The following is a 110,022-nucleotide window of genomic DNA, read 5'->3' on the forward strand; positions in this document are numbered from 1 at the left end:
TCAGGCAGCTTGAATTCGTCGAACCTGTCGCGAAGCTCGGGCCTCCAGCCGGGCGGTGCGATCAGGAAATTTCCGGCCGATGTTCCGGTCGTTCGCCAGCCCGGCGCGGCGAACACATCCGTCCACATGTCCAGCATCGGCAGTAGGTAATAGCGGCCTCCGGTATCCGGCGCGGTAACCACCACCGGCTCCGTCGTCAGATCGAGCCAGCCGCTCGAATAGAGCGTGTCGAAATTCGGCCGGACCACGGCCTTCATGTCCGCCGTCGGAAACGCGCGGATATTGATGAACCGGTTGGGCGGACCGCCGATTGCCCCCTCCTTCGGTTCCATGTTGGTCAATTGCTTGCGGGTGATGTCCATCGTTATCAGCGGATAAAAATAGACATAGGCCTCGATGCCGATCTGACGCGCCTCCTCCTCCGTCAGGGAGGCGGCCCTGGCCTCAGGTGCGGCCGGAATGGCCATCGAAGCAATTGACAGGAAGACGAACGACATAGGCGTTCGCAACAGGCGTTTGATCCCAAACTGGATTGTCATGTGCGTTTCCCCCCGAACGAAATGAAGAACCCGGCAGGACCTCGATTTACGCCGGCGCATCTTTGGCGAGACCAAGATGGCCAAGGTACTCGGACCTGCTGAGCGACCCGACCGAAACATAAAGGGCGTATATCCGGAAGTACGTTACAGTAAACGGCGCCGTAAATGGCCGGGATACAGAACTCTTTGCTTCGATCCGGAGCAGGATATTGGCTTTGATTGAAGGCCCTTCCGCAAATGTCAGGCGAATGCCATAACTCGATTCCCGACACGGAGGAGGACGACATGACTGAAATGACGGTTCTTGCATTTGCGCTCGTGGCATTCATCGGCATCGCCACGCCCGGCCCGACCGTGCTTCTCGCCCTGACGAACGGCTCGAAATTCGGAGTGCGCCGGGCGATATCGGGCATGATCGGTGCTGTCATGTCCGACTTCGTGCTGATCGGCGCAGTCGCATTGGGTCTTGGCGCCCTGCTCGCGGCCTCGGAATTCTGGTTCACCGTCGTCAAATGGGTCGGCGTCTGCTACCTCGTCTTCCTGGGTGTCATGCTGCTGCGTTCGAAGGGAACGCTTGACGTCTCGCTGCGCTCTGAAAGCGGAAACGCAGCCGCTTCGGCAGTGACGATCTTCCTGAAGAGCTTTCTCGTCGCCGTCACCAACCCGAAGGGCTATCTGTTCTTCTCGGCCTTCCTGCCGCAATTCATTGATCCCTCGGGTCCGCAGGTCGAGCAATATGCCATGCTCGCCCTCGTCTTCGCCGCCATCGATTTCATGGTCATGTTCGGCTACGCGGCTCTCGGCTCGCAGGCCGTCCGGCTGCTCCGGAAATCGGGCGCGCTCTGGCTCGACCGGATCTGCGGCAGCGCGCTTCTGACGCTTGCCGGGTCCTTGGCGCTCTATCGGCGGGCCAGCACGTAACTCCCCTCACCTGCCGATTTACAGCGAGTTTACGGTAACGTACTTATCCGAACTCTCCCGATCTGCATTCAATAGTCCCGAGGGGGCGCCGTTCCGGCGCCGCAACAGGAGGGCTTGTGCATGCGTGGAGTATGGAGACTGACTGGCGCGGCGGCGATCGCCATCATCGCCTGGACGGGTGCGGCGAAGGCAGACACGATCAGCTATGCCGATGCGATCACCGTGCTCGCGAAGGATTGCGGCGCCGATATCAAGAGGCTCTGCAAGGGGCTGAACCTCGGCAATAACAGGATCGCCGATTGCCTCGCACAGAATGCGGGCAAGGTCTCGCCAACCTGCACATCCACGCTTGCGAGTGTCGCGGCATCGATCCAGAAGCGGGAGCAGGCACAGACGGCCTACAGTAAGGTCTGCGCCACCGACATGGCGCGGCGCTGCAATGGCGTTGTCGGCGACGGCTACATTCTCGCATGCCTGGCCAAAAAGCAGAAAACGATCAGTGCCCGGTGCAATCAGGCGATATCAGATGCAGGCTGGAGGTAAGGTCATGATGTCCAGAAAAATCGCCCTCGCCGGCTTTGCTGCCGCCCTCCTCTTGCCCGCTCTTGCGTTTGCGCAGCAAGTCTCCCAGGAGCGGATCATCAACGGTCTTGGAAAGCTTCAGGGGGCAGCGCCTATCGTCGACGTCGAACTGCTGAGACAGGAGGCACTGAACGGGTCCGGAAAACAGATGTCCGGCCTGCCGAACTGGAGCAAGGTGGCGCGCCTGCCGCAGATGGTGGTCGAGATCGACTTCGCGAACGATTCCGTCGCCATCGAGCCGGAATCCTACCGCACGCTCGGCATGATCGCCGATGCGCTGCATCACCCGAACCTCTGGGCCTACAAGTTCCTCGTCGTCGGCCATACGAGTTCGACCGGCACCGACCAGCACAATCTCGACCTCAGCCAGCAGCGGGCCGAAGCGATCAAGGAGATCCTTTCGACCACCTTCGCGATCGATCCGAGTCGCCTTTATGCGGTCGGGGTCGGCGAATATTTCCCGATCGAGGGCTCGAAATCGGAGGCCGCTAATAATAGGCGCGTCCAGCTTTACAATCTCGGTGTCTTCACGAAAAAGCCGTGAGCGACGAAGCCGGAGGCATCGATGGATTTCCTTCGTGATCTTGCCGGATGGAGCGTGCTGGCCGTCGCGGTACTTCTGCTGGTCGTGCAGCTCGTTGCACACGAAATCGGCTATCGCTTCGGTTCCGCGCGTAAGCCGAATGTTGCGGGCCAGGCAGAAAATGTCGGCGTCGTCGTTGCCGGCATGCTGGGCCTGCTCGCCTTCGTGCTTGCGCTCACGCTTTCCTATTCGACCGCCCGTTTCAACGAGCGGCGCGAGGGCACGTTGAGTGAAGCCAACGCCATCGGCACCGCCTGGCTGCGGGCGGTCGCGATCGGCACGCCTGATGCTGTCAAGGTGGCGCGGCTGCTCGAAGATTATCTGAATGCCCGGGAGGCCTTCGTCAAAGCTGGCTTCGATTCCGATGCCATCGCCAGCGCCAACCAGGAAACCTCCCGCCTGCAGCAATCGATTTGGGCCGGCGTCAGCGCCATCGTGCGTGAGCGTCCGGATCCTGTCACGGCCGCGCTGATGGCGTCCGTCAACGAAGTCTTCGATACCGGCTCGGCGGAGCGTTTCGCCATGGGCATACGTCTGCCGCCGCAGATTTTCTGGCTGTTAGCCGGCGTCATGTTGCTCAGCATGGCCTCGGTCGGCTATCAGTTCGGGCTCCGAGGCCGGCCGGTGCGCGTTCTCATTCTGCTGCTGACGATCGTATGGACGGCGATTATAGTTAACATCCTGGATCTCGCCTCGCCAAGGGTCGGCAATTTCCGCACCAATGCCATCGTCTACGAATGGACGCGCCAGGGCTTTTCGGGCATGGCAGCGCCGCCAGCCACATCGCAGTGAATACGGCCCGGGCTCCTGTCGCCGTCAGGTGACGTTGCCGAAATTCTATTTCTGTAGCGCTTCGCCGGCATCCGGGCGTTCTCCCACGCGCGCCACGAGCAGCGAATAGGCCACGTAATATTTGTAGATATTGCTGACATACTGGACCGTCTCTCGGCCGACGATCTCGGAGGCGGCATTCTCGACATTGCCGAACCAGACATTGGGGTCGAGCCCCATGGCTTTGGCCTTGTCGCGGAATTTCCTCAGGTTCCCCGGTCCGGCATTATAGGCGGCGAAGGCAAAGAGCTGCCTGTCCTTGGCGTCCAGCCCTTCATCGTCGATATAGGTGTTGATCAGGTGGCGCAGATATTTCGCACCCGCTTCGACATTGCGGTCGGCATCCTTGTCGATCCCGGTGATGCCGACCACCTTGTCCTTTGCTGTAGAGGGGAGCATCTGCATGACGCCGACTGCCCCGCGCGGCGAGCGCCTGGACTGGTCGAGCTGCGATTCCTGATAGCCCTGCGCCAACAGCATCAGATAGTCGAAGGAATAGGTCCCGCCATATTTGCGAAAGATCTCGACGAGCTTCTGGAAACGGTCGACGTCGGCGGGCGAATAGGCGCGTTTGACGATCTTGTCCTGCTTGTAGAAGGTGTTGCGCAGAATATTGCCGAAGGTCGTGCCGACCTTATGGGTGGCCACGAATGCGTTGAGCTCAACCATGAATTGCGGACTGTTCTTGCGGATCGCCCAGGCGATCTTGCCTTGCGATGACAGCACGACATCATGGCGCACCTTCATGTCGGCAAAGACATGCGTCCAGATATCCGCTTTGTAGACATCGACGATGGTGAAAGGCAGAAGCTCGGCATTGACCATCTCCATAAGGTCTTCATCCTCGAGGCTCTCGTCCATCAGGTCGATGACGATCTCGGACTTGCCTGCGGCAGAAAGCGCCTTGTTCTTCGCCAGGAGGTGTTCGTGATAGCTGCTGGTGGCCCGCACGGCCACATGCTGACCGGACAGATCGTCGAGGCTTGAAACCGGCGGGCTGCCCGGAGATGCGACCAGGACTTCCTCGGCATTTTCATAAAGCGGATCGGTAAAATCCACCTGGCGCAGCCGCTCCTCCGTGATCGTCAGGTTCGCCATGACGATATCGCCATAGCCCTCGTTCAGCGAGGTCAACAGCTTGTCGCGCGGCGTCGGCACGAAGACGATGTTGACATGATCGATCTGCTTCTTGCGGTCCTTGTTGAGGACCTTTTCGAGCTCCAGCCCGAATTGCACTGCCGTGCCGAACTGGCGGCCCTTGTCGACGAAATAGATCGTCTTGCTGTAGGGAACGAGCACGCGAACGATGCGGCGCTCCTTCATCGCATTGAGATCGATGACGTGCTTCTGGATGAGGCCGGGAGAACCCGCCTTCTCGGCTGCCGCCGGCGTCGTCCAAAGCGACGCGGCAACGAACAACAGGACAAATAGCACCTTCAAGAACGAGCTCATAGAGGCCTCCCCAGCATCGGCCGTCAACACATCTGGTGAACATTGCGGCTTCGGTCTTTACCGTCGCGGGAGCTCCGGCCGCACTCCCGCGACGGCCTTGTCCATACGCTTGGCATTGAGTGCACCGGTATCTTCGATCTTACCATCAGCCGTTGCCTTGATGACGCCGCGCGGGGCGAACTGCCGGCGGAAGGCCGGGTACTTCGGATAGAAATAGCCCTCCGGCTCCTCCTCGGCATTGAGGTGATAAAGATTGCCGAAGAACTCGTCGAAGCCGTGCTTGATCGGCAGATGCTGATCCTGGTCGCCGAGATGGTTCTTGCCGAACTGGCCGGTCGCATAGCCCCTGGTTTTCAGCACGTCGGCAATGGTCGGCATCCAGTCCTGAATGCCATGCGGGTCGCCGGGCATGCCGATGGTGAGAAGGCCCGTGCGGAACGGCTCCTGCCCGAGGATGAAAGAGGCACGGCCGGCTGTGCAGCTCTGCTGGCCGCAGGAATCGGTAAAGATCGCCCCTTCCCTGGCGATGCGGTCGATATTCCGCGTGCGATAGCCCATCAGACCCATGGTGTAGGCGCTGATCTGTGGAATGCCGATATCGTCGCCGAAGATGACGAGAATGTTCGGCGGTTTGCCGGAACCACCTCCCTGGGCGGGTGCTGTCTGCGGCGTCTGCGTCGCAGCCTGATCGACCGCGGACGAGGCGGCGAGAGCCGTGATCGCAAGCGACGTGCCGCCAAGCAGAAGGTTACGGCGGCTGACGGTTGCCAACGTATCATCCTGCTCTTGATTTTCGACGTCTTTCATCGATCTCCTCCACGAGATGAAACCAGCACGCGAATGCTTTGCCAAATTCCATGATCGCGGAAGTACGTAACGGTAAACATCGGGCGTAAACGGCCGCGTTAACGGGCCAGGCCTTGCCGCAGCCTCCGATATCAGCCTGTCACATATTCTTCGCCGTCGCGCGTTATTGCCTGCGCGAAGCAATGACTGAAATTGGTCGAGAATGATGCCCATGTGTCACCACATAAACAGGCCAACAGCCGGCGAGCCTGAGTGACGGCGCGACCAGGGGTTGGCATCGAGCTCGCGACACGCTTTAGGCCACTTGTGCAGGCACCAGCCGCGCCCGTAAGTCGCCTCGACGTTAATGCAGTTCTTATGTTCCCTGCCCCGGGCAATATCGATTTCCTATGGGCTTTTCGACAGACTCCCTCCTGCAATCCTGTCGATGACCTCAAGGAAGAAACCCATGTTCGGCCAGAGCGGCGTAGCTTACCTGGCGCGTGAACGCGAAATCATCGCCGGCCCAAGCAGAATCCGGAGGACCTATCGGCAGTTTCTGGCGAGTCTGATGACAGCAGGCATCCTCGTCATGCGGTTGGCGGTCGCGATCGCCATCCGGCTGGTACCGCACAGCGTCTCCTTCCAGCGCTAATCACGCTCAGTCTGCCGCAGTGAAATGCGCCAGCTGGTCGGTATAGGACTTCTGGAAAGCCGGCGGGACATCCGCGCATGACGCAGCGCACGCGGATGTGTCGAGGGCCAGGACGGGCGATCACCGGCCGAGCCAGCGATATTCCTGGATCGAGGCCTTGCCGGTCTTCTTGTCGTAAAGGCAGATCAGGTTGACGTTCTTGGCCCGGCTCTTGCCCTTGCCCATCGAGCCGCGCAGCAGAACGGCGACCTTGCCCGTGGCGTCGTCGAAGACGATAGGCGCGGTGGCTTCGGGCGTATCCATGCCGGATTGGCCGATGCACGTGCCGTTCACCTTGGCAAACAGCGCATTCCAGGCGGCATCGCTGGAGGCGCCGGCATAGTGAGCCGTCAACAGCAGTGTGGCGGCCGCAATCGTCATTGTCTTGATCATTCTCAAACCCTTGTTGAACGGAAAGGAATCGTTCCCGTGCGGGACTTGTTGGCGAGAAGTCGGCGGAACTGAGACTTCCGGTTTTGCGGCTGCCGATTTCTCAGCGTCTTTCAATCGTTTCCCCACACACCAATCAACATCTTGAGAAAACGCTCCGCTGCCGGTGACAGGGTGCCGCCGCGACGGCGAACCACGCCGATCGTGCGTGATATCTCGGGATTGCGGATCGGGCGGGTGATCAGAAACGGATGGTCTTCTCTTGGGGTAGCCATTCTCGGCAGTACGGAAATCCCGAGGCCTGCCTCCACCAACCCGAGGGAGGTGGACAGATGGGTTACCTCGTAGAACCAGCGAAGCTTGATGTTCGATTTTGCCAGTGCTGCATCGAGCAGCGTTCTGTTGCCGCTTGATCGGTGAACCGTGATCAGATGATAGGGTTCCAGTTCCGCCCACCCGACCCATGGTTTTGCTGCGAGAGGGTGATCCTTGCGCGCTGCAAGCACGAATGGGTCTTCCGCGAGCCGCTCGAAGGTCAGGTCCGGATCCGACGTACCCATGATATTTATGCCGAACTCAACCTCCCCGCGAGCCACGGCTTGAAGACCGTCGGTCGCCGGCAAGTCGAGGATGCGGAAGCGGATGTTCGGGTACTCCTCGTTGAACTGTCTGATGACTGTAGGCAGGAAGTAGAATGCCGCGGTGGGGAGGCATGCGATCGTTACCAATCCGCCCCGATTGGGTCCAACGTCACGAACAGCAAACAGAGAGCCATCGAACTCCTCCAGCATACGCCGGACGAGCGGCACGAACTCTGTACCGAGAGCCGTGGCGCTGACATGCCTGGTTGTCCGCTCCAGGAGCGGCGCTCCGACAACCTGCTCCAGTTTCTGAATGCGGCGGCTCAACGCGGGCTGTGACAGATGCAAGGCCTCGGCGGCGCGATGAAAGCTCTCCAGCTCTACGACGCTCAGGAACGCGCGAAGGTCAAGGATCTCGCAATTAATGCTCATGACGCATCAATCCTCCGATTCTTAGCATTTCACAAATAAACGCCTGTTCCGATAATTGGATCAAACGGTGCCGATTGATACGGCGATGACATAATTCTGATGGAAGCACAAGCGATGAACGACCTGTTGGCGATCCCTTGCGTATTGATGAGAGGCGGCACCTCGAAGGGTCCGTTTTTCCTGGCAAGCGATCTTCCCGCGACTGCCGGTCAGCGTGACGAGATCCTGCTGTCCATCATGGGCTCGGGTCATCCGCTGCAGATCGACGGCATCGGCGGCGGCAATCCGGTCACGAGCAAGGTGGCGATCGTCGGGCCTGCCGGCATTGCCGGCGCCGACGTGGATTATCTCTTTGCACAGGTGCGGATCGACCAACAGATTGTCGACACCTCCCCGAATTGCGGCAACATGCTGGCTGCGGTCGGCCCGTTTGCCATCGAAGCCGGACTCGTCCCGGTTCGCGGAGAAACGACGCTCGTCCGGATCCATAATGTCAACACCGGCAAGCTGATCGAGGCCGAGGTTCCCACTCCAAACGGCAGCGTCTCCTATCTGGGTGATGCTGCAATCGATGGCGTGCCCGGACGAGCAGCGCCGATCGCACTGACCTTCATGGACGCAGCCGGGGCTCGTACCGGGCAGCTCTTCCCCACTGGCAGGCCCATCGACCTGATCGATGGCGTTGCTGTCACCTGCATCGACTGCGCAATGCCGATGATGTTGATCGAGGCCGCCGCGATCGGCGCGACCGGCTCGGAATCGGCGGCTGAACTCAATGCTGATGAGGAATTGCTGACGCGGCTGGAAAAGTTGCGTATCGCTGCTGGCGAACGGATGGGCCTCGGCGACGTGCGCAATCAGGTAACGCCGAAGCCGGTTCTCATTTCCCGGCCAAAGTCGGGAGGTGACATCAGCGTACGGTATTTCATGCCGCATCAATGTCATCCGTCGCTGGCAACCACCGGCGCCGTGGGAATCGCCACAGCCTGTATCAGCCAGGATACGGTCGCTTCGCTTCTGATCGGCAGGCGTACCCCTCCAGTCGTTCTTTCCATAGAACACCCAAGCGGTCACCTGGACGTCAAACTGTATGAGAGGGACGGCCAGGTCGTCGCCGGAATCCTTCGCACCGCCCGCCGGCTGTTTGAAGGACACGTATTCGCAAAACCTGTCGCGCGACTGGGTTACGCGGCATAATAACCGTGGCCGCCGGGAGGGCGCCACCAACAGGAGGAGAATATCATGCGCAAACTCATGCTCGCCCTCGCGGCAACCGTCGTGTTTGCCGGTTCCGCATTTGCGGATCCGGTCCGCATCAGCGTCGGCTCTTACAACCTCAACAATCTTCCCTTTCCGGTCGCCCAGGGGCTTGGCCTTTATGAAAAGGAAGGCCTGGAGGTGACCGTCGAAAACTTCGCATCGGGCGGGTCGAAGACGCTTCAGGCGCTTGTTGCCGGCTCGACGGATATTGCCGTCGGCTTCTACGACCATACGATCCAGATGCAATCGCAGAAGAAGGCTGTCGTGGCGTTCGTACAGCTCGCCCGCAATTCAGGGCTCGTGCTGGCTGGCGGCAAGAACAGCACTTTCGATCCGGCAAAACCGGAAACGATCAAAGGCGCAAAAATCGGCATCACCTCGCCGGGCTCGTCTTCCGATTTCTTCGTCCGCTATTATCTGCAGCGCCACGGCCTGTCCGCCGACGACGTCTCGCTGATCGGCGTTGGCTCAGGATCTGCCGCTGTCGCGGCCGTTGAGCAGGGCAAGGTCGACCTCCTCGTCAACTACGACCCGGCAGCGACCTTCATCGAGGCCAAGGGCGTCGGCAAGATCCTGATCGACGGGCGCAGCGACGACGGTGCGAAGGCGATCTATGGCGGGATTTACCCGACCTCCGTTCTCTATGCCACGCAGAGCTATATCGAGGAAAATCCGGAGACCATCCAGAAGGTCACGAATGCGACGGTCAAAGCGCTCGAGTGGATGAATAGCCACTCGGCGGAGGAGATCGTCGACAAGCTGCCGAAGGAGTTCATTTCCGGCGATCGTGACACCTACGTCAAGGCGGTCGAGAACGCGAAAGCGATCTTCTCGAAGGACGGGCGCATCAACGAGGAGGATATCAAGATTCCCCTCGCCGTTCTGAAGAGCTTCAACGAAAAAGTCGCGGCGGCCGAAATCGACCTTACGAAAACCTACACGAACGAGTTCGTCGGCAAGGTCCCGAACGTCGCAGCCAACTGACAGGAGGAGGTCATGGCATTGGCCGTAGTAAAAACCGCAGCCCCGACGGACAGTCCGCATCAAGCAAAGCCGATGGTTTCCATCGACGCGGTCACCATGGCCTTTGGCGCCTACGTGGCCGTGCAGGATGTGAACTTGAAAGTCTCCGATGGTGAGTTCCTCGCCATCGTTGGTCCAACCGGCTGCGGCAAGAGCACAATACTCAATGCAATCGCCGGCCTGCTGAAACCTGCTGATGGCACCGTATCGATCGACGGTCAGCCGGTACGCGGGGTTCAGAACGACATCGGTTATCTCTTTCAGCAGGATGCATTGCTTCCGTGGAAGACCGCAATCGAGAACGTGGAGCTCGGGCCTATGTTCAAGGGTGTCGGTACTGCCGAACGTCGCGAGCAGTCGATGAGATGGCTGGCGAAAGTCGGGCTGAAAGGGTTCGAGCATCGCTATCCCCACCAGCTTTCAGGCGGACAGCGCAAGCGCGTCCAGATGGCCCAGGCGCTGATCACTGGTCCCAAGGTCATTCTGATGGACGAACCTTTCTCCGCGCTCGATATCCATACCCGCCATCTGATGCAGAACGAACTGTTGCGGCTTTGGCAGGAAGAAAGACGCGCGGTCGTGATGATCACGCACGACCTCGAGGAGGCAATTGCTCTCGGTGATCGGGTCGTGGTGCTTGCTGCGGGACCGCGTTCGCGCGTGATCGACAGCTTCCCCGTCGATCTCGAACGCCCTCGCGATGTCGCGGAAATCAAGCTCGATCCGCGCTTCATGGATCTTTATCGCAACATCTGGTCGTCGCTGCGCGGCGAAGTGGAGAAAAGCTATGAACGCCATGACTGAACGCCTTATCCAAATCGTGCTCTTGGTAGCAATTGTCGGAGGCTGGCAGCTGGGTGTCGCGGTCGGATTCATCGACGTCTTCTTTTTTCCGGCTCCGGTCGACATCTTCAATCAGGTCGCATCCTGGGTGGTGGACACCAGCTTCTATAGCCATGTCGCCATCACCCTGACGGAAACCGTGCTCGGCTATCTGGTCGGTACGGCACTTGGTGTAGCAGCAGGCGTCTGGCTCGGTCTCAGCCGTTCGACCGCGCGTATTCTGGACCCCTTCATCAAGGGCTTGAACGCGATTCCTCGAGTCGTACTCGCGCCGATCTTCGTCCTCTGGCTCGGCCTCGGCCTCTGGTCCAAGGTGGCGCTTGCCGTGACGCTGGTGTTCTTCGTGACATTCTTCAACGCCTTGCAAGGCGTCCGGGAAGTGAACCCGGTGGTGCTGTCGAACGCCCGCATTCTGGGGGCCAGGCGGTCGGATCTGCTCCGCCACGTCTATTTCCCGGCAGCCGCGAGCTGGATCCTCTCCTCCCTGCGCACATCGGTCGGCTTTGCCGTCGTTGGAGCGATCATCGGCGAATATCTTGGCTCTTCCGCTGGTCTTGGCTACCTCATCGCCCAAGCAGAAGGCAATTTCGATGCGGTCGGTGTCTTCGCAGGCATCCTGATCCTGGCGGTTTTTGTCCTTATTATCGACAGCATCCTGGACATCGCCGAGAAGCACCTCATCAAGTGGAAAACGAGCGTTTCCGAACGGCCTGCATGACAATCGTCAGCGGTAACAGAGAAGCCTGTTCACAAGCGTCCTCCCTTTTACCCAAAAAGGGAGGACGCAGACGCTCTGCGCACTTCACCGGTGGCATCCTGCGCGATCCCTTCAAGTGCAAGGTGACCGGTGCGACACCGTAAAGTCGACGGCCTCAGCGCGGCCACAGACACATCTCCGCGCCGAGCAGCAGAAGGCAGACGAGAAACCAGCGGCGGAAGGTTGCCGGCGCAATCCGATCGCGCAGCACCTGCCCGGTCCACATGCCCGCCAGTGCCGGCAGGATCGCGAGGACTGAAAGCGCAAGATTGCCCCCTTCGAAAGCGTTGCGCAGGCCGAGCGAGGCTGCAAGCGCAACCGTGGAGACGGTAAAGGACAGGCCGAGCGCCTGCACCAGATCATCCTTCGCAAGCCCGAGCGCCTGCAGATAAGGCACGGCCGGGACAACGAAAACGCCTGTGCTGCCCGTGACGAGGCCCGTCGCCGCACCGATGACGGGCGAAAGCCATGGCTCCATCGCCGCCGGCACGCGGAGCGGACGGCCAATGAGCGCATAGGCGGAATAGAATACCAGCGTCGCGCCAAGCCCTTTGGTCGTAGCGCCGGTATCGCCGCTCGCAAGCCATGCCGACCCAAGCATCGTTCCCGCAACGACGGCTGTCATCATCGGCCAGAACCGACGCAGAAGCGGAACGAAGCTCGGGCCTGCAAACAACTGCCAGAGATTGGTGACCGACGACGGTGCGATCAGCAGGCTTGCCGCCGTCAGCGGCGAGGTCAAAACGCCCAATATGCCCATGGCGACCGTCGGAAGTCCCATGCCGGTGACACCCTTGACGAGGCCGGCGGCAAAGAAGGTGGCGGTGATTGCTGACAGGAAGGTGATGGACAGCTCGAACATGCCGCATCGGTAGCAGCTTCGAGGCCATGGACAATGCGGAAGTTCCCCAGCCTGCCTTCGGCTGGCCCGAAGGCAGGAGATGCCTTATTGTGGCAAAATGCGTTTTGATCTGACCGACCTTCGCCTCTTCCTGGCCGTCGTCGATGCCGGCAGCATCACCCATGGAGCGGCAGATGCGGGGCTCTCGCTTGCCGCTGCGAGCGAACGGCTGCGCGACATGGAGGCGCTCGGCGAAGTCATCCTGCTGGAACGCGGCCGGCGCGGCGTCTCGCCAACGGAGGCCGGGGAAGCGCTCGCCCACCATGCCCGCGTGATTCTCGGCCAGATCAGGCGGATGCGTGGCGAACTCGGCGAATATGCGCGGGGGCTGCGCTCGACGATCAGCATTCTCGCCAACACGGCTGCCATATCGGAACATCTGCCTGAACGGCTCGCATCCTGGATGGCCGCCAACCCGCAGGTGGATCTGCAACTGAAGGAACGGCAGAGCGTCGAGATTGCCAGAAGCGTGGCGGCGGGTCATGCCGAGATCGGCATCCTCTCTGCTGCGGCGGATATGGCCGGGCTGGCGGTGAGACCTTTCGCCATGGACCGGCTCGTCGCCGTTGTCAGCAAAGGCCATCCTCTGGCCCGAGAGAGCAGCGTCAGTTTCACCGACCTCGTCGATGAGCATTTCATCGGTCTCGCCGGCGGCGCCCTGCAGGATCATATCGATGCGCAGGCGGGCCGTATCGGCATCAGGCTGAAGACCCGCGTGCGGCTGCGCGATTTCGGGGCCATCTGCCGGCTGGCGGGTGCCGATATCGGTATCGGCATCGTGCCTGAAACGGCCGCCCGCCGCGCCGGGCGATCATCCGGGATTGTCGTTCTCCGCCTCTCGGATGACTGGGCCACGCGCCAATTGCTGGTCTGCACGGCGGAACGGGCGGAATTGTCGGTCCACGCGCGCAGCCTTCTGGACCATCTCGCGCCGGCCTGAAAAAATGTTCATCCAATGCCTGTGAGGAAGGCTTTCCGCTCTGTCACGAAAGCGTGCCGACGCGTTATTCAAGGTTGTGCTTATGTTCTTCCCGTGCAAGGCTGAAGTAAGCGGGAGGGAACTGCCATGAATGGTGCGGACAGCCTGTGTGATACGCTCCTGGCAAACGATGTCAGGGTGTGCTTTGCCAATCCCGGCACGTCGGAAATGCATTTCGTGGCCGCCCTCGACCGCAAGCCCGAAATGCGCTGCGTTCTCGGTCTCTCCGAGGGCGTGGTGACGGGCGCGGCCGATGGTTATGCGCGCATGACCGATCACCCGGCGGCGACATTGCTGCACACCGGGCCGGGGCTCGCCAATGGCCTTGCCAATCTCCACAATGCCCGCCGCGCCAGAGTACCTGTCATCAACATCGTCGGCGATCATGCCTCCTATCATCTTCCCCTCGACGCGCCGCTGACATCTGACATCGAGAGCCTGGCGGGCGCGATGTCCAAGTGGGTGCACCGTATCCGCAGCCCGGAAGAAATTGCCGGCGCGACGGAGGCCGCCTACCGTGCCTCAATGTCACCGCCCGGTGTGGCAACGCTCATCCTGCCGGCAGATGCTGCCTGGGGCGATGTCGAGGCGGAGCAGCCGATCAGGCTGTCGCGGCCGGAGCCTCATGCCGTTAACATGGATAGCGTGCGCGAGGTTGCCGCCGCCATCAGAGACACGCCCGGAGAGGCTGGAATTCTGGTCAGCGGTGCGGCTGCCCGCGCCGACTGCCTGGAGATTGCGGGTGCGATTGCAGCCGCCAGGGATGTGCGTCTCTTCAGCGAGATGCAACTGCCGAGGGTCGAACGTGGCCGCGGCCGTGTCGCCGTGACCCGCATCCCCTACCCGATCGACGCCGCCCTGGATCTGCTGGCCGATATCGATGTGCTGGTATTGGTCGGCGCGCCCGAGCCTGTCGCCTTCTTTGCCTATCCGGGTAAGCCTGGACGGCTGGTGCGCAAAGGCTGCAAGGTTCTGACCCTTGCAAGACATGGCGAAGATCTGAAAGGCGGGCTGGAAGCACTCAGGGACGAACTCGGCGTCAGGCCGTCGCAGCCTCTGCCGAGGGCAAGTTCCGCTTCCGACGACTACATCGTTCCTTTCGGGCATCTGACCGAAGATGCGATCGCCGTGATGGTGGCGGAAAGACTTCCCGACAATGCCATCGTCTGCGACGAAGGGATCACCTCGGCCCGCCGCTTCTTCGAACTTTCAGCCGGCTCGGCGCCGCACGACTACCTGATGAACACTGGCGGCTCGATAGGCTGTGGCATACCGCTTGCGACGGGTGCCGCAATCGCCTGTCCCGACCGGAAGGTCATCAATCTGCAGGCAGATGGCAGCGCCATGTACACGGTGCAGGGCCTGTGGACGCAGGCGCGTGAAAATCTCGACGTGGTGACGATCATCTTCGCCAACCGCGCCTATGCCGTGCTTCATGCCGAGATGCGCAATGTCGGCGTCAACGGAATTGGCGAAAACGCCCGCCGGATGATGGACCTCGATCACCCCGCCTGGGACTGGGTATTGATCGCCAAGGGCATGGGCGTCGATGCCGCAGGTGCACACAGCTGCGAGCAATTTGCCGATCTCTTCGACAGCGCCCTCAGGCGCCGCGGGCCGTTTCTGATCGAAGCGATCATCTGATTGCGACGACGAACGCGGTTGAAGCCCTGCCCCGCTCGCTGTGGCGGGAAAGCCTGGGTCGGGTGATGAGCGCCAGCGCCGCCGATCTCCTGACCGAGCTTTACGAGGTTCACAGCCGGGGCGGCCTCATCGACGTCGAGCCGAATACGCCCGATGTCCGCAGAGATTCCACCGAGCTGATCGACGCGCTCAGGCCCATTGTCGCCGTGCGGTGACCTTGAGAAAGATCGTCCTGCCAAGCCGGAACCGGATAAGGCTGCGGGGATTTACCCTCAGCACAGGAGGTTCAGATGATCCGCAAACTGAAGTCAGGTGAATATCGTCTCTATTCCCGCAAACCCGATGCGAAGACGCACAAGCGCAAGAACCTTGGCACCTTCAAGACCCGGGAAGCGGCTGAAAAGCATGAGCGCGAGGTGCAGTATTTCAAGCATCACTAGAGCATTCCAGCAGCAAGGTGTGGAGCGGATGCACGGCCCGCTTGAACAGCAATAGTGCCGTCGTCGCGACTCCCCAAAGTGTGCTGCAGGAGGATCGGCTTCCTCAGCGGCCGATCGTGCCCTTCGGATCCTCCTGATAAGGTTCGCGGCGATTGGGATCGCTGTAATAAGTCCGGTAGCCGCCGCTCGAATAGGTCTCTCGATAGGTGCCATTGAGCTGCTGATGCGTCTGTGAATAGAGATCTCCGTTTCGGTACGTATTGTAGCCGCCACCGAGATTTTGCTCTCTGATATAGGTATTGCCTGAACTGTCGGTAGAACACGGAGCCGAAACCAGATCGCAGGAAGCAGATGCATTCCCGGCGACCAGCAAGAAAATCCCAAACAAAACCGCCTTCATGCAAACTCCTTTTTCGCGAAAATCGGCGTCGCGCGCGAGAGCAATGTAACGTGACGGCGAAAAAGAACAAACAGAAAACATTTACGCCTGTCCCGGCAACATATTTCAGCATGGCGCCAGGCTGAGTTTCTTCTGCTCCCGGCACTCGACCCAGGATATCGCAAAATAGGCGCAAAGCGCTGACGACCTTGATCTGCGTCAATGACGATGATATCGGGCAGATGAATATATTAGAAAATACTTATTTTAATTCCGGTTAGTGCGATATTCTTCGCTGAGGAGCGGCCCAGCTTCGGGGCGTAGGTACTGACGCCTGGGGTGAAGGTGTAATTGGGCTATTCCTTTAAAGGGGGGGATGATGCGATATTGCAATGGCATCACAGATAGGCCTTTTCTCGCACAGTTCCTGGGGTTGCGGACGGCTCGCAGGGCAATCATAGCCTTTGCCTTGGCAAGCGTTGCAGTCGTGCCGTCGTTTGCGAACGGCGGCAAAACCGATCCCAAGGCCATTCTCAAGTCGATGTCGGACTATCTGGCAAGACAGTCGGCGATCTCGGCGAAGTTCAACTCGAGCATCGAGGTGATCACGCCGGAACTCGAGAAAATCCAGTTCGACAGTTCGACGACCCTGCAGTTGAAGCGTCCCGACAAACTGAGAGCGGAGCGTGTTGGCGGTTATGCGGCTGTGGAGATGATCTTCGACGGGACCACGCTGACGATCCATGACATCGACAACAAGAAGTATGCGCAGGCGAGCGCCGGTGGGACGATTGACGCCCTGGTCGATCGCATGCGCCACGAGTTCGGCATCGGCGCGCCGGGCGTTGATCTGCTCTTGAGCGATGTCTATGGCGCCTTGAGCGCAGACGTGCTGGCCGCAAAATACATCGGCCAGGGCGTCATCGATGGTGTCGAGTGCGAACACCTCGCCTTCAGGAACAACGAGACCGATTGGCAGCTCTGGGTCAGAACAGGTCCGGAACCGATCCCCTGCAAGATGGTGATCACCAGCAAGACGGTGACCGGCTCGCCGCAATACACGGTCGAGGTCCGGGATTGGAAGCCAGGTGCGGCAATCGGGAATGCGGCGTTTGAATTCAAGGTCGATGGCGCGGGCTCGAAGGTGGACATCAAGGACCTTTCGGCTCTCGACGAGGTGCCGCCTGCCGCGACGGAAGGAGCGCAACAATGAGCATCACGAAAACGATGATCGCTGGCATGGTCGGCCTCAGCGCTCTGGTCATGGCCGACAATGCCTCTTTGTCGAATCTCGAGACCTGGGTCGGCCAGGCTGAGGCGCGTATCGGTCGGCCGGCGACGCCGATGAGCTATGCCGGCGTGGCAAGGCGGACCACACGCCGAGCCGTCGCCGTGGGCGCGGCGGCGTCGACCGGCTGCCGGACCGTCTACGATGCCTACGGCCAAGCGGTGACGACCTGTTATTGAGGCGGCTTGATGCTGCATTGATAGGGCGAATCGAATTGCCTCGAACCCGCCACGCTCACTTTCGCGTTCCTGATATCCTGTATCGCCGCTCGCGCCGATGAGGGGGTGGTGTCGGTTTCTGGCTTCCAGGGCAATATGGCAGCTTCGCAGCCATAGCCCCGGAGCTGGGCTTTTCGCTTCCCATGATTACCTACGCCTATTCGGGAGATGCGGGCAAATGCGAACAGAACGGATACCGACTGTGGCAATCAAGCCACGTCCGCCGGCAACCGCAAATATTAGCAGTCGAAAATATTTTGAAAAATCTGAGGCCTCGATCATGATCGAGGCTATCAGGGCGGGATTCGGCATTCATCGCGCGCTGAACATTTGTGGGGGAACCAATGAGATCTTCTGTCATTCGAACTCTGGTCTGCATCGGAATCTGTTTCATCACCGGCAGCACCCTCGCCGCGGACATCCAATCCCCGATGACGCCGGAGGTGCAGCCGATAAAGACCGAAAGTGGCTGGACCTTTGCATTCGTGCCTTATTTCTGGGCGGCAGGACTGTCGGGTGACATTGCCCAGTTCGGACTGCCGGAAGCTCATGTCGATGCCAGCTTCAGCGACATCCTCGACCACTTCGATTTCGGTGCGATGGCGATGGGGGAAGCCCGTTACGGGCCGTACAGCATCTTCGGCGATGCAATCTATTTGAAGATATCAGGTCAGTCGGGCACGCCGAGGGGGATTTTGGCGACTGGCGTCGAACTCTCGTCCGAAACCTTCGCAGGCTTGCTTGGTGCCGGTTACTCGGTCTACGAGGACAATGCAGCGCGGCTCGACATTGTCGGCGGCGCGCGCGTGTGGTCCGTCAAAAGCGAACTGTCCTTCAGCGGCGGCGTTCTCGACGGACGTTCTGCCACCGATGAGGCAACCTGGGTCGATGGCATGGCCGGTTTCAAGGGGACCTATTCCATCACCCCGGAAATCTACCTGACCGGCTGGGGGCTTGTCGGTGCCGGCGGTGCCGACATCGATTGGGACGTCGCCGCGGCGATCGGCTACAACTTCAACGATACCGTCTCGGCGCTTGCCGGTTACCGCGCACTCGGGGTCGACTACAGCAACGACGGATTCGTCTTCGACGTGGTCCAGCAGGGACCGATGCTTGGGCTCAAGGTGAAGTTCTAAGCCGCGCAAGAATGAGCGAATGGCTGAAAGCGACAAGACAATGGGCGCGATCCGTGAAACGCGATGTGGTCGCACTCTGGATTGCCGCGCGCGACAGCCGCACGCCTGTTGTGGCCAAGATCGTCGCCGGTGCGGTTGCTGCCTACGCGCTTTCGCCCGTCGATCTCATCCCGGATTTCGTGCCTGTGCTCGGCTATCTCGATGATCTCATCATCGTCCCGTTCGGCATTCTCATCGCCATCCGCCTCATTCCGGAGCCGCTGATGGCGGAATTCCGGGACATGGCCACCCAACGGGCGCAGCGCCCGGTCAGCCGTTCGGGGCTTATCGCGATCATCATCATCTGGCTGATCGCCGCGGCCCTCTGCATCTGGTCTGCACGGAACCTGTTTCTTCGCTGAGCCGAAACCCATCTACTCCCGCATGAAGGCGCCGCGCAGCCAGTCTAGGAAATGGCTTGCCGCCGGCGAGAGCGCCCTTCTGGCGCGCGTAATCGCTGACGAGGAAATCAGGCCGGCAATTGCCGATGCCATAAGAGCTCGACCGGATGGAAGGCAACCAGTGAGATCCGGTGCAGGCTTGCGCTCATCGGCTGCCAGAGGCCCATCGCCCCGCTGATTGCCGCTCCTGCCTCCTCCGGGGTCAATTGTTCCCCGAGCGTCACATGCGGCACCCAGTTTCCGGGTAGATAATAGGGCCAGCACGCCGCCCCAGCCGAGTCGACGGCCGCGTGGAAATCCCGATGCAGGGCAAGCAACTCAGCGGAGACGACGGGCGCTGCGAAGAGGACGGGTGCCGGTCCGGGAAAGAGACCAACACTGGAAAGCCTGACGACAGGCGCGCGCATGCCGTCGCTGAACCGGTCGAGCGCTCTGAAAAGAGGCTCGGGGTCGAGCCCGTCGTAGACGGCAAGCGATATATGCGGCTCGATGTTCAGCCGACGCGGGGTCCTGGCATTGGGCGAAATACGCTCAACATGCTCAACGATCGGCTGAAGTTCTGCGGTGCTGTACGGGTCCAACTCCAAATATACGGCAAAGGGCAAGACGTCACCTGCATGTTGGCAGTAGCTTCGGTGACGCCATTATCAGGGCAATCGGAGCCGTGCCGCAAGCGGGTACCGCCGGCATCTTCGCATTCCCCACACTGGGGGCATCTTCTCGAATTTCAGCACGGCCGGATCGAGGTGCTCCCGGGCATATCCGGCTGCGGTCCAGGACACCAGTTGCGGCTGATAGCGGCTTGGGTCGTCGAGGCTTGCCGGCGTGACAATGAAGACCTCGGGCATATCGGCGAACGTCATGTAGACGGCCGAACCGCATGTCGGGCAGAAGCCGCGCTGCTTGACGATTCCGCCCTTGCCGACCGTTTGCCACGAGGATGCCGCTCCCTCGACCTTCACCTCCACTACCACGAAAGTCAGACGCGATTGATGCCCGGTGTCGCTGGAGCGTTACTCCCTATGATCTGATATCGGTGAGATCATCCCGTTCGGTTCGGGTGCGGCCCGCCGCATCGAGCGCCTGCACACTGACGGCGGCAACAAGGCCGGTTAGTATGATGCCGCAAAGGCCGATCGGCACGAATAGGATGCGTGCTATCGTACTCTTCGGCGCAAGATCGCCGTAGCCGATCGTCAGGCCGGTGACGAAGGTGAAATACAGGCTCTCACCGATGCCCCAGCCCTCGATCCAGCCGACAACGGCGCCTGCTCCGACCATGACGATCAGCACGCCGGAAAAAATCGGCCAGAGGATGCGGATCTGGTTGAAAAGCGCCGCGAAGAACAGCCGTCTCATCCATGTACTCGATTGAAATGTCGTGCCGACTTTTGTCGTCATGTCCCTGCCATTCCCCTCCTGCAATCCATAGGGCCAATCCATCACGCACGCGTTCCCGGCCGCCATTTTGCGGGTTGAATGATCAGGACGGACTTGCCGGCGGCAGGACGAACAGGGTGAAAGCGAAAATCCCGTAAAGTGCCAGAGCCATGACCCCCGCATACCAGGCGCCGCGTCCGCCATTGGACAAGAGCGTGGCGGCGAGCGTGGCAACGATCATCATTGTCACCGCGCCGCGCCAGAATTGCAGCGTCATCGGTTCCGGGCCGATGAAATAGCTGACCACCACCAGGAGAGGCGCGACGAAGAGCGCAATCTGGGCAGCACTGCCGAGCGCAATGCCGACGCTGAGATCCAGCCGATCGGCACGCGCCGCGGAAAAGGCCGTCGTCATTTCCGCGGCCGCGCCCACCAGCGCCACGACGATGAAACCGACAAAGGCCGGCGTCATGCCGAGATGTTCGGCGGCAACCTGCACCGATCCGACGAAGATCTCGCTGACCAGCGCCACCAGCAGCGTCACGACGACGAGCAGGACGAGAGCCAGCGTCATCGGCCAGTGTTTCTCCTCTTCGCCGCCATGGCTGACGCTGGCGAAAAGTTCCTTGTGCGTGCGCAGCGAAAAGAACATGCCGAGTGCGTAGACGACGATGAGCAGGACCGAAAGCCCGAGGCTCAGCGTCTGCGACACCTCGGGTGCCGGCGGCTGATCCGCTTCGCTGAGCAGCGACGGCACAAGAACCGCGATCGTTGCCAGGAACAGCATGCAGGCCTGAAAGCGCGCATTGACCCTGTTGAATTCCTGAATGTGATGCTTGAGCCCGCCGAGCAGGAAGGAGCCGCCCAGCATGAACAGCGTATTGGTAACGATCGCGCCCGCTATTGACGCCTTGACCAGCAGATATTGCCCCGCCTGCAGCGCCGCCAGCGAAATGACGAGTTCGGTCAGGTTCCCAAGCGTGGCATTGAGCAGTCCGCCGACCGCGTCTCCGGTCTTCGCGGCGACTGCCTCGGTTGCCCGGCTCAGGAGAGCGGCAAGAGGTATGATCGCCACGACCGATAGCAGGAACAGCAGCGTGTGCGAGTCGGGCATAAGCCGCTCCAGCACCAGCACCACAGGCACGAAAACAATGAGCGCGAGAAGGGGCGATTGACGGACCTCGTCCACAATGGCCCTTCCCACGGAAGAAGACGGCGTAACTGAAGGCCCTTCCGCAAGCTTGCCCATGCCTCATCCCCCACAAGACGAGCAACCAACATATAATTTTACCACCGTCTCCGGTCGTTGTCGCGGCATTCCTGCACCCGACCCATTGGCTGCGCATGCCTGGCCGCCAAGGGCGCTGGCCGGAGAATACGGCTTCGATCCCTCACCGGTCGCGCAGATACATGGCGATACAAAAAGCCCTGATGGCGGAAACATTTCCAATTCATCCCTCTGCTCAAATGACCCTGTCGCCCGATCATGGGGGCAAGCAACTGACGGAAGGATATGCAAATGAACGCGATCAAGATCATGGCAATGAGCGCCCTGCTCGCCACCGGCGCTATGCAACTGACGCCTGCCTATGCCGACCAACCGATAGAGCGCACCGACCTCGTCCATGCTGATATCGACGTGCCCGGCCACCAGGCCGCCCAGGTCCGCGTCGATTTCGCCCCCGGCGCCTTTGCGCAGAAGCACCAGCATCCGGGCGAAGAGATCGCCTATGTCATCGAAGGTTCGTTGGAGTATGAGCTCGATGGCCGGAAACCGGTGACACTCAAGGCCGGCCAGTCGCTCTTCATCCCCTCGGGCATTGCCCATTCGGCAAGGAACGTCGGCATTGGCAAGGCCTCGGAACTGGCGACCTATATCGTCACCAAGGGGTCACCGCTCGTTGTGCCGGTGAAATAACCCGACGCTGGCCACCTCGTCTTGCGGCGGATGGCCCGCGTATCGGCAGAGGATCAACCCGCGACGTGGGCTTTAGCCGGCTTCCGTGCCGATTTCCGGGCCTCGATATAGTGCCGCAGGGCAGCCGGCTCGTCAGTCTGGATAGTGCTGATGCCGGCATCCATCAGGCGGCCCCAGATGGCGTGGGGATCGGCAAGAGCCTTGGGATCGGTCCATTCGCCGCTGGCAGCCATGTCAAGCGTATTGAACCAGATCGCCATATTGGCATCCCTGAAGAGCTGCTGATTGTTTGCGATAGTCTTGAGATCGTCGAAGCGCAACTCGCACATGAAGGGCTTGAGCTCCGAGAGCAGCGCCAGCCTGTCGCCGACATCGCCAGCCGAAAACTGCGCCATCGCCATGAAGGGCACGCCTTCGATAGTCTGGGCGCGCACCCAGTCGATGTCTGCGCGGTTCATTACGACGGTCTTGAGGTCGACGGAAGATGCGACGCCCATCTCGCGGGCGCAGGCCGCCACTTCCGAAAACAACCCGCGATCCTTGAGGTCGAGATCCGCAAAGATGCGGCCGCGAATGGCTTCAAAGGCCTGTTTCAAGGTCGGAATGCGCTGGTCGGTGACGGCGCGATTTTCGCCGCCATTGTCTTCGCGCAGCGTGATCGCCTGCAGTTCGGCCATGGTGAAAGTTTCCGCATCGCGGTCGATGCCGGCCATGCGCGAGAGCGTATCGTCATGCATCAGGAAAAGCTCGCCATCGGCGCTCTTGCGCACGTCGATTTCGACGATATCGGCGCCGACGGCAATGGCGTTCTCGATGGAGGCCAGGCTGTTTTCCGGCGCGCCATGCCAGGCGCCGCGATGGGCGACGATGGCGCAGGAGCGGCTCGGGTCGTTGATGAAGTCTTTGTAGCTCATGGTCTTTCCTTATGTGTCAGCCGCGACGGCTGGCGAGGTATGATTTCAGTGCGACCGGTTCATCGGTCTGGATAAACGAAATGCCGGCCTCGATGAGCCGGCCCCAGATGGCGTCGGGATCCTCAATGGCGGCCGTATCGGTGAAGCCGGCAAAGGCGACGGAATCGAGCGTATTGGCCCATAGTTTCATGTCCGTCTCGCCGATACGGGCATGGAGAGCCGAGATATCGTCGATGTGGTCGAAGCAGACTTCGCAAACGGGTGGTGCGAGTCGGAACAGGAGATCCAGCTCGGCCTTGGCATGCGTAGCGTCGATCCGCGACTTCGCCATGAACAGCACGCCATGCGGGATGACCGTCTCGCGCACCCAGGCAAGATCCTCGGCCGTGCGGAGGCTGCCCCAGAAATCAACCTGGGCCTCGACGCCCATGTTGCAGGCACAGGCGATGACCTCGGGGATGACCGCCCTGTCCTTCACATCGAGATGCACGAAGATGCGATCGCGGGTGAGATCGAACAGTTCTCGCAGGCCAGGCAGTTTCTCGCCGGTCATCTCATTGCCTTCGCTGCCATCGCGGTTTTTCAGCGTGAGACTCGCGAGGCGCTCGGAACTCAGCGCCTCCGCCATCGCATCGATGCCGGCCATGCGCAGTAAGGTCTTGTCATGCAGCAGGAAGAGCCCGCCATCGGCGCTGCGGCGCACGTCGATCTCGACGACATCGCACCCCGCGCGGATCGCCGCTTCGATGGCTGCAAGGCTGTTCTCGGGAGCCTCGCGCCAGATGCCGCGATGCGCCACGACCGCACAGTCCCTTTGGGGTGCGCGCACATAGTCAGTGTAGTTCATGGATAGATCTTTCAATGCTCGGCGAATGCATCCGCAATGGCGCGCCCCGTTTCGCCGTCAAACAGGTGCAACCGGGATCGTGGGAAGGAGAAGGAAAGCTCGGCGGCAGGATCGATATCGGCGCCGAAGGGTGTGGCGATACGAATAGGCGTGCCGGCGAGATCGGCAGCCAGTACCGCATGCGAGCCGAGATCCTCGAAATGCCGCAGCCGGCCTTTGATCGCGCCCCTCGCTTCGATGACAATATCTTCGGGGCGAATGCCGAGCTGGAACTTGCCCGCCTTGTGGTATTCTGCAACCGCCTGTCCGTCTGCCAGGCGCAGCGCCGAACCGTCTGATGTCACAGGCAGGATATTCATCGGCGGCGCGCCGATGAATTTCGCGACGAAGACCGAGGCCGGGCGATGATAGATCGCCTTCGGCGTATCGAACTGCTCGATGCTGCCCCTGTTGAGGATCAGGATTCGGTCGGCGAGCGTCATCGCCTCGACCTGGTCATGGGTCACGAAAACCGTGGTGGCACCGATGCGCCGGTGCAGATCGGCGAGCTCGACGCGCATGTCGTGACGCAACTGCGCATCGAGATTGGAAAGCGGCTCATCGAAGAGCAGCACGCCGGGCTCACGCACGATCGCCCGGCCGATCGCCACACGCTGGCGTTGACCGCCCGAGAGCTGTCCCGGCTTGCGGTCGAGATAGGCAGAAAGCCCGAGCATGTCGGCGACCGCGCCGACCCGCTGCTGGCGCTCGGCCTTCGGAAGACCGGCGACCCGCAGGCTATAGGCCATGTTCTGGAACACAGTCATATGCGGGTAGAGCGCGTAATTCTGGAAGACCATGGCGCAGCCGCGCTGCTTGGGCTCCAGGCCCTGCACCTCGCGATTGCCGAACAGGATCTTGCCGCCGCTGACGGCCTCGAGCCCTGCGATCATCTGCAGCAGCGTGGATTTCCCGCAGCCGGATGGGCCGAGTACGACGGTGAATTCGCCGGCACGCAACTCGACATCGAGCGGCGGGATGACTGTCGATTTCGTGTCGTATGCCTTGGTGACGCCTGCAAGCGTGATGTTGGTGGCCGCGGTGCGGATGGCGGTATCGATGGCGTTCACGTCATTTCTCCGAAAGAACAAGGCCCTGCACGAGGTAGCGCTGCAAAAGCGCAATCATGACAAGGGGAATTAGCGAGACGACCACGACACCGGCCATGATCATCGGGAAGTCCGGAACTTCGCCTTCCATGTCGGGCACAAGCCGCGCCAGGCCGACGACCGCCGTCGTCATCTCGGGCTTGGAGGCAGCCACCAGTGGCCAGAGATACTGCGTCCAACCGCCGAGGAAGGTCAGCACGAAGAGGGCTGCAAAACTGCTGCGCGAGATCGGCAACAGGATATGGAAGAGGAAGCGGATCGGCCCTGCCCCATCCATGCGCGCCGCCTTGAAGAGATCCGATGGCAGCGTGCGGAAGAACTGCCGGAACAGGAAGGTGCCGGTGCCATGCGCAACCAGTGGCGCCACGAGGCCGAAATGCGTGTCGAGCACGCTCAGTTCGAGATGAACCGGCGCACCGAACAGGCTTTCGATCAGCGCATTGGCGCCGGTCAGATCAAGCAGCGTATTCAGTGGTGAAAAGATGTTCGCCGCCACCTGATAGGTGGTGATGACGCGGATATCGATCGGCAGCATGATCGTCGCCAGGATTGCGGCGAAAGCGATACCTGCCCAGCGGATGCGGAAATAGACGAGCGCATAGGCTGTCAGGAACGACAGCGCGCAGGTGAAGAAGGCATCATAAAGCGCCACCAGCATGCTGTTCAGCATCTGGATCGGGATGCGTGTCTCGGTAAAGACGCGCATGACATTGGCGATGAAATGGTCGCCAGGATACCAGGCAAGCCCGTTGCGCAGCAGAAACTCGTAGGGTTGCGAGGCATTGGCGAGCGTCAGGTAGAGCGGTCCGAGAATGAAGATGATACCGACAGCCAGAATGGCGCTGGCGGCGAAATTGAGCGAGCGAGCGTTTTCGATCATGGCTCTCTCCTACCGTTCGTAGTTGACGCTGCGGCCGAGAAGCAGGAATTGCGCAGCGGTGAGAAGGACGACGAAGATCATCAGAATGGCCGTCTGGGTGGAGGCGCCTGACAGGTCGTATCCGCTGAAGCCATCGGTATAGATCTTGTAGACCAGCAGGTTTGTGGAGCCGCCCGGCCCGCCCTTGGTGATCGTATCGATCAGCGCGAAGGCCGAGGTGACGCTTTCGGTAAATTCCAGCACCAGCGTCAGGAAAAGCTGCGGCATGATCAGCGGCAACTGCACGTCGAAGATGCGCCGCCAGGGTCCGGCACCGTCCATGGCCGCCGCCTGAAACATGGTGCGCGGAATGGATTGCAGCCCGGCGAGCAGGATGACGAAATTGAAGGGAATGCCGCCCCAGACATGCGCGATGATGAGTGTGATGAAGGCATCCGTTCCATCGAGACCCGGCGCCCAGGCACCCGGGAAAAAATGGTTGATGGGTGCCAGAATACCGACGAAGGGATTGAAGACGAAGGCGAAGACGACGCCGATCGAAGCGCCCGCCACACCCTTCGGCCAGACCAGCACATTGCGGGCCGTCAGTGACAGCCGGATTTTCCGGTCGGCAGCGACCGCCAGGATCAGTGGCAGAAGCACTGATAGTGACGAGGCGACGACCATGAAGATGACGGTGCGCCAGCCGGCATTCCAGAATTCCGGATCGGCAAGCACACGGCGGAAATTATCCCAGCCGACGAATTCCGACCCGCCGCCGAAGGGCCGCTCCAGAAAGAAGGACCAGTAGAAGGCCTGGATAACCGGTGCGTAGAAGAAGATGAGGATCAAGAGCAGCATGGGGGCGGCCAGCAAAAGCGGCAGCCAGCGATGGCTGAAAAGCGAAGATTCCGACGACATCACGCATGTCCATTTCGAGGAAAGCAGGTGCGGCGACGGGAGCGCCGCACCTGACATGGATCAGGGCAGCTTTGCCGTCTTGTAGGTCTGCTCGAAGCGGCGCAGCAGCTCGTCGCCACGCTTCTTGGTGTTATCGAGCGCCACCTGCATGGTCTGCGTGCCGGCGTATGCCTTCTGGGTTTCTTCCATGAAGATCGAGCGGAACTGCACGTAGAAGCCGAGGCGGATGCCGCGGGTGTCCGGCGTGCCGGGCTCGTTCATGGATTGGATGCCGACACCAGCCGTCGCATATTTGGCGGAGCCCGCATCGGGGCTCCTGGCGATCGCATCGAGAACGTCGTTGGTGACGGGCACGTAGCCTGTCGATGCCGTCATGAACATCTGCTGCTCGGGCTTGCGCAGGAAATCGAGGAATGCCTTGGCGCCGTCGATCTCTGCCTGGTCATGACCCTTCATGATGTAGATGGAAGCGCCGCCGACGAAGGTATTGTGGCGCTCGTATCCCTTGTACATCGGCGCCATGTCGACGGCGAGTTCGTATTTGCCGGCAAAGGCCTTGGCCGAATCCGTATAAGAGCCTGAAGAGCCTTCCATCATGGCGCATTCGCCGGCATTGAAGGCGGCCGTGTAGTTGCCGGCCTTGGTATCCGTGTTGAGCCTGACGAGGCCTTCCTTGCGCCACTCGACGAGATTGGCGAGATGCTTGGCTGCGAAAGTCGTGTTGAAGACATACTCGGCATCGAGGCCGTCATAGCCGTTGTGCTTGGAAGCGATCGGCAGGCCGTGACGAGCGGAGAACTGCTCGAGCACGCGCCAGGTGTCGCCGTCCGTGACAAACGGGCATGCGTGGCCTGATGCCTTCAGCTTGCGGGCCGCCTCGATAATGTCTTCCCAGGTCTTCGGCATCTCGGTGACGCCGGCTTTCTCGAGCTCGGTCTTGTTGACGTAGAAGAGCAGCGTCGAAGCATTATAGGGTTGCGAATAGAGCTTGCCGCCCGACGTCTCGTAATAGGAGCGTGCACCCTTGATGTAGTTGTTCCAGTCGACATCCGGCAGCACGTCCTGAACCGGCACGACGGCGTCCGACAGCAAGAGGTCGAGCGTGCCGGCATCGAAGAACTGGATCAGCACCGGATGCTTGTTGGAGCGGTAGGCGGCGATCGCCTTCTGCATGGACACTTCGTAGCTGCCCTGCCCGACGCATGTCACATGGTCTTTCGACTGCGACGCATTGAAGGCGTCGCATTGCGCCAGGATCGCCTTTTCGACGCTTCCCGTATTGCCATACCAGAATTCGAAATTGGCAGCTTGCGCAGAAGAACACGCAGCCGTCATCAGGGCGGCCGCAGCCACCAGAATGGAAATCTTCATTTTGCCCTCGCCTGAATTGTGAGACCCGCCGGATCGGTATCCGGATCGTGAACGGCCGGGTTAATACACTTTATGTGTAACAAACGGATGACGAGATCTGGCTTGATTGGACCAGAAAAGCCCGATATGCAGTCACCAGCGGTTGCTTTCGGCTTCAGTGTTACACTTTTGTAGTATATTAGGGGTGCGTCATGGCTTATTCTCCAGAACCGTTGATCGCCTCGCGGTTCCGGCGTCCGGGCGAAGAAATCGTCGTCTCCTCGAATGAGCGCAGCCTGCTGAAACTCATCTGGCGCAATCCCGGCCTGTCGCGATCGGAGATCACCGGCCATACGGACCTGACGCAGCAATCGGTCCATCGCATCATCGACCAGCTCGTCGAGCGCGGCATCGTTTCGCTGGGGTCTCCCAAGCCCGGCCTCGGCCGCGGCCAGCCGAGCCCCATGCTCAGTCTCAACGGCCGCCACGCCTATTCGGTGGGCATTTCCGTCAATTCCGACGTGGTCGACATCTGCCTGGTGGATCTGTCAGGCAATGTGCTCGGCGAAAGCGACATCTCGCTGAGGGAGCTCGGCATGAACCAGGCGCTGGACCGCGTTCGCGACCGCATCGCGGACCTGCAGCAGCAGAACGGCCTCGACGATGAGACCTTCTTCGGTATCGGCTTCGGCATTGCCGGCGCTCTGATATCAGGGACAAAATACAACGCCTCGATGCCGCTGCATGAATGGTCGCTGATCGAGCTCGGGCCGCTGCTGACCGATACTTTTAAAAAGCCCGTCTGGCTGCTGAACGGCGGTAGCGCCGGTGCAGTTGCAGAGGCGATGTTCGGCTGCGGCCGCTTCGTCAGGCACTTCGCCTATCTCAGCTTCAATTACGGCTTTGGCGGGGGCCTGATCAACGATGGCGAACTTCTGGCCGGCGGCAATGGCAATGCCGGCGAATTCTCCGGCATGTTCGATGACGAGGAGATCCTCCACCGCCCGGCCCTGCAGTTTCTCCTGGAGAAGCTCAAGCGCCACAATGTCGACGTGCCGTCGATCCCCTATCTGCGCAGACATTTCGATCCGAAATGGCCGGGTGTGGCGGAATGGGTCGAGGAGATCACCCCCGCCTACAACCGTCTCGTCAACGCCATCTGGGCGATCTACGACCCGCAGGCAATCGTCTTCGGCGGCCAGGTGCCGCCGGGACTGGCGCAGATGCTGAGCGACCGCACCGAACTTTTCGGCCGCCCGCGCTACGGCGTGCCGCGCCCGCACCCCAAGCTCATCGTGTCAGAGATATCAGGCGACGCCGCCGCCATGGGCTCGGCGATCGTTCCCTTCAAATCGACGTTTTATTGACGACTATGGCCGCGTTCCGAATTTACGGCGCGTGTTCGTTTTCGTCGTAAAGCCGGACGTTCGGGATCGGCGGCAGCCAGGGCTCGCGCCTGACCGTCCAGACTTCGACCATCGGCCTGATATTAACAGGCGCCGAATCCAGCGTTCCAAGGAAGACTTCCACGGCATCGTCGAACATGAAAAACAGCCGCGAACCGCAGATCGGGCAGAAGGATCGCTTGTCATAGGTGCTGATCTCGCCGTCCATCTTGAATTTCGAGCGGCGCCAGTTCGCAGTCCCCGAAAAGATCGAGCCGGTCAGTTTCCGGCATTTGGTGCAGTGGCAGAGCCCGGATTGGTAAGGCTCGCCTTCGACTTCATACCGCACCGCGCCACACGCACAGCCGCCCGTCCTCACGCTTTCCATCGCCATCGCTTCCTCCGCGCAATCGCATCAGGCCGCCAAGAATAGCCGATATTGCGCTGAAAGCAGCCCGCTTGTCGGATGCGGCTCCAGGTGGTACCAATTCCGCATGGACAGAACCGTGATCAACACGTCAGTGATGACGATGCCGCGCTCATAGCGTGGCGGGTTTCGTGCGTCCATAATGCACCAGCGACCGCCCCCGAGGCGGTCTTTTCATGGGTCGATCCGTCTCGAGGGCAAACAGCCTCGAAAGGATCAACCGATGAACAAGCCGGACACCTATATCACCACCTCGATCCCCTATGTGAACGCCGCCCCGCATGTGGGCTTTGCGCTCGAACTCGTGCAGACCGATGCCTATGCGCGCCATTTCCGCCTGCTCGGCCGCAATGTCCGATTCCAATGTGGAACCGATGACAACAGCCTGAAGAATGTCCGTTCGGCGGAAGCCGCAGGCCTGCCCGTGGCGGATTTCGTCAACGCCAATGCCGACAGGTTCGAGCGCCTCGGCACACGGCTCGACATTTCCAACGACGAATTCGTGCGCACCTCCCGCGATCCGCGGCATCTCCCTTGCGTACACGCCTTATGGAACGCCTGCGCCGACAACGGAGACCTCTATCGCAAGGCCTACGAAGGCCTCTATTGCGTCGGCTGCGAGCAATTCTACGAGGCCGCAGAACTTGTTGACGGCCGATGCCCGGAACATGGCGTCTCCCTTGAACTTGTCAAAGAGGAGAACTGGTTCTTCCGCTTGTCCCGCCATGGTGACAGGATCCTGCAGCTCATCGAGAGCGGCGAACTCACGATCGTTCCGGCGCACCGGCGCAACGAGGTGCTGGCCCTTCTGCGACGCGGCCTTGAGGATATCAGCGTTTCACGCAGCGCCGAGCGGGCGCGCGGCTGGGGCGTTCCCGTCCCTGACGGAGACGAGGTGGTCTATGTCTGGTTCGACGCGCTCGCGAACTATCTGAGCGGGCTCGGCTACGGCTCCGATCCGACGCTCTTCAAGCGCTACTGGACCGGCGGCGGCCAACGTATCCACGTCGTCGGCAAGGGCATCTCGAAATTCCACGCCATCTACTGGCCGGCGATCCTGCTCTCGGCCGGCCTGCCGCCGCCGTCATCGATATCGGTGCATGGCTATGTAACGGTCGATGGCAGGAAGATCGGCAAGTCGACAGGCAACGGTATCGATCCGGACGGTATCATCGATGCTTACGGCACGCCGGATGCACTGCGCTATTATCTGCTCCGGCATATACGCTCGGGCGACGATGGCGACTTCTCCGGCGAGCGTCTCGAAGCCGCGTGGTCGGGTGAACTCGGCGGCCAGCTCGGCAATCTCGCCAATCGGGTACTGGCACTTCTCGCGAGTTCCCTTGGCGGGGTCGTTCCGCCGCTGCAGGAAAGCGATTTCGTGCGAGAAGCGACCCGTCTTCCTGGGAAGGTCGCCGCAGCCTTCGATGCCTATGAGCTGCATGTCGGCCTGGCCGATATCTTCGCCTTTATCGGCGAGGCAAACAGGCGCTTTGCCAAACGCGCACCATGGGCAGATGCGAAGGCGCTGCTTGGTGACCTCACGCCAGAGGAACGACAGGCTACGGTTGATCGCCTCGGCGCTTGTCTTGCTGAGCAGGTCTATGGCCTGGCGGTCGTCGCACGCTGCCTCCTGCCCTTCCTACCGCGCTCGGCTTCGGTGCTGCATGAAAGGCTGGGGATCGAGGTGCCCGAAGTCTATGGGGCATCGCTTGTTGTCGATGGGGTCAGAACGGCCTCGGACGCTGTGCTGTTTCCGAGGAGAGTGGTGGCTTGACATCGTCTCCTGCATCTCTTCGACACATCGGGCCTGTCCGAGGACATGGAGATGAGCGGCTGTCCGGCAAATCAAGACCCCTCCCCAACCCCTCCCCACAAGGGGGAGGGACTAATCCAGAGCGCCGCCTTGCCCCTTCCGAAACGTCTGTTATGCGGAAATCGAGTGCCGCAGATTAAGCCCCTCCCCCTTGTGGGGAGGGGTATGGGGCGGGGCCTTTTTAATCTATGTCACCAACAGGTGATGTGCACCCTCACCTCACCACATCGTTTTGGCAGCGCGCGCCGGCCATTCCCGGTCATAAGTCTCGTGGTCGAAATCACCCACCGCATCCTTCAGCATCTGGCCGGGCGTCGGCAGCTTCGCCGGATCGACGAAGTGGTCAGCATTCCAGAGCTCGGCGCGCATGACCGCGCGGGCGCACTGGAAATAGACCTCGACAATGCTGATGACGGTGACCGTGCGCGGGTGTTTGCCGTCCATCTCGAAACTTGCAAGCAGTGCTTCGTCATTGGAGACGACGCCGCGGCCGTTGATGCGCATGACCGTGTTGGAGCCCGGAATGAGAAACATCAGTGACAGGCGCGGATCGCGCACGATGTTGGAAAGCGAATCGACGCGGTTGTTGCCGCGCCAATCGGGCAGATGCAGCGTCCTATCGTCGATGATACGCACCACGCCGCCGAGATCGCCGCGCGGCGAACAGTCGAGCCCTTCCGGGCCGACGGTCGCAAGCGCCGCGAAGGGCGACATCTCGATCATGCCCCGGTAGAGGGGCGTCAGCGCCTTCGTCACCTTGTCGACGGAGGCCTGCGACAGCCCCGCGCCATAGATTTCGCCGAGCTCCTCGATACTGCCGATGATTTTCATGGATATCCCGCCATAGTGCCGGCCGCCCGAGCTGCGGCCGGGCGGACGCTACACCGATGCGCGACGCGCCGGAAGCTCAAAAATCGGAATGATCTCAGCATCTTTTTTGATGTCTTCCTCCGCGAGGAACGCCGCGACCTCGCTCAGCACCGGACCTGCCGACATGATGCGCCGGTGGCCGAAACCGTTGGCCCAGGAGAGCCGCACATGCCCGCCTGATGCCGCATAACGACGAGCATGGGCAGCACTCACTTCCTTGTCGTCCTCGGCATGGATGACGAGCACCGGCTTGCCGACGTGATTGGCCCGTTTTCCGGCGTCAAAATCCTCAAGTCTCCGACCGGTGATACGATGCACGACATCCTCAAGCGCTTCCTGTGCCGCCGGTTTCAGCCGCAGCATCCGGCCGAAATCGGTAAACAGCCACTGCATTTCACTGGGTGAGCCGATCAGTACCAAACGTTCGGCCGAGACGGGCTTCACATCCGGCAGCATGGCCAGGGCCGAAACCATCAACGCCGCGCCACCGAAGGAATGACCAATGACCGCATCGAACCGGCCGAAGCGGGCCTCGGCTGCGGCAATAGCCTTCACCGCAAGCGCCATATGCAGAAAGCGCCCGCCGGATTTCCCGTGGCCCGGAAAATCGAGAGCGATCACTTCCGCGCCCGTAGCCGCCAGCATCGTTACGAGATCGGCCATATAGGCCATGCCGGAGCCCCAGCCATGGGTGACGAGATAGCGCTTGCGCCGTCCAAGCGCTCCGCCATTCAGCCGATAGGCATGCGCCCGCCTGCCCTCGACGCGCAGCAGGAACCGTTCCGCATCGGCAAGCTTGGCGACACCCGCTGCATGCGCCGCCCTCGCCTTCTCGCCCTTGGGCCTGGCAGATGGGGTGCGGCAGAACAGCCGGAACGCCGCCTCGCCGGCAAGACGCGGTGAAACGGATTGCACGAGCGAAAATCCGAGGCGGGTGACCTCAAGCGCAAAGTTTGCCATGATGGGAATCCGACAATGTTCAACACTGAACAATAAAGTACAATGATGAACAAAAATCAATCCCTCCCCTGGGATCATCCGCGTTTTAGAAGCTGGATCGCAGTGGCTCGCGCCTGCCAGCTCATGCAACAGTCGCTGGCGCGCTCGCTCTCCGATCTCGATATCAAGCCGCCGCATCTCGATATTCTCGTCAATCTCTACCGCTTCGAAGGTATTTCGCAGCAGGAGCTGGCGCGCAAGCTGCTCGTCGGCCGCTCCAATATGAGCATGCTGCTGCCGCAGATGGAAAAGCGCGGCCTGATCATCCGCCGCGACGACGAGCGCGACAAGCGCGTGCTGCGGCTGCACCTCACGTCAGAAGGCCGCAGGCTGACCGAAGAGGCCATGGCCATACAGACCGCGCTCATCGAGCGCACATTGTCGGCCGAGCCGATCGAGCAATGCATGGCAACCGCCGATTCGATGGAGCGCATCATCGGCGTGTTGCTGCAGGATTTGCGGGACGAGGATTGACTAATGCAGCGCCGGCCCGGACGGCGCGCGCGTCAGCGATTTGTACTCCCAGGCCGCTACGACGATCAGCACCAGCGCCGCCAGAATGCCCATCACGTAGACCTGCATGAAGGGCGCAAAGAAAGCGCAGAGGATCAGGATCACGATGCCGGCGAGATGCGAGAGCGGCAGGTGCCCGCTGGTCGCCCCCTTGAACCAGAGATTGCCGATCAGGAAGAGGCCGGAGCCGCCGAGTACGGAGGCGGCGATGGCGAGATTGCCGGTCTCATGCGGATGCTCGAACATGAACTCCACCGCCACTGCATGCACGATGATGCCTGCTAGGATCGGGATATGCGCATAGGTGAAGGCCTGCCGCGCGAGGCTCCCCGGCGTATCCTCATGCTCGATGCGATGCGCCGCCCGCTCATGGCCGAAGCGGAAATACAGCCACCACATGGCGACCGTGCCGATGAAGCCGATCAGGAAGACAACCCCGGTCATGACCGAGAATTCCATTTCGGAGAAGGTGCGGCCGGAAACGAGGATCGCTTCGCCGAGGCAGATGATGATGAAGAGCGCGCAACGCTCCGCCATATGCGCGCCGGAAACGTCCCACTCTTCTGTCTTGGACTTGCCGAGGCCGGGCACCGCAAATCCGAGCGCCGGCCCGGAATATTCGATCAAGAGCGCGATCACCCAGCAGATCAGCCGCGCCTCATGCTCCAGAAGCCCGCCTGATATCCAGAACACGCCGGCAACGGCAAGGTAGGTGGTGATGCGCACGAAGTTGATGGTGGCCGAACGGCCGGCAGCCCGCATCGCATAGGTAGTGAAGAGCGAGCGGCCGACCTGCATCAGCACATAGGCTGAGGCGAAGAGCAGGCCCTTCTCGCCGAAGGCTTCGGGAATGGAGGCCGAGAGCACGAGGCCGAACAGCATCAGCACGATCAGCATTGATCGCACCGGCATGCGCTCCGGATCGAGCCAGTTCGTCACCCAGGCGGTGAAGATCCACACCCACCAGACTGCAAACATCATCAGCGCCGCTTCGACGGCACCGAGCGGCGTATAATGGGCAAAAAGCGCGTGCGATAACTGCGAGATGGAAAAGACGAAAACGAGATCGAAGAAGAGTTCCAGGAATGTGACCCTGCTGCCGGTATGCCCGTGGGCTCGCAGCCAGCTCTTTTTATGTGTTTCCGTCATCTGCCCCCTCGTTTGCCCTTGAGTCTATCGCGATCAGCGCGGCTTCTCCGCGACGTCCCGGCTCATTCCCTTGGCCGCAAGCTCTTCTTCATAGGCCGAGAAGAGCTCGAAGCCGCGTTCGCCGAGTTCGCGCAGATACGTCCATGTATAGATGCCGGTATCGTGCATATCGTCGAAACCGATGCGCACGGCATAATTGCCTGTGGGTATGGCGGAGACGATGGCAACGTTGCGCTTGCCCGGCACCGTCACCTTTTGCCCCGGACCGTGCCCCTGTACCTCGGCCGATGGCGACAGCACGCGCAAGAGCTCGGCCGAGAGATCGAAGCTCTGCCCGTCGTTGAAGCTTACCACCAGCCTTTGGCGGTCTTTCGATACCTTAAGTTCGGTCGGCCAGATATCGCTCATCATGATGTCCTCTTCTGATGCGAGGAGTAGGCGCGGATCTTTTTCAGCGCAAGCTCAAATTCGCTTGGCGCCGTGGCCTGTTTCCCTTGACGCCACAATAGCATATGCCCACATTGACGTGAGTACGGAGATTGACATGAACACCAGAGTCGGAACGATAGGCAGTGCCGCGCCGCTTGTTGCTGATGCAGGCCCGATGATCGACCCTTTCGGGCGTGCGGTCACCTATCTGCGTGTCTCCGTCACCGACCGCTGCGATTTCCGCTGCACCTATTGCATGGCGGAAAACATGACCTTCCTGCCGAAGAAGGACCTGCTGACGCTGGAAGAGCTCGACCGGCTCTGTTCCGCCTTTATCGCCAAAGGCGTGCGCAAGATAAGGCTGACTGGCGGTGAGCCGCTGGTGCGCAAGAATATCATGTATCTGGTGCGCCAACTCGGAGAGCAGATCGGCTCCGGCTTGGATGAGCTGACGATCACCACCAACGGCTCGCAGCTCGCCCGCCATGCGCAAGAGCTCTACGATTGCGGCGTGCGCCGCATCAACGTCTCGCTCGACACGCTCGATCCCGACAAGTTCCGCAGGATCACCCGCTGGGGCGATTTCGCCAAGGTGATGGAAGGCATCGATGCCGCCCAGAAGGCCGGCCTGAAGATCAAGCTCAATGCCGTGGCACTGAAGGATTTCAACGAGGCGGAAATGCCCGCCATGCTGCGTTTCGCGCATGGCCGCGGCATGGATCTCACCGTCATCGAAACCATGCCGATGGGCGAGATCGAAGAAGACCGCACCGACCAGTACCTGCCGCTCTCCAAGCTGCGCGCCGATCTGGAGGCGCAGTTCACCCTCACCGATATCGACTACCAGACCGGCGGGCCTGCCCGCTATGTCCGCGTTGCCGAAACCGGCGGCCGCCTCGGCTTCATCACGCCGCTCACCCATAATTTCTGCGAGAGCTGCAACCGCGTGCGCCTGACCTGCACCGGCACGCTCTATATGTGCCTCGGCCAGAACGACGCCGTCGACCTACGCGCCGCATTGCGCGCCACCGAAGACGACGGTCTGCTGCATGCGGCCATCGACGAGGCGATCACCCGCAAGCCCAAGGGCCACGATTTCATCATCGACCGCACCCACAAGCGGCCGGCTGTGGCCCGGCATATGAGTGTTACGGGGGGGTGATAAGCCTCGCAGAGTTCGGCGGCACGGAGTCTCTTTAAGCGCCACCGCTTGCCTTCTCCGCGTCATTCCTGTGCTTGTCACAGGAGTCCAGTGTGCCCAAGTCCTTGGGTATGGGAGACTATTTTTCATCGCCGCAATGAGTCGTTCACCGCGCCGACGCGCGGTGGCTGGATTCCTGTGACAAGCACAGGAATGACGGAGGAGAGGATGTTCCACGCAACGCTCCCAGCAAAAAAAGCCCCGCGAAAGCGGGGCCAAGTCTTTCTGATGTGGAATTCTACCGATGTCTGAATGTTATCAGTGCCAAGTCTGGCCGTCGTACCAGGTGTCGACGTCGCGCCGGATACGGTCCTTTTCGTAGCCGTAGCGTTCCTGCAGCTTGCCTTCGAGCTGTTCACGACGACCGTTGATCTGGTCGAGGTCGTCGTCGGTGAGCTTGCCCCACTGTTCCTTGACCTTGCCCTTCATCTGCTTCCAGTTACCTTCAACACGGTTCCAGTCCATTCCAATATCTCCTCTGTTGGACGTGCTAGAAGAACGACCGGCCCGCTTAATTGTTCAAAAGAAAAACCCGCAATCCGAAAACCGCGGCTTCTAAATCTCGTTCCTGAAACGTCAGCTTATGCCGCTCGACCGCTCCAGCGGCCCTCAGCAAGCCCATAGCCGCGCACCTCGCCTTCGTCGCCGGTGCGGAAGCGGTTGACCTTGTCCGAGAGCATGTCGACGCGCTGGCGCAGGCCCTGGATTTCGGCATTATTCTCTTCCACCATTGCGGCATTCTGCTGGGTGATGAGCTCGACGTCATGCACCGCTTTGCTGACTTCGTGAAGGCCGGTCGACTGTTCGCCGGTGGCCGCCGAAATCTCGGCGACGAGGCGCTGCACGCCGCCGACATGGGCGATGATTTCGGCGAGCGCCTGGCCGGTTTCCTCAACGAGCTCCACGCCGCTCTGCACCTGGCCGGAGCTTGCCGAGATCAGTTCCTTGATCTCGCGGGCAGCCTTGGCGCAGCGCTGCGCCAGTTCGCGCACTTCCTGCGCCACGACCGCAAAGCCGCGGCCCGCCTCGCCGGCACGCGCAGCTTCGACGCCGGCATTCAGGGCCAGAAGGTTGGTCTGGAAGGCGATCTCGTCGATCACGCCGATGATCGTCGCGATCTTCTCGGATGAGCGGTTGATCTCGCCCATCGCATCGACTGCCTTGGCGACGACCTCGCCGGAGCGGCTGGCGAAAACCTGCGTCTGGTCTACGGATTGCGCCGTCTGTTTGGCGCGCTCGGCGGTGGAACGCACGACGTCGCTCAGGTGACGCAGCGCCCGCGAGCTTTCTTCAAGCGCTGCCGCCTGCTGTTCGGTACGGCGGGCGAGATCGTCGGCAGACGATGCAAGATTGCCCGTGCCGCCCTTGATCTCGACAGTGGCGCCACGCACATCGGCCAGCGTCTGGCGCAGTGCCTCGACGGCGTGGTTGTAGGTATCGGCCATCTCGACGAAATCATCGGCAAGATCGCGGCGCATGCCGACTTCCAGATTGCCTTCCGCGAGCTGCCGCAGCACGTCGGAGAGCGCATTCAGCGCCTGCTTCTGTTCGGCTTCGATGCGGGCGCGTTCGCTGGCGCGGCGGCCGGCTTCCTCGGCAGAGAGTGCACGTGCGCTTTCGGCTTCCTTCTCCAGGCGGACGTTTTCAACCGCCGCATCGCGGAAGACCGCGACCGAACGCACCATGTCGCCGATTTCGTCACCGCGGTTGCGGCCTTCGATCGCCACTTCGAGATCGCCATTGGCAAGCCGCGTCATGACGTCGGAAACGCGCTTCAGCGGACCGCGCAGCGTCTCGACCAGCATCAGCCCGCCGACGATGGCCAGCAGCGTCCCGAGGATCATCGCAAAGACGGAAACATTGGCCGAACGCTCGCTGTCTTCCTTGCCGAGTTCCTGCGCCTGGCTGACGAACTGGCGGAGCGAGGCCATTGCGCCGGAAAGGATTTCCGAAGACTGCTGGCGGGCAGCCTTCCAGTCCGCAGCCGCCTTCAGCATGTCGGCAGACCCTGACGTCAGCGAAGCGGCAGCCGGGGCGACCTTGTCTGAAAAGGCTTTCATCACGGCGTCGTCGGCGCCGAGCGCGGAGATCTTCTTCGCGGTTTCGGTCAGCGACTTGAGGTCGGCGAGAACCACGTCACGTGAAGCAGCATCACGGGCGCTCAGCATCTGGCTCACATGCACCTGCAACCGGTCGGCGCTGTCGCGCACCTGGTCGACCGAAGTCAAAAGCTCGCGCTGTTCGGCAATGCTCTTGTCGAGGCTCACGAAGCGGGCGGACGCTGTATCGCTGTTCTTGGCCGACTGCAACGTCATCTGGCCCTCGGTATTGACGAAGCCGGTCAAGAGCGGCGCCATGCCGGAGGCTTTCTCATCCGGCGTGCCGTTGCCCTTCAGGAGCGCATCGAGCTTGCCGGCTGTCTCCGCGACCTGCGCGATCAGCGGCTGTCCGTCCTTGGAGACCATCGCCTTGGCGACGTCGAGCTGTTTCAGGATCTCGGCAATATGCTGCTGGGCGGCCTCGATCTGTTCCTCGGGCGTAAAGCCCATCTGGATGTCGACCCGCATCGCGCCCATGATATCGGTCAGCGACTTGAAGGCGGCAGAATTGTAAAGCAGTGCCTTGGCGAAGACTTCCTTGTCGGTGAAATCCTTGCGCACGAGATCGGTCTGGCCGCCGGCTTCGTCAGCCGCAGCCGAGATCGTCTGCACTGTCATGTTGATGGCGGCAACGCTTGCATCCTCGGTCTGACGCAGTCCCCACAGTGTCTGCTGCTGCTTGCGCATGGCGGCGGCAAGGCCGCTGACTTCGATGAGCTGGCTGTGCTGGTCGTCGGTCTTCAACAAACCGTTCAGGCGCACGACACCGCTTTCCTGCGCATCGATCGCCTTGTCGAGATCGGCCTTGCTCGCATCCGACGGGTCGGAGACGAATTCCTGCAGCGCCGCCTGGAGGTTCTCGAAATCGGAAATGTTTTCGATCGTCGCGCGCGTCACCGTCATGTGACCGTTCAGGATATTGGCCGTGTGGTAGCCGAGGATGCCGACACCGGCAATCAGCACCACGAGCGGGATGACGAACAGCAGGACCTTGGTGACGATACGACGGCTTTGCAGAAGTCGGTCGATGAAGTGCATGGGGAGCGGCGCCTTGAAACTGATGGTACCGTCCACTCCGCAATCATTCCGGATGGTTCGGCGGCCTCCTCCATCATGGAGAGTGGCTGCATCTTTCGCTGAATCGGTTGATACAACCTTAATCGGCAGCCGAGAGATTTGGGAATTATCCTTATATTTCTTATATTTGCCGCAACTGCACAAGGATTCGCTTACCTAACGGCAGGTTGCGCTGCGCTGCAGCATCGAATTATTGCAGGTGTGGCATTCCTCCGATTCCCTTGCCGTACGTTCCCTTCTAAAAGGGCCTGTAAGGTAAGGGAATCTCCAGCATGCCGCGATCACGCAATACCGAAGGCGCCATCTACATGAGCATGGCGATGGCCGGCTTTTCCGCAAGCGACGCACTCTCCAAATCGGTCATTTCCTACATGAATGCCGGCGAGATCATGTTTCTTCGCGGCCTCTTCACCAGCATCCTCGTCTATCTGATCGCCTGGAAGTTCGGCGCACTGCGCCCCTGGCGCGTCATGGTCAAGCCCATCATCGCGCTGCGCATCGCCTGCGAGATCATCGCTGCCGTCACGTACATCACCGCGCTCGGCATGATGCCGATCGCCAATGCCTCTGCCATCCTCCAATCGCTGCCGCTGGTTGTCACCTTTGGCGCGGCGCTTTTCTTCCATGAGCCGGTCGGCTGGCGGCGCTGGATGGCAATCCTCGTCGGCCTCGCAGGCGTCATGATCATCATCCGCCCCGGCCCGGAAGGTTTTACCGCCGCCGCGCTGCTCTGCGTCGCCAGCGTGGCTTCAACGGCCGGCCGTGATCTCGCCACCCGCAGCATCAGCAAGGATATCCCGTCGCTGATGATCACGACGGTGACGGCGATCTCGGTTGCGATCTTCGGCGCGCTGATGATCCCCTTCCTCGGTGGCTGGGAGCCGGTCAGCGTCACCTCGCTGACGCATCTGCTGCTCGCCTCCGTGCTCGTGCTTGTCGGCTACCAGTCGGTCATCGTCGCCATGCGCACCGGCGAAATCTCTTTCGTCGCGCCCTTCCGCTATACGAGCCTGATCTTCTCCTCCCTGCTCGGCTTCTTCTTCTTCGCCGAAGTGCCCGATTTCTGGACGCTGGTGGGTGCCGCCATCGTCATCGCGTCGGGTCTCTATACGTTCTATCGTGAGGCCAAGCGCCACGTGCCGCCGGTCGCCCAGGAATCGGCGCCCCGTTCGCCGGTGTAAGAGTTCGCCCGTCTGAGAGAATGTCTGAGGTATCGCCATGACTGATTTCGTGCTCGACCAATCGACCATTCCGGGCGTTGTGCTGGCCGGTGGGCGCTCGTCACGGATGGGGCGCGACAAGGCGGGCGTGACGCTGGGCGGCCGCAGCCTGCTCGACCACATGTTGTCCCGCCTTTCGCCGCAGGTCGCGCAGATCGCCATCAATGCCGATGACGCCACCGGCCACGACCTGCCGGTCGTCTCCGACCGTATAGCAGGCAAGGCGGGACCGATGGCCGGCATCCACGCGGCGATGGTCTATGGCGCCGGCCTGCCCGCCACCCACGTCGTCACCGTCTCGGTCGATTGCCCCTTCTTCCCTGCCGATCTCGTCAGCCGGCTTGCGAGCGTGGTCGACCATCCGGATCGCATCGCCATCGCTGCCTCGCAAGGCCGCAGCCATCCGGTCTTCGGCCTTTGGCCGACCGCACTGGCGGCCGATCTCGAAATGTGGGTGAAGACCGACGAGAAGCGCCGCGTCCGCGACTTCCTCTCGCGTCATGACGTTGCGGAAGTGCCCTTCCCGCTGCATCCGACCCGCGCCAGCGTTCTCGATCCCTTCTTTAACATCAATACATCAGATGATCTAATGGAGGCCGAACGCTGGCTGGAGGCCCTTCGCGCATGAGAAGGAAGATGGCAGGATGACACAGAAGATCTTCGGCATCGCCGGCTGGAAGAATTCCGGCAAGACCGGGCTTGCGGTGCGCCTCGTCGAGGAGTTTACGCGGCGCGGCTACCGCATTTCCACCGTCAAGCACGCCCACCACGATTTCGACATCGACAAGGTCGGCGCCGACAGCTACCGCCACCGCCAGGCCGGTGCCCATGAGGTGACGATCGTCTCGGGCACGCGCTACGCCATTATGCACGAGCTGCGCGGGGAGCCGGAACCAAGCTTCGAGGACATTTTGGCGCGGCTGGCGCCGTGTGATCTGGTGCTGATCGAAGGCTACAAGCGCGAGCCGATCCCGAAGATCGAGGCGCGGCGGCTGGAGGCCGCAAGGCGGGATCCGCTGGCGCCGGAGGATCCGCATATCGTGGCGATTGCGGCCGATCATGTGGTCGAGGATGCTCGGGGGCTTGCTGTGTTTGATTTGGATGACACCGTGGGTATTGCGGATTTTGTTGCGCGGACGGTTGGGCTTGGTGCTCCGGTTGGCGTTTGAGAGATCGGTGCGACCTGCCTCCCCACCTCACTACAAAACGAAAGGGCGAGGCCTCGCGACCCCGCCCTCCCTATCATGAGGTAATGAATTACCTCTGTGCCACCGGCCGCACCAGCGGCGTCACACGGCGAATGGTCACACGCCGGTTCTCCTGATTCGGCCCCAAGGTATTCACCTTCAGATACCGCTCGCCATAGCCCTGCGTCGCAAGGTTCTCCGGCGGAATGCCGTAGACATCCGTCAGCACATTGGCGACCGATTCCGCGCGCTGGTCGGACAGGATCAGGTTGCTCTGGTCCGAACCCACCGCATCGGTATGGCCTTCGATCAGGAAGGTCTCGCTCTTGTTCTTGTCGAGCACTTCATTGATCGCATCGGCAACCTTGCGCAGCGTGCGGGCCTGGCTCATCGGGATTTCCGCGCTGCCCGTTGCGAACGTTACCGTGTCCAGGTCGATGCGGCGTACCTTGTCGCGGATACGGGCGGAATATTTCACCTCGTTCAGCGAATAGACGCGCTCGACGGGTTCCACGGGCGGCTCGCTCAGGAACTCGTAATAGTCGCGGTCCGGGTCGGTGCTGGTGTCGATGATATAGTCGTCCAGCGGCACGCGGAGGCGCATCGGCGGCAGGTCGGCGCCCGGATCCTCGAAGTAGTCGCGATCCGGATCCTCATAGAGTTCGGGCGAATAGTAGAGCACTTCCTCCCGGCCGCGTGCATCGACACGCGAGCGCTGAATGATGTCGCCGTACCGGTTGCGGATCGTCACGATGCGATAGCCTTCGGGCCGCATGATCGTTTCGCGGTAGCGGTCGCCGGAAAGCTCCTCATAGCTCGGCCGTTCGCCGTCACGCAGGAAGCGGCGGTCGTCGTCGCTGCGAACAATGGTGCGGTCGCCGAACTGGATGATGACGCGGCTGTCGTCCGTGCGCTCGCCGTAACGCACGCCATCAGGCTGGGCGAACTGCGGACGGCGGTCGATGCGCCGGCCTTCTTCACGCGTGATGGCCTCGATCTGCACCGGCGCACGCTGTTGGGTGGCGCTCAGCGACTGAGCCTCGGCATCCGAGGTCGGCAGCTTGAAATTCTGGCTGTCGGCACGCTGGCGGTCCCGGTCGCGACGCCCCTGCCGGCCCTGGCTGCGGTCGGCATCCTTGTCGCTGTCGAGAACGGCGGCACCATTCTCAACCGGCAGGATGATGGTCTCGCTGCTCTTGGCCGGATCCTGGGCGATCTCCTTGCGGCGCTCCAGCTCCTGTGGCGTCACCTTTTCAGGCGCGGGGATCGCCTGTTCGGCCTGCTGCGGCGCTACGGCTGCCGGCTGTTCACCGGGCTGCGGCGCGATGGCAGTGGGCTGTTCAGGCTGCTGGTCGGGTGCGGGCTGGACAGCCTGCTGACCATTGGCGGGCTGTTCGCCAGCGGCAGGCTTTTCAGCGGTCGCCGGCGTTTCAGTTGCAGCGGGCTTTTCGGTTGTCGCAGGCTGTTCCGCCGTTGCGGGCTTCTCGGTCGGGAGGGGTGCCTCACCGGATGGTGCTGCCCGCTGCTCTGCCGGCTGTTTCGTGCTCTGCTCCGCGGGCTGATCTGTCGTTTCTGTCTTCTGGCGCTGCGGGCGCTGGCGCGGCTTTTCTGCGGGCTGATTCGCCTCGCTGGCGGCCGGGGCTTCGGCAGCCGGCTGCTGGGCGTCAGGCGCTGCCTGCTCGGCATTCTGCTTGCGGTCGCGCTGGCGCTTTGGCTGTTCTGCCGGCGGCTGCTCAGCTTGCGGCTCGGCCTGCTGTTCCGGCTGTGCCTGCTTCTGGCGACGCGGCTTCTGCGGTTCTTCGGCGGCAGGGGCCTGCTGCTCGGGTGCTGCCTGTTCGGGCTGGGCTTCGCGTTGGCGGCGTGGACGTGCCGGCTCCTCAGCCGCGGGTGCCTGGACTTGCGGCTCTGCCTGCGGTTCGGGCTCGCGCTGGCGCTTGGGCTTCTGTTCCTGTTCCGGAGCGCTTTCGGCGGGCGCTTCGCGCTTCTGCGGCTTTTCGGCGGGCGCCTCCTGTTGCTGCTCTTCTGCCTGCTTCCGCTTCTTTTTCAGAAGCTCCTCTTCAGAAGATGCGTCCTGCGCTACCTCGTAGCTGCCCCCAACGACGGTATTGGCAACAGTGCCGGCAGCGCCATGCTCTACCCCACCGCTCACTGCGGCGTAAGCGCCCACCGGCGGCACCGCAAAAGCAAGGGAAAGCAGCGGAAAGGCCGCACTGGCAAACAGTCTGGATTTCATGCCCATCAGGGTTCCTCATCCTTGTTTTAATTTCGACCGAGGCTGACTGCTCGGCAATCACGGCTTTTTGTGAGTCAAGCAGAGCTCAAATCGCTAAAATGCCGATTTGTTCCGGAGGCTAGAAAGACAGGCATTAACCCTGCCTGAACGTAGCAGTCGGCCTCCGTTCATATCGGCCGGCCCGCCGGCCGATATGTCGACCGCACCGCACAATTGCGGCGGGATTCCTGTTGCAATTTTGTGAAAAAAGGTTTGATTATCGCCGCAAGACGGTGGTGGCACCGTCGGAGTGTGCGGCCGCCGGCGAACAACAAAAAGACCCGGCGCCACCAACAGAGAGGATCCTCATGCGCATTTCCACCAAGCTCCTTGCTGCAGCTTCGCTCGCAGCAATGTCCCTCTTCGCCGGATCGGCCCTCGCCGACGGTGAAAAATACGTGATCGGTACGGACTCGACCTACCCGCCGTTCGAATTTGTCGACGCCAGTGGCACCATTCAGGGCTTCGACATCGATATCGCCAAGGCACTCTGTGCCGAAATGAAGGCCGAATGCTCCTTCGTTTCCACCGACTGGGACGGCATCATCCCGGCTCTGAACGCCAAGAAGTTCGATATGATCGTCTCGTCCATGTCGATCACCCCCGAGCGCCTCAAGCTCGTCGACTTCTCCAACAAGTATTACAACACCCCGCCGGCAATCGCCGTGCCGAAGGATTCGACGATCACTGACGTCGCCGGCCTCAAGGGCAAGGTGATCGGCGCGCAGACCTCCACGACCCATGCCAACTATGCCGAAAAGCACCTCGCCGATACCGAGCTGAAGCTCTACCCGACGGCTGACGAATACAAGCTCGACGTCGCCGCCGGCCGTGTCGATGCGGTCATCGACGATGTCGTCGTTCTCTCCGAATGGGTCAAGTCCGACGCCGGCACCTGCTGCAAGATCCTGACGACCCTGCCGGTCGACAAGGAAATCAACGGCAACGGCGCGGGCATCGCCATCCGCAAGGGTGATCCGCTGAAGGAAAAGCTCAACACTGCGATCGCTGCGATCCGCGCCAGCGGCGAGTACAAGAAGATCCAGGACAAGTACTTCGATTTCGACGTTTACGGCGAATGATAAATTCGCTATCTGGCCGATAAAGGAAATGGCGGAAGGCTTGCTCTTCCGCCATTTTTGTTTGACAAAGGTGGCAAGATCAAAACGGCAAAAGCCGTGAGGGGACTTCTGGCATGGGCGGATTGTTTTCCGCGCTCGGCTCCTTCTGGAGCCTACTTGTGCACATTTTCGATCCGCTGTGCGGACCCGTCGGCCTCTTCACCTGGTTTGGTCAGTCGACGCTTCTTGCCTGTGGCGATGCCGGCTGGGGCGATGAGATCGCGCTCGGCCTGCAGGTCACCGTTTCCGTGGCCGTCGTCACCCTGCCGATCGGCCTGATCATCGGCTTCCTCGTGGCGCTCGGCCAGCAATCGGAAGAAAAGTCGCTTCGGCTTGCGGCCGGCGTCTACACGACGATCTTCCGCGGTCTGCCCGAGCTTCTGACGCTCTTCATCATCTATTACGGCATGCAGATCCTCATCCAGTATCTGCTGGATCTCGCCGGCTATGAGGGGCCGCCGGTCGAAATCAACGCCTTCTTCGCCGGCGTGATCGCGCTGTCGGTCGTCTTTTCCGCTTACTGTTCGGAAGTGTTGCTCTCGGCCTTCCGCGCCATTCCCAAGGGTCAATACGAGGCAGGAGATGCGCTCGGACTGCATCGCGGCCGCACGCTGCGCCTGATCGTCCTGCCGCAGCTCATCCGCATTGCCCTGCCGGGCCTCACGAACCTCTGGATGGTGCTGCTGAAAGACACCTCCTACGTCTCCATCATCAGTCTTTCCGATATCCTGCGCCAGACGAACGTGGCCGTGCGTGTGACTAAGGAACCCTTCTTCTTTTATGGCATCGCCTGCGTTCTCTATCTGGTGCTCGCCATCCTCTCCTCCTTCCTGCTCGTCTATATCGACCGCTGGGCCAAGCGTTCGGAGGTTCGCCGATGAGCTACGCCGAAACATTGATCCCGCCGCAGCCGGCACCGCGGGCGGTGGCAAAGCCGATGACGGCTGCCCGCCTCGGCGGATACATCCTCGTCGCGTTCTGGGCGCTGCTCGCGGCGCTGCTGATCTTCACCGTCATCAATGGCTGGGATCCGGAGAAGTTCACGCGCTACGGGCCGCGCTACCTGCATGGCCTCTGGGTGACGCTGAGCATTGTTACGCTGTCCGTCTTCTTCGGCGCCATCCTGTCGCTGCCGCTTGCCATGGCCCGCCTGTCGAACAACCGGGTGCTGAACTGGCTGGCCTACGGCTATATCTATTTCTTCCGCGGGACGCCGCTGCTCGCCCAGCTCTTCCTCGTCTATTACGGCCTCGGTGCGTTCCGGCCGCAGCTGGAATCAGTCGGTCTCTGGTGGTTCTTCCGCGATGCCTGGTTTTGCGGCGTCTTCGCCATGACCATCAATACCGCGGCCTATCAGGCGGAGATCCTGCGCGGCGCCATCGAAAGCGTACCGTATGGCCAGCGAGAGGCCGCCGCCGCCCTCGGCATCCACAAGACTATCGCCTTCCGCAAGATCATCCTGCCGCAGGCCTTCATCGTGGCGCTGCGCCCGTATGGCAACGAGATCATCCTGCTGATCAAGGGCTCGGCGGTCGTCGCCATCATCACTGTGCTCGACCTGATGGGCGAGACGCGCTACGCCTTCTCGCGCACGTTCGATTACCAGACCTATCTGTGGGCGGCGATCTTCTATCTCGCCATCGTGGAGGCGCTGCGCCACCTCTGGAACTGGATCGAGCGCCGTCTGACGCGCCACCTGAAGCGATGAAGAAATTTGGCAGCACTCTCCTATTGCTGCTGCCAAGCCTTTGAAATCAAAACAAATAGCTCTTTCTCCCTGCATCTGTCAAGCTTCGGTTAACCACCGCATGATTTCATTTCATGTGGCGCTAACAAGCGCGGAGTGGGAACAAGAAGAAGCGAGACAAAATGCACAAGGACATGGAAAAACAGCTTGAGGGCTATGGGCTGACGACGGCCCAGATCCTCTATCGCATGCCGGATCACCCGGCCTTTCTCCAGACCTATATCTGGCAGGACTACGACCTCGCCCCGGACTTTCCGGAAATGCGCGGTTTTCTGAAGTTCTGGCAGGAGAAGCTGGACGGACCGCTGCATTCGGTGCGCTATATCCACCGCAGGCTCATTTCGGCAACGGAGTGGCGCTCTCTTAAGGGCGAATTCATATTGCACTGAGATTGCAGTTGCGATGGTAAGCTGTGGGCTCTAAAACGCCCGCATGAACAAAAAGAAGATCGACGAAGAGGCTCTCGCGGAAGCCTATAACCGCGCTCTTGCGCTTGAAAAGGCCGGCGATATCGATGCTGCCGTGGACGCCTATCAGGAAGTCCTGGCAATCGATCCCGACGATCACGGCGGCGCGGCCGTCCGTATTGCCTCCATGGGCCGCGGCGAAACGCCGGTTCGCGCACCGGACGCCTATGTCGAAACCCTCTTCGATCAGCATGCCGAAGTCTTCGAGGACGTGCTGGTGGAACAGCTCGGCTATCACGTGCCGATGCTCGTGCGCCAGCGCCTGCAGGATCTGAAGCTCGGCCCCTTCAAGCGCATGCTCGATCTCGGCTGCGGCACGGGCCTCACCGGCACTGCGCTGAACGATCTCTGCGAGGAGATGATCGGCATCGACATCTCCGAAAACATGGTCGTCATCGCCGACGAGAAGGAAGTCTATGAGACGCTCTTCGTCGCCGAGGTCGAGGATTTCCTCGACGACAATGACGAGGACCCCTTCGACCTGATCACCGCCACCGACGTGCTGCCCTATCTCGGCGCGCTCGAACCGCTCTTCTTCGGCGCTGCCGAGAATATGAACACCGGCGGCATCTTCATCTTCTCTTCGGAAACCCTGCCCGACAGGCTGGCGGACGGCCGCCCCTATATGGTCGGCCCGCACCAGCGCTTCATCCACACCGAGACCTATATCCGCGAACGCCTGGCCGCCACCGGCTTCGAGCTCATCGAGATCATGGAGATCAACGTGCGCATGCAGGAGGGACAGCCGAGCCCCGGCCATCTGGTGACCGCGCGTTATACGGGCTGAAGGCCATCTGGCATTTTGCGGGCGCTTTGCTAATTTCCTGACCTGATCTCTTCAGGAAAGGTCAACGCATGGCGCTCGTTCTCTACCAGCATCCGCTTGCCTCCTTCTGCCACAAGGTGCTGATCGCGCTCTACGAGTACGGGACGCCCTTCGAAAACCGCTTCGTCGATCTCGCCGACGAACAGTCGAGCGCCGATCTCCTGCGCTTCTGGCCAGTCGGCAAGATCCCCATCCTGCGGGATGAGACGCGCGACAGCACGATTCCCGAAACCAGTGTTATCATTGAATATCTGGACCGGCATTATCCCGGCCCTGTGTCCCTCGTGCCAGAGGAAACCAATGCCGGCCTGCAGGTGCGCCTCTGGGACCGCTTCTTCGATCTCTATGTGCAGGTGCCGATGCAGAAGATCGTCATCGACCGGATACGCCCGGAAGGCTCGGCCGATCCACACGGCGTCAATGAAGCGCGCGGCATGCTGCAGCTTGCCTATGACATGGTGGAAAAGCAGATCGACGGCAAAGCCTGGATCACCGGCGACGCCTTCACCATGGCCGACTGCGCCGCCGCACCCGCCCTCTTCTATGCGCGCACGCTCGTGCCCTTCACGGAGAAACGACCGGGGCTCGAAGCCTATTACCGCCGCCTGCTGGAGCGCCCCTCCTTCGCCCGCGCGCTGAAAGAGGCGCTACCCTATTTCAAGTTCTATCCCTATAAGGAAAACCTGCCGGACGAGTTTCGGCTGCAGGAATAGCAGGCGCCTGCCGTTCTAGTGAGGGTTCGAATAGCCGGCCTGCTGGGACGGATGGGCGTCCGCAAATTCCGGCATGTCGAAGCAGCGCTTTCCGAGAGTCGCCACGGCTGGAAAGGCAGAGAGGTCAATCTTGTTGAACTCTGCCAAGACGATCTGGCCGGCGATGCAGATATCGGCAATGCCAGGGGTCTCGCCCAGCGCGAAGGGTGTGGGCGGGCGCCGGGTGAGCAGGCGCTCGTAGGTCGCAAGTCCTTCCGTCGTCCAATGCCGGCACCATGCCTCGATCGCGGATGCATCGGCGCCGAATGCCTGGCCGAGATGTTTGCGCACACGCGGCACGATCAGTGGATGGGCATCGGCGACGGCAACCAGCGCCAGCGACCGGGCATAGGCTTTCTCTCTTGCTTCAACAGGCATCAGCCTTGGCTCGGGATGGATATCATCAAGATATTCCATGATCGCCAGCGACTGGAAGACCCGGTGACCGTCCTGAACCAGCGTCGGCACGACACGCTCGGCATTTACTTCCGCATAGGCAGCATCGAACTGATGCCCGGAGAGGATGTCGATCTCGATTTCCTCGAAAGGCAATTTTTTCAAGGCAAGCGCGACGCGGACGCGAAACGCCGCGTTGGAGCGCCAGAAGCCGTAGAGTTGAATGGTCATGGGAGTGATCCGCTTTCCATTGAATGCCAAGTCTCGCGACAACGCGAACCTACCCTGTCTAGCAGATGATCTGCCCTCGCGTCTCACTTCGCGCCATTGCAGCGACGCAATGTCACCTTGCAGGCTTTCCAGTGCGCGACGAAATCTCCCGCGCGCTAAGCCTTCAGAAAGGACAGCCGCTCATCGACGCGGCCTGGCGAAATCTCCAGGATGTCGGCGCTGACGACGCCTTCGGCAACGAACGGATCGTCCTTCACCCGTATCTCCAGATCCTCACGCGCAATACCGTGAGCGAGAATGGCGCCACCGGCATTGGGCTGAAGACTGCCGATCAACTGGAAAACGCCATCATCGAAACCGCGCTTGATCCAGGCATTGTGCCCTTCCATATGCTGCGGCGCCTTGCTCTTGTCGGCAAATTTCAGTGTGACGATAAACATTCGATATCCCTCAGTTCACTTGATGATGAAAAGATCAGGCGGCACGTGCGCCACCGGCAATTTCCGCGTCCAGCCAGGCGCTCATGTCTTCCACCTCACGGCGGATAAAACCTTCATCGCGGAAGGCTGCGGCAAGTGAAGCAACACCCTGGCTTCGCATCAGCACATGCATGGAAAGCGCATCGGCATCCGCTCCCCTGCCAAGCGCTGCAAACTGGCGCCTCAGCCAATCGCGAAACAGCGTGAAAAGCTCGGCGGCATCGGCCTTGGCCACATGATCGAGCTTCGCAAGCTCATTGCAAAGCGTGCCCACGGGGCAGCCATAGGCCATGATCTTGGTGCGGTTCACGATGAGGATATTGAAGAAGCTGCGGATGCGGTCGACAGGCTCATCGTCTTCGGCTTCCCACGCGTCAAGCATGGCCCGCGTATTCGCCATCCTGAGCGCAATCACCGCATCAAGAATCTCGTCCTTGGTTTTGAAATGATAGTAGAAATTGCCCCGCGACAGGCCAACGGCACCGGCAATATGCGCAAATGAGGTCGCCTCGAATCCGCGCTCGTAAAAGAGCTGATTAGCAGCCTGCACGATCTGCCTGCGTGTACCCTCAGCGCTCATCAGTCATCCCCACCTCTAGGGCAATTGTCCTAAATCATCTCTAGGGCAATTGACCTACGGAAATCAAGTGATTTTTGAGGAGGAACAGACGGTGGCCTAATGCCCGCCATCGCTGCCGAGGATAGCCGACAGCAGCCGTCCCTCGAGTTCGGCGAGCGCCGGATCGCCATGGCGGCGCGGGTGCGGATAGGGAATGGCGAGATCGAGCGCAATGCGGCCCTCTTCCAGCACGATCACCCGGTCGGCAAGATGCACGGCCTCGCTGACATCATGGGTGACGAGCACGGTGGTGCAGCCGAGTTCGCGCCAGACGCGGTTCAGCAATTGCTGCATGCTGATGCGCGTCAGAGCATCCAGCGCACCGAGCGGCTCGTCGAGCGCCAGAATGCCGGGCTTGCTGACGAGCGCGCGGGCAAGCGCCACGCGCTGGCGCTGGCCGCCGGAAAGGCGCGTCGGCCATTCACCCGCTTTTTCGGCAAGCTGCACTTCGTCAAGAACGGCTTTCGCTTCCTCGCGCGCGCGCTTCTTCTCGATCCCCTCGCCGAGACCGACGACGACATTGTCGATGACGCTGAGCCAGGGCAGAAGCCGCGGCTCCTGGAAAACGATGCGGGCATTCGGCTGTATCTCGACGCCGTCGGCACCCTCGAAGCGCAGTTCGCCTGATGTCGGTTCGTCGAGGCCCATCAGGATGCGCAGCAGCGTGCTCTTGCCGCAGCCGCTCTTGCCGATGACGGCGACGAACTGGCCGGCCGGAATATGCAGGTTGATGCCGCGCAGCACCCTGTTGGCACCAAAGCTCTTTTCGAGGCCGGAAAGCGTGATCGCCGCAGCACCGGCACCCGCCGCAACGGCCGGGCTCTCATCGAAATCCACTGCTTCCGAAGGATGGAAACGCTCATGCGTGATGACGGCCATGGCTTGTCTCTCTCTATTTTCGCGCAATTCCGAACGCAGAACCGCTGCACGCCTTTGCTTGAATTGCCCTATTTCGCATAAGCCGGGTTCCACTTGAGCGTCTGACGCTCCAGGGCGCGGGCGACGACATCGGCGAGCTTGCCGAGCACGGCATAGATGACGAGCGCCAGCACCACGACATCGGTCATCATGAATTCGCGGGCATTGTTGGCCATATGGCCGATGCCCGAGGAAGCGGCAATCGATTCCGAGACGATCAGCGTCAGCCACATGATGCCGAGCGCATAACGTAACCCGACGAAGATCGACGGCAGCGCGCCGGGGAAGATCACCTTGCGAAACAGCGTCCAGCCGCTCATGCCGTAGACCTTGCCCATCTCGATCAGGTCCCGGTCGACATTGCGCACGCCATGATAAGTGTTGAGATAGACGGGGAAGAGCACGCCGAGCGAGGTGAGAAACAGCTTCGATTCCTCGCCGATCCCGAACCAGAGGATGACGAGCGGGATCATCGCCAGATGCGGAATGGTGCGCAGCATCTGCAGCACCGTATCCGTCAACTGTTCCGAAAGCTTTGAGACGCCATTGGCGATGCCGAGCAGGAAGCCGATCGAGCCGCCGACGAGAAGGCCGGCAAAGGCGCGCCCGGCACTGACGAGAACATCTTCAGGCAATTGCCCCGAGATCGTCGTCGTCCAGAATGCGCTGGCGACATCGGCGGGCGACGGCATGATGCGCGAGGAAATCCAGCCGACTGAACAGCCGAGCTGCCATAGCGCGACGATCGCGAGCGGCACCAGATAGGGCAGCAGCCTGTCGCGGCCGGGCAGCGGCAGGCGGAAACCTGTCCTTGCCCCAGCTGATCTGGCCCCACCTGCCCTGGTCTTGCCGGCTTCAGCGCCAGCCCGCGCAAACGGCGTATCGAAAGTCGACATGGATGATATCCTCGCGCTTCGGTTCAAAAATCCGGCTCGATCAGGAGCCGGAAACGACCTTCAGGTTGCCGCCATGGCTACCGCCGGCGAAAACCTTCTTGCGGCCGAACTCGTTGTTGAAGCCGAGCCGCTGTTCGTCCCTCTCGATGCCGAGTTCCGGGAAGAGCAGTTCGGCGACGCGATAGGCTTCTTCGAGATGCGGATAGCCCGAGCCGATGACCGTGTCGATCCCGACCTCCTGATAGTCCCTCAGGCGTGCGGCAACAGTCTTCGGCGAGCCGACGAGCGCAGTGCCGGCACCGGCGCGCACCAGGCCGATTCCGGCCCAGAGGTTCGGAGAGACTTCGAGCTTGTCGCGGCGGCCGCCGTGGAGCGCTGCCATACGCTTCTGGCCGACCGAGTCCGATTCCTTGACGAAGCGCTCCTGCGCCTCGGCGATCGTCTGGTCGTCAAGATGGCGGATCAGGCGGTCAGCGGCCTCCCATGCTTCCTCGTCCGTCTCGCGGACAATGAAGTGCAGGCGGATACCGAAAGAGACCTCGCGACCCTTGCCGGCTGCTGCTGCGCGCACCTTCTGCACCTTCTCGGCAACCTGCGCCGGCGGTTCGCCCCAGGTCAGGTACTTATCGACGCGGCCGACGGCGAAATCGATACCGGCATCCGAGGAGCCGCCGAAATAGAGCGGCGGGCGCGGCGTCTGCACCGACGGAAAGCCGAGCCGGGCTTCGGTCGCCTTGATATACTTGCCGTCATAGCTCGCCACACCCTTTTCCAGCAGTTCCTCGAAGACATGGAAGAACTCGTCGGCATGAGCATAACGCTCGTCATGCTGCAGATGGATGCCGTCGCCGGCAAGCTCGCCCGGGCTGCCGCCGACCACGATGTTGAGCAGCAGGCGGCCGTTGGAGATGCGGTCGAGCGTGGTGGCAAGGCGCGCATAATAGGCCGGCGATGCCGTGCCCGGACGGATCGCCACAAGGAACTGCAGCCTCTCGGTCCTAGCGGCCAGCGCCGATGCCATCACGAAGGATTCCTCGCAGGCGACACCGGTCGGCAAGAGCACGCCGGAGTAGCCGAGCCGGTCGACCGCCTGGGCGATCTGCGTCAGATAGCCGATTTCAGGGGCGCGGTTGAGTTCGGTGGAGCCGAGATAGGTTCCATCACCGGATGTCGGGATGAACCAGAGGAAATTGATCGGATCGGATGAAGCGGTCATGAGCGCGTTCCTTGTTATTGATATCTGAAATCAGCGGCATCTGATGTCAGCCGATATCGTGACATAGGCTATAGAAGGGTCAGCTTGCCTTCGGACGCCAGACGATATCGCCGGTCGTGAGCTTCTTGGGCACGATGCCGAGATTGTAAAACTCGTCGGCAAGCGCCTGCTGATAGGCGGCCGCCGCTTCGGTCACGGTCGTCACGCTGCCGAGATCGGCGCCAGGGCGCTGCAGCGCCACCCGCGTGATGTCGGCCGGCACGCCTGTGATCTCCGAGAGCTCCTTGACCGTGACATCGAGATTGTCCTGCGCCGAGCGGCCGACTTTGGCGAGCTCGTCGAGCACGTTGACGATGACCGTGCCGTTCTCGTCGGTGAAATCCTTGTTGGCGAGGAAGAAGCTGTAGGAATCGACGATGCCTTCCGCCGTCGTCAGGATGCGTGTATCCGGATCGGCCTCTGCGATGGCGAGATAGGGATCCCAGATCGACCAGGCATCGATGCTGCCATTCTTGAAGGCAGCCGCGGCATCCGGCGGCGCAAGATCGACCTGCTGCACATCCTCGGGTTTCAGCCCCACCTTACGCAAGACCTTGACCGTTACGTTATGGGCGCTGGAGCCGCGCTTGAAGGCGACTTTCTTGCCCTTCAGATCCTCCAGCGTCTTGATCGGCGAATCCTTGCGCACGAGAATGGCGGAGCCCGCCGGACTGCCCCGGTAGATGCCGACATAATAGAGCGCGCCACCCGCCGCCTGCGCAAAGAGCGGTGGCACGTCGCCCGTCGCGCCGAAATCGAGCGCACCGGCGCCGAGCGCTTCGAGCAACGGCGGGCCTGATGTGAATTCCGACCAGCTTACCGTAATCCCCTGATCGGCAAGCCGCTTCTCCAGCGCCCCACGGCGCTTGGCAAGCGCCAGCACGCCATTCTTCTGCCAGCCGATGCGGAACTCCGTTGCCGCAGCATGCGCCAGCCGAACGGACGGCAGAATGGCGGTGGCGCCTGCTGCCGCAAAAAGCCCCAGCGTTTGTCGACGTGTGATCATCTCTATCCCCTTTTCTGGCGAATCCGCGCTCCTGCTGCGCTGGCCTGCCTGTTTCGATGGCGTGATGATGATTTAGTCTATAAATTAGATCGACAACTAAAATTGTCATATTCGCGATATCTGAGACTTTCCCGACCCCGTTTTGTCAGGCTCGGAGAAATTTTGTTCTAAGAGAGGTCGCTTCTCCTTGGTCGGTGGCTTTCCGTCATCAGCCGTTTCCGCTAATCCTCGGAGCCTGTTTGCAAGCGGTCATGGAGAACAGCATATGGCGAAAGTCGCTTTCATCGGTCTCGGCGTCATGGGTTTCCCGATGGCCGGCCACCTGAAGATTAAGGGCGGCCACGACGTCACCGTCTATAACCGCACGGCCGAGAAGGCCGCCGCTTGGGCCGAAAAATTCTCCGGCAAGTCCGCCCCTACCCCGGCTGAAGCCGCCGCCAGCTGCGATTTCGTCTTCGTCTGCGTCGGCAATGACGACGATCTGCGTTCGGTAACGACGGGCGAAAACGGCGTGCTGAAGACGATGAAGCCCGGCTCCGTGCTGATCGACAACACCACGGCAAGCGCCGAAGTCGCTCGCGAACTCTATGAAGCTTCCAAGGCAAAGGGTGTCGATTTCATCGACGCTCCCGTCTCCGGCGGCCAGGCGGGCGCTGAAAACGGCGTGCTGACCGTCATGTGCGGCGGCGATGAAGCCGTGTTTGAAAAGGCAAGACCCGTCATCGACGCCTATGCCCGCATGGTCGGCCTCATGGGGCCGGCAGGGTCCGGTCAGCTTACCAAGATGATGAACCAGATCTGCATTGCCGGCATCGTCCAGGGTCTCGCCGAAGCCGTACATTTCGGCAAGCGCGCCGGCCTCGACATCGAAAAGGTGGTCGACGTCATCTCCAAGGGCGCGGCTGGCTCCTGGCAGATGGAAAACCGCCACAAGACCATGAACCAGGGTAAATATGATTTCGGCTTCGCCGTCGATTGGATGCGCAAGGATCTCGGCATCGTGCTGGCGGAAGCCCGCAGCAACGGCGCCAGGCTGCCGCTGACGGCCCTCGTCGACCAGTTCTACGGCGATGTCCAGGCGCTTGGCGGCAACAGGTGGGATACGTCCTCGTTGCTGGCCCGCCTCGAAAAATGACTGGCTCTCCAGAATGATTGCCCCTTCTTCGAGCGCAGCGGATCTGATCGCGCATCTGCAGACGCTGCGCTCCGAGAACAATATCGCCGGCATGGCGCGTTTCGGCATCGTCACCGACACCGCCATCGGCATTTCCAATCCCGATCTGCAGAGGATTGCCCGGTCGGCAAAGAAGGATCACGTCAGGGCGAAAGAGCTCTGGGCAAGTGGCATCCGGGAAGCGCGCATGCTGGCGCTCTATACCTTCGAGCCGAAGAGGCTGACGGCCACCGAGGCCCGCACCCTCGCCGCCGACTTCAATTCCTGGGAAATCGTCGATTGCGCCGCCGACCTCTTCATCGAGGCGAACCTTGACGCACTCATCCCGAACTTTGCCGCCGATATCAGAGAATTCGTCAGGCGAACCGCCTTCGCCATGATCGCCGGTGCCGCCGTGCGCCGGAAGACGGACTCGGACCAAAGCCTGCTTGCCTACCTGCCGCTGATCGAAGCCCACGCGACAGACCCGCGCAACTTCGTCCGCAAGGCGGTCAACTGGGCACTCCGCAATATCGGCAAGCGCAATCGTGCCTGCCACGCTCCGGCGCTGGCCCTTGCCGAACGCCTTGCAGCAAGTACAGACAAGACGGCCCGCTGGATCGGCAAGGATGCTGTCAGGGAATTGACGGGAGAAAAGCTGCTCGCCCGGCTCTAAAGCACGTCGCGACCTCCAAGATTCGCTCGCCGTGCTTTAGATCTTTGTTTGTACGCGTGTCGTTATCGCAAAACCGCGCACACTTTTGCGCGCCACGCTTTAAACCTACTGCGCTGCGATCGCCGCATTTGTCGTAACGATCTGATGCAGCTTGGATTTCTCGACCAGAAAATCGATCAGCGCCCGCACCGCCGGCGGCATGCCCTTGGTCGTCGTGAAGACGAGATAGAACTGGCTCTCCACAGTCTGCCACTCCGGCAGCACGCGGACCAACCGGCCGGACTGGATATCCGCCGCGCAGGCATGTTCGAGAATGAGCCCATAGCCCACACCCGCGCGTGCGGCATCGAGGATCGCCGTCATGCTGCGGCAGGTGAGCCGCGGCTGGTGGCGCACGACCTTCTTCTCCCCATCAGGACCGACCAGTTCCCAGGTATGGAAGGACATCCAGGTGGTCATGGCGAGTGTCGGCGCATTGCCGAGATCGTCGACGCAGCCGAGTTCGCCCATGCGCTCGACAAGCGAGGGACTGGCGACAAGGATGCGCCGCGCCCGGTCGAGCTTGCGCATCGTCAGGCTCGTCTGCGTTTCCGGCTCGTTGGCTGCCCGCACTTCGACATCTATACGCTCGTTGATGAGGTCGGTACGCCGGTCGGAGCCGATGATCTGCAGCTTGATCTTGGGATAACGCTCCAGAAATTCGGGCAGAACAGCGCCGAGCGAAATATCGACGAGACCAAGCGGGCAACCCATGCGCACGATCCCCTGAGGATCGGACTGGGCTTCCGTCACGATCGATTTGGCGCGATCGGCTTCCCTCAGGATCGTCTGGCACTGCTCGTAGAAGGCTTGGCCGATCTCCGTCACCCGGAAGTGACGCGTGGATCGTTCAATCAGCCTTGTGCCAAGGCTATCCTCCAGCCGGCCGACGCGCCTGCTGAGTTTGGAACGGGGTATCTTTAGGGTTCTACTTGCGGCGGCAAACCCACCACTAGAGACGACGGCTGCAAAATAGAAGTAATCATTAAGATCGTCCATAATCGAAACCTACCCAAGAGTAGCAATGAATGCCAGCCCGTCCGAAAGGGCTTATATCGTGCCATCTGTCACGTTACAGTCACATTATCGGCACTGAATCCGGGAAAATGAAACCGATCCAAGGTGCGCTTTTCAGGATGATGACTGCACAACGACGGCGTACGTATCGCGCCATGAAATTGAGCGCGGGTGATCGGAGGAAACGAATACGCCGATAGCTTTTAAATGTGCTCGATATCAGGAAAATTCCTGAGAAAAACCTGCTGGACATAATAAGACCGGTGAGCGTGACGGCGCTCCTGGCTTCTCAGCGGTTTTCAACTGCAAAGGACTGGCCCAGCAGGGAAAACCGGACCAGTCCCTCGTTACTGATCGGAGGTCATTCTGATCAGAAACTCATGGGTTGGGAGACCCCCGGCGCAAGGCCGGGGGTACCGTCGCTCAGATTAGAACGAGCGCTGCAGACGGAAGTAACCGGTCGTGACGTCGTCGCCATCTTCCGGATCCAGATACTGAACCGAAGCCTTGGCGTAGAAGTTGTCAACGATCTGGTAGTCAACCGTCAGACCGACCTTCCAGGCATCGCCGAGACCGTCGAAGTCGTCCGGAACATCAGAGCCGCTACCGAAGTAGTTGCCGTAGTACTGTACGCCGGGGGTGACCTTCAGCTTGTCGGTCGCCTTGATGGCGTACTCGGCAGCAACTGCCCATTCAGCGATCGAGTAGTAGGAGTTCGGGCCGCTGGAGTAGACAGCAGCAAGGCCGAGCGTGCCCGGACCGATTTCAGCCGTACCCATGGCGCGGATAGCACCGTCTTCGTTGTCGAAGTCGTAGCCGCCGGTGACCTGGTAGCTGAAGGCGCCAGCCGTGCCGCCGATGCCGAAGGCAACGCCGACGTTGTTCGGCTCTTCGCCAGCCTTGAAGACGCCGTCTTCCAGTTCGTCGACGCTGAGGCCAGCGTAGAAGGAACCGGTTTCGTACTGATAACGGATCGAGTTATGCAGCGTTACGTTGGAGCCGATGTCGTCCGTTTCGCCGGAGAGACCATCGTCCCACCAGGAGTAGAAGAGACCAGCGCGGAAGCCCGCGACGTCGAGGTAAGCGGAGTCGAGGATCGTGTCCTGGTCCGTCGCGTTGTCAGCGTTGGCCTGGAGAACGATGACGCCGGTGAGCGGACCGTATTCGGTGTCGCTCTTGGCCGTGAACTGAACCTGACCGCGGGTTACAGCATCCCAGCTAGAGTCGTTGGTGTCGCTGGTGGGCCCAACGTTAACCTGGAAACGGATGTAGCCTTCGATCTTCAGGCAGGTTTCCGTGCCCGGGATGTAGAAGTAGCCGGTGCCGTAAGCGTCGCAGACGCGAACGTACTCAACCGGCTCCGGCTCGGCAGCAACGATTGCGTCTGCTGCGAGTACCGGGGTCGATGCAGCAAATGCTGCTGCCGACGCAAGCAATACCATCTTGATGTTCATTGTAGAATTCCACTCCTTTGTCGATCGGGACTTTCACTCTGTCTCCGAAGATCCAAAGCCGACCCGTTTGAACAGCCTCACGGCGTGCGGATCGATCGAACCGCCGAACGTTCATCCCACAGACATCTAACTGTAGCAATTCGTGAACCGTACCAACCCACAGCCGGAGCATTCTTTCTGCGCCAGGCGTGGTTTTTATACAACAATTTCAGAGAGATGGATGGTTAACGCACGAATGCCGCCGCGATAACCGATGGTTCTCGCAAGCGGCCGAACTAATCCTCCCAAAGCACCGCAAAAATGGAGCAAAGCTCGAACAATTTCGCGAAGCAACCGAGCTATAGCGCCGGCTAAGGACTATATAAAGATCGGAGATTGGGACATGGTGTCCTGAAATCGAACCTAATGGTGCAGATAGCGACCATCAATCGATTTGGGGCCTACTTTGTGTTGTATAAACAACCGCAAACACGCGTTATGGTGTCGCTTAAACGTTTCGCCAAGGGCGCAAAAAAATCGTGTACAGCGCGATATTGCGATGCACCGACATTATAAAAGTGTCCCAGATACCCCCCGGACCACCTCTTGAACCAGCGCCCGTGCCTCCCAACACCAAGGCCAGTTCATGACACGCGTGGAATTCGCATAGTTCTATGACAGGAAGATTACAATTTGGAAAGGTTTCGCGCCGCCGTCAAGTTGCTTGTGCTTCACGAGCACTCTTCGGACTCACGGATGAATTCCTGAGTCTCCCTGCGCAGCTTGCCTGCGCAGATTGTCTACCGTGAGATTCGGCTCCCTCGCCGGAGCGGCGCGATTCGCTCGCGCCTGCCCGAAATCACGTGCGCTGTATCAAGGTGCCTGCCCTGTTCAGTCCTCGTTGGACTTGGCGTTTTCAAGAAGCATGTAGTCGAGCGGCAGCTGCGTCGAATACTTGATCTGCTCCATCGCGAAAGCAGACGATACATCGCGAATCTCGATCTTGGCGATCATCCGCTTGTAGAAAGCGTCATAGGCGGCGATATCGGGCACGACGACGCGCAGCAGATAGTCCACATCGCCGCTCATGCGGTAGAATTCGACCACTTCGGGGAATTCCGCCACGACCTCGGAGAAGCGGCGCAGCCACTCGATCGAATGGGTCGCGGTGCGGATCGACACGAAGACCGTGACCTTGGTGTTGACCTTTTCCGGATCGAGGATCGCCACGCGGCGCTTGATGACGCCGTCTTCCTCCATCTTCTGGATACGCCGCCAGCATGGCGTCGTCGAAAGCCCGACCTTCTTGGCGAGGTCGGCAACGGCGAGCGTCGAATCTTCCTGGAGCAGGCGCAGTATCTTCCGGTCGAGGCGGTCCATGCGAAACGAAGTCCCTTTCGAATTTATTTTCTTTGTATAGCGCGATTCCGGCCGACGAAAAGAATTTTGTTTCAGAAGACGAGCATTTTGATTCGCCGGCGCAGTTCCGGCAACAGCTCTTCCTCGAACCAAGGATGCCGCTTCAGCCAGCCCGTATTGCGCCAGCTCGGATGTGGCAGCGGAAGAATGGCAGGCTTGCCCGGTACGGTGAGAGTGCTGCGCCAGGCCTGCACCGTCTCGGTCATGTTTTCGCGCCTCGCTGCGCCCATGTGCCAGGCCTGCGCATAACCACCGACGGCAAGCACCAGCTCGATCTGCGGCATGGCCGAAAGCACGCGCTCCCGCCAGATTGGTGCGCATTCGCGCCGCGGCGGCAGGTCGCTCCCCTTGGCATCATAACCCGGGAAACAGAAGCCCATCGGCACGATCGCGAATCGATCCCGGTCGTAAAAGGTCGGCCGGTCCACCTGCAACCATTGCCGCAGCCGGTCGCCGGAAGCATCGTCGAATGGCAGCCCGCTTTCATGCACGCGCAACCCCGGCGCCTGACCCGCGATCAGCACACGGGCGCGCGACGAGAGGACGGCAACCGGCCGCGGCTCGTGGGGCAACTGGTCCTCGATCCCGCGCAGCGGCGCATCGCGACAGATCCGGCAGGCAGCGATCTCGGCCCGCAGCCCGTCCAGCCGCTCCTCGTTCGATGCACCGTTCACTACCATCCCGTCCATTCGCCGATCAGCCGTCGCAAACCCGAGCTTTCATGCCGGGCCTGATCCCTGACATCGCGCGGCATGTCGAAACGGCCGGCCCAGAGCCCGAGCTTTTGCGCCCTCGCCTGCCCTTCCTCCTGCCGGTAGCTGCCATAGGAAACCGCCATCCCGGAGGCCACCATGCGCGCATTGATATTGCCGGCATTGTTCTGGCACGTGACCAGCAGCCGGTCGTAGCGATCGCGCTCGTTTCCGCCGCATTGCGTACTGTTGTCGGAAACCAGCTGCTGCAGCGTGTGTTGGGCCTGCCTGCCGCACGCCCAGCCCTGCCCGGCCCGCTCGCAAGTCTGCGACAGTTCCGGGGCATCGATGCCATCGAGCCGCATCCGCTCGCCGTCGAGAACGAGGCTGTCGCCATCGGCGGCGTGAAAAGCGCCCCGGTGCCGGATGTCGGGCCTGTCATTAAGCTTGGCCGCAATTAATGCAACGAGAACAAGAAAAGCCAGGGCGGTTGCACCGTCTCGGGTCAACACAAGAAGCCGTGCCACGCTTTTGCCTCCTTGCAAAACAAACCCTTGGCAAAGATGGCAAACATCTTCTTAAGACTTTCCGGTTAAGCTCTTATTCATCTGCGGGACAAATTTCAACGTGCACATGAGTACCGGCGTCAGCACATCGACCGACAAGATCATTGTCGACAAATCGCGCGGCCACCGCAACAAGGCGGTTTCCAAGGCCGTGCGGCAGACGCGCGAACGCCTGCAGTCCGGCCATGCCCCCAGCTCTGCTTTCGACCGTGACGTGCTGCACATGTATATTACTGCAGTGCTGCAGGGCGCGGCGATCATGCCGCTCTTCATCATCATCGTCGCAGCACTCGGCACCTATTTCACCGAGGATGCGAGCCTGTTCTTCTGGGCGTTGCTGACGCTGACCTGTCACGCCGTCAACATTCTTCTGGCCCGCCGTGCCCGGAAGCGGGAAATTACCGCAGAGACTGTGCGCCGCTGGCGCAACCTGTTACTGGGCGGCCAGTTCCTGATCGGCTGCTGCTGGGCGATCTTTGCCCTGCAGAGCTGTTCGGCCTGCGAACCTTCGAGCTTCACGCTCTACAAGGGCGCTACCCTGTTGATCGCGCTGTCGGTCACGACCATGTCGAATTTCATGCTGACACCAGCCGTACTCGTCGGCTTCGCGCCTGCCGTCGTGGCGCTTGCCGCCAAAAGCGGCCTGTCGCGCGATATTCTGGAACTCAGCCTGGCCGCGGTTTTCACCACGACGGTGGTCTTCTTCAATTACATCAGCGACCGGCTCTTCCAGTTCAGCCTGAGGATCCTCTCCTTCCAGTCGGAAAAGGATGATCTGATCGCCGAGTTGGAAGTGGCGAAATCCATGTCCGACGAGGCCCGCCGCCGCGCCGAGGAAGCAAACCTCGCCAAGTCGCGCTTCCTTGCCTCCATGTCGCATGAGCTGCGCACGCCGCTGAATGCCATCCTCGGCTTTTCCGAGGTCATGTCGGCGGAGGTCATGGGGCCGCTCGCAAATCCGACCTATAAGGAATATGCCGGCGATATCCATCGCTCCGGCCAGCATCTGCTCGATCTCATCAACGAAATCCTCGATCTTTCGCGCATCGAAGCCGGCAAGTACGAGCTGAGTGAAGAGGCGATCTCGCTGCTCGATATCACCGAAGACTGCATCGGCATGGTGCAACTTCGGGCACGCGCCAAGAACATCACCATCCACGATCAGGTCGAGCGCCAGCTTCCGGCGATCTGGGCGGATGAGAAATCCATGCGCCAGGTCGTGCTTAATCTTCTTTCCAACGCCGTTAAATTCACGCCCCAGGGTGGAGAAATTAACGTCAAGGTTGGCTGGACGGCCGGTGGCGGCCAGTACATCTCGATCAGGGACAACGGCCCCGGCATTCCCGAAGACGAAATCCCGGTGGTGCTGTCGGCTTTCGGTCAGGGCTCGATCGCCATCAAGAGCGCCGAACAGGGCACCGGCCTCGGCCTGCCGATCGTCCAGGCGATCCTTGCCAAGCATGACGGCCAGTTCATCCTGAAATCCAAGCTGCGCGAAGGCACCGAAGTCATCGCCATCCTGCCGGCCAAACGCGTGCTGCAGAGCATCCCGGCTGTGGAAGAAGCCCAGCCGGTCACCAAGAAGCGCCGCAGCTTCGCTTAGTCGTCTCACCTTCCTAAAAGAAAAGATGCCTGATGACGACGAAACCGAGATAAAGGCAGCAGGCGGCAATCATGCAGGCCACGGCGAAGGAGCCGAGATCCTTGGCATGTTTGCCGACGATGGAAATCTCCGGTGAAATCCGGTCGATCACTTCCTCGACGGCCGTATTCATCGCTTCGATGGAAAAGAGCCCGAGGAAGAGTATCGTCGTGACGACGAATTCCGTGGCATCGGCGCCGACGAGGAGAAGCATGATAAGCGCCGCGACAAAGAAGCCGAGCTCCTGTCGGAAGGCCGATTCCCTGAAGACCCGCAGGAAACCTGCCCAGGAATAGCTGGCCGCAGCCACGAAATGGCGAAATCCCGTTTCCTTGGTCACGGCAGGTTTCGTCAAAGGCGCCTCGTTTCCTCCACGCCGGTCTTTTGCCGACGCTTTCATTTATCAGCGGATACGCAGATACCGTTTCCACGGTCTCAGCGCAAGCAATGCGCTGCCGCATCAATGCTTGCCGGAAACACCGGCCTGGCTGAAGGTCGCCATGCCGGAATGGCAGGCGGCGGCCGCCTTGACGATACCGGCGGCCAGCGCCGCACCCGTGCCTTCGCCAAGCCGCATGCCGAGCGCCAGGAGCGGCGTCTTGCCGAGCTGTTCGATGGCCCGCAGATGGCCGGGCTCGGCCGAAACGTGGCCGATCAAGCAATGGTCGAGCGCAGACGGGTTGGCCGCCCGCAGAATCGCGCCGGCAGCGGTTGCCGTATAACCGTCGATCAGGACAGGAATACGCTCCATGCGCGCCGCAAGGATGGCGCCCGCCATCGCTGCAATCTCGCGCCCGCCGAGCCGGCGCATGATCTCAAGGGGATCATCGAGGTGGTCGCTGTGCAGCTCCACGGCACGCTCGACGGCATCGATCTTGCGCTCCAGCATCTCGCCTTCCGAGCCCGTGCCGGGGCCGACCCAATCGCGCGCCGTACCGCCGTAAAGCGCATAGTTGATCGCAGCCGCGATCGTCGTGTTGCCGATGCCCATTTCGCCGATGCAGAGCAGGTCCGTGCCGCCTGCAATCGCTTCCATGCCGAAGGCCATGGTGGCGGCGCAGTCGCGCTCGGTCAGTGCTGCTTCCTGGGTGATGTCGCCGGTCGGGTAATCGAGCGCCAGGTCGAAGACTTTCAGGCCGAGGTCATAGGCAACGCAGATCTGGTTGATCGCCGCCCCGCCGGCCGCGAAATTCTCCACCATCTGCTGCGTCACTTCGGGCGGGAAAGGCGTGATGCCCTGCCGCACGACGCCATGATTGCCGGCGAAGATCGCCACCAGCGGCCGGTTGACGGCAGGCGATCTGCCCGTCCAGCCGGCGAGCCAGAAAGCGATCTCTTCAAGACGGCCAAGTGCACCCGGCGGCTTCGTCAGTTGCGCGTCGCGTTCGCGAGCAGCGACCAGCGCGCGGGAATCAGGCCCCGGCAGGTCGCGGAGAAGGGCGCGAAAATCGTCGAACGGCAGGCCTGAAACGCTCATCTGAATGGCTTTCCTTGTATTCTTGTCTTTTCCCGGCAAATCGGGTTCCTTGCGTGGCGACTCTCTTAAAGCGACCGGCTCTGGCTCACAACTCAAAAAGCCCGAAGACGACAGTCACCCGAGAAGACAAAAACGCCGCAGGAGAGACGGGGACCGAAGAGAATGATCCCAGGAATGATAAAAGCCATAGTGGTCGATGCCGCGCGCGCCGTGGCTTTCCTGAGCCGCATACCCATGCCGCCATGGCTGTTTGCCGGCTATGACGGCAAGCTTGGCCGGCTGGTCCGCGTCTTCCCTGTCGCCGGTCTCCTCATCGGCGCCCTGCCCGCCCTCGTTTTCCTTGTGATGCTGGCGTTTCGCACCGACCGGCAGATGGCGGCTTTCGTGGCACTCGCCGTGCAGACGATCCTGACCGGCGCGCTGCATGAGGACGGGCTTGCCGATACGGCCGATGGTATCGGTGGCGGCAAGTCGCGCGAGCAGAGCCTTATCATCATGAAGGACAGCCGCATCGGCAGCTTTGGCGCCATCGCCCTCATCCTCTCTTTCGCACTCAGGGCGTCGGCCCTTGCTGCGATCGCCCGTGAAGCATCGCCCCTTGCCGCTGCCCTTGCCATTCCCGCCGTTGCCGCCCTCAGCCGTGGAGCGATCGCCTGGCACTGGCAGCGCCTTCCCGCCGCAAAGCCAGACGGGCTCGCGGCTTCCGCAGGAAGCCCCACCGAGGTAACGATGCAGATCGCCCTCGTCACGGCAGGTTTTGCGACGGCAATCCTCATCTGGCCGGCGCTCGGTCTTCAACCGCTCGTCTCAGCCCTCCTTGGCGCAGGCCTTTCCGCGCTCGCCTTCACCTGGTTCGTCCGCCGCAGGCTTGGCGGCCACACCGGCGACACGCTCGGCGCCACCCAGCAGATTTGCGAGGTCGCAGCCTTCTGCGCCCTTGCCATGGCCCTCTGAAATCCCGATATATCGCCCATGCGAACACCCTGCATCCGCGTATGCTCTCTGGATCCTCTCACTCGTCTCTGCGCCGGATGTGGCCGCACAACGGATGAAATTGCCGGCTGGATGCGCTTTTCCGACGAGGAGCGCGAAACCATCATGGAAAATCTGCCCGCCCGCCTCGCCGCCCCTGTTTCCGAATCGACGAAAACCCTGGAGACGACAGGCTGATGCGCCTCATCCTCCTGCTTGCCGTCATCGGCATCGGCCTTGCCGTCCTGCTCTTCAACAGCGACCAGAGCCGCATTTTCGGGCTGGCAAATGATGATTTCGGCCGCTTCGTCTACCTGCTGCCGATCGCCCTCATGCTGGCAGCCGGCATCTGGGGCAGCCGTCGAAACATAGGCCAGAGCCTGCGGCAATTCATGATCTGGCTCGTCATCATCCTGGCGCTCGCCACCGCCTATCTCTACCGGCAGGATGCGCTCGGTGTCGGCAACCGCCTGCTTGCCGGCCTCGTGCCCGGCCGCGCCGTCGTCGTCACGACCAGCGAGGGCGGCCAGGAAGTCATCGTCCACAAGATGCTGAACGGCCATTTCGAAGCCGAGGTTTCGGTCAACGGCCAGTCCGTGCCGATGCTGGTCGATACCGGCGCCAGCATGGTGGCGCTCTCGCATGAGGATGCGCTGCGCATCGGCATAGACCCGAAGCAGCTCACCTACTCCATGACCGTGATGACTGCCAACGGCCGCGCCCGCGCCGCCCCGGTTACCCTCGATCAGGTGGCGATCGGCCCGATCGTGCGCAGCAATGTCGCAGCAACGGTTGCCGAAGACGGCAGGCTCGACCAGAGCCTGCTTGGCATGAGTTTTCTGGAAACGCTGGGCTCTCTGCAGATGCAGACGGATGAGCTGCGGATGCGGGACTGACAACCGCATCTGCCTTGCGGCATCGGCCCCGGCATCTTCCAGACAATCGCCGACGACCGAGTCGGCAGCCAGGAACTGATCGCCGTTCTCCACCGGATGCTGGAAGACAAGCACTAAGCATCGGCCCGAAATCGAATCGATTTTCGGAAAGCCTGATGCGTATATTCAAAAGAGAGAGCCCGTCACAGGCCCCGCACGAAATCGATCATTGCGCGGCTGACGATGTCAGGCTGCTCCTGCGGTAGCCAATGGCCCGCACCGGGCACGAACTTTGTCGTTCTCAGGCGAGGCGCGAGCGCCGGCATCGCTGCGATGATCTCCCGCATGCCGGGGATCGCAAGGCCCGTATCGCGTTCGCCGGCAATGAACAGCGCGGGAATCTCGACCTTCAGCCCATTCAGAGCCTTCTGCAATTCCCAGTTCCGGTCGAGATTGCGGTAATAGTTCAGGCCGCCGCGAAAGCCCGATGCCTTGAATGCGTCGACAAAGACTTGGAGGTCGGATTGCGGCAGCCAGCCGGGAAGTGTTTCGCTTTCCGGCAAATCGGCAAGCAGACCCGATGCGCGCGACACCATGCCGAAGGGATTGGGCGTCCCGTCGCACGGCAGCCGCGGGCCTGCCTCACCGCCGGCGGCGCCGTAGATCTTGCGCAGCGTCGACTCCACGTTCCGCTTGAATTCGGCTTCCGCCACTCCCGGTTTCTGAAAGTAGAGCACGTAAAGCAGGTGATCCGGCGTCTCCGGAAAGATCTTCGTCGGCGGCACGGGCGGCTGGCCCATGAGGGGCACGCTCATTGCGACAACGCCGCGGAACCGGTCCGGGCGCATCAGCGCAGCCTGCCAGGCAACCGTTGCACCCCAGTCATTGCCGGCAATAACGGCCTTTTCCTCGCCAAGCGCATCGACAAGCGCCACCATGTCGGCCACGAGATCGAAGACCGTGTAGGCGCCGATCGTATCCGGGCTTTCCGTCCGGCCATAACCGCGCATATCAGGCGCCACGGCATGAAAACCCTCCTCGGCAAGTGCGCTGACCTGATGGCGCCAGGCATGTGAGGTCTCAGGAAACCCATGGCAGAGCAGCACCAGCGGCCCCTGGCCGGCCTCGCAGATGTTCATCCTCAAGGTTGCGGTTTCAATCATGCGCTGCTGCATCTCTGCCTCCTCGATATCAGGGCTGCTGCACCCGGAAAAATCGCATCCGGGCGGTGTTGAATCTTTCATTCTGTATCTTTTTACGTTACAGAAAACAGGAGTCAATAGACCGTAACATTATTTGTTACGCTATGGAGAAGCACAGATGCGGCAAGACGGAAGACTGGCACGGATGATCCATGTTCTCGTCCACATGGGATTGCTGGGCGGCCGGGAAACGAGCGAGCGTATCGCCCAGATGCTCAACACCAACCCTGTCGTCGTTCGCCGCACCATGGCGTCGCTGCGCCAATACGGCATCGTCGAATCGGAAGGTGGCCGCGGCGGCGGCTGGTCGCTGACGAAGCCGCTTGCGGACATCACCATTCTGGATGTGCAGCGCGCCCTGCAAGGCGAAACGATCCTCGATGCGCCGCTTTCCAACGATCACCCATCCTGCCCTGTCGAGCGCGCCGCCAATGCCAAACTCCAGCGCGCCTTCGAAAGCGCCGAACAGACGCTGGAACGGGAATTCCAGAAGGTGACGCTGGCCGAAATCGGCAAGATCGCCATGATTTCAGCCGGAGCCGGAAAGACTGGCTGATTGGCCGAAACAATTGCCGGCAAGCTCACAAAAGATGACGGGCACCTCCCAATTCAATGCGCCCTGCCATGCAGCAATGTGTCAAAGACCATTTGCTTGAATGCCTCGAGCGGCGCCGCGCCGCGCTCGGCGCGCATACGCAGAAGCGCTCCCTCCCAGCTGTTCAGGATGAAATCCGCAAGTGTATCGGCAGGCAGGTCGCCAGCAAGCGCGCCATCCCTCTGGGCTTCAGCCAGGCAAGCCGCGATCACCCCGCTCCAGCGGCGAAAATGTGTTGCCACATGCTGGCGGATCAATTCGCTATGGTCGACCGTCTCGGCGCTGAAATTGCCGAGCACGCAGCCCTGCACAAATCCTCTCAAGGCGAAAGAAGCGGCGCGGTCGTCGAAATAGGCTTTGAGCCGACGAAGCGGCGGTTTGTCGGCATCGGCAAGAAAGCCCGTGAGCCGGGCAAGCGCCTGCTCGGAATAACGATCGCAGACCTCCGCGCCGAAAGCCTCTTTGCTGTCGAAGTAATTGTAGAAAGAGCCCTTTGGCACGTTGATGTCGTCGACGATCTTCTGGATGCCGGTCGCGGCGAATCCATTGGCATGGATCTCTTTCAAACCCGCCTCGATGAGTTTTTGCCGCGTCTGCGCATTCGGCTTCGGACCGCGGCGGGCCGGCTTGGCTGCGTCCATTTTACCCTCTTGAACAATTATAGACGACCGGTCATATATTTATTGTCCTGCTGCGAAAATCAAGCGATTTCACTCCCTCACTCCAACTCTTCAGGAAATTGCCACCATGACTTCCAGCCCCTCCACTAGCCTGCGCTACGATGTTCTGACAATCCGCCGCCCCGGCCTCAGCCGCGACGTGCCATCAGGCGATCCGTCTCTCCAATGGGTGGCCAATTCCGCCACGCTGATCTCCGGCGAGCACGAGGCCGTGCTCGTCGATACCTTCCTGACCGAACCGCAGGCGAGAACCCTCGCCGACTGGGTGGAAGCGAGCGGCAAGCGGCTGAAGGCCATCTACATCACCCACGGCCATGGCGACCATTTCTTCGGCATCGGCACGCTGCGTGAACGCTTTCCCGATGCGAAGGCCTATGCCGTCGCTGATGTCGTGGAGGCGATGCGCCGCCAGAGTGCGCCGGATATGCTCGATGGTTTCTGGCGAAAACTCTTCCCCGGCGAAATATCGAAGACGCTTGAGGTCGCTGATGTCCTGCAAACACCGGAACTGGAGCTCGAAGGCCACAGACTGATCCCCATCGATGCCGGCCATACCGACATGTCGCGCTCCACCTGCCTTCACGTACCCTCAATCGGCCTCATCGTCGGTGGCGACGTGGTCTATAACGGCATCCACTGCTACCTCGGCGAAACCACACGCGAGAGCCGTCAACACTGGATCGAAACGCTCGACAGGCTGAAAAAGCTTGAACCCAAAGCCGTCATCGCCGGCCACAAGATCCCCGAAAATGCCGATGATCCCGGCATCATCGACGAGACGCAGCAATATCTGCGCGATTTCAACCGGATCGAACTGGAGACGACGACAGCACGTGAATTGTTCGACGCCATGCTGGCGCTATATCCGCACCGCGCCAATCCGGGCTCGCTCTGGGGCGCAGCCAAGGTCGCGAAAGGCGCCTGACCCCGCTCATTCGCCCCGGGCTGCCGGGCGTTTGCGCGGCGTGCCGTATCAGACCGTGACGAGATCGGCGTGCCCGAAGCCCTTGGAATAATCGAGCACGGAAATCACCTTCGGCACGACACGGAAGATGCAGATCTGATCCCGCGTCGGCATGGAGATCGACAGACCTTCCTGAGCCGGATATTTCGCCGGCATGAGACGCAACACCCTGTCCGCCTCGTCAGGGTCTTTCACCTTCTCCGCATGCGCCGCCATCGACAGGCCGGTGATTTCCATCACCTGCCCGGCATCAGGGTTGATCGTCAGCGACACCCTGTTGTCGCGCGCGATGTTGGCGGCCTTCTGGCTGTCCGGACCGCAGAGGAAATAGAGCGTCAGCCCGTCATTGACGTAACCGACCGTCGTCGCCTGCGGCCAGCCATCCGGCCGCAGCGTCGCAACGCTCATGATGCGCTGGCCGTCCAATATCGCCTGGATCGTCTTCCTGATCGCCTCGTCCATGGATGCCTCCATTCCGCTTGATGACGAAACAAGCCTGTCTCCATGACCCACATCAGGCATTGACGCATATCAACGGAAAACCCATGTCCCAACCGGACAGACGGTCGTAGCGATCGACACGCCGTCGAATAGGATAGCCTGGACGTCTATTTCCAGACAGTCCGCCGAAACGAGAAGGATATTCCGTGCACCCCGACATCAGGCTTCTCCACGGCTTTCGCCTGCTTCTCCGCAATCCGGATGGTCCGCGGCTGACTGCCGACAGCGGCTTCAACGACCTGATCGGCCATGCCCTCGGCGAAGCCGCCGATTGGGTTGTGCTGCCGGTCGAACGCCTGCCCGAGGGTTTCCTGAACCTCCGCTCAGGCATTGCCGGCGCCACGATCCAGAAATTCGTGAACTACCGGCTGCGCCTCGCCATCATCGGCAATATAGACGCCGGGCTTGCCGGCAGCAACGCACTGCGAAGCTTCGTTCATGAGACCAATCGCGGTACGGATTGCTGGTTTCTCGATACGATGGAAGAGTTCGAGACCAGGCTCTCGGCTTTCAGCACACCGGCCTAAGTCACAGTTTTATCGTGATAATGCGGGAATCCAATGGGCGGCATTACGTAAGGGAAGCCGTCCAGCCATCCCACCATTTCAAGACGCGCAGCGCCCTGAGCGTCACCCAGCGGGAGGGCTCTCCCTCGCCGTCATCCATCACGAACCAGGCCCTGCCGGACAAGCGCCAGTCGAGCGGCCATCTCCCATCCTCCAGTCGCCGCGAGCGAAGGTATTCAATTGCCTCCGTCAACCGCATATCAGGTGTCTCTCCTGTCAGCAGGCTTGACGCGCGAAAATAATCGAGCGCCCGCAGCACATCAAAGCGCCAGCGGTTCGGATGGAGGAACTGCATGAATTTTTCATCGACCGGCTCGCCGGTGCTGAGCCGCCGCATCAGTTGCCGCGACAACAGATAGTCCTCGCCCGAACGCCGCGCCTCGCGCGACTGCTCCGTGCCGCCGGTCGCCCGCTCATATTCCAGCAGTCCCTCAAGCACATTGATCGTCGTGTGGAAGGACGAGCGCACCGAGCCATTCGCCCGCTCGCAGTTCCAGCCGCCATCCGCCTGGCGTTCGCCGAGCAATCTTTCCACAATCGGCGAGACATCGACGCCGAAATAAGCGCCGTCGCCAACCGTCCGGCCATTGATGCATTCCTCAACCTCGCCCTCCCAGAAGGGCTGCCCGCCCTCGTCCCAGCGGCAATTGGCGCCGATGAGCGCGACGGTTCTCTTTGCGCTCTCGCAGCGCGGATCGAGCCCGAATTCGCGAAGCTGCGTCAGCGAAAAATTCGTCGCCGTCCAGGGCTGGCCGGTCGCCTGCCATTCCTCGCGGGTGAAATCGCTGGGCAGGAAGGAGCCTCCTGCCCATTGCCCGTCCGCATCCTGATAGGACAGTAGCTCGGCACCCCACCCTTCCCGCTCCACCTTCTGCCGCTCGGCGGACCAGACAGGCTCCGGCGCATCGAAGAGATCGCGCAGCACCTGCCAGCGGATGGCCGGGTCGGAGGCCAGCAGCCAGTCGATCACGGACGTCTCTGAGGGTGGCATCGGCAAGGCTCCCTTTTGCTTGCAAATACCAACGCAGCTTGGCCAAACCCATGGCTGTCGTCAACATCACTGGACCCGGCGCGGAGGTGACGCCCAGCGGAGAGACTCCCTCTTCGCTCCTCCGCCTGATATAGGCAGGGCGTGCCCATCCTTGTCATGGAGCACGGAGCCCACGATGAACCCACGACAATTGAAGACCTTCCTTGCGGTCGCAAGGCACTGCAATTTCACCCGCGCGGCCAGCGAGGCGAACCTGGCCCAGTCGAGCCTCAGCGACCAGATGCAGGCGCTCGAAGAGGAATTGGGCGTCCAGCTTTTCGAACGCTCCCGGCAGGGTGTGACACTGACACCGGCCGGTGACACGCTGAAGGCCTATGCCGAAGAGATCCTGGCTCTGAACGACGAGGCAGAGGCGGCGATCCGAGCAGCCGCCTGCCTTTGCGGACAATCGCTTGCAATCGGCACGCTTGAAACCATCGCGGCGGAGAAACTCGCGCCCTTCTTGTCGCGCTTTCGCGAGACGCATGCCGATATCAGCCTGACGCTGAAGATCGCCGGCAGTGGTGAGTTGCAGCGACGGCTGGACGATGGCTCGATCGATATCGCCTTCACCTTTGATCGCGGAGAACGGGACGAGCGCTTCATGACCCGCCTCATCTCGCGGGAGCCGCTGGCCCTCATCGCGAGCCGCAATAACCGAGCCACACCGCCCGAGAGCCTCGCGGACCTGAGCCATCTGCCCTTCATCGCCACGGAAACCGGTTGCGTCTATCGCCGCCTCTTCGATACGGTCTTCACCAGAGCAGGCATTACCGCACCCAATATCGTCACCCAGGCCGACAGCATCCAGACGATCATCCGCCTCGTTGCATCCGGCGCCGGTTACGGTCTTGTTCCACGTCTGGCCGCCGCCCCGGCTGCCGAACGCGGCGACGTCGTGGAGATGTCCTGGCCGGGCGACACTCCAACGGCTTCGCTGATCATGCTGTGGCGGCGCCGGCGCGTGCAGCCGCCGGCGCTTTCCTCGCTGCTGGCTGCAGCCGCTGAGGCTTTCCGGCCTGTCAGACCAGCCGATGCCCGCCTTCGACGTGCAGGATAGTGCCTGTCGTAAAGCCGTTACCGATCAGGAAGCGGATCGCATCGGCAATATCCTCGGGCCTGCCGACACGGCCCGCCGGCAGGCGTTTGGCCATCGCTTCCAGCGTCGCCTGCTTGGTGTCACCGGCAACGAAACTCCAGATCGGCGTATCCACCCATCCCGGCGACACTGCGTTGATGCGAAGAGGCGCAAGCTCCACCGCCAGCGCCCGCACCAGCCCTTCCAGCGCTGCATTGACGGCCGCAACGACCGAACCCCGCGCCGCCGGCCGATAGGCTGCCACGCCCGACGTATAGGTAATCGAGCCCGACGGCGGCAGGCGGGGTGCGCCGTATTTGGCAAGCAGCAGCGGCCCGTAGAACTTGCTCTCGACCACCCGCTGCGCCGCCGAAAGCTGGATATCCGGCAGAAGCTGGTAAGCTCCCTCGATATCCGCCGCCGTGCTGACGATATGATCGACCGGCCCGCAATCGCGGAAGAAGGCAGCAATCTCCTCCTCCCGCGTAAGGTCGAGGACGGCGGTCTTAAGACCAGAGGAATCGCCGAGCTCCCGCCGTGCCGCCGCAAGCCTCTCCGCACTGCGCCCTGCAATCGTCACGCCAGCCCCTTCGGCCAGCAGTCGCCGCGCCAGCGCCAATCCCATGCCGGAACTGCCGCCGATAATGATGATATCGGCGCCTTCGATCCTGATTTCGGTCATCTGCCGTCTCCTTCTTGGTTGGGAGAGCAGATGCCTTGCGCCGGGCCGGAAGAAAAACGGAAGAAACCGATGATGCCATCGGTTTCTCCGATGATACGGCTGCCGGCGATGCCTCAGACCGGCCAGACCATCCCGGCGACTGCGCAGCCCAGCAGGACCGGAATGACCGCCAGTTTGAACCGGAAGATCGCGATTGCTGCCGCAAGGCTCAAGAGCAGCGATGGCAGCGACAGCGACGTCCAGACGGGCAGTTCGATCGAGAAGGGTCCAAGGCTGTGCACTTTCGCACTCCCGAACAGGAAGTGCAGGCCGAACCAGATCGCGAGATTGAGGATGACACCGACCACCGCCGCCGTGATGGCCGACATCGCCCCGGCCAAGGCGGCATTGCCGCGCAGTTTTTCGATGAAGGGCGCGCCGAGAAAGATCCAGAGAAAGCAGGGAACGAAGGTCACCCACGTCGTCAGGATGGCGGCGAGCGTGGCTGCCGTCATCGGAGAGAGGCTGCCGGGATCGCGATAGGCGCCCATGAAGCCGACGAACTGGAGAACCATGATCAGCGGGCCGGGCGTCGTCTCCGCCATGCCGAGACCATCGAGCATTTCGGTGGGCTTCAGCCATCCGAAATGCTGGACGGCTTCCTGCGCGACATAGGCAAGCACGGCGTAAGCGCCGCCGAAAGTCACCAGCGCCATCTTGCTGAAGAACACGCCGATCTGCGTGAAGATATCGCCGGGTCCGAGAAAGAGATGGAGCAGCAGCAGGGGCAGCAGCCAGAGCACCAGCAGCACCGCCGAGATCCTGAGCGACCAGCCAAGATTCGGTCGCGCATGATCGGGTATGTCTTCCCCGAGCAGCGCGTCGGCATCCGACAGCGCCGGGCCGCCGGCTGCTTTGTGCCCGCCACCGCCCTGAAATAGGCGGGAGCCCGACTTCGATCCCAGGAAGCCTGTCATGGCGGCCGCCAGGATGATGACGGGAAAAGGCACATGGAAGAGGAAGATCGCCAGGAAGGCGGCTGCCGCGATCCCGATCATCGCCCTGTTCTTCAGCGCGCGGCCGCCGACCCTGACGACCGCCTGAATGACGACGGCAAGCACGGCGGCCTTCAGGCCGAAGAACAGGCCCTCGACGACATCGACGTTGCCAAGGGTCACGTAGAGGTAGCTGAGCGCCAGAATAGACAGGAAACCCGGAAGCACGAACAGGATACCTGCGACCAGGCCGCCGGCAGTCCGGTGCATCAGCCAGCCGATATAGATGGCAAGCTGCTGTGCCTCCGGTCCCGGAAGCAGCATGCAATAGTTCAGCGCATGCAGGAAACGCTGCTCGCCGATCCACCTCTTCTCATCGACGACGATGCGGTGCATGACGGCGATCTGCCCCGCAGGTCCGCCGAAGCTCAGGGCTGCAACGCGCAGCCAGACGCGAAAGGCTTCACCGAAGGTGACGCCATGCGGGTTTGGCGACGCGCCGGTATCGGGCGTCGCATGGGTAACGGCACTGGTCACGTCAGCCTCCCTTTTTCGCGGAAGGCCAATTGTGCGTTTCGTCCGTGGCGTCGCGGCACCAGCGGTAGAAGGCATCGTAGAGCAGCATGCCGGCATCAAGCTGCTTGAGGTCGTCGACGAACATGCGCGACAGGCCGAGCGAAGCGGCCAACAGCCCGGCCGCTTCGGGGGCAAGGTCCGGCCTGGCGGTATCGGCGCCGCGAACGATGGTTGCGAGCCTCGACAGCGGCCCCGACGCAAGGCCGAATTCATCGACCATCACATCGAAGCTGCAGAGCTCGCCGCGATGGCTCCAGAAGACCTCCTCGATGTCGAAGGGTACGGCGCCGAAGCGGTCGGCAACCATCAAGACGTCCGATGTCGGCACGAAGAGAAAGACGGCCGAGGGATCGACGAAGCGCCGGATAAGCCATGGGCAAGCGATACGGTCGATCTTCGGGCGCGCACGCGTGACCCACACGGTCCGTCCCTGCCGGTCGCGCGGCGGCAGCCGGTTGACGGGCACAGCCGCGCCGCCCGCGCCTATCCAGGCATCGAAGCCGCCTTCCAGCACCTCCGCAACACCGCCGGCATGCCGGATATAGGCGGCGACGCCGTGGCTGAGCTTGCCGCCCGCCTGGCAGACGACCACCACGGGGCTGGTGAAGCCGCCTGCCCATTCGGTGACATCGATGTGGGATTTGCGGATCGAGCCCGGCACGAGCCTCGGATCGCGGGTGAAATCCTCGTCGGTGCGCACATCAACGATGACAGGCGCATTCGGTGTGCCGACGATACGGCTCAGTTTGTCAGAAGATATTTCAAGAAATGACGGCATGACGCGTCCCTCCGTTGTTCGGTTTCATGGACGCGATTCTTCGGCATGTCGCCTCGTGGGGTGATCGCAACCCCATATGGTTTTTATGCGCGCCGTCGTTTTCCGTGTCAAGCTGCGGGAGGTTCATGTCTCTTGCTGGCAATCAGCGGACGTTGAAACGTCAGCCCGGCAGCCGGCCCAGCAGAAAATCCGCCCGCGCGCCAACATCGGTCTTCGGCAGGATGACGACCTCATAGCCGATCTCAGGATAGGCTGATGTCAGCCGCTCATATTCGCAAACCGCTTCCTCGAAACCATGCCGCCGTTCGGGATCGTTGACATAGATCTCCGGCCAGGGCGGCGTCAGGAACACCGTCCGGTGATAACGATGCTGGTCCCGCAGTGTCTGCAGCACCGCTTCTCCGGTCGTGGCCTGCAACGCAGAGGCGGCGTCGATCAGGCCGCGGTCGAAAAACGTCCAGCCCGCCTGCGCCTCCGCCAGCCTCTGATCGCTGAACGCCATCGCGATTGCCCGCCGGGCAAAGGCAGCCGGATCGACCCAGGGCAAGGCCGCGCCCTGCCCGGCCATCTCCTCCCGGACGATGCGCCGCCCAGGCTCTTCTACGGTGGCGTAACCGCGCCGGGAAAGCTCTTCGAGCAGAGTGGATTTCCCGCCGCCGGAGCAGCCGGATATGACGACCAGTTTGGTCATGGATATCTCCAATCAGTGACAAGGATGAAATGCCGAGCCGGAGCGACGCGAGACCGTCACGACACCGGCGCTTGAGTGTTGAGGGCTGGGGGCTGGGGATTGGGACTGCGGGGCAGAACCGCCTAGCGGGAATTGGCCGCCACGGGCAGGAAGCGCCCTCGCATCGCCCCTTCGGTCTCATCGCTGCGCCAAGCATCGGGAAAAGGCAAATCCCAAGCGAGCCGCCGTACCGCGTCGAGGCTGAGGCCATGATAGCCGAATTCTTCGAGACGCACGATCAAGAGGCAGGGATCGATCTGGATGACGACCCGCGTCGATCCCCCGAGCTGGTTCAGGATATGGAGCATGGCCGCATGTGATTTGAAACCGAAGGCGCTGGCAAGGGCCTCATCGACATGGCCGGAACGCAGCATATCATGCTGTTTTCTGAGCGCTTTCTTGAAGGCGGCAATGTTGGCGGCCGAAAATTTGACGGTCGGTTGGAGCATCGGACGATCCACTGTTCAGGTCGATGTCTGCCGATTACGCATCGACCGTTGAACATGGTCGTCTTCCGTGGCGCTATAGCCCTTCAACCCGGCAGCAGGTTCGGACAGGCTCTCCAAACCGGAAGATAGCAAGCGCGATGACCAGCCACAAGATGAGGACACGCCACCCGTTTCGAAAATCAGGAGCCGATTTCCAAATCGAAGGCGTGGCCGCGCTGGGAGCCGGAGCAGCGCAGTGAACCCCGATGGATCGCGGCGATGCGCTCGACGATCTTAAGGCCGATCCCGAGGCCGTCGCTTTGCGTGGCAAAGGTGTTGACGGCGGCGGGATGCTGATCCTCGACCCGGATACGGCCATTGGCAACACGCACGATAATGGCGGTACGGATCGGCGTATGGCGAACGGCGTTGTCGATCAGGTTGCGCACGGCATCTCTCAGCAGGGCCGGCACACCCTGCACGATGGCGGCATCGACCTGCGCGGAAAGTTCCAGCGAGTGATCGTTCTCGTAGACCCAGGGGGCAAGCTGTTCCACGACGCTGGATGAAAGTTCGACGAGGTCGACCTCCTCGAACATGCCGTGATCGAACGTGTCAAGCCTGGCAAGAGCGGTGATCTGGCTGACGAAGCGCACGAGATCGTCGAGGTCCGCTTCTGCCTTGCGCGCCCGCGGATGGTCGATATGGCCAAGCTCCAGCTTGATCGCCGCCAGCGGCGTGCGCACCTCATGCGCGATGCCCGATGTCAGGATCTTCTGCGATTTCATCAACTCGCCGACACGCTCGAAGGCCCGGTTGACGGCCTCGGCGAGATGGGCGACTTCCCGCGGCATGTCTTGGAATTGCAGATGCGACCGGGAGTCCATTGGGTCGATCCGCTCCGCCGCCCCGGCAGCAATCCGCACCGGCTTCAGCGCCTGGCGCACGGAAAGCAAGGTGGCGCCGAGCACCAGCACCAGCAGGATGCTCATCGGCACGATCATATGGGCGATCACCTCATTCCAGAGGACATCGGATGTGACATCCTGCGGATCGCCCATCGTCGCGACATCGATGACGAAACGCTGCCCGCCGACTGTGAAGGCCCGCCCGCCGACCAGCGTCAGCGGCTTGCCCGGCGCGAGCGACCGCAGCCAGAAATCCGGCGGATTCACATCGGGCGGCAGGAAGCGGCTTTCGCAGGCGGCATCGCAGGACTGGAAGACCAGCTGGCCATCGGCCCCGCGGATACGCGCCACATAGCCGGTCTGCGCCTGCCCGTACCGCCCCTCGACGCTTAAGGGAAGCCGGTAGCGGACGGTGTCATTCTCCTCCGCCGTGATGCCGGAGGCGAGCCGCTCGGTCTCCTGCTCGACGAACAGGCGCGAAAGCTCGCCGACATTCCAATAATAGTCCGAAAAGATCACCGCGAGTTGCACCACCATGGCCAGCACAGCAAAGAAGGCGATGCGCCGCGCCAGGATCGCGCCCAGTGTCGGCGATTTCAGGCTCACCCGCGCGTCTCCCGCATCATATAGCCGACGCCCCGCACAGTCTCGATCAGCGCCTTGGTCGGATGTCCGTCGAGCTTCTTGCGCAGCCTCGAAACGGCAAGCTCCACGGCATTGCTGCTGCGCTCGTCGCCGAATTCGGAGAAGGCATGCTCGATCTTCGGCTTGGGCACCACCTGGCCACCATTGCGCATCAAGAGTTCGAGCAGACCCTTCTCGGAGGGGGCGAGCGCGATCTCGTCGTCGCCGCAGGTGACGCGCCGCGAAGCGACGTCATATTGCAGGGCCGCAAATTCCAGAACCGGCATGGCAGTGACCGGCGCGCGCCGCGTCAGCGCGCGGATGCGGGCGATCAGTTCGCCATTGTGAAAGGGTTTTACGAGATAGTCGTCGGCACCGGCATCGAGCCCGGCAATGCGTTCGTCGACCGCGCCGCGCGCCGTTAGCACCAGAACCGGCATCTGCACCTTGGAGGCCCTGAGTGACCGCAGAAATACGATCCCGTCCTCATCGGGCAGGCCGAGGTCGAGAAGCATGAGATCGTAGTCCGTTCCCTCAAGGGCAAGCCGCCCCTCCTGCGCCAGCGCGAAGGCATCGATCTTCCAGCCGGCATCGCGGATGGCCTCGCAAAGCAGCTCGCGAAGCCGGAAACTATCCTCGATCAGCAGTATCCTCATGCCTTCTTTCGACCTGTGACCATCGACCAGACGAGATTTTCTCTGTGCCTCCAGCTTTCGACGATGGCCGCACCCGCATGGACGAAGGCAAGCACCATGATGCCGTTTGCGATGGTGCCATGCAGCTTCTCCAGCCACTTCTCGCCCCAGAATGCGTCGAGCGTCGTCATCCAGCCGGTCAGCGCCGTTGCCGCCAGCAATACCATCAGGATGAGCATCATAACCGATGCCAGCGGATTATGCCCCAGGTAACGTTTCTCGTTGCGGTCGATCATATCGAGTATCTGCTCCATCACCCTGCTTGGCGTCGGCAGGAAATCGGAAAAGCGAGCGTGTTTTGTACCGACGAAACCCCAGAGGATGCGAATGACGATTGCCGCAGCCACGACATAACCCGTGATGCGGTGCCAGTATTTGCCCTCTTCGAGAATGAAGAGGTTGAGCGTGCAGGCCGCTACGATCGTCCAGTGAAACAGCCTGACGACCGGATCCCAGACCTTGACCGTCTCCTCGACGGCGTCGGAGGGCTCTGGGCCCTCCTCCTTTTTCAATGAGAGCGCCGTCATCGCTCAATCGCCCTTCTGAACGATCTCGCCGGAGACCGGATTGAAATAGACCTCGGCGCGTTCGCCGTTCTTGTCCTTGCCGTAGATCTCGTAGCAGTTGCCGGTGATTTCGAAAGTCTTGACCTTGTAGCCCATCGCATCGATCTTCGCCTTCATGGCGGCCTCCGGCATCCACTTCGATTTCGGCTCCTTCGTGCAGCTTGGACTTGCAAGCGCCAGGGCTGGCGAGAGCGACAGGATGGTAAGAGCGGCGATCAGTTTCAGCTTCATGATTTGACCCTTTTGCTGCTGCCCCTTGCGGGCGACGGGCAGAGGGGTAACGCGGCGAAGCTGTCCGTTTGCTGTCGGGGATCGCAGACAAGTTTCCGCTCACAGCATCGGCACGAGGCACGATTCTGATTTTTGGAAAGCCTGATGCGTGGATTTAAACAGTCCGGGCGCCCCCTCTGTCATGCCAAGAGTGCTTATTCGTCATCTGGATGTGATCCTGCAGAGCTAAGGCCTTTGCTGGACAGATTCTACAAGCAAAAACGGAGAACCAGCATGGCTCATATCGACACCAACAAATTGTCCTGGGACGAATGGGACGAACTGCAAAATCCGCCGCCGGCAGAAACCGATTTCGACCGCGTCGTCGAATCGGCCGTCTCACGCCGCAGCTTCCTTGGCGGTATCCTGGCCTTCGGCTCAGCCGCCGCCGCCATGGGAACGCTCGGCAACCTGATGAATTCCACCTCGGCTCAGGCGCAGGAAGCTTCGTCGCGCTTCTCCTTCAAGCCGATCCCGGTCTTCACCGACAACACCGTGCACGTTCCTGACGGCTATGCATGGAAGCCACTTGCCAAATGGGGGCAGCCACTGTTCTCCAACGTCCCGGATATCGATCCCGTCAACGGCGTCAGCGTCGAACATTCCGACAAGGTCTTCGGCGAAAACACCGACGGCATGGAGTTGTTCGTGATCGGCGGCCGTCAGGTCATCGCCGTCAACCATGAATACGTGAACAACGAAACCAATCTTCCGCACAACGAAAAAGGCATGCCGAAGACCGCCGACGACGTGAAGATCCTGCAAAACCTTCAGGGTGTTACCGTCATGGAAGTCGCCGAAGGCGAAAACGGCTGGGAAATCGTGCTCGACAGCCCGTTCAACCGCCGCATTACCCATCTGACGCCCATGAAGATCTCCGGTCCGGCTGCGGGCTCCGACCTCGTCAAGACCGAGGCCGATCCGAACGGCACCGACTGTCTCGGGACCTTCAACAACTGCGGCGCCGGCAAGACGCCGTGGGGCACCTATCTCACCTGCGAGGAGAACTTCAACGGCTACTTCGGTTCGACCGATCCGAACTTTGCCATGCCCAGCGACTTCAAGCGTTACGGCATCGCGGCCGAAACCCGATACGGCTACGAAGCCTTCGATCCCCGTTTCGACGTGTCGAAGAACCCGAACGAGCCGCGCCGCGCCGGCTATATTGTGGAAATCGACCCCTCGGACGCTTCCTCGACGCCGATCAAGCGCACCGCACTCGGCCGCATCAAGCACGAGAACGCTGCCGTCGTGATTGCCCGCGATGGTCGCGTGGTCGTCTACATGGGTGACGACGAACGCGGCGAGTTCCTCTACAAGTACGTTTCGAACGACATCTACGTTCCGGGCGGCGACACCTCCAAACTGCTGGATGAAGGCACGCTCTACGTCGCCAAGTTCGTCGATGACGGCAATGGCGAGTGGCTGGCCCTGACACCGGAATCGACCGGCATGAAGATGGACGAGGTTTGCGTCTTCACCCGCCAGGCCGCCTCCAAGGTCGGCGCCACGACAATGGACCGTCCGGAGTGGGTCGCCATCAACCCGGTCGCGATCGAAGCCTATTGCGCACTCACCAACAACACCAATCGTGGCGTGAAGAAGAATGCCGGCGGCGACGACATGCCGGTCGGCGGCGCGAACCCACGCGAGAAGAACGCTTATGGCCAGATCGTCCGCTGGTATCCGGAAAACGACGACCACGCCGACGGCAAGTTCAAATGGGACCTGTTCGTCATGGCCGGCAATCCGGACGTTCACAAGGACGCCTATGCCGGCTCGTCCAACATCAACTCCGGCAATATGTTCAACTCGCCGGACGGCATGATGTTCGACTCGACAGGTCTCTTGTGGATCCAGACGGATGGCGAAGACACCAACGAAGGCGACTTTCTCGGCCAGGGCAACAACCAGATGCTCGCCGGCGACCCGGCGACCGGCCGCATCGAGCGTTTCCTGACCAGCCCGAAGGGCGCAGAAGTCACCGGTCAGACCTGGTCGGCCGACAAACGAACCCATTTCGTCGGCATCCAGCATCCTGACGCGCCCTTCCCGGACGGCGAAGGCAAACTGCCGCGCTCGACGATCATTGCGATCAAGCGCAACGACAATGCCATGATCGGCTGAGCGCTCGTCTCTCGACACGGCTTCGGGGGCGCTGGCATAAGCGCCCCCGTTTTTAAAAGTTGCCCCCAAGTCGCGATTTTCACGCGCTCTTTGCCGCGGGATCGGATCAGGCGATCGGTGGACATACATGCTATTCGCTGCGCGGCAGCGGTCGCAGAAACAGGCGCTCGTAACTCCTGAACGGCGGATCGGCCCCGAAGCGCGCATTGGCCGCGATACTGTCCGGATCGGCGGCGACGCTGGCACGGTAGCCGAGATAGGTCTCCTCATCCGGGAAGGTGAAAAGAGCGATGGCAATATTGCCCTCCCCATCCGCCCCGGCACCGGGAAAGCTCAAACCGGCACCCTCAGGCTTTTCGCGCGGCATGAAATAGCCGTGATGGGTTCCGCCATAGCGCTCGATCAGTTGGACCCAGACCTCGGCATAGGCTTCGAATTCCGTGCGTTTTCCGGGATCGAGGCGGTAGCGCACTTCGCAAGTGACGGGCATGGTCGATTTCAAGGAATTTCCTCCCATGTCAGCATATAGAGCAATTCCAGCAGAAGTGCTTGAGCGTTTTGCGTCCGCAATTGCGTGATCAACCCGCTCAAGCCGGAAACCGCGCGTCAGAGCCTGCCATCTCCCCGAAGTAGCCGTAGTGGATGCCGGCGGCCCGTTATCGGCGTCAGGCGGAGCCGCTGTACTGAAGTCTCCCACCCCATCATTTCCCGCTTGTCGCGAATCGCTGATCCCGTTACCTCTTGAGGCAAGGCTCTACCCAAGCCTCCTCCCTCCATCCGGGAAGCATCGTCCATGCGGGGTAATCGACGACAGAACCATCTGTTCGGGCGCCGCATAAGGAGGGGTTGCGTTTCCGGCTCGCAATGGAGGTTTCAATGAAATTGTCTGCACCCATCTATCAATTGAAACGTCGGGCGAAAGTGCTGGCGCGGACCGATACTATCCCGCTCCATCAGGCGCTGGATCGAATCGCCGAGGAAGAAGGTTTTCCGGCCTGGAGCCTGCTTGCCTCGCGCTATGAAACCGAGGGATCGACCACATCCATGCTGTCACAGCTTGCGGATGGCGACCTGTTGCTGATCGCCGCCCGTCCGGGCCACGGCAAGACCCTGCTTGGCCTGCAGCTTCTCCTCGATGCCGTCGCAAAGGAGCGAAGGGCGACCTTCTTCACGCTCGAATATACCAGGCAACAGACCCTGCAGCGCATCCATGCCCTGCCCGAAGGGGAAGCGCTTGGCGATAAGGTGGAGATCGTCACCTCGGACGAGATCAGCGCCGATTACATCATGCGCCATCTCGCCGGTGCCCCGCGGGGAACGGTTGCCGTCGTCGACTATCTGCAGATCCTCGACCAGCAGCGCATCAAGCCGAGCCTTTCGGAACAGATGACCGCCATCAGCAGCTTTGCCCGCAAAACCGGCATCATCATGGCCTTCATCTCGCAGATCGACAGGTCCTTCGAGGCCGACAGCAAGGGCCTGCCGGATCTGACCGATATCCGCCTGCCGAACCAGCTCGATCTCAGGCTCTTCAGCAAGGCCTGCTTCCTGCACGATCGCAAAGTCCAGCTTCAGCATGTAGCTTAAGTTCTAAAGCGGGGCCGGCACCGGCCCTCGGCTGCAGCGGGCGCGCCTTCAGCACAAAGTTGCATAAATGCCGCATATCGCAGCTCCCGCGCCGGGGCTGCGATATGACACTCCCGTTCGGCCAGATCATTTGCTATCCCTGCTGCCGAAGAGCATTGGCGCATCGAGGTAGACTTTGCCTAAGTAATCACCGGTCTCAATCCAGTTTCACCCGTACTGCCGGATAGCCGCGGGCTGTCGGCGTATGAATATGTTCATCGGGTGGCGGCAAGAGACCGGTTTGGCATTGTTCTCAATGTGCCAGTAACAGCTCTGCTGTGTCTGCTCTTCAGCCACCCCCAACCATCGCCACACCGCGCCCTCAAGGCATTTCTCTCGCGCCATCTTGGTGAACTTCCGAATGGAAGACCAAGACTTATGTGCGATACTTTACGGGTCCGATGGACCATCACACCCAAAACCGCCCCTCAGCCCTGGATTGCCTGCAGTGGATGCGGCGGATTGAGAGCCTTTCAATCCAGTGGCAAGATCCGGCTCAATGCCAATGGCCGCAGGCTGGATGCCTGGCTGATCTATAAATGCCTGACCTGCGACAAGACCTGGAACCGGCCGCTCTTCGAGCGGCAGAACGTGCGCGACATCGATCCGGCCATTCTGGAAGCGCTGCAATCCAACGATATCAATTGGATCCGGACGGAGAGCTTCAACCTCCAAGCCTTGAAACGCAAGTCGCAGCGCATCGACGAATTCCCTGAATTCGACATCGCCAGGGAGGTGGTGCGCGAGACTGCCGGCTGGACGCGGCTGGAGATCGAACTGGTGGTGCCGTTGTCCGCGGGCACACGCCTAGACCGTCTGCTGGCATCCGAGCTGGAGCTTTCGCGCACGCGGCTTCAGGCGCTCCACGAGAAGCGTCTGCTGCGGACGCATCCCGATCGCGCCGACATCCTGCGGCGGCGGATCAAGACCGGCATAGAAGTGATGATCGACCTCGCGGCGACAGCGGATCGCGAGTTCTCCTGGGGACCTCTGGCGACCGGCAGTCCGCGGTAGCCTAAAGCATGTCGCGCAAAAGTGTGCAGCGGTTTTGCGATAACGACATGCGTAAAACAAAGAGATGCGCGAAGGCCCGTTGTCGGGCCTTCGTCATTCCAAAGTGCATTTGGCGGCAACTACAGCGCCGCGCGTCTTTTCAGACGCGCAAAGGACGCTGTAGCACTTTAAATTGCTGCATAATTTCATCCTTAGATCGATTCCGATTTAAGGTATTATGCAGTAACGGCTGTCAGTGCGAGGCTGGCGACGTGGCGAGCGACACCGCCGCCTCATGCAGCGGCCGCCGTCCGGCGATCCGGCGCGGCTTCAGCCGGTCCTGCGATGTCAGGGGATTTTCCGCATCGATAGACCGGAAGAGCGCCTGCAGCTCCGGCTCCTCGACAAGCAGGGCGGCCTCTGCCGGAGAAACCCAGATCTTCAGCCTCTGGGCGCGCTCCGGAAATTGACTGACCTCGTTTCTGAGCCTGAGCAGGTGGATCGAGACCGTCAGCGGCGTCTCGTTGTCCTTCATGTAGGTGTAGTAACCGAGTGGCCTCTTCCTGACCTTGCCGATGATACCGGCTTCTTCGAGCGCTTCGCGCTGAGCGCAGCGATAAGGCTTTTCCTTCCTCTCCAGATAGCCCTTCGGGATCACCCATCGTCCGGTATCCCGGCTGGTGACGAGCAGAACGCTCAGCCTTCCGCCTCTTTCGACGCGGCAGCAGATGGCGCCGCACTGATGGGTCCGGCGGCGGCCGGCACTTGTCGGTATCTTCGCATTCAATTCAGACAGATGCTCAGACAGATCCATCGCCCGCTCGCCATCGCCTTCTCCTTGCATAGGAAATAGAGCGCAACAGGTGATCGAAAATAGCAGCACCTGAAATTAGAGTACCGGATGCGCGAAACCCGAGCCTCTGCCCGCAGATCGTCCCCTGCTCTCAGCCGAACAGGCTGGCGATACCGTAAGAGGCGGCAGCAATGGCAGCGGCTGCCGGCATGGTGATGATCCAGGCGATGACGATATTGCCTGCCACGCCCCAGCGCACGGCGGACAACCGCCGCGCTGCGCCGACACCGATGATCGCGCCGGTGATCGTATGGGTGGTGGAGACGGGAATGCCGAGCCAGGTCGCAGCAAAGAGCGTCAGCGCCCCGCCGGTTTCGGCGCAGAAACCCTGCATCGGATTGAGCCGGGTGATCTTCGAGCCCATCGTATGAACGATCCGCCAGCCGCCGAAAAGCGTGCCGAGCGCCATCGCCGACTGGCAGGAAATGACCACCCAGAGCGGCACATGGAAGCTGCCGCCGAGATGCCCCTGGCTGAACAGCAGAATGGCTATGATGCCCATGGTCTTCTGCGCGTCGTTGCCGCCATGGCCGAGCGAATAGAGCGAGGCGGAGATGAACTGCATGAAGCGGAACGTGCTGTCGACGGCAAAGGGCGTCTGGCGCACGAACATCCAGGAGACCATGAGAACGAAGAACAACGCCAGCAGGAAACCGATCGCCGGCGACATGACGATCGCGCCGACCGTCTTCAACAACCCGCTCCAGACGATCGAGCTGACGCCGACCTTCGCAAGCCCCGCTCCGACAAGCCCGCCGACCAGCGCATGCGACGACGAAGACGGGATTCCGAACAGCCAGGTGACGATGTTCCAGACGATCGCCCCCATCAGCGCCGCAAAGATCACCTGCGGCGAGACGATGGCCGGGTCGATGATGCCGGTGCCGAGCGTTTCGGCGACATGCAGGCCGAAGAACAGGAAGGCGATGAAATTGAAGAAGGCGGCCCAGGCGACGGCATATTGCGGCCGGAGAACGCGGGTGGAGACGATCGTCGCGATCGAGTTTGCCGCATCATGCAGCCCGTTCAGAAAATCGAAGAACAGCGCGACGCCGATCAGACCGACCAGCAGCGGAAGGGAGAGAGAGGCTTCCATCAGACGTTCTCGATGACGACGCCGCTGATTTCGTTGGCCACGTCCTCGAACCGGTCGACGATCTTTTCCAGGTTGGAGTAGATCTCGCTGCCGATCATGTAGGCCATGGCATTGCCGCTGGCCCCATGCCGGCGATAGAGGTCTTTCAGCCCCTCGTCATGCAGCTCGTCGGAGCGTCCCTCGACCCGCGTGATCTCCTCGGCAATCGCCGAGAGTTTCGAGGCATTGGCGCCGATCTTGTCGAGCAGCCCGATCGCCTGCTGCATCAGGATCGCCGCCTTGATGATCTCTCCGCCCATTTCCCGCATCAGCGGATCGAAGCTCGATTGCTCGAAGAGCCGGATGATCTTCACCGTCTTGTGCATCATGTCGATCGCATCATCCATGGACTGGATCAGGTCCTTGATGTCGCCGCGGTCGAAAGGCGTGATAAAGCTGCGGCGGATCGCCAGCAGCACCTCGCGGGTGATCTGGTCGGCATCGTCCTCCAGCGCGACGATACGGTCGCAATTCTCCTCGACATTTTCGCCCTTCAGCAGTTTCTCCATCGCCTCGGCTGCTGCGACCACCGTTTTCGCATGCCTGGAGAACATCTCGAAGAAGCGGTCCTCCCGCGGCATCATCTTGCGAAACACGCTCATCATATCGGGCGATCCTTCCCTGTGCGGACGACTGTCCATAGGAGACTGTCATAAATCTGTCATAAAGCGTCGCAGGCAATTGATCGAAAAAGTAAAAATTGACAATGCTAGATGTCATGAAATCCAATAAAAAAGGCGCAAAATCCCGCGCCGGCACATCCCTGCCACTCTTGAAGCAGCTTGCAGCGAGGCCCGAGAAGCTTTTCTCCGGCGCCTTTCGCCAGCAATATGGCGCCGTCTGCTTCCGCTATCGGAAAGGCAGTCCCGACACCGACCGCCTCGAAATTGAAGTTCTCGTCGTCACCACGCGCGACAGCGGCCGCTGGATTATTCCAAAGGGCTGGCCGATGAAAAAGAAGAAGCCGCATGAGGCAGCCGCGATGGAAGCGTGGGAGGAAGCCGGCGTGCGCGGAACGGTCAGCAAACAGCCGGTCGGCCGCTATACCTATCTCAAGGAACTGGATGACGGCGACGTTGTTCCCTGCATCGTCGACATCTTCCAGATCGAGGTGGAGGCCGCCCAAAGCGAATTCAGGGAAGTCGGTCAGCGCATGCTGGCCTGGGTAAGCCCCGACGAGGCCGCCCGGCGTGTGCGCGAACTCGAACTGAAATCCCTGCTCGTCGACTTCCGCCCTCGGCCCGGCAAGAGGCAGCGCAAGAAAAAAGACTGAAGAGCAGACATCGAACGATGGCCCTACTCCCGGCCCCAGCTCTTCTCCTGCGACATGAGCTGGCTGAGCGTGGCCGCCGGGATCGCATCGGCGGCATAGGTAAAGGTGCCCGATGATTTCACTTCTTCGGCCGCCCGCAGCAGTGCACCGAGCGCCGCGCGCGCGAAGGACCCGCCGACACTCACGCGGCGCACGCCGGCAGCCGAAAGTTCGGCAACGCTGTAGCGCGGCCCTTTCAGCCCCATCACCACGTTGACGGGCTTGTCGACGGCCGCGCAGACCGTCCGGATGGCGTCGATGTCAGGCAGGCCGGGCGCATAGAGCACATCGGCGCCGGCCGCCGAAAAAGCCTGCAGCCGCCTGATCGTGTCATCGAGATCGGGCCGCTCCCACAGAAAATTCTCCGCCCTTGCCGTCAGCAGGAAAGGCAGTGTCCGCGCCGCCTCTGCTGCAGCCTGCACACGCTCGACAGAATGCGACAGATCGTAGATCGGGCGGGCCGGTTCGCCGGTGGCATCCTCGATCGATCCGCCGACCAGCCCGACCTCGCAGGCCAGCCGGATCGTCTCGGCGCAGATCTCCGGTGCTGCGCCGAACCCATCCTCGAGATCGGCCGATACGGGAAGATCGGTGGCGCCGACGATCTCGGCGGCGTTATCGAGGATTTCACTCCGGGTCAGGCTCGCAAAGGAATCCCGCTTGCCCTTGGAAAAGGCATAACCGGCGCTGGTCGTCGCCAAGGCCTCGAAACCGAGACTCGTCAGGATTCGGGCCGAGCCGGCATCCCAGGGATTGGGAATGACGAATGCCTCATCCCTCTGATGCAGCGCCTTCAACCGCTCGAACTTCGTCTGTTGTCCTGCCACGACTCTCCTCCTCCGCAAATGACAGCGAGGTTAGACTAGCATTCGCGAACAAAATGTGAACAACCTTGTGGGGCCTGTGCGGGCAAATCCCGCAATCAAAGCACCATTTTGGTGGCGATGGCGAGAAACGGTCAATTCAATCGCGCCGACAATGCCTCAAGTGCCGGAAGCCCACCGGGCATATCGCGCTGGTTGGCTTCGAGGTGCGGGCGGAAAACCTCAAGGAACGATTTGACCGTATCGTTGAAGAAGATCGTGGCCGTCTCGTCGGAGCAAAGATCTGCGTCGAGGCAAAGATTGAGCTTGTTGAAGAAATAGGCCACGTCGCGGATCTGTCGCTTCGCCTCGTCGTTCGATTCCAGGCTGGCGTTGAATTTCTCGATCACCTCTCTCCTCGCTTTCTCGTCCGTCTCGGCCGTCTCTATCCGTTCTTTGGGCAGCTGGACCAGAAACCCGGTGTAGCGCTCACGCAGCTCCCAGTAAGACTTCTTGTACTCCTCTCTTTCCCAACTATCGATAAGGCGGAACGTATATCTGTTCCGCTCGTCCGCCGCGTTGTTGTAATATTCAAATATGACCCAGCCGGCTCCGACCAGGGCTATAAGGATGCCCGCCGTGGTGACGGCCTGACTCCAGATTTCCCAGGACTCCGCACGCACCCACAAAAACCGGTTGGGCTTCCTGCCTGCTGGTTGCACGCTCACGGCTGGCACTCTTCCTGAAGGTCGAAACTCCGTCTCGGATCGAGATTGTTGCCCTGCGCGTCCAGCAGACGTCTGAGGCAAACGATGCTTGCGGTATCGAGGATATAGACCGAGCGTAACGCGACTTGCTTAGCACCATCCTTTTTCTGCTCACCGCTACCCAGCAGAGGCATGCTGTCGATACCGCGTTTCTCCTCGTCACTGGCTCCGCAGGCAGAAAAATTGACCTCCGCACGCGAAGCCGGAGAGCTCCTGGCGGTCGCGAGTATCTTGTCGTAGCTCTGCTGGAAACAGCTTGCCAGCGCCGTGTTGAGTTCCACTACCTCATCGCAGACGTAGCAGATCGGATCTGCCCGAACCGACAGTGCCGACATCACGGCCAGCATGGCGCCCATGGCCAGTCTTGATCTGAAAACGTTAGAAGAGCGCATAGTCCCCCACCAATCTGCTGTTGATAATCCATGGCGTTTGCTGCCCTTCGCTCTGATCGACAACCAGCGCCTTGACGCCTCGATAAAGCTCGGAAGCCTCTATTCTGCCATTTCCATTGCGATCGTATCGTCCGCGCTCTGCTCCCAGCACGTCGGCAATCGCATGCGTAAACAGGCCTCCCGTCTCGTACCGCCCCTGAGACTGCTGCCGGCCCTTTGCCGCCGCAAGCACGGTGATGTTCGACTTCAGCCGCGCAAGATTATTGGCAAGATCATCGTTGGTAGCGGCGATGCTGTTTCCGACCAGCCCCGAATGGCAGGCGTCAAGCAGCACGGTAACCCGTGCTTCCGTCCGCTCCAGCACCGCCGAGAGCCGGTCGAAAGGAAGCGCCGTGTGTTCGAGATCTGCGGGGTCCGTTGCCGAGGTCGCAAAGTAGAACCGTCCCTTCTCGTCCTGCAGGCCATGCCCGGCGAGGAAGAGCACGGCATGATCGCCGCGCGACAGTCCCGCCAGCAGCTTTTCGGTCGCCGCCAGGATTGCATCGGGCGTTGCACGGCGATCCTTCGGACCCTCCACGACCGTGAATGCCGGCCCTGCCCCCTGCGGATGCCCGAGCACGTCAAGAAGCAGACCGGCATCACGAAGGGCGTAGTTGAGGGATGGCAGGGCCTCATTCTCATAGGTGTTGATGCCGATGGCGAGAACACGATTGACCGATCGCTGCTGCGCCGGCGGCCCGGCATCCACAGAGACCGGAAGGCTTGCCAGCGCATCCGCACTCGAGGCGATCACCGAAATCCAGCGCGCGTCCTTCAGCCGCGCGAAGGAAATATCGTGCCCGGCCACCGCTGCACCTTGCAGATCGAAAGTATCGGTGAGAACCCCGTCCTGAAACACGCTGAGACGCGTGACCCTCTGTCCGTCATAATCGAGAGCAGCCGTCATGCGCTCCGGACCGTCACCAGACAGACTGCCGTCGAGCGATGGCGGAACACCGATATCGCCGCCCTCCGGCGAGGTCCATTTCTGCGCCAGCACCATCTGCGCAAGATCCCGGACACGACGCTCCGGCCCGAAGCGATCAAGGCTGAATTGTCCCGGCTGTCCGGGAAACTTCAGATCGATGATCGAGGCTGCTTCGGCGGTCGCATCATAGTGATAGTCGGCCGTCCAGATGGCGACTTCGTCGTCGACGATGCGTCCGGACAGGGGCGTTTCACCTTTCTTTGCCAGTGAATGCAGATAGAAGTTCCCGTCCGAATTCAGCTGGACGGCAAAGCGCCGATCCCCAGTCAGCCAGGCATCGGTGAGCAGATCGCCATTCGGCAGGTTTTCTCCGATCCAGAGGAACTTGCGGGTCTGCCGGTCGACGACGCTGATGACGCCGTTGCCCGGAGCGTAGCTCACCAGCAGGGCGTCATTGGCCTTGATCTCGAATGGATGCTCATACCAGAGCCGCTGGCCGGCATTCTCAAAGAAGAAGCTTGCCTCCAGAAGAACCGCCTTGCCGCCCTTCCTCAAGGGTGCTGCGAAGTCGATGTAGTAAATGGCGTTATAGGGGCGAAGGCTGCCCAGGGTCGCACCTGCGACGCAGGTTGCCCGTGCAACCCAGCTTGCGCCGCGCGGCGTGCGAACGGTTGCGACTTCGACGACATCGCGCGGGAGGAGAATTCGGCGCTCGCCGGCGCTTTCCTCCAACATCAGGTGTTCGCAGTCGTTCTGCATCGTCTCGTCTTCCGGCAGCGACCAGCCGGTCTTCCAGCCAGCAGTCTTTGCGTCGGCCTGCATCTGCTCCATCGCGGTCTTTGAGCGTTCGAGCCTGGCGGCGAACTCCCCGGCATATAGCGACCTCTTCTCCCAGGCCTGGTCGACTTCAACCGGATGCTGGCCGTCCGTCATCGGATCAAGTTCAATGCCGAGCCGCGCCAGTTGCTCCGGCAGGGTTTCCTTCAGCGGCTTGCTATTGCCCGCCTCGGCAAGCCGTCGGACCTCCACGGCGTCGAGTGTCCGCGCCGTGAGCCCAACCCGATCGAGCGTGCGTGAAAGCCGGTCGGCAAACGGCCTTGGTGGCGAGCCCTCCTTCGTCTCGTCGATCTGGTCCCGATAGTCGGCAGCGAAGATGAATCCACCCGCGACATCCAGATCGCGCGCCATGCTGACGGGAGAAACAAGTCCGAGCGACCAGAACGTATTCATGTTGATGGCCAGCGTCTCGCCACCCTCCGAACTATATCCGCCCTGCGCATCCGAGATTGACGCATAGCCGGTGTTCTGCAGCGCACCGACGCGGTAGCCGAGATTGCCCCAGATCGAAAAAGCGGCATTTTCCAGATCGATCCCGACACGCGTATTACCGCGCCCGGCCTCGCAGCAGGAAGGGCCGGTCATCTGCGCCCGGATGTCGAGGAAGCTGCCGAATGTCGAGGAGAGATTGACCATGCCCCACGGCACGGAGGTCGTGAAGACGACGCTATCACCAAGGGCCCAACGCAGGTTACCGGAATCGATCGTCGCCGTCGTCTTGCCGTCGATCATATCGACGATGTCGGTGCGCCCATTCTGATCGACTGCGATGAAGCGGTGCGTCGGGGAAATCAGGAGATTCGAGCCCGCCCTTTCGACAATCTCGGTACCGGTTTGCGTATCCCTCAACAGGAACCGCTTCTCGTTGAGGAATATCTCCCGAGAGCCTTCGGGAACCTCGATGACGTCGGTGAAGGCCGCACGCCCGTCAGGTGTGTTGAGGACGATCTCTGCGCGCGACGGCTTTACATCGAACGTTTGTTCACCGGCCTTCAGCGCAATCTCCTTCTGGCAGCCTCTGATATAGCCGACGACATCGACCGCTATCGCCTGCCGCCCGGCGACGAGAGGCAGGATATCGAACGCGCCCTTCGCCCCGGCACCACGTGTTGCGAGCGAAACGAGCGCACGCGTCTCGCCTTCTCCGGCCTTGATGGCAAAAGGATTGGGTGCCGACGGGCCGAGCGCGATATGACCCTTGCCGGAGAAGCGAACGGCCTTCGAATGAACAACGATCCAGACAGGAATACGCTCGGCGAGCGTATTGCCGCTCCACTCGAACCGGATAGCCTCTCCCACGCGCGCGGAAGTGTCAGTCGAAAAGGTCCACTTCAGCTGCTCGGCAAGCGCAGACAGCGCCGCCTCTTCTTCCTCGCAGGTGCCGCCGAGTTTCTGCGCGGCAGTCCTCACACGCGCCTGGTATCCGGCAAGCGTGTCATCCGGCCGCCACCGCACCGAACCATCGACGACCGGCCCCGGCCCGTCGGTCGGTGGCGGCGCAAATCGCGCTTTCGAGCCGGTAAACCGACCGCTTTTCGCACCGGCAAAAGGCGTCATCCGCCCCGTCCCGCTCTTGAGGAAACATGTTCCACCGGTGGGATTGAACGTATAGGCCAGACACATTTCCGTCTCGCTGCACAGGCGAGCGCACTGCCCTTCGTCAAGGGCACGCAGAAGAGGATCCTTCAGGCCCGACCGGATGTCGGCTCCGGCAAAATCCACATTCGGCTGGTCCACCCAGCTTTCCTTGTTGTCAGGCAGTGCCGCCACCTCGTCCGGCAGCCTCTTCAGGCGTCCGGCATAGGGGTTTTCGCCGCTGCGCAGCCGGGTGAGCAGCACGTCGCATTCGTTCTTGACGCGCTCATACTCGCCTGCAAATCCGCCGAGTGGGAATGACAGGCTCTCATCTGCCGTCGTCGTCGTCAGCGCGCGACCAGAAAGCATCTGCGCAAACAGGCCGGAACCCTCGCCGTCGATCGTCGGACCCGGATCAAGGATATCGAGGGTCACCGCAGTCTGCCGGCCATCATCCACGCGCAGCGTGACGACGGGCCTATCCTCGTCGCTTTTCCGAAAGACGCTGAGATCAAGGAAGAAGCCACGCTCGATGTCGCAGGCAAGACTGATGCATTTCTTTTCATACTTGCCGGCGACGCAACTTTGGCTGGCGCGCTGGTCGGACTCGCTGACGGTCCAGTTTTGACCACCTGGCACCCTGTTCTGCGCAATCACCTGCGCAGGCGCGGGCTGTGCCGTCGCCGGCCGGCTCGCAATCTCCTGTTCCATATTGTCGGCATGCGCCTGCCGGATGGTCTTCGGCGCCGTCCATCCCCGGTCCTTTGCCCAGGCCGCAAGCGCCGAAAGCGTCGCAGCACTCGACTGGCCGTCGACAGGCCCGGCATAATAGCCGAGTTTCACAAGCCCCGCCTGCACGCGCTGCACGGTCGGATCCGAAGCACCCGGGCTCTGGCTGTCAGGGTTTTGCGCACCGACACCCCGTCCCGCCAACTCCTTTTCCAACGCTGCCACATGCGCGCTACGCAGCGTAGACGGTGCCTCCCACCCCCTGTCCCTCGCCCAGTCGATGACCGCGTCCCAGGTGCCAGGTGCAGCAAGCCCGTCGACCGGACCATGATAGTAACCGAGCGTCGCCAGCGCCCGCTGCAGGCGAACGACTTCCTGGGTTGTGAGCTGGGAGCGAAATTCTCGCACCGAAGTCTGCGTTTTTCGCGAATTTCCGAACAGAAAATTCTGCTGTGCCTGCATCGGCATTGGACAAGACAGTAAAACGGCGAAAGCCAGTGCGAAAAACATTCGCATCATAATTTTTCCAGCGCCCCAGATCGCCTCAAAACATGACTTGACCTCTATTCAGCCTGAATCAATTGAGAGACGCAACCGATTTTATCGGGCGTGAAAGTAATTTCCTGCTGATCTACTTCCTGTTATTTGGCGTGCAACGTGGCACTCCATATCGACGCCCGCTCAGTTGCGCAGCCGATACCCCGTCTTGAAGATCCACCCAAGCGTGCTGAGACAAATCACCAGAAACAGCGAGATCATCCCGAGGCTGACCAGCGGGTTGACGTCGGCAATCCCGAAGAAGCTCCAGCGGAAGCCGCTGACGAGGTAGAGCACCGGGTTGAAGTGGCTGACGGCCTGCCAGAAGGGCGGCAGCATGTTGATCGAGTAGAAGCTGCCGCCGAGGAAGGTCAGCGGCGGCACGACGAGCATCGGGATGAGGTTGAGCTGCTCGAAATTCGTCGCCCAGATGCCGATCATGAAGCCGAACAGGCTGAAGCTGATCGCGGTCAGCAGGAAGAACAGCACCATCATGAGGGGATGCTCGATCCGGACATCGACGAAGAGATTGGCCGTGAGCAGAATGATGACGCCGATGATCAGACCCTTGGTGGCCGCCGCGCCGACATAGCCGATCAGGATTTCTGTCATGGCGACCGGCGCAGACAGGATCTCGTAGATCGTGCCGGTGAATTTCGGGAAATAGATGCCGAAGGAGCCGTTGCCGATGCACTGGCCGAGCAGCGTCAGCATGATGAGGCCGGGCGTGATGAAGGCGCCGTAAGACACGCCCTCCACTTCCTGGATGCGCGAGCCGATGGCAGCGCCGAAGACGATGAAATAGAGCGAGGTGGAAATGACGGGCGAAATGACGCTCTGCAAGAGCGTGCGCCGCGTGCGCGCCATCTCGAAATAATAGATCGATTTGATCGCTTCGAAGTTCACTTTGCGGCTCCTACCAGCGATACGAAGATATCTTCGAGCGAGCTCTGGCGCGTCGAGAGATCCCGGAAATTGACGTTGTTTTCCCCAAGCCGGGTCAAAAGCGATGCGACGCTTTCGTGCTCGTTGTGCGTGTCGAATTCATAGACAAGCCGGTTACCCTCGGCCTCGATCGACAGGCCGTTGCCGGCAAAGCAATCCGGAAGCTTGTCGAGCGGTTCGTTGAGTTCGAGGATCAGCTGCTTGCGGCCGAGCTTGGCCATCAGCGCCTGCTTGTCTTCGACGAGCAGCAACTCGCCGCCATTGATGACGCCGACGCGATCGGCGATCTCTTCGGCCTCTTCGATGTAATGCGTCGTCAGGATGATGGTGACGCCTTCGGCGCGCAGCCGCTCGACGACATGCCACATGTCCTTGCGCAGCGTCACGTCCACACCCGCCGTCGGCTCGTCGAGGAAAAGAATCGAAGGCTCGTGCGACAGCGCCTTGGCAATCAGCACGCGCCGCTTCATGCCGCCGGAGAGCTGGCGCAGCATATTGTCCTTCTTGTCCCAGAGAGACAGGTCGCGCAGCACCTTTTCGATATGGGCGGGATTGGCCTTCTTGCCGTGCAGGCCGCGCGAAAAGCTGACCGTATTCCACACCGTCTCGAACTGGTCGGTGGTCAGCTCCTGCGGCACCAGGCCGATCAGCGTGCGCGTGGCGCGGAAATCCTTGACCACGTCATTCCCATCGACCACGACCACGCCGCCGCTCGGATTGGCGATACCGCAGATGATCGAGATCAGCGTCGTCTTGCCCGCCCCATTCGGCCCGAGCAGCGCCAGGATTTCGCCGCGTTCGATTTCGAGGTTGATGCCCTTCAGCGCCTGGAAGCCATTTGCATAGGTCTTGGTGAGATTTTGGACGGAAATGATCGGTGCCATGGGGCTCTTTGCGGATATCAGTGCGATTTCGCCCGCTATATAGCCCCTTTGTGAAGCTTTGACATCCCGAAGAGCCTGAACACAGAATTCACACCATCATTCCAGCCCCCGACAATGTCAGGCATCGGATGCCCGTCCACAGCGAAAATCGGCCGATGAAAAGAAAATCATCGCCTCCTTCCCGATGTCATCAATCGGTGATGTTCATCCCCCATAAGAACACGCGAGGACAGCACCGGCTCCCGCCCGCCGCCCACCCCTTTGCGGAGCCGCCCTCTCGGCGATCTCGTTACGCCTTTTCTGCTGACCTCGGCATTGTAGTGAAATTGATTGTCAGTCACGAAATGCCTGGAACCGGCCAGTAACCCCTGTTCAGCCGCGTTCGTCTAAGCCGGCCCTAGGCCGGCTTTCTTTTTTGTTGCAGATGAGAAGGGTCTTTAATCCGCTATCTAGAGTTCCCTGAACATCACGAGCGCATCGACATAGCCGAGATCGGGATGATTGAACGCCCCCGGAAGCCGGCCGACAACCTGAAAATCGAGCGACTGCCACAGCCGCACTGCCCGCTCGTTGGAACTGACGACGAAATTGAACTGCATGGCCCGGAAGCCGCGCTGGCGCGCATGGGCAAGCGAGTGCTGGTGCATGATGCGCGCCACACCCTGGCCCGCCGCAGCCGGCGCGGTCATATAGCCGCAATTGCAGACGTGATTACCGCCACCGGCCTGATTGGCCTTGATATAATAGGTGCCGACGACGTTGCCGCCGTCATCGGCGACGAATGTCTCCTTGTCGGGGCCGAGCCAATAGTTAAGCGCATCGGCTTCGCTCATGTCGCGGTCGAGCGTATAGGTCTCGCCCGCCCGGATGACAGGTTCCAGGATGGTCCAGATGGCGTCGCGGTCTTCCGCTCTGGCAGGTCGGATCAGCATGGCCGCATGTTCGCACGAGCAGATGGCGCTCCGCAACTGCGGCATGGCGGCTGGAAGCGTGCTGAGAAACAAGAAGATGTGAAGGGAGCTGCTTCAGTCGTTGAGGCTGTCGAGGATATCGTGGAGAAGCCGCTCGGCATAGCGCATCGTTTCGAGCTCTTCTTCCGGCGCGAGCTTATGCGCAACGCATTCCGCCCGCATGGCGGTTCTCAGCTTCGCAAGCAGCGCAGCCTGTTCATAGGGCGTAAACGCGCTGTCGCGAACGCTGATCTTCGCAATCGTCTCCAGAATCGCGATCCGCCCTTCCACCTGCCTTGCCGAGCCGACATAGGATGACCGCGACGGCCGGAGATTTCGGCGCGGGAATGTTACGATATTGCCCATGCGCCTCTCACAGGGCCGGTGTCTTGAAATCGGAGCCTGACAGCATGGTGTGCAGCTTGTACTCGCTGTCGGCGCCCTGCTGGTAAAGGTCGATTGTCATACGGGCGAGCTCACGCGCTTCCTTGCAGTCGCGCGACAGGCCCCGCTCTGCACAAAGCCGGTTGAAGGCCTTCTGCACGATCGCAAGCTCCACGGCACCGATCCAGCGGTCAGGCGCATCCGTTCTGATATTCGGTTGCATGATTTCCTCCCGATCGCTCCTTGAAGATGCTGCCAAACGCATAAGGGAGCAGAGAGTTCCATACAAAATGCAGAACGCAAAAATTTTCCATCGAGCCTCGCCGTATGCCCCGGTTCAAGGCCTGCAGGCGACTCTGCAGCCGCTCTGAAAGGAAAAACATGCGCGTTTGAAGCTTTTGCGTTTCTCCTTTGTTTGGAAACATCCTGAAGCCGGCGCTCGTCGCTCTCGTTCAGCTCCGGAAGAGCGACAGAATGTTCTGCGGCGCGCTGTTAGCGATGGAAAGCGATTGCACGGCCAGTTGCTGCTGCGTCTGCAGCGCCGACAATCGCGAGGACTCCGCCTCCATATCGGCATCGACCAGCCGCCCGACGCCACTGTCGGTGGAATCGCTGAGCGTGGAGACGAAATCCTCCTGCATGGTGATGCGCTTCTGCAGCGAGCCGAGCTCGGAAGCCGTGGCGACCATCAGGCCCAACGCCTGCTCCACATCCTGCAGCGCGTTGCCGATGCCGCCCGACGTGGTGAGCGTCGTGATGTCGAGTGCGTAGACCGACTGGCCGGATAACTTTCCCGCGCTCGTGCCGAGTATGCCCTCGTTGAGATTTTCGAGGCTGCCGCCGGTCGCCCAGGCACCGAACAGGGTATTCGAATCAAGGAGATTGCTGCTTCGGGCGACATAATCCGTCATCGTCACCTTCACATTGCCGCTGCCGTCGCGCACGAAGGAGGACACGACCGAGCGGGTCGTCAGGTCGATGGCGATCATCCAGTTCTCGCCGGAGAATGAGGCCGACCGGGCAATGCTCAGCAACTGGTCCTGTAACTGATCGATCTCTTCCTGCACTTTGGCTCTGTCGACGCCCTTCTCCGAAGCGGCGACGAGCTTCGCCTTGATCTCGCTCACCACGTCGATGGCGCTCGACATCGCGGTATAAGCAGTGTCCACCTTTGCCGCACCAAGGCCCAGCGCATCCGAAACCGCCGAGAGCGCCTTGTTGTCCGAACGCATGGTTGTGGCGATCGACCAGTAGGCGGCGTTGTCGGCTGCCTTGTCGATCCGATAGCCCGAGGAGACGCGCTGCTGCGTATCCCGAAGGCTGCCGTTCACGTTGCGAAGCGTTTGAAGTGCGGCAATGGCGGAATTGTTCGTGATGATCGACGACATCAAAGGCTCTGTTATTCAACGAGAAAGTGATCATTGGATAGGAGAATCGATGCGTCATGCACCCGAGGATGAAGAACTTATCGGCGGGGTAAGGTTAACAATTCCTTGCTGAACTACCCCTCGATCTTACGGCCGGCCAAAACGCCTGCCGTCGGCTTGGAAACGGATCATATGGTTGTGACGGCGATATCAGGCTTCGTCATCGATGCAGAGCACGCCGACGGCATCGGCCGCATCGACGAAGGCTTCCCGCGCCTCGTCTGGCAGAAGCTCGCCTTCCGAGACGGCCGCAAAGGAGGCCAGCGCATTCTCGAAGGCCAGACCGTAGGTGACAGGCCACTTTTCGGCGAGAAGTGCTGCCGCGTGGCCTGTTCCACGCACGGTGATGAGGCTCTCCTGCCCCGGAAGCCGGATATGCAGCGGTATGGTCCAATCTGACATGATGAATAGCGCCGCTGCCTGCCCCCGGTTGATCGTGTCGGCCCCTCAAACTCGACCACCGTAGTAAAGTTCCCTCGGGGCGCCCTGAATGCCCCAAATAAGATCACCATTTGGTGACAGTGTGAGGGCCGCAGGAGTTGCCGGTAAACAGACCGCAACCGGGAACCTCAGCCGTTGTCTCGAGTCGGATGGTTTGACGAAGAGGAAAGCCATGGACAAGGCGCTTTACGCGGCGGGCGACAATATATTGCTCGCAAGGATGGACGAGGAGGCGAGACGGCATCTGGCCCCTCACCTGGAGCCGCTTGTCCTGCCGCGGGGCTTTGCGCTGTCGACATCAGGCCATGAGGTGAAATATTGTTATTTCATCGAGGACGGCATCGCCTCGATCATCGCGAGATCGGCGGCCGACCGATCGAGCGAGGTCGGCATCGTCGGGCGCGAAGGCATCGTGCCGCTGACGCCGATCCTCGACAGCACGCATGCGACCTTCGACATTTTCATGCAGCTGGAAGGGCGTGGTTCGCGCATCGCCCTGGAGCCGCTGCAGGAAGCGCTGAAGGCCGTACCGTCTCTGCGCCGGCTCCTGAACCGCTATGTCCAGACGTTCATCGTCCAGGCGGCTTTCACCTCGCTTGCCAATGCCAATCAATCCATCGAGCCGCGGCTGGCGCGCTGGATCCTGATGTGCCACGACCGCATCGACGGCGACCACATCGGCCTGACGCACGAGTTCCTGGCCCTCATGCTGTCGGTCCGCCGTGCCAGCATCACCAACGCGCTGCATGATCTGGAAGGCAGGCTGCTCATCTGGTCGGAGCGCAGCATGGTCACCGTCCGCAATCGGGCGGGCCTCGAAGAATTCGCCGGCGATTCCTACGGTCGTGCAGAGCGGGAATATCGCCGGCTGATCGGCGAACTCAAGCAGCCGGACACCGTCTAGCAACGATCCGGGCTAATGATGATAGCCGATATCGTCCGCAATGCGGTGGCGGGCGCGGTTCACCCGGCTCTTGATAGTGCCGATCGGACAATGGAAATGGTCTGCCGCTTCCTCATAGGAGCGCCCATCCACGAAGATGAAGGCGAAGGCAGCGCGGTAAGGCTCCGGCAGGTGTCCGCAGGCAGCCTCCAACTCATGGCCGCGCAGATGCCATTCCTGATCGGCCGGCACGCTGCCCTGCGACGAAGCGCATTCCTCCGAACCGAGCGTCTCGCGCTGTCTGAGGCGGAAGCGTGTGCAGAAGGCATTGCGCATGATCGTGAACAGCCAGGATTTCATCCTCGTGCCCTGTTTGAACTGTTCGATATTGCCAAGCGCCCTGACAAGCGTTTCCTGCACGAGATCGTCCGCATCCGCGGACGACCGGTAAAAGGTGCGGGCAAATGCCCTGAGTGCCGGAATGAGTGTGACCACTTCCTCTTGAAGAACGTCGCGGGAATGTTTCATGTCACTGCTCCCTGGAGCCGTGCGTCCCTTCGGACACACTCACTCTTTGAATCTACGCATCAGGCTTTCGGAAAATCGATTCCGATCTCGGGCCGATGCCGTAGCCGTTCATATGGAGGGCTCTTGATGTGGATCCCTCGGATATCGAGGCCTCCGCTGCTCAGAGAAAGGGAGGCAGCGTCCTGTTCGTTCCATAAATGGCATCTTGGTACGATATCGCACAATAGGCACGCTGCCGGCCTCTGAAAGGCCGGACTCAGCCGCCGTCTTCGCGCGACGCAAAGAGCGCCTTGGCGATCTCGGCGAGTGCGGAGAGGTTCTCGCTGAGCAAATAGCCGCCATATCCTGCGGCGATATCCGCATCGGCATGAGGCATCGCAAAAACAAAGGGTATCTGGGCATCCTGCAGCCGCTCGGCGAGCGGAAACACCACGTCGCCCTCGATGCGTATATCCAGAATGGCGCCGTCGATCCTGGCCATATCGAGCAGCGCCAGGCCGATTTCCGCTGATGACGCAGGTCCGACGATGACGACCCCGGCCTTTTCCAGCGCAAGCCGCACCGCATCGGCGACCATGTCACCGCTTTCGACAATGAGCAAATGCTTACCCGCCAGAAGCCCGAGATCGTCGATCTTCATCCATCCCCGCAATCGCCTCATCCCCCGGGATCAGGCTCCAGGATCAGGCTGAGTGTCCCTAACCGCTCATCGCGGCGAAGGTTTCCGGCGCAAACTCGGGACATCCGCCCGATCTGCGGCAGGGCGGGAACAAGCGGTCTGTTGCGACAGGACGGCCCATGGCAAACTCCGCCACGCGCGCCGATACAAGCGCATTGAACATGACGCATCGAAGGCTGTCGTGCCATTGAACCGATTGGTGATTCATGCGCACAATGTCGAGGAGGCGGATGGCTATGTCTGCGCCAATGCGAAAGACCCGTGCCGGAGCCCCATTTAGGTTTCCAGCCGGGCCTTTCGCAAAAAAGTTGAGCAGCATCAGCCGCTCGGACTAGCCGCGGAAGAGGCTGAGCAGGTTCTGGGAAGAACTGTTGGCGATCGACAGCGACTGGATGGCAAGCTGCTGCTGCGTCTGCAGCGCAGAAAGCCGGCTGGATTCGTCTTCCATATTCGCATCGACGAGACGGCCGACACCGGAATCGATGGAGTCGCTGAGCTTGGTGACGAAATCATGGGCCTGGTCGATACGGGCTGAAACCGCGCCAAGCTTGGCGGCGAAAGAGGTCATCTTCGTCAGATAGGTGTCGGCCGCCATCAGCATGCCCTGGACATCCTGCGTCGTGGTCGAGGAAGTCAGCTTCATCTCGTTGCCGGCCGAGCCTGCCTGCGAGCGGATCAGGAACCAGTCTGTGGGCGTGGTGCCGACGCCGCTGACATTCGGCTGCTGCACGGTGACGCGCATGGTCAGCAGGCCGCCGTAATCTGCCTGGTCGCTGATCAGCGCCAGCTTGTCGACATCGACTGCGATCGTGCCGACGGAAACCGTACCATTGCTGCCGCGATTGAAGGAAGAAACGAGCTGCTCGATCGGCACACCGCTCGGCGGCGCATTGACACCCTTGTAGAGCCAGTTCTGGCCGCTGAAGCTTGCCGACTGCGAGATGCTTTTCAGCTGGTCCTTGAGCTGTTCGAGCTCCTCGCCGACCTTGGTCTTGTCGACGCCCTTTTCGGTAGCGGCCACCAGCTTGGCCTTGATTTCGGACATGACGTCGATAGCGGAATCCATGGCCGTGTAGGCCGTATCGACCTTGGCGGCGCTGATGCCCATTGCATCCTCGACGGCGCCCAGCGCCTTGTTGTCAGAGCGCATGGTCGTGGCGATCGACCAGTAGGCGGCATTGTCGGATGCCTTCTGTACCCGGTAGCCGGAAGAGACGACATTCTGCGTATGGTTGAGACTGGAGCCGACGCTTCTAAGCGTCTGCAAAGCAGCCATTGCCGAATTATTGGTATTGATCGACGTCATCGCACAGCACACCCATGGTAAGTTTGAGGGAAACATCACAACCAGGAAGTCATCATGTCTTCGCAGCGTTTTGCCATATTTGCGGTGGAACCGATTAAAAATGATTTACTAAAAGAAACGTTAGAATTTTAATTTCCACGAAGGGATGTATTATTTTTATTGCCTGCTCGAATGACAATTTGTTCCAAATATACCTATGCGGGCGAATCCTGGACCAAAAAAGTACTTTTAACTATTTCGTCGCGGCTGAGTTGCGTAAACTCGTTCACGAAACCGGGCCGCCTGCCCTGCCCGAAACGACGGACAAGTGCCGCCGGATCGCCTCGGCGCCCTCCTCTGCAGACATGGCGGTGACGTCGAGGTTGAGCGTGTTCGCATGCTCGGGATCGAGCACCTGCAGCGTCCGGCTGCGCTCCTTTGATGCCTCAGCATTGACCGATTTCAGCCGCTCGCGCCGCTCCGGCATGGCAACCCGCCGCGACAGTTCCTCCGTCTCGCAAAGCAATCGTACCGGTACCAGCAGCGACCCGCGCTGCCCGGCAGCATCGGCAATCTGCCGGAAGGTGCGGTGACTGCGCTCATCGCCGTGAACGCCGGCATGGGTGAAGATGAAATTCGCTGACGGCGCGCTGAAAGCGACGATCGTATCCAGAACCGTCTGCCGCACCCTGCCCGTCTGCTCCCAGATCTCGCTTGGCAGCGGCTTTGTCAGATCATGATCGAGAACGCCCATCACCGGATTGTTGACCCAGTGATTGTCGATGATTTTAGCCCGGTAATGCGGGGCGAGTTTGCTCGCGATGGTGAGCTTGCCGGTACCGGGAAAGCCGATGAGCAGGAGGAAAATGCCGGTCATGGTGCAAGGCTCTGAGAATACGAATTGATCTATGTGGGCACTCTGGCCGGCCGCGCAGTCAGCCGCAATAGTCCTTCTCGCGCAACAGATTCTCGGCTAACAGTTTCAGCAACTTGTCACCTCAGAAAGTTCTCATGAGCGATATAACCATCACCCTCTGGCGCCCGGTAGGCCCCGAAGAACTGGCGCTCGTGCGCGAGCTCGGCATGCGCGGATTTCCGCCCCGCCTACCCGACCAGCCGATCTTCTATCCTGTGCTTTCGGAAGACTATGCCATCAAGATTGCCCGCGACTGGAACGTGCCGAGAAGCGGCACGGGCTTCGTGACCAAATTCGAGGTCCGCAAGGATTATCTCGATGGCTACGCCGTGCAGGAAGCCGGCGGCCGGGCACATCTCGAATATTGGATACCCGCCGAGGAGATGAACAGCTTCAATGCCGCCATCGTCGGCCATATCGAGGTAATCAAGAGCTTCCCGTAATGCCGGTCTACTTACAAACGGTCTTTCCGCTCCTGCGCGACATCAGGTCGAAGTGGAAATGGTTCCAGTGCTCCGGATTGTAGCCCGGGCCGAGCACGGTCGTGAAATAATTGCAGCTATCGCTGCGCACGGCCTTCAACAGGCGCCCTTCGCGGAAGGAGAACAGCCCCTTCTTGCGCACGTCGATCTTGTGGCCGTTCTTCAGTACGAACTTGCCGACATCGATGGCATTACCCTTCGCATGCTCAGAAATCGGATTGTATCTCTGGCGGCTGTTGTTCATGCGCCGGCAGGAATAGCCGCCGAGCGGCTCGATGGTCTGAATGCCGCTCCAGTAACGGAAGCGGGCTGATGGTGCGAGCTCGTTCTTCACCCATTTGGCGAAGGCGAGTGTAACCTGGCAGTTGAGGACGACCGCCGGCTTGACGCCGATATTGCCGGAGAGCCCCTTCAGTGACACGGGATACGGCACCTGGCAGGATGGCCCGTTGGAGATCGGCGGTCGGTCCTCGAAGATCACGCCCATGCGTTTCAATTCGCGGCGGCAGGAAAGCTCGGAAGCCGGCATGACACCGGGATCGACGGGCGCCGCCGGCTCGCTCATCATGGGATTGTTCGGCCTGATCATGGCGACCTGTTCCGGCTCATCCTCTTCCGGCACCCGTGTCGGCGCCAGAACCGGGCTGCCGTCGCTCCAGGTCTGAGCGCCGTTACTCGCCGCACGCATCGGCGCGCGGCTCATCTGGCTGGCTGCGACCGGCTGCGGCACGCTGCGCTGGTTCAGTTGTCTCGGATTGTCCGTGCCGATACCGTCGACGACGGGCTGGGTGGCGTCGCCCTCGGCGATCTGCTGCTGCTCGTCCTGTGCCAGCCCGACGACAGGCTCATTCTCAGCTCCGGCGCCGAGCTCCTCATCCATGTTGACGCCACCAGGGGGGATGGCGAGCGGCTTCACGCCGCCCCAGTTGCCGTTTGAGGCGACCTGCTGGCCCTGTTGCGGCGTGGTCATGGGCGCAGATTGCTGTGTCCCTGATCCGGCAAGATTAGGCGTATCGAGATAGTCGATCTGCCCCTGCGTATTGCCGACAGGCGTGCTTACGCCGGGATAGGGTTGCTGACTTTGGACCGGCGCCATGCGCACCGCCCCGCCGCGTGCCGGCGAAATGGAGCTGACACGCGTGCTGCTGTCGACATTCTCGGGCGGCACCAGCCCATCGCTGATCGAACAGGTCGTCAATGCCGCCGAAAGCAGGGCCGGCAGGACGGAGCGCCGAAGAAGGGAAAGAAACGCCATACTTATCGCTTCCGCATGCGGTCTGTGATCGGAAAACCTCGATTCAAATTTAATTAAAAACGGTGAATGAAAGCTTTACGTGTGGAGATTGCGCTGCTGCCGGCGGAAAAAGGCCGCCGGGGCGGCCTTTAAGTTGCGTTTCGCCAGTGATGTAAAGAGCCTAGCGGTTCGTGAAATTGATCAGATCGGCCATGGTAAAATGCCCTGCCTCCCTGCCCGGCAGGGTCGGCCGCCACTTCGGCCATTGCGCCAGGAAGGAATGCCGATCCTCTCGGATGAGGCCGGCGATCACTTCGGCAATGATCGTGCCGCCGACTGGCCCCAGATGCTGGCTATCCGCCGCGATCTCCGCTTCGCGAAGTATATAGAACCAAAGCGGCGCATTGCCCTGGAAGATGCCGGGATGCTGCCTCAGCACCTTGCCGCGAGCAGCCTTCACATCGGCATCCTCGTTGTCGAAAAGCTCTTCATCCGACAGCGCCTCCATTTCCATATGGCGCGCAACCGCCTGCCCTGAGGGCAGACCGAGACGCCAGCCGCGCAAGAGGTTCAGCGCAGCAAGCGCTCTGCGGATCTTGATTGGCTCTTGCTGGTGATCGGGCAGGCTCGTCAGCGGATCGACCAGCAGCGTATCGATCTTGTAGGAAGGCTGCGGCAGTACGGCCCCCGCAGGCGCCGGGCCATCCGGCGTGACTCCATCGAAGAAGAAGGACCAGTCGATCGCCCAGAATCCGGGCAGTTCACGGAAACCGTTCAAATTCGCCAGGGGATTCTCGGCCACATCCATCAGCGAGAAGATCGGGATACGATTGAACTTCGCCTTCTTGCCGTTGAACGGTTGTTCGGTGGGATTGGGCGCCACCACAATCCTGTTCAGCGAGTAGCTGGGCCGCACCATCGAATGGCCGTAGCGATAGGCGGCGACCGAAAACTCCACCGGGATGAAGGCGTAACGCCCCTGCGGATTATAGAAGCGGATCACGGGCTTTTCGCCCTTGCCGACAATGACCCGCTTATAGGTGTCCCTGCCGATGATGCGCGGCAGGAAATCGTGCAGCACGATCCACTGATAATGCCAGCGCACCGTCTGCTGACAGAGCTCGAAATCACGGGTGCCGAGCGTATCGACGACCTTGTTATGAAATCGCAGAAAAGTCGTATGGAGCTGCGAGACGATCACGTTCTCATCATTGCGCTTGTCGCCGAGGAGCGCACGGCGGATCTTCGCCGTGTTTCGCGGCAGGTCGGGGCGCTTCTTGCGACCCTGGTCGAAATCCTTGTCGTCGCCGACCAGCAGATGCAGCTCGTCCGGTTCATAGAGAAAGGGCTGATCCGCCGGTCCGGATCCATAGACAGAATCCAGGTCTAGACGGGGCGTACGGAAATCCTGAAGCGCATTGGGGTCGTTGAAACGATCGAGCGAGGAAGCCGGATCGAAAGTGATGTCGTGATCGAGAAACTGGCCGAAATAGGTGAAGCCGGCTGGTATCGTCGGGTTCTCATCCTCAGATTCTCTCTCGTTGAGTGCCACGTCGACAGGCTTATTTTTCTCGATCTTGTCGGCGAACTCCCCCTGAAACATCGTCTTGGCAAGATCGGTGAGCGCATCCTCGGTATAGGCGGCGGACGGCAGGTTGCGGAACATGCGCCCGAACCTCTGGTCGCGGACGCTGGACTGCGCGACATTATCCATGCCCCTCACGGGCGAACCATGCTTGCTTTGAGCCATTTCGGCCTCCCTCGGTTACAAAGCTGGAATGCGATGGCGAAAACCCTGTTTTCGTATGCACGTCGGCAGCGAGGTAATTGGGCGTAGCGGCTGGATGCAGATCTCCGCAGCCGGTGAACAGTCGCTCGCCGGGCCTAAAACGTGGAAATTGGACAACGGCCACAACAACGGGCCGTGACGATGATCTCGGATCTCAGTGAATGCGGAAAGGTGTGTTGGCTTCTATGTCGGTAGCAGTCGCTGCCTTGATATCTCGCCCCTCAATACAACCTGAATTAAGCATATTAGCATGTTCTTTGCAATGACATTCTCCTTATACTTGAATATCCGACTCGTGATTAATCAAATCTGCTGACTGTTTCTTGGAAAATCTTCGACCATGACACCGGGATTCTGTCCCGGCTGCCAGGCCTGAATTGCCACTTGCCGACAACCTGTTGCCCTGATCTCATTGGCTCTCTGGGCTGGTTGCCAATTCTGAAAAGGCACGCCAAGCGATGCACGTCACAGAGACTACTTTCGAAGACATCCGAGCGCTCGAAGAAGCGCTGCATCGTCCTGAAATACGCCGTTCCAGGCAAGCACTCGAAGCGCTCCTGGCCGATGGCTTTCTCGAATTCGGCGCCTCCGGAAGAGTCTATCGCCGCGATGTCATGATCGAGTTGCTGCTGCAGGAGGAAGGTAGCGCCGATGATAGCGAGCTTCATTCGGACGATTATGCGCTCACACCGATCTCAACCGATGCGGTGCTGCTGACCTACCGCACATGGCGCAGGCAAGCTTACGGCGCCGAACGGCATGTGCTGCGCAGCTCAATCTGGAAGCATGACAGGCAACGCTGGCAGATACTTTTCCATCAAGGCACGCCGAGAAGGGCCTAGCTGAAAATCCCAGAAAGATAAAAGAGGCCGCGGCATCGTCTGCCGCGGCCCTGACATCAAACCAATCCTGCCCCTTAAGCAGCCCGCCCGTATCGCGCA

General features: G+C 61.0%; 121 protein-coding genes and 1 pseudogene (2 of these 122 running past the window's edge). 48 read left to right on the forward strand and 74 right to left on the reverse strand.

Annotated features, from left to right (window positions below):
• Positions 1 to 539: the 5' portion of a DUF1254 domain-containing protein gene (locus KQ933_RS08445; protein WP_216758353.1), read on the reverse strand. Its footprint begins 946 nt before the window's first position; only the first 539 of its 1,485 coding nucleotides appear in the window; the start codon lies at positions 537 to 539; the stop codon falls past the left edge of the window.
• 285 nt (positions 540 to 824) lie between these two features.
• Here KQ933_RS08445 and KQ933_RS08450 point away from each other — a divergent pair, with 285 nt between their 5' ends.
• The 4 genes from KQ933_RS08450 to KQ933_RS08465 all read left to right on the forward strand — a co-directional run bounded on the left by KQ933_RS08450 (position 825) and on the right by KQ933_RS08465 (position 3,417).
• On the forward strand, positions 825 to 1,460 hold the full coding sequence (locus tag KQ933_RS08450) for a LysE family translocator (RefSeq protein ID WP_216758354.1): 636 nt from the start codon (positions 825 to 827) through the stop codon (positions 1,458 to 1,460).
• 120 nt (positions 1,461 to 1,580) lie between these two features.
• Positions 1,581 to 2,003: a hypothetical protein gene (locus KQ933_RS08455; RefSeq protein WP_216758355.1), complete on the forward strand. Its 423-nt coding sequence runs from the start codon at positions 1,581 to 1,583 to the stop codon at positions 2,001 to 2,003.
• A gap of 4 nt (positions 2,004 to 2,007) precedes the next feature.
• Positions 2,008 to 2,586, forward strand: coding sequence for an OmpA family protein (locus tag KQ933_RS08460; protein ID WP_216758356.1), 579 nt, complete (start codon positions 2,008 to 2,010; stop codon positions 2,584 to 2,586).
• A gap of 21 nt (positions 2,587 to 2,607) precedes the next feature.
• A complete protein-coding gene (locus KQ933_RS08465; RefSeq protein WP_216758357.1) occupies positions 2,608 to 3,417 on the forward strand; it encodes a hypothetical protein in 810 nt (269 codons plus the stop codon).
• A gap of 45 nt (positions 3,418 to 3,462) precedes the next feature.
• Here the strand turns inward: KQ933_RS08465 and KQ933_RS08470 are convergent, their stop codons facing one another.
• Positions 3,463 to 4,908 carry a transporter substrate-binding domain-containing protein gene (locus KQ933_RS08470; RefSeq protein WP_253958289.1) on the reverse strand — a complete coding sequence of 482 codons (1,446 nt, stop codon included), beginning with the start codon at positions 4,906 to 4,908 and terminating at the stop codon, positions 3,463 to 3,465.
• A gap of 102 nt (positions 4,909 to 5,010) precedes the next feature.
• Positions 5,011 to 5,715: pseudogene (locus KQ933_RS08475) on the reverse strand (sulfatase-like hydrolase/transferase); the annotation flags it as partial.
• Between the two features lie 448 nt (positions 5,716 to 6,163).
• Here KQ933_RS08475 and KQ933_RS08480 point away from each other — a divergent pair.
• Positions 6,164 to 6,349: a hypothetical protein gene (locus tag KQ933_RS08480; RefSeq protein ID WP_216758358.1), complete on the forward strand. Its 186-nt coding sequence runs from the start codon at positions 6,164 to 6,166 to the stop codon at positions 6,347 to 6,349.
• Positions 6,350 to 6,469: 120 nt separating this feature from the next.
• Here KQ933_RS08480 and KQ933_RS08485 read toward each other — a convergent pair whose 3' ends face one another.
• Positions 6,470 to 6,781: a hypothetical protein gene (locus KQ933_RS08485; RefSeq protein ID WP_216758359.1), complete on the reverse strand. Its 312-nt coding sequence runs from the start codon at positions 6,779 to 6,781 to the stop codon at positions 6,470 to 6,472.
• A 110-nt stretch (positions 6,782 to 6,891) separates the two neighbouring features.
• Entirely contained in the window at positions 6,892 to 7,791 is a 900-nt protein-coding gene (locus KQ933_RS08490; RefSeq protein WP_183804536.1) for a LysR family transcriptional regulator, read from the reverse strand.
• A gap of 114 nt (positions 7,792 to 7,905) precedes the next feature.
• On the opposite strand from KQ933_RS08490, the gene KQ933_RS08495 reads away from it, so the two are divergent.
• Genes KQ933_RS08495 through KQ933_RS08510 form a run of 4 tightly spaced genes read left to right on the forward strand, consistent with a single transcriptional unit; the run spans position 7,906 to position 11,635 of the window.
• Positions 7,906 to 8,988, forward strand: a complete 1,083-nt coding sequence (locus KQ933_RS08495; protein ID WP_216758360.1) for a 4-oxalomesaconate tautomerase — start codon at positions 7,906 to 7,908, stop codon at positions 8,986 to 8,988.
• Between the two features lie 45 nt (positions 8,989 to 9,033).
• Entirely contained in the window at positions 9,034 to 10,035 is a 1,002-nt protein-coding gene (locus KQ933_RS08500; protein WP_216758361.1) for an ABC transporter substrate-binding protein, read from the forward strand.
• 12 nt (positions 10,036 to 10,047) lie between these two features.
• Positions 10,048 to 10,878, forward strand: a complete 831-nt coding sequence (locus tag KQ933_RS08505) for an ABC transporter ATP-binding protein (RefSeq protein WP_216758362.1) — start codon at positions 10,048 to 10,050, stop codon at positions 10,876 to 10,878.
• Entirely contained in the window at positions 10,862 to 11,635 is a 774-nt protein-coding gene (locus tag KQ933_RS08510) for an ABC transporter permease (protein ID WP_216758363.1), read from the forward strand. The genes KQ933_RS08505 and KQ933_RS08510 overlap by 17 nt, the downstream gene beginning before the upstream one ends.
• A 154-nt stretch (positions 11,636 to 11,789) precedes the next feature.
• On the opposite strand, the gene KQ933_RS08515 is transcribed toward KQ933_RS08510, so the two are convergent.
• On the reverse strand, positions 11,790 to 12,536 hold the full coding sequence (locus KQ933_RS08515; RefSeq protein ID WP_216758364.1) for a sulfite exporter TauE/SafE family protein: 747 nt from the start codon (positions 12,534 to 12,536) through the stop codon (positions 11,790 to 11,792).
• Positions 12,537 to 12,633: 97 nt separating this feature from the next.
• Here KQ933_RS08515 and KQ933_RS08520 point away from each other — a divergent pair, with 97 nt between their 5' ends.
• The 4 genes from KQ933_RS08520 to KQ933_RS08535 all read left to right on the forward strand — a co-directional run bounded on the left by KQ933_RS08520 (position 12,634) and on the right by KQ933_RS08535 (position 15,638).
• The gene (locus KQ933_RS08520) at positions 12,634 to 13,515 is read left to right on the forward strand and encodes a LysR family transcriptional regulator (RefSeq protein ID WP_216758365.1); all 882 of its coding nucleotides are present in this window, start codon (positions 12,634 to 12,636) and stop codon (positions 13,513 to 13,515) included.
• A 126-nt stretch (positions 13,516 to 13,641) separates the two neighbouring features.
• Positions 13,642 to 15,198 carry an acetolactate synthase large subunit gene (locus tag KQ933_RS08525; protein ID WP_216758366.1) on the forward strand — a complete coding sequence of 519 codons (1,557 nt, stop codon included), beginning with the start codon at positions 13,642 to 13,644 and terminating at the stop codon, positions 15,196 to 15,198.
• A 65-nt stretch (positions 15,199 to 15,263) separates the two neighbouring features.
• Positions 15,264 to 15,413: a hypothetical protein gene (locus tag KQ933_RS08530; RefSeq protein WP_216758367.1), complete on the forward strand. Its 150-nt coding sequence runs from the start codon at positions 15,264 to 15,266 to the stop codon at positions 15,411 to 15,413.
• Positions 15,414 to 15,488: 75 nt separating this feature from the next.
• A complete protein-coding gene (locus KQ933_RS08535; protein WP_113308362.1) occupies positions 15,489 to 15,638 on the forward strand; it encodes a hypothetical protein in 150 nt (49 codons plus the stop codon).
• Between the two features lie 103 nt (positions 15,639 to 15,741).
• Here KQ933_RS08535 and KQ933_RS08540 read toward each other — a convergent pair whose 3' ends face one another.
• On the reverse strand, positions 15,742 to 16,038 hold the full coding sequence (locus KQ933_RS08540) for a hypothetical protein (RefSeq protein WP_216758368.1): 297 nt from the start codon (positions 16,036 to 16,038) through the stop codon (positions 15,742 to 15,744).
• A 466-nt stretch (positions 16,039 to 16,504) separates the two neighbouring features.
• Between KQ933_RS08540 and KQ933_RS08545 the strand changes: the two genes are divergently transcribed.
• From KQ933_RS08545 to KQ933_RS08560, 4 genes are all read left to right on the forward strand, one after another.
• Entirely contained in the window at positions 16,505 to 17,230 is a 726-nt protein-coding gene (locus KQ933_RS08545) for a DUF2092 domain-containing protein (RefSeq protein WP_253958290.1), read from the forward strand.
• Positions 17,231 to 17,280: 50 nt separating this feature from the next.
• Positions 17,281 to 17,484 (forward strand): hypothetical protein, encoded by a 204-nt coding sequence (locus KQ933_RS08550; protein WP_253958321.1) that lies wholly within the window; start codon positions 17,281 to 17,283, stop codon positions 17,482 to 17,484.
• Positions 17,485 to 17,867: 383 nt separating this feature from the next.
• On the forward strand, positions 17,868 to 18,659 hold the full coding sequence (locus tag KQ933_RS08555; RefSeq protein WP_216758370.1) for a hypothetical protein: 792 nt from the start codon (positions 17,868 to 17,870) through the stop codon (positions 18,657 to 18,659).
• 11 nt (positions 18,660 to 18,670) lie between these two features.
• Positions 18,671 to 19,060, forward strand: coding sequence for a YkvA family protein (locus tag KQ933_RS08560; protein WP_216758371.1), 390 nt, complete (start codon positions 18,671 to 18,673; stop codon positions 19,058 to 19,060).
• 107 nt (positions 19,061 to 19,167) lie between these two features.
• Here KQ933_RS08560 and KQ933_RS08565 read toward each other — a convergent pair whose 3' ends face one another.
• The 4 genes from KQ933_RS08565 to cax form a co-directional block, all read right to left on the reverse strand.
• Positions 19,168 to 19,704 (reverse strand): 2'-5' RNA ligase family protein, encoded by a 537-nt coding sequence (locus tag KQ933_RS08565; protein ID WP_216758372.1) that lies wholly within the window; start codon positions 19,702 to 19,704, stop codon positions 19,168 to 19,170.
• Between the two features lie 42 nt (positions 19,705 to 19,746).
• On the reverse strand, positions 19,747 to 20,061 hold the full coding sequence (locus tag KQ933_RS08570; protein ID WP_253958291.1) for a GFA family protein: 315 nt from the start codon (positions 20,059 to 20,061) through the stop codon (positions 19,747 to 19,749).
• Positions 20,062 to 20,119: 58 nt separating this feature from the next.
• Entirely contained in the window at positions 20,120 to 20,458 is a 339-nt protein-coding gene (locus KQ933_RS08575) for a potassium channel family protein (protein WP_216758846.1), read from the reverse strand.
• Positions 20,459 to 20,582: 124 nt separating this feature from the next.
• Positions 20,583 to 21,728 carry a calcium/proton exchanger gene (gene cax / locus KQ933_RS08580; RefSeq protein WP_216758373.1) on the reverse strand — a complete coding sequence of 382 codons (1,146 nt, stop codon included), beginning with the start codon at positions 21,726 to 21,728 and terminating at the stop codon, positions 20,583 to 20,585.
• Between the two features lie 270 nt (positions 21,729 to 21,998).
• Here cax and KQ933_RS08585 point away from each other — a divergent pair, with 270 nt between their 5' ends.
• A complete protein-coding gene (locus KQ933_RS08585; protein ID WP_216758374.1) occupies positions 21,999 to 22,397 on the forward strand; it encodes a cupin domain-containing protein in 399 nt (132 codons plus the stop codon).
• 53 nt (positions 22,398 to 22,450) lie between these two features.
• Here KQ933_RS08585 and KQ933_RS08590 read toward each other — a convergent pair whose 3' ends face one another.
• The 6 genes from KQ933_RS08590 to KQ933_RS08615 are packed head-to-tail and all read right to left on the reverse strand — an operon-like array spanning position 22,451 to position 28,457.
• A complete protein-coding gene (locus KQ933_RS08590) occupies positions 22,451 to 23,311 on the reverse strand; it encodes a glycerophosphodiester phosphodiesterase family protein (protein WP_216758375.1) in 861 nt (286 codons plus the stop codon).
• Positions 23,312 to 23,327: 16 nt separating this feature from the next.
• A complete protein-coding gene (locus KQ933_RS08595; RefSeq protein WP_216758376.1) occupies positions 23,328 to 24,158 on the reverse strand; it encodes a glycerophosphodiester phosphodiesterase family protein in 831 nt (276 codons plus the stop codon).
• A gap of 11 nt (positions 24,159 to 24,169) precedes the next feature.
• The gene (locus KQ933_RS08600) at positions 24,170 to 25,267 is read right to left on the reverse strand and encodes an ABC transporter ATP-binding protein (RefSeq protein ID WP_216758377.1); all 1,098 of its coding nucleotides are present in this window, start codon (positions 25,265 to 25,267) and stop codon (positions 24,170 to 24,172) included.
• 1 nt (position 25,268) lies between these two features.
• Positions 25,269 to 26,186: a carbohydrate ABC transporter permease gene (locus KQ933_RS08605; RefSeq protein WP_216758378.1), complete on the reverse strand. Its 918-nt coding sequence runs from the start codon at positions 26,184 to 26,186 to the stop codon at positions 25,269 to 25,271.
• Positions 26,187 to 26,195: 9 nt separating this feature from the next.
• On the reverse strand, positions 26,196 to 27,086 hold the full coding sequence (locus tag KQ933_RS08610) for a carbohydrate ABC transporter permease (protein WP_216758379.1): 891 nt from the start codon (positions 27,084 to 27,086) through the stop codon (positions 26,196 to 26,198).
• A gap of 60 nt (positions 27,087 to 27,146) precedes the next feature.
• Complete coding sequence (locus KQ933_RS08615) at positions 27,147 to 28,457, reverse strand: extracellular solute-binding protein (RefSeq protein ID WP_216758380.1); 1,311 nt, start codon at positions 28,455 to 28,457, stop codon at positions 27,147 to 27,149.
• Positions 28,458 to 28,648: 191 nt separating this feature from the next.
• Between KQ933_RS08615 and KQ933_RS08620 the strand changes: the two genes are divergently transcribed.
• Positions 28,649 to 29,803 (forward strand): ROK family transcriptional regulator, encoded by a 1,155-nt coding sequence (locus tag KQ933_RS08620; RefSeq protein WP_216758381.1) that lies wholly within the window; start codon positions 28,649 to 28,651, stop codon positions 29,801 to 29,803.
• A 22-nt stretch (positions 29,804 to 29,825) separates the two neighbouring features.
• Here KQ933_RS08620 and KQ933_RS08625 read toward each other — a convergent pair whose 3' ends face one another.
• Positions 29,826 to 30,215: a GFA family protein gene (locus KQ933_RS08625; RefSeq protein ID WP_216758382.1), complete on the reverse strand. Its 390-nt coding sequence runs from the start codon at positions 30,213 to 30,215 to the stop codon at positions 29,826 to 29,828.
• Positions 30,216 to 30,471: 256 nt separating this feature from the next.
• Here KQ933_RS08625 and metG point away from each other — a divergent pair, with 256 nt between their 5' ends.
• Positions 30,472 to 32,025 (forward strand): methionine--tRNA ligase, encoded by a 1,554-nt coding sequence (gene metG / locus KQ933_RS08630; RefSeq protein WP_216758383.1) that lies wholly within the window; start codon positions 30,472 to 30,474, stop codon positions 32,023 to 32,025.
• Positions 32,026 to 32,283: 258 nt separating this feature from the next.
• On the opposite strand, the gene KQ933_RS08635 is transcribed toward metG, so the two are convergent.
• Together KQ933_RS08635 and KQ933_RS08640 are read right to left on the reverse strand one after the other, a co-directional pair.
• The gene (locus tag KQ933_RS08635; RefSeq protein ID WP_216758384.1) at positions 32,284 to 32,895 is read right to left on the reverse strand and encodes a pyridoxamine 5'-phosphate oxidase family protein; all 612 of its coding nucleotides are present in this window, start codon (positions 32,893 to 32,895) and stop codon (positions 32,284 to 32,286) included.
• A 48-nt stretch (positions 32,896 to 32,943) separates the two neighbouring features.
• Positions 32,944 to 33,894, reverse strand: a complete 951-nt coding sequence (locus KQ933_RS08640) for an alpha/beta hydrolase (RefSeq protein WP_216758385.1) — start codon at positions 33,892 to 33,894, stop codon at positions 32,944 to 32,946.
• 45 nt (positions 33,895 to 33,939) lie between these two features.
• On the opposite strand from KQ933_RS08640, the gene KQ933_RS08645 reads away from it, so the two are divergent.
• On the forward strand, positions 33,940 to 34,407 hold the full coding sequence (locus KQ933_RS08645; protein WP_216758847.1) for a MarR family winged helix-turn-helix transcriptional regulator: 468 nt from the start codon (positions 33,940 to 33,942) through the stop codon (positions 34,405 to 34,407).
• Here KQ933_RS08645 and KQ933_RS08650 read toward each other — a convergent pair whose 3' ends face one another.
• Entirely contained in the window at positions 34,408 to 35,595 is a 1,188-nt protein-coding gene (locus KQ933_RS08650) for a low temperature requirement protein A (protein ID WP_216758386.1), read from the reverse strand.
• Between the two features lie 33 nt (positions 35,596 to 35,628).
• Complete coding sequence (locus KQ933_RS08655; protein WP_216758848.1) at positions 35,629 to 36,003, reverse strand: gamma-butyrobetaine hydroxylase-like domain-containing protein; 375 nt, start codon at positions 36,001 to 36,003, stop codon at positions 35,629 to 35,631.
• Positions 36,004 to 36,139: 136 nt separating this feature from the next.
• Between KQ933_RS08655 and moaA the strand changes: the two genes are divergently transcribed.
• Positions 36,140 to 37,186, forward strand: a complete 1,047-nt coding sequence (gene moaA / locus KQ933_RS08660) for a GTP 3',8-cyclase MoaA (RefSeq protein WP_216758387.1) — start codon at positions 36,140 to 36,142, stop codon at positions 37,184 to 37,186.
• 297 nt (positions 37,187 to 37,483) lie between these two features.
• On the opposite strand, the gene KQ933_RS08665 is transcribed toward moaA, so the two are convergent.
• A complete protein-coding gene (locus KQ933_RS08665; protein WP_216758388.1) occupies positions 37,484 to 37,690 on the reverse strand; it encodes a CsbD family protein in 207 nt (68 codons plus the stop codon).
• A gap of 116 nt (positions 37,691 to 37,806) precedes the next feature.
• Entirely contained in the window at positions 37,807 to 40,362 is a 2,556-nt protein-coding gene (locus KQ933_RS08670; protein ID WP_216758849.1) for a methyl-accepting chemotaxis protein, read from the reverse strand.
• 311 nt (positions 40,363 to 40,673) lie between these two features.
• Between KQ933_RS08670 and KQ933_RS08675 the strand changes: the two genes are divergently transcribed.
• Genes KQ933_RS08675 through mobB form a run of 3 tightly spaced genes read left to right on the forward strand, consistent with a single transcriptional unit; the run spans position 40,674 to position 42,790 of the window.
• Positions 40,674 to 41,582, forward strand: coding sequence for a DMT family transporter (locus tag KQ933_RS08675; protein ID WP_216758389.1), 909 nt, complete (start codon positions 40,674 to 40,676; stop codon positions 41,580 to 41,582).
• Between the two features lie 37 nt (positions 41,583 to 41,619).
• Positions 41,620 to 42,249 carry a molybdenum cofactor guanylyltransferase MobA gene (gene mobA, locus KQ933_RS08680; protein WP_216758390.1) on the forward strand — a complete coding sequence of 210 codons (630 nt, stop codon included), beginning with the start codon at positions 41,620 to 41,622 and terminating at the stop codon, positions 42,247 to 42,249.
• A 16-nt stretch (positions 42,250 to 42,265) separates the two neighbouring features.
• Complete coding sequence (mobB, locus tag KQ933_RS08685) at positions 42,266 to 42,790, forward strand: molybdopterin-guanine dinucleotide biosynthesis protein B (protein ID WP_216758391.1); 525 nt, start codon at positions 42,266 to 42,268, stop codon at positions 42,788 to 42,790.
• 88 nt (positions 42,791 to 42,878) lie between these two features.
• Here the strand turns inward: mobB and KQ933_RS08690 are convergent, their stop codons facing one another.
• The gene (locus KQ933_RS08690; protein WP_216758392.1) at positions 42,879 to 45,047 is read right to left on the reverse strand and encodes an OmpA family protein; all 2,169 of its coding nucleotides are present in this window, start codon (positions 45,045 to 45,047) and stop codon (positions 42,879 to 42,881) included.
• Between the two features lie 341 nt (positions 45,048 to 45,388).
• On the opposite strand from KQ933_RS08690, the gene KQ933_RS08695 reads away from it, so the two are divergent.
• The 6 genes from KQ933_RS08695 (at position 45,389) to KQ933_RS08720 (ending at position 49,954) form a co-directional block, all read left to right on the forward strand.
• A complete protein-coding gene (locus KQ933_RS08695) occupies positions 45,389 to 46,162 on the forward strand; it encodes a transporter substrate-binding domain-containing protein (protein ID WP_216758393.1) in 774 nt (257 codons plus the stop codon).
• Positions 46,163 to 46,275: 113 nt separating this feature from the next.
• The gene (locus KQ933_RS08700) at positions 46,276 to 47,082 is read left to right on the forward strand and encodes an ABC transporter permease (RefSeq protein ID WP_216758394.1); all 807 of its coding nucleotides are present in this window, start codon (positions 46,276 to 46,278) and stop codon (positions 47,080 to 47,082) included.
• Positions 47,079 to 47,909, forward strand: coding sequence for an ABC transporter permease (locus KQ933_RS08705; protein WP_216758395.1), 831 nt, complete (start codon positions 47,079 to 47,081; stop codon positions 47,907 to 47,909). The genes KQ933_RS08700 and KQ933_RS08705 overlap by 4 nt, the downstream gene beginning before the upstream one ends.
• A gap of 161 nt (positions 47,910 to 48,070) precedes the next feature.
• A complete protein-coding gene (locus tag KQ933_RS08710) occupies positions 48,071 to 48,337 on the forward strand; it encodes an usg protein (RefSeq protein WP_183734805.1) in 267 nt (88 codons plus the stop codon).
• Between the two features lie 43 nt (positions 48,338 to 48,380).
• On the forward strand, positions 48,381 to 49,202 hold the full coding sequence (locus KQ933_RS08715) for a class I SAM-dependent methyltransferase (RefSeq protein ID WP_216758396.1): 822 nt from the start codon (positions 48,381 to 48,383) through the stop codon (positions 49,200 to 49,202).
• Between the two features lie 68 nt (positions 49,203 to 49,270).
• Entirely contained in the window at positions 49,271 to 49,954 is a 684-nt protein-coding gene (locus tag KQ933_RS08720) for a glutathione S-transferase family protein (RefSeq protein ID WP_216758397.1), read from the forward strand.
• 15 nt (positions 49,955 to 49,969) lie between these two features.
• On the opposite strand, the gene maiA is transcribed toward KQ933_RS08720, so the two are convergent.
• The 7 genes from maiA to KQ933_RS08755 form a co-directional block, all read right to left on the reverse strand.
• Entirely contained in the window at positions 49,970 to 50,620 is a 651-nt protein-coding gene (gene maiA / locus KQ933_RS08725) for a maleylacetoacetate isomerase (RefSeq protein ID WP_216758398.1), read from the reverse strand.
• A 155-nt stretch (positions 50,621 to 50,775) separates the two neighbouring features.
• Entirely contained in the window at positions 50,776 to 51,060 is a 285-nt protein-coding gene (locus KQ933_RS08730; protein WP_216758399.1) for a YciI family protein, read from the reverse strand.
• Between the two features lie 34 nt (positions 51,061 to 51,094).
• Complete coding sequence (locus tag KQ933_RS08735) at positions 51,095 to 51,679, reverse strand: TetR/AcrR family transcriptional regulator (RefSeq protein WP_216758400.1); 585 nt, start codon at positions 51,677 to 51,679, stop codon at positions 51,095 to 51,097.
• A 96-nt stretch (positions 51,680 to 51,775) separates the two neighbouring features.
• Entirely contained in the window at positions 51,776 to 52,597 is an 822-nt protein-coding gene (locus KQ933_RS08740; protein ID WP_216758401.1) for an ABC transporter ATP-binding protein, read from the reverse strand.
• Between the two features lie 68 nt (positions 52,598 to 52,665).
• Positions 52,666 to 53,532, reverse strand: a complete 867-nt coding sequence (gene ssuC, locus KQ933_RS08745; RefSeq protein ID WP_216758402.1) for an aliphatic sulfonate ABC transporter permease SsuC — start codon at positions 53,530 to 53,532, stop codon at positions 52,666 to 52,668.
• 40 nt (positions 53,533 to 53,572) lie between these two features.
• Positions 53,573 to 54,748: an FMNH2-dependent alkanesulfonate monooxygenase gene (ssuD, locus tag KQ933_RS08750; RefSeq protein ID WP_216758403.1), complete on the reverse strand. Its 1,176-nt coding sequence runs from the start codon at positions 54,746 to 54,748 to the stop codon at positions 53,573 to 53,575.
• 79 nt (positions 54,749 to 54,827) lie between these two features.
• Positions 54,828 to 55,793, reverse strand: a complete 966-nt coding sequence (locus KQ933_RS08755) for an aliphatic sulfonate ABC transporter substrate-binding protein (RefSeq protein WP_216758404.1) — start codon at positions 55,791 to 55,793, stop codon at positions 54,828 to 54,830.
• A gap of 265 nt (positions 55,794 to 56,058) precedes the next feature.
• Between KQ933_RS08755 and KQ933_RS08760 the strand changes: the two genes are divergently transcribed.
• Both KQ933_RS08760 and KQ933_RS08765 read left to right on the forward strand, forming a co-directional pair.
• A complete protein-coding gene (locus KQ933_RS08760) occupies positions 56,059 to 56,928 on the forward strand; it encodes an NAD(P)-dependent oxidoreductase (protein ID WP_216758405.1) in 870 nt (289 codons plus the stop codon).
• Positions 56,929 to 56,941: 13 nt separating this feature from the next.
• Positions 56,942 to 57,622 (forward strand): DNA alkylation repair protein, encoded by a 681-nt coding sequence (locus KQ933_RS08765; protein WP_216758406.1) that lies wholly within the window; start codon positions 56,942 to 56,944, stop codon positions 57,620 to 57,622.
• Between the two features lie 105 nt (positions 57,623 to 57,727).
• Here the strand turns inward: KQ933_RS08765 and KQ933_RS08770 are convergent, their stop codons facing one another.
• The 5 genes from KQ933_RS08770 to KQ933_RS08790 form a co-directional block, all read right to left on the reverse strand.
• The gene (locus KQ933_RS08770; protein ID WP_216758407.1) at positions 57,728 to 58,660 is read right to left on the reverse strand and encodes a LysR substrate-binding domain-containing protein; all 933 of its coding nucleotides are present in this window, start codon (positions 58,658 to 58,660) and stop codon (positions 57,728 to 57,730) included.
• 446 nt (positions 58,661 to 59,106) lie between these two features.
• The gene (locus KQ933_RS08775; protein ID WP_216758408.1) at positions 59,107 to 60,132 is read right to left on the reverse strand and encodes a porin; all 1,026 of its coding nucleotides are present in this window, start codon (positions 60,130 to 60,132) and stop codon (positions 59,107 to 59,109) included.
• Between the two features lie 870 nt (positions 60,133 to 61,002).
• On the reverse strand, positions 61,003 to 61,491 hold the full coding sequence (locus tag KQ933_RS08780) for an Lrp/AsnC family transcriptional regulator (protein ID WP_007816294.1): 489 nt from the start codon (positions 61,489 to 61,491) through the stop codon (positions 61,003 to 61,005).
• 71 nt (positions 61,492 to 61,562) lie between these two features.
• Positions 61,563 to 62,210 carry a uracil-DNA glycosylase family protein gene (locus tag KQ933_RS08785; RefSeq protein ID WP_216758409.1) on the reverse strand — a complete coding sequence of 216 codons (648 nt, stop codon included), beginning with the start codon at positions 62,208 to 62,210 and terminating at the stop codon, positions 61,563 to 61,565.
• On the reverse strand, positions 62,204 to 62,749 hold the full coding sequence (locus KQ933_RS08790; protein ID WP_216758410.1) for a thermonuclease family protein: 546 nt from the start codon (positions 62,747 to 62,749) through the stop codon (positions 62,204 to 62,206). Before KQ933_RS08790 ends, KQ933_RS08785 begins: the two co-directional genes overlap by 7 nt.
• Before the next feature lie 106 nt (positions 62,750 to 62,855).
• Between KQ933_RS08790 and KQ933_RS08795 the strand changes: the two genes are divergently transcribed.
• A complete protein-coding gene (locus KQ933_RS08795; protein WP_216758850.1) occupies positions 62,856 to 64,391 on the forward strand; it encodes a HAMP domain-containing sensor histidine kinase in 1,536 nt (511 codons plus the stop codon).
• A gap of 13 nt (positions 64,392 to 64,404) precedes the next feature.
• On the opposite strand, the gene KQ933_RS08800 is transcribed toward KQ933_RS08795, so the two are convergent.
• Both KQ933_RS08800 and cobT read right to left on the reverse strand, forming a co-directional pair.
• On the reverse strand, positions 64,405 to 64,785 hold the full coding sequence (locus tag KQ933_RS08800; RefSeq protein ID WP_216758411.1) for a diacylglycerol kinase: 381 nt from the start codon (positions 64,783 to 64,785) through the stop codon (positions 64,405 to 64,407).
• Positions 64,786 to 64,890: 105 nt separating this feature from the next.
• Positions 64,891 to 65,907 carry a nicotinate-nucleotide--dimethylbenzimidazole phosphoribosyltransferase gene (cobT, locus tag KQ933_RS08805; RefSeq protein WP_216758412.1) on the reverse strand — a complete coding sequence of 339 codons (1,017 nt, stop codon included), beginning with the start codon at positions 65,905 to 65,907 and terminating at the stop codon, positions 64,891 to 64,893.
• A gap of 174 nt (positions 65,908 to 66,081) precedes the next feature.
• On the opposite strand from cobT, the gene KQ933_RS08810 reads away from it, so the two are divergent.
• Genes KQ933_RS08810 through KQ933_RS08820 form a run of 3 tightly spaced genes read left to right on the forward strand, consistent with a single transcriptional unit; the run spans position 66,082 to position 67,775 of the window.
• A complete protein-coding gene (locus tag KQ933_RS08810) occupies positions 66,082 to 66,861 on the forward strand; it encodes an adenosylcobinamide-GDP ribazoletransferase (protein WP_216758413.1) in 780 nt (259 codons plus the stop codon).
• Between the two features lie 18 nt (positions 66,862 to 66,879).
• Positions 66,880 to 67,077, forward strand: coding sequence for a DUF1289 domain-containing protein (locus KQ933_RS08815; protein ID WP_216758414.1), 198 nt, complete (start codon positions 66,880 to 66,882; stop codon positions 67,075 to 67,077).
• On the forward strand, positions 67,074 to 67,775 hold the full coding sequence (locus tag KQ933_RS08820) for a TIGR02281 family clan AA aspartic protease (protein ID WP_216758851.1): 702 nt from the start codon (positions 67,074 to 67,076) through the stop codon (positions 67,773 to 67,775). The genes KQ933_RS08815 and KQ933_RS08820 overlap by 4 nt, the downstream gene beginning before the upstream one ends.
• 182 nt (positions 67,776 to 67,957) lie before the next feature.
• On the opposite strand, the gene KQ933_RS08825 is transcribed toward KQ933_RS08820, so the two are convergent.
• Complete coding sequence (locus tag KQ933_RS08825) at positions 67,958 to 68,929, reverse strand: alpha/beta fold hydrolase (protein WP_216758415.1); 972 nt, start codon at positions 68,927 to 68,929, stop codon at positions 67,958 to 67,960.
• Between the two features lie 145 nt (positions 68,930 to 69,074).
• On the opposite strand from KQ933_RS08825, the gene KQ933_RS08830 reads away from it, so the two are divergent.
• Positions 69,075 to 69,512 (forward strand): Rrf2 family transcriptional regulator, encoded by a 438-nt coding sequence (locus KQ933_RS08830; protein WP_216758416.1) that lies wholly within the window; start codon positions 69,075 to 69,077, stop codon positions 69,510 to 69,512.
• 53 nt (positions 69,513 to 69,565) lie between these two features.
• Here the strand turns inward: KQ933_RS08830 and KQ933_RS08835 are convergent, their stop codons facing one another.
• Entirely contained in the window at positions 69,566 to 70,192 is a 627-nt protein-coding gene (locus tag KQ933_RS08835) for a TetR/AcrR family transcriptional regulator (RefSeq protein ID WP_216758417.1), read from the reverse strand.
• 106 nt (positions 70,193 to 70,298) lie between these two features.
• Here KQ933_RS08835 and KQ933_RS08840 point away from each other — a divergent pair, with 106 nt between their 5' ends.
• On the forward strand, positions 70,299 to 71,156 hold the full coding sequence (locus tag KQ933_RS08840; protein WP_216758418.1) for an MBL fold metallo-hydrolase: 858 nt from the start codon (positions 70,299 to 70,301) through the stop codon (positions 71,154 to 71,156).
• Between the two features lie 48 nt (positions 71,157 to 71,204).
• Here KQ933_RS08840 and KQ933_RS08845 read toward each other — a convergent pair whose 3' ends face one another.
• Positions 71,205 to 71,657 carry a pyridoxamine 5'-phosphate oxidase family protein gene (locus KQ933_RS08845; protein ID WP_216758419.1) on the reverse strand — a complete coding sequence of 151 codons (453 nt, stop codon included), beginning with the start codon at positions 71,655 to 71,657 and terminating at the stop codon, positions 71,205 to 71,207.
• Positions 71,658 to 71,842: 185 nt separating this feature from the next.
• Between KQ933_RS08845 and KQ933_RS08850 the strand changes: the two genes are divergently transcribed.
• Entirely contained in the window at positions 71,843 to 72,223 is a 381-nt protein-coding gene (locus KQ933_RS08850) for a DUF4180 domain-containing protein (protein ID WP_216758420.1), read from the forward strand.
• A 43-nt stretch (positions 72,224 to 72,266) separates the two neighbouring features.
• Here KQ933_RS08850 and KQ933_RS08855 read toward each other — a convergent pair whose 3' ends face one another.
• Positions 72,267 to 73,253, reverse strand: coding sequence for a squalene cyclase (locus KQ933_RS08855; RefSeq protein WP_216758421.1), 987 nt, complete (start codon positions 73,251 to 73,253; stop codon positions 72,267 to 72,269).
• A 175-nt stretch (positions 73,254 to 73,428) separates the two neighbouring features.
• On the opposite strand from KQ933_RS08855, the gene KQ933_RS08860 reads away from it, so the two are divergent.
• The gene (locus KQ933_RS08860) at positions 73,429 to 74,352 is read left to right on the forward strand and encodes a LysR family transcriptional regulator (RefSeq protein WP_216758422.1); all 924 of its coding nucleotides are present in this window, start codon (positions 73,429 to 73,431) and stop codon (positions 74,350 to 74,352) included.
• Here KQ933_RS08860 and KQ933_RS08865 read toward each other — a convergent pair.
• The 9 genes from KQ933_RS08865 to KQ933_RS08905 form a co-directional block, all read right to left on the reverse strand.
• On the reverse strand, positions 74,315 to 75,052 hold the full coding sequence (locus KQ933_RS08865; protein ID WP_216758423.1) for an SDR family oxidoreductase: 738 nt from the start codon (positions 75,050 to 75,052) through the stop codon (positions 74,315 to 74,317). The genes KQ933_RS08860 and KQ933_RS08865 overlap by 38 nt on opposite strands.
• 113 nt (positions 75,053 to 75,165) lie before the next feature.
• Complete coding sequence (chrA, locus tag KQ933_RS08870) at positions 75,166 to 76,563, reverse strand: chromate efflux transporter (protein WP_216758424.1); 1,398 nt, start codon at positions 76,561 to 76,563, stop codon at positions 75,166 to 75,168.
• 1 nt (position 76,564) lies between these two features.
• Positions 76,565 to 77,380: a sulfurtransferase/chromate resistance protein gene (locus tag KQ933_RS08875; RefSeq protein ID WP_216758425.1), complete on the reverse strand. Its 816-nt coding sequence runs from the start codon at positions 77,378 to 77,380 to the stop codon at positions 76,565 to 76,567.
• Between the two features lie 160 nt (positions 77,381 to 77,540).
• Positions 77,541 to 78,071 (reverse strand): AAA family ATPase, encoded by a 531-nt coding sequence (locus tag KQ933_RS08880; protein ID WP_216758426.1) that lies wholly within the window; start codon positions 78,069 to 78,071, stop codon positions 77,541 to 77,543.
• A gap of 122 nt (positions 78,072 to 78,193) precedes the next feature.
• Complete coding sequence (locus KQ933_RS08885) at positions 78,194 to 78,559, reverse strand: hypothetical protein (RefSeq protein ID WP_216758427.1); 366 nt, start codon at positions 78,557 to 78,559, stop codon at positions 78,194 to 78,196.
• A gap of 179 nt (positions 78,560 to 78,738) precedes the next feature.
• The gene (locus KQ933_RS08890) at positions 78,739 to 80,052 is read right to left on the reverse strand and encodes an ATP-binding protein (protein WP_216758428.1); all 1,314 of its coding nucleotides are present in this window, start codon (positions 80,050 to 80,052) and stop codon (positions 78,739 to 78,741) included.
• Positions 80,049 to 80,726 carry a response regulator transcription factor gene (locus KQ933_RS08895; RefSeq protein ID WP_216758429.1) on the reverse strand — a complete coding sequence of 226 codons (678 nt, stop codon included), beginning with the start codon at positions 80,724 to 80,726 and terminating at the stop codon, positions 80,049 to 80,051. The genes KQ933_RS08890 and KQ933_RS08895 overlap by 4 nt, the downstream gene beginning before the upstream one ends.
• Positions 80,723 to 81,292, reverse strand: coding sequence for a cytochrome b/b6 domain-containing protein (locus tag KQ933_RS08900; RefSeq protein ID WP_216758430.1), 570 nt, complete (start codon positions 81,290 to 81,292; stop codon positions 80,723 to 80,725). Before KQ933_RS08900 ends, KQ933_RS08895 begins: the two co-directional genes overlap by 4 nt.
• A gap of 3 nt (positions 81,293 to 81,295) precedes the next feature.
• Positions 81,296 to 81,562 (reverse strand): PepSY domain-containing protein, encoded by a 267-nt coding sequence (locus tag KQ933_RS08905; protein ID WP_216758431.1) that lies wholly within the window; start codon positions 81,560 to 81,562, stop codon positions 81,296 to 81,298.
• A 273-nt stretch (positions 81,563 to 81,835) separates the two neighbouring features.
• On the opposite strand from KQ933_RS08905, the gene KQ933_RS08910 reads away from it, so the two are divergent.
• Complete coding sequence (locus KQ933_RS08910) at positions 81,836 to 83,728, forward strand: PhoX family phosphatase (RefSeq protein ID WP_216758432.1); 1,893 nt, start codon at positions 81,836 to 81,838, stop codon at positions 83,726 to 83,728.
• A gap of 130 nt (positions 83,729 to 83,858) precedes the next feature.
• Here KQ933_RS08910 and KQ933_RS08915 read toward each other — a convergent pair whose 3' ends face one another.
• Positions 83,859 to 84,230, reverse strand: a complete 372-nt coding sequence (locus tag KQ933_RS08915; protein ID WP_253958292.1) for an NIPSNAP family protein — start codon at positions 84,228 to 84,230, stop codon at positions 83,859 to 83,861.
• Between the two features lie 374 nt (positions 84,231 to 84,604).
• On the opposite strand from KQ933_RS08915, the gene KQ933_RS08920 reads away from it, so the two are divergent.
• Positions 84,605 to 85,315, forward strand: coding sequence for a DNA helicase (locus KQ933_RS08920; RefSeq protein ID WP_216758433.1), 711 nt, complete (start codon positions 84,605 to 84,607; stop codon positions 85,313 to 85,315).
• Positions 85,316 to 85,732: 417 nt separating this feature from the next.
• Positions 85,733 to 86,368 (forward strand): DUF1062 domain-containing protein, encoded by a 636-nt coding sequence (locus KQ933_RS08925; protein WP_216758434.1) that lies wholly within the window; start codon positions 85,733 to 85,735, stop codon positions 86,366 to 86,368.
• Between the two features lie 232 nt (positions 86,369 to 86,600).
• Here KQ933_RS08925 and KQ933_RS08930 read toward each other — a convergent pair whose 3' ends face one another.
• The 3 genes from KQ933_RS08930 to KQ933_RS08940 form a co-directional block, all read right to left on the reverse strand.
• The gene (locus tag KQ933_RS08930) at positions 86,601 to 87,161 is read right to left on the reverse strand and encodes an NUDIX hydrolase (protein ID WP_253958294.1); all 561 of its coding nucleotides are present in this window, start codon (positions 87,159 to 87,161) and stop codon (positions 86,601 to 86,603) included.
• Positions 87,162 to 87,291: 130 nt separating this feature from the next.
• Positions 87,292 to 88,296 (reverse strand): inorganic phosphate transporter, encoded by a 1,005-nt coding sequence (locus tag KQ933_RS08935; protein WP_216758436.1) that lies wholly within the window; start codon positions 88,294 to 88,296, stop codon positions 87,292 to 87,294.
• Positions 88,296 to 88,940: a DUF47 domain-containing protein gene (locus tag KQ933_RS08940; protein WP_216758437.1), complete on the reverse strand. Its 645-nt coding sequence runs from the start codon at positions 88,938 to 88,940 to the stop codon at positions 88,296 to 88,298. Before KQ933_RS08940 ends, KQ933_RS08935 begins: the two co-directional genes overlap by 1 nt.
• A 113-nt stretch (positions 88,941 to 89,053) precedes the next feature.
• On the opposite strand from KQ933_RS08940, the gene KQ933_RS08945 reads away from it, so the two are divergent.
• A complete protein-coding gene (locus KQ933_RS08945; RefSeq protein WP_216758438.1) occupies positions 89,054 to 89,608 on the forward strand; it encodes an NUDIX hydrolase in 555 nt (184 codons plus the stop codon).
• A gap of 23 nt (positions 89,609 to 89,631) precedes the next feature.
• Here the strand turns inward: KQ933_RS08945 and KQ933_RS08950 are convergent, their stop codons facing one another.
• The 11 genes from KQ933_RS08950 to KQ933_RS09000 form a co-directional block, all read right to left on the reverse strand.
• Positions 89,632 to 90,474, reverse strand: coding sequence for an oxaloacetate decarboxylase (locus KQ933_RS08950; RefSeq protein ID WP_216758439.1), 843 nt, complete (start codon positions 90,472 to 90,474; stop codon positions 89,632 to 89,634).
• A gap of 131 nt (positions 90,475 to 90,605) precedes the next feature.
• On the reverse strand, positions 90,606 to 91,178 hold the full coding sequence (locus tag KQ933_RS08955; protein WP_216758440.1) for a hypothetical protein: 573 nt from the start codon (positions 91,176 to 91,178) through the stop codon (positions 90,606 to 90,608).
• Positions 91,175 to 91,573 carry a hypothetical protein gene (locus KQ933_RS08960; RefSeq protein WP_253958295.1) on the reverse strand — a complete coding sequence of 133 codons (399 nt, stop codon included), beginning with the start codon at positions 91,571 to 91,573 and terminating at the stop codon, positions 91,175 to 91,177. Before KQ933_RS08960 ends, KQ933_RS08955 begins: the two co-directional genes overlap by 4 nt.
• Before the next feature lie 22 nt (positions 91,574 to 91,595).
• A complete protein-coding gene (locus tag KQ933_RS08965) occupies positions 91,596 to 96,125 on the reverse strand; it encodes a caspase family protein (RefSeq protein WP_216758441.1) in 4,530 nt (1,509 codons plus the stop codon).
• Positions 96,126 to 96,398: 273 nt separating this feature from the next.
• Complete coding sequence (locus tag KQ933_RS08970; protein WP_216758442.1) at positions 96,399 to 97,160, reverse strand: ABC transporter permease; 762 nt, start codon at positions 97,158 to 97,160, stop codon at positions 96,399 to 96,401.
• Positions 97,157 to 98,083 (reverse strand): ABC transporter ATP-binding protein, encoded by a 927-nt coding sequence (locus tag KQ933_RS08975; protein WP_216758443.1) that lies wholly within the window; start codon positions 98,081 to 98,083, stop codon positions 97,157 to 97,159. The genes KQ933_RS08970 and KQ933_RS08975 overlap by 4 nt, the downstream gene beginning before the upstream one ends.
• Positions 98,084 to 98,532: 449 nt before the next feature.
• Positions 98,533 to 99,015 (reverse strand): GNAT family N-acetyltransferase, encoded by a 483-nt coding sequence (locus KQ933_RS08980; protein WP_216758444.1) that lies wholly within the window; start codon positions 99,013 to 99,015, stop codon positions 98,533 to 98,535.
• A gap of 93 nt (positions 99,016 to 99,108) precedes the next feature.
• On the reverse strand, positions 99,109 to 99,399 hold the full coding sequence (locus KQ933_RS08985) for a hypothetical protein (RefSeq protein ID WP_216758445.1): 291 nt from the start codon (positions 99,397 to 99,399) through the stop codon (positions 99,109 to 99,111).
• 7 nt (positions 99,400 to 99,406) lie between these two features.
• Positions 99,407 to 99,640, reverse strand: coding sequence for a hypothetical protein (locus tag KQ933_RS08990; protein WP_183734746.1), 234 nt, complete (start codon positions 99,638 to 99,640; stop codon positions 99,407 to 99,409).
• A 229-nt stretch (positions 99,641 to 99,869) separates the two neighbouring features.
• Positions 99,870 to 100,805 (reverse strand): flagellin, encoded by a 936-nt coding sequence (locus KQ933_RS08995; RefSeq protein ID WP_216758446.1) that lies wholly within the window; start codon positions 100,803 to 100,805, stop codon positions 99,870 to 99,872.
• Positions 100,806 to 100,994: 189 nt separating this feature from the next.
• Entirely contained in the window at positions 100,995 to 101,246 is a 252-nt protein-coding gene (locus KQ933_RS09000; protein WP_216758447.1) for a DUF982 domain-containing protein, read from the reverse strand.
• A gap of 211 nt (positions 101,247 to 101,457) precedes the next feature.
• On the opposite strand from KQ933_RS09000, the gene KQ933_RS09005 reads away from it, so the two are divergent.
• Positions 101,458 to 102,189, forward strand: a complete 732-nt coding sequence (locus KQ933_RS09005) for a Crp/Fnr family transcriptional regulator (RefSeq protein ID WP_216758448.1) — start codon at positions 101,458 to 101,460, stop codon at positions 102,187 to 102,189.
• 12 nt (positions 102,190 to 102,201) lie between these two features.
• Here KQ933_RS09005 and KQ933_RS09010 read toward each other — a convergent pair whose 3' ends face one another.
• The 4 genes from KQ933_RS09010 to KQ933_RS09025 all read right to left on the reverse strand — a co-directional run bounded on the left by KQ933_RS09010 (position 102,202) and on the right by KQ933_RS09025 (position 105,537).
• Positions 102,202 to 102,696 (reverse strand): sigma-70 family RNA polymerase sigma factor, encoded by a 495-nt coding sequence (locus KQ933_RS09010; protein WP_216758449.1) that lies wholly within the window; start codon positions 102,694 to 102,696, stop codon positions 102,202 to 102,204.
• A gap of 256 nt (positions 102,697 to 102,952) precedes the next feature.
• Positions 102,953 to 103,336 (reverse strand): response regulator, encoded by a 384-nt coding sequence (locus KQ933_RS09015; RefSeq protein WP_216758450.1) that lies wholly within the window; start codon positions 103,334 to 103,336, stop codon positions 102,953 to 102,955.
• A gap of 370 nt (positions 103,337 to 103,706) precedes the next feature.
• Positions 103,707 to 104,681 carry a flagellin gene (locus KQ933_RS09020; protein ID WP_216758451.1) on the reverse strand — a complete coding sequence of 325 codons (975 nt, stop codon included), beginning with the start codon at positions 104,679 to 104,681 and terminating at the stop codon, positions 103,707 to 103,709.
• A 265-nt stretch (positions 104,682 to 104,946) separates the two neighbouring features.
• Positions 104,947 to 105,537, reverse strand: a complete 591-nt coding sequence (locus KQ933_RS09025) for an AAA family ATPase (RefSeq protein ID WP_216758452.1) — start codon at positions 105,535 to 105,537, stop codon at positions 104,947 to 104,949.
• A gap of 134 nt (positions 105,538 to 105,671) precedes the next feature.
• Here KQ933_RS09025 and KQ933_RS09030 point away from each other — a divergent pair, with 134 nt between their 5' ends.
• Complete coding sequence (locus tag KQ933_RS09030; protein ID WP_216758453.1) at positions 105,672 to 106,019, forward strand: ADP-ribosylation/crystallin J1; 348 nt, start codon at positions 105,672 to 105,674, stop codon at positions 106,017 to 106,019.
• Between the two features lie 7 nt (positions 106,020 to 106,026).
• Here KQ933_RS09030 and KQ933_RS09035 read toward each other — a convergent pair whose 3' ends face one another.
• Both KQ933_RS09035 and KQ933_RS09040 read right to left on the reverse strand, forming a co-directional pair.
• Complete coding sequence (locus KQ933_RS09035; RefSeq protein WP_216758454.1) at positions 106,027 to 107,313, reverse strand: extensin family protein; 1,287 nt, start codon at positions 107,311 to 107,313, stop codon at positions 106,027 to 106,029.
• A 160-nt stretch (positions 107,314 to 107,473) separates the two neighbouring features.
• On the reverse strand, positions 107,474 to 109,042 hold the full coding sequence (locus KQ933_RS09040; RefSeq protein WP_253958296.1) for a heme peroxidase family protein: 1,569 nt from the start codon (positions 109,040 to 109,042) through the stop codon (positions 107,474 to 107,476).
• 497 nt (positions 109,043 to 109,539) lie between these two features.
• On the opposite strand from KQ933_RS09040, the gene KQ933_RS09045 reads away from it, so the two are divergent.
• A complete protein-coding gene (locus tag KQ933_RS09045; RefSeq protein WP_216758455.1) occupies positions 109,540 to 109,923 on the forward strand; it encodes a DUF4440 domain-containing protein in 384 nt (127 codons plus the stop codon).
• Positions 109,924 to 109,997: 74 nt separating this feature from the next.
• Here KQ933_RS09045 and KQ933_RS09050 read toward each other — a convergent pair whose 3' ends face one another.
• On the reverse strand, positions 109,998 to 110,022 hold the end of the coding sequence (locus KQ933_RS09050) for a methyl-accepting chemotaxis protein (RefSeq protein ID WP_216758456.1). The gene runs 1,796 nt beyond the window's last position; 25 of the gene's 1,821 nt are visible here — the last part of the coding sequence; its start codon lies off the right edge, out of view; it ends in the stop codon at positions 109,998 to 110,000.

Source organism: Rhizobium sp. WYJ-E13 (assembly GCF_018987265.1).
Classification (GTDB): domain Bacteria; phylum Pseudomonadota; class Alphaproteobacteria; order Rhizobiales; family Rhizobiaceae; genus Rhizobium.

Bases quoted from the DNA above. Each gene is read 5' to 3' on its own strand.
- moaA (WP_216758387.1), top strand. From the start codon at position 36,140: ATGAACACCAGAGTCGGAACGATAGGCAGTGCCGCGCCGCTTGTTGCT.
- KQ933_RS08470 (WP_253958289.1), bottom strand. From the start codon at position 4,908: ATGAGCTCGTTCTTGAAGGTGCTATTTGTCCTGTTGTTCGTTGCCGCG.
- KQ933_RS08975 (WP_216758443.1), bottom strand. From the start codon at position 98,083: ATGGCACCGATCATTTCCGTCCAAAATCTCACCAAGACCTATGCAAAT.
- KQ933_RS08500 (WP_216758361.1), top strand. From the start codon at position 9,034: ATGCGCAAACTCATGCTCGCCCTCGCGGCAACCGTCGTGTTTGCCGGT.
- KQ933_RS08655 (WP_216758848.1), bottom strand. From the start codon at position 36,003: ATGAGCGATATCTGGCCGACCGAACTTAAGGTATCGAAAGACCGCCAA.
- KQ933_RS09010 (WP_216758449.1), bottom strand. From the start codon at position 102,696: ATGAAACATTCCCGCGACGTTCTTCAAGAGGAAGTGGTCACACTCATT.
- ssuD (WP_216758403.1), bottom strand. From the start codon at position 54,748: ATGACCGCTTCATCCGATCCGATCAATTTCCTCTGGTTCATCCCGACA.
- KQ933_RS08495 (WP_216758360.1), top strand. From the start codon at position 7,906: ATGAACGACCTGTTGGCGATCCCTTGCGTATTGATGAGAGGCGGCACC.
- KQ933_RS08960 (WP_253958295.1), bottom strand. From the start codon at position 91,573: ATGGGCGCCATGCTGGCCGTGATGTCGGCACTGTCGGTTCGGGCAGAT.
- KQ933_RS08755 (WP_216758404.1), bottom strand. From the start codon at position 55,793: ATGATCACACGTCGACAAACGCTGGGGCTTTTTGCGGCAGCAGGCGCC.
- KQ933_RS09030 (WP_216758453.1), top strand. From the start codon at position 105,672: ATGAGCGATATAACCATCACCCTCTGGCGCCCGGTAGGCCCCGAAGAA.
- KQ933_RS08590 (WP_216758375.1), bottom strand. From the start codon at position 23,311: ATGAGCTACAAAGACTTCATCAACGACCCGAGCCGCTCCTGCGCCATC.
- KQ933_RS08505 (WP_216758362.1), top strand. From the start codon at position 10,048: ATGGCATTGGCCGTAGTAAAAACCGCAGCCCCGACGGACAGTCCGCAT.
- KQ933_RS08815 (WP_216758414.1), top strand. From the start codon at position 66,880: ATGCGAACACCCTGCATCCGCGTATGCTCTCTGGATCCTCTCACTCGT.
- KQ933_RS08715 (WP_216758396.1), top strand. From the start codon at position 48,381: ATGAACAAAAAGAAGATCGACGAAGAGGCTCTCGCGGAAGCCTATAAC.
- KQ933_RS08595 (WP_216758376.1), bottom strand. From the start codon at position 24,158: ATGAACTACACTGACTATGTGCGCGCACCCCAAAGGGACTGTGCGGTC.
- KQ933_RS08810 (WP_216758413.1), top strand. From the start codon at position 66,082: ATGATAAAAGCCATAGTGGTCGATGCCGCGCGCGCCGTGGCTTTCCTG.
- KQ933_RS08490 (WP_183804536.1), bottom strand. From the start codon at position 7,791: ATGAGCATTAATTGCGAGATCCTTGACCTTCGCGCGTTCCTGAGCGTC.
- mobA (WP_216758390.1), top strand. From the start codon at position 41,620: ATGACTGATTTCGTGCTCGACCAATCGACCATTCCGGGCGTTGTGCTG.
- KQ933_RS08635 (WP_216758384.1), bottom strand. From the start codon at position 32,895: ATGAAAATCATCGGCAGTATCGAGGAGCTCGGCGAAATCTATGGCGCG.
- KQ933_RS08480 (WP_216758358.1), top strand. From the start codon at position 6,164: ATGTTCGGCCAGAGCGGCGTAGCTTACCTGGCGCGTGAACGCGAAATC.
- KQ933_RS08615 (WP_216758380.1), bottom strand. From the start codon at position 28,457: ATGAAGATTTCCATTCTGGTGGCTGCGGCCGCCCTGATGACGGCTGCG.
- KQ933_RS09045 (WP_216758455.1), top strand. From the start codon at position 109,540: ATGCACGTCACAGAGACTACTTTCGAAGACATCCGAGCGCTCGAAGAA.
- KQ933_RS09015 (WP_216758450.1), bottom strand. From the start codon at position 103,336: ATGAAGATCGACGATCTCGGGCTTCTGGCGGGTAAGCATTTGCTCATT.
- KQ933_RS08585 (WP_216758374.1), top strand. From the start codon at position 21,999: ATGAACGCGATCAAGATCATGGCAATGAGCGCCCTGCTCGCCACCGGC.
- KQ933_RS08945 (WP_216758438.1), top strand. From the start codon at position 89,054: ATGAAATCCAATAAAAAAGGCGCAAAATCCCGCGCCGGCACATCCCTG.
- KQ933_RS08920 (WP_216758433.1), top strand. From the start codon at position 84,605: ATGAAATTGTCTGCACCCATCTATCAATTGAAACGTCGGGCGAAAGTG.
- KQ933_RS08560 (WP_216758371.1), top strand. From the start codon at position 18,671: ATGAGCGAATGGCTGAAAGCGACAAGACAATGGGCGCGATCCGTGAAA.
- KQ933_RS08835 (WP_216758417.1), bottom strand. From the start codon at position 70,192: ATGGACGCAGCCAAGCCGGCCCGCCGCGGTCCGAAGCCGAATGCGCAG.
- KQ933_RS08770 (WP_216758407.1), bottom strand. From the start codon at position 58,660: ATGGACGATCTTAATGATTACTTCTATTTTGCAGCCGTCGTCTCTAGT.
- KQ933_RS08905 (WP_216758431.1), bottom strand. From the start codon at position 81,562: ATGAAGCTGAAACTGATCGCCGCTCTTACCATCCTGTCGCTCTCGCCA.
- KQ933_RS08555 (WP_216758370.1), top strand. From the start codon at position 17,868: ATGAGATCTTCTGTCATTCGAACTCTGGTCTGCATCGGAATCTGTTTC.
- metG (WP_216758383.1), top strand. From the start codon at position 30,472: ATGAACAAGCCGGACACCTATATCACCACCTCGATCCCCTATGTGAAC.
- KQ933_RS09000 (WP_216758447.1), bottom strand. From the start codon at position 101,246: ATGTCAGATTGGACCATACCGCTGCATATCCGGCTTCCGGGGCAGGAG.
- KQ933_RS09020 (WP_216758451.1), bottom strand. From the start codon at position 104,681: ATGACGTCGATCAATACCAATAATTCGGCAATGGCTGCTTTGCAGACG.
- KQ933_RS08860 (WP_216758422.1), top strand. From the start codon at position 73,429: ATGAACCCACGACAATTGAAGACCTTCCTTGCGGTCGCAAGGCACTGC.
- KQ933_RS08645 (WP_216758847.1), top strand. From the start codon at position 33,940: ATGAACAAAAATCAATCCCTCCCCTGGGATCATCCGCGTTTTAGAAGC.
- KQ933_RS08900 (WP_216758430.1), bottom strand. From the start codon at position 81,292: ATGACGGCGCTCTCATTGAAAAAGGAGGAGGGCCCAGAGCCCTCCGAC.
- KQ933_RS08930 (WP_253958294.1), bottom strand. From the start codon at position 87,161: ATGGATCTGTCTGAGCATCTGTCTGAATTGAATGCGAAGATACCGACA.
- KQ933_RS08550 (WP_253958321.1), top strand. From the start codon at position 17,281: ATGGCCGACAATGCCTCTTTGTCGAATCTCGAGACCTGGGTCGGCCAG.
- KQ933_RS08875 (WP_216758425.1), bottom strand. From the start codon at position 77,380: ATGCCGTCATTTCTTGAAATATCTTCTGACAAACTGAGCCGTATCGTC.
- KQ933_RS08485 (WP_216758359.1), bottom strand. From the start codon at position 6,781: ATGATCAAGACAATGACGATTGCGGCCGCCACACTGCTGTTGACGGCT.
- KQ933_RS08455 (WP_216758355.1), top strand. From the start codon at position 1,581: ATGCGTGGAGTATGGAGACTGACTGGCGCGGCGGCGATCGCCATCATC.
- KQ933_RS08700 (WP_216758394.1), top strand. From the start codon at position 46,276: ATGGGCGGATTGTTTTCCGCGCTCGGCTCCTTCTGGAGCCTACTTGTG.
- KQ933_RS08530 (WP_216758367.1), top strand. From the start codon at position 15,264: ATGAGCGCCAGCGCCGCCGATCTCCTGACCGAGCTTTACGAGGTTCAC.
- KQ933_RS08865 (WP_216758423.1), bottom strand. From the start codon at position 75,052: ATGACCGAAATCAGGATCGAAGGCGCCGATATCATCATTATCGGCGGC.
- KQ933_RS08830 (WP_216758416.1), top strand. From the start codon at position 69,075: ATGCGGCAAGACGGAAGACTGGCACGGATGATCCATGTTCTCGTCCAC.
- KQ933_RS08780 (WP_007816294.1), bottom strand. From the start codon at position 61,491: ATGGACCGCCTCGACCGGAAGATACTGCGCCTGCTCCAGGAAGATTCG.
- KQ933_RS08775 (WP_216758408.1), bottom strand. From the start codon at position 60,132: ATGAACATCAAGATGGTATTGCTTGCGTCGGCAGCAGCATTTGCTGCA.
- KQ933_RS08710 (WP_183734805.1), top strand. From the start codon at position 48,071: ATGCACAAGGACATGGAAAAACAGCTTGAGGGCTATGGGCTGACGACG.
- KQ933_RS08895 (WP_216758429.1), bottom strand. From the start codon at position 80,726: ATGAGGATACTGCTGATCGAGGATAGTTTCCGGCTTCGCGAGCTGCTT.
- KQ933_RS08625 (WP_216758382.1), bottom strand. From the start codon at position 30,215: ATGGCGATGGAAAGCGTGAGGACGGGCGGCTGTGCGTGTGGCGCGGTG.
- maiA (WP_216758398.1), bottom strand. From the start codon at position 50,620: ATGACCATTCAACTCTACGGCTTCTGGCGCTCCAACGCGGCGTTTCGC.
- KQ933_RS08795 (WP_216758850.1), top strand. From the start codon at position 62,856: ATGAGTACCGGCGTCAGCACATCGACCGACAAGATCATTGTCGACAAA.
- KQ933_RS08510 (WP_216758363.1), top strand. From the start codon at position 10,862: ATGAACGCCATGACTGAACGCCTTATCCAAATCGTGCTCTTGGTAGCA.
- cobT (WP_216758412.1), bottom strand. From the start codon at position 65,907: ATGAGCGTTTCAGGCCTGCCGTTCGACGATTTTCGCGCCCTTCTCCGC.
- KQ933_RS08935 (WP_216758436.1), bottom strand. From the start codon at position 88,296: ATGGAAGCCTCTCTCTCCCTTCCGCTGCTGGTCGGTCTGATCGGCGTC.
- KQ933_RS08620 (WP_216758381.1), top strand. From the start codon at position 28,649: ATGGCTTATTCTCCAGAACCGTTGATCGCCTCGCGGTTCCGGCGTCCG.
- KQ933_RS08925 (WP_216758434.1), top strand. From the start codon at position 85,733: ATGTGCGATACTTTACGGGTCCGATGGACCATCACACCCAAAACCGCC.
- KQ933_RS08845 (WP_216758419.1), bottom strand. From the start codon at position 71,657: ATGGACGAGGCGATCAGGAAGACGATCCAGGCGATATTGGACGGCCAG.
- KQ933_RS08885 (WP_216758427.1), bottom strand. From the start codon at position 78,559: ATGCTCCAACCGACCGTCAAATTTTCGGCCGCCAACATTGCCGCCTTC.
- KQ933_RS08990 (WP_183734746.1), bottom strand. From the start codon at position 99,640: ATGCAACCGAATATCAGAACGGATGCGCCTGACCGCTGGATCGGTGCC.
- KQ933_RS08650 (WP_216758386.1), bottom strand. From the start codon at position 35,595: ATGACGGAAACACATAAAAAGAGCTGGCTGCGAGCCCACGGGCATACC.
- KQ933_RS08940 (WP_216758437.1), bottom strand. From the start codon at position 88,940: ATGATGAGCGTGTTTCGCAAGATGATGCCGCGGGAGGACCGCTTCTTC.
- KQ933_RS08760 (WP_216758405.1), top strand. From the start codon at position 56,059: ATGGCGAAAGTCGCTTTCATCGGTCTCGGCGTCATGGGTTTCCCGATG.
- KQ933_RS08525 (WP_216758366.1), top strand. From the start codon at position 13,642: ATGAATGGTGCGGACAGCCTGTGTGATACGCTCCTGGCAAACGATGTC.
- KQ933_RS08665 (WP_216758388.1), bottom strand. From the start codon at position 37,690: ATGGACTGGAACCGTGTTGAAGGTAACTGGAAGCAGATGAAGGGCAAG.
- KQ933_RS08880 (WP_216758426.1), bottom strand. From the start codon at position 78,071: ATGACCAAACTGGTCGTCATATCCGGCTGCTCCGGCGGCGGGAAATCC.
- KQ933_RS08910 (WP_216758432.1), top strand. From the start codon at position 81,836: ATGGCTCATATCGACACCAACAAATTGTCCTGGGACGAATGGGACGAA.
- KQ933_RS08535 (WP_113308362.1), top strand. From the start codon at position 15,489: ATGATCCGCAAACTGAAGTCAGGTGAATATCGTCTCTATTCCCGCAAA.
- ssuC (WP_216758402.1), bottom strand. From the start codon at position 53,532: ATGTCGACTTTCGATACGCCGTTTGCGCGGGCTGGCGCTGAAGCCGGC.
- KQ933_RS08465 (WP_216758357.1), top strand. From the start codon at position 2,608: ATGGATTTCCTTCGTGATCTTGCCGGATGGAGCGTGCTGGCCGTCGCG.
- KQ933_RS08705 (WP_216758395.1), top strand. From the start codon at position 47,079: ATGAGCTACGCCGAAACATTGATCCCGCCGCAGCCGGCACCGCGGGCG.
- KQ933_RS09040 (WP_253958296.1), bottom strand. From the start codon at position 109,042: ATGGCTCAAAGCAAGCATGGTTCGCCCGTGAGGGGCATGGATAATGTC.
- KQ933_RS08670 (WP_216758849.1), bottom strand. From the start codon at position 40,362: ATGCACTTCATCGACCGACTTCTGCAAAGCCGTCGTATCGTCACCAAG.
- KQ933_RS08995 (WP_216758446.1), bottom strand. From the start codon at position 100,805: ATGTCGTCGATCATCACGAACAATTCCGCCATTGCCGCACTTCAAACG.
- KQ933_RS08765 (WP_216758406.1), top strand. From the start codon at position 56,942: ATGATTGCCCCTTCTTCGAGCGCAGCGGATCTGATCGCGCATCTGCAG.
- KQ933_RS08825 (WP_216758415.1), bottom strand. From the start codon at position 68,929: ATGCAGCAGCGCATGATTGAAACCGCAACCTTGAGGATGAACATCTGC.
- KQ933_RS08840 (WP_216758418.1), top strand. From the start codon at position 70,299: ATGACTTCCAGCCCCTCCACTAGCCTGCGCTACGATGTTCTGACAATC.
- KQ933_RS08690 (WP_216758392.1), bottom strand. From the start codon at position 45,047: ATGGGCATGAAATCCAGACTGTTTGCCAGTGCGGCCTTTCCGCTGCTT.
- KQ933_RS09005 (WP_216758448.1), top strand. From the start codon at position 101,458: ATGGACAAGGCGCTTTACGCGGCGGGCGACAATATATTGCTCGCAAGG.
- KQ933_RS08520 (WP_216758365.1), top strand. From the start codon at position 12,634: ATGCGTTTTGATCTGACCGACCTTCGCCTCTTCCTGGCCGTCGTCGAT.
- KQ933_RS08695 (WP_216758393.1), top strand. From the start codon at position 45,389: ATGCGCATTTCCACCAAGCTCCTTGCTGCAGCTTCGCTCGCAGCAATG.
- KQ933_RS08605 (WP_216758378.1), bottom strand. From the start codon at position 26,186: ATGATCGAAAACGCTCGCTCGCTCAATTTCGCCGCCAGCGCCATTCTG.
- KQ933_RS08675 (WP_216758389.1), top strand. From the start codon at position 40,674: ATGCCGCGATCACGCAATACCGAAGGCGCCATCTACATGAGCATGGCG.
- KQ933_RS08735 (WP_216758400.1), bottom strand. From the start codon at position 51,679: ATGAGCGCTGAGGGTACACGCAGGCAGATCGTGCAGGCTGCTAATCAG.
- KQ933_RS08575 (WP_216758846.1), bottom strand. From the start codon at position 20,458: ATGAGACGGCTGTTCTTCGCGGCGCTTTTCAACCAGATCCGCATCCTC.
- mobB (WP_216758391.1), top strand. From the start codon at position 42,266: ATGACACAGAAGATCTTCGGCATCGCCGGCTGGAAGAATTCCGGCAAG.
- KQ933_RS08730 (WP_216758399.1), bottom strand. From the start codon at position 51,060: ATGTTTATCGTCACACTGAAATTTGCCGACAAGAGCAAGGCGCCGCAG.
- KQ933_RS08450 (WP_216758354.1), top strand. From the start codon at position 825: ATGACTGAAATGACGGTTCTTGCATTTGCGCTCGTGGCATTCATCGGC.
- KQ933_RS09035 (WP_216758454.1), bottom strand. From the start codon at position 107,313: ATGGCGTTTCTTTCCCTTCTTCGGCGCTCCGTCCTGCCGGCCCTGCTT.
- KQ933_RS08515 (WP_216758364.1), bottom strand. From the start codon at position 12,536: ATGTTCGAGCTGTCCATCACCTTCCTGTCAGCAATCACCGCCACCTTC.
- cax (WP_216758373.1), bottom strand. From the start codon at position 21,728: ATGGGCAAGCTTGCGGAAGGGCCTTCAGTTACGCCGTCTTCTTCCGTG.
- KQ933_RS08980 (WP_216758444.1), bottom strand. From the start codon at position 99,015: ATGCTGATCCGACCTGCCAGAGCGGAAGACCGCGACGCCATCTGGACC.
- KQ933_RS08640 (WP_216758385.1), bottom strand. From the start codon at position 33,894: ATGGCAAACTTTGCGCTTGAGGTCACCCGCCTCGGATTTTCGCTCGTG.
- KQ933_RS08785 (WP_216758409.1), bottom strand. From the start codon at position 62,210: ATGGTAGTGAACGGTGCATCGAACGAGGAGCGGCTGGACGGGCTGCGG.
- KQ933_RS09025 (WP_216758452.1), bottom strand. From the start codon at position 105,537: ATGACCGGCATTTTCCTCCTGCTCATCGGCTTTCCCGGTACCGGCAAG.
- KQ933_RS08540 (WP_216758368.1), bottom strand. From the start codon at position 16,038: ATGAAGGCGGTTTTGTTTGGGATTTTCTTGCTGGTCGCCGGGAATGCA.
- KQ933_RS08720 (WP_216758397.1), top strand. From the start codon at position 49,271: ATGGCGCTCGTTCTCTACCAGCATCCGCTTGCCTCCTTCTGCCACAAG.
- KQ933_RS08740 (WP_216758401.1), bottom strand. From the start codon at position 52,597: ATGGCCGTCATCACGCATGAGCGTTTCCATCCTTCGGAAGCAGTGGAT.
- KQ933_RS08610 (WP_216758379.1), bottom strand. From the start codon at position 27,086: ATGTCGTCGGAATCTTCGCTTTTCAGCCATCGCTGGCTGCCGCTTTTG.
- KQ933_RS08460 (WP_216758356.1), top strand. From the start codon at position 2,008: ATGATGTCCAGAAAAATCGCCCTCGCCGGCTTTGCTGCCGCCCTCCTC.
- KQ933_RS08985 (WP_216758445.1), bottom strand. From the start codon at position 99,399: ATGGGCAATATCGTAACATTCCCGCGCCGAAATCTCCGGCCGTCGCGG.
- KQ933_RS08855 (WP_216758421.1), bottom strand. From the start codon at position 73,253: ATGCCACCCTCAGAGACGTCCGTGATCGACTGGCTGCTGGCCTCCGAC.